We start from the raw sequence: 112009 nt of genomic DNA on the forward strand, positions 1-112009 counted from the left end.
CCGCCTGGCAGATGCGCGCATCATTGACGTAGCGGTCATTGCTGCAGGCGATGGTCAGGCCGAAGCCATCGGGATAGCCCGCCTCCGCCAGCAGCCGCCGCGCCGCGGCGGGATCGCCCGCCGGCACGCGCGCCGACGGGTCGTAGCCGCCGAAGCCCTCCGGCGTCAGCTGGCCGGACGCCACGGCCTGGCCTTCCATCACGCGCTCCACCAGCGCCGTACGGTCGATGGCCAGCGACAGCGCCTGGCGCACCCGCACATCCGATAGCGGGTTCACCGGCAGCGGCTGCCCCGCCCCATCCACGGCAAGCGGCAGCGGGTCCCGCGCCACGTTGAGCGAGAGGTACATGATCCGGTCGGTCGGCCGCGTCGCGATATTCACCCGGCCCTCGCGCCGCAGCCGCGCGATGTCGCCGAGCGGCACGTCCTCGATCAGGTCGAAATCGCCGGCCAGCAGCCCCGCCAGCCGCGCCGCGTCATTCGACACGACGCGCACATTCACCCTCTCCCAGGCCGGCTGCGCGCCGTGATAGCCCGGGAAGCGTTCCAGCTGCATGCCGGAAGGCGAGACGCCGCCCCCCACCACGCGATAGGGCCCGGTGCCGATCGCCGCGCGCCCCGCGTTGAAATCCTGCGTGCTGGCCTGCGCGGCGGCACGGGCAGAGACGATGAAGACATTCGTCATCTGCCCCGGGATCACGGGATTTGGTTCGCTGGTGTGCAGCCGCACCGTCAGCGGGTCCACCACCTCCACCCGGCTGATGGTGCGCAGGTTGATCGTGTAGGGCCCGATATTGCCCGGCACGTCGGGGATGCGGGCGATGGAGAAGGCGATGTCCTCCGCCGTGAAGGGCGTGCCGTCATGGAAGGTCACGCCCGGGCGCAGCTTCAGCTCCCAGATCTGCGGCTCCACGGCGCGCCAGCTCTGCACGGCGCCCGGCACCTGGCGGCTGTTCTCGTCGCGGCTGATCACGGTGTCGTAGATGTGCCGCGCGGCCGCCATGTTGGGGCCGTTGAAGAAGAAATGCGGGTCGATGCCGAAGGTCGATTGCACGGCCATGGTCAGCGTCTGCGCCGCCGCCGGCAGCGGTGCCAGCAGCGCGCCCATCAGCGCCAGGCGGCGGAGCGTGGTCGGGAGCTTCGGCATCATGTCGCCTCCGGTGATCGAACCGGGGCAAGCTTCGGGGCCTGCGACGGCAGCGTCAACCGCCTATCAACCCTGCCGCCGCAGGCTGCGCGTGAAGCGCGCGCCGCCCTCCACAAAGCCCGTGGCCTCGCAGAAGCCGCGCATGGTCGCATCCGCCTCCGGCAATGCCATCTCCAGCGCCCCGCAGCCGGCGCTGCGCGCGGCCTGCGACGCGGCCTTCACCAGCAGACGCCCGATGCCGCGCCGCCGGCTGTCCTGCCCCACCAGCAGGAACGTGATCTGCGCCACGGGCCGGTCCTCCAGCAGCGACGCGTACCAATGCAGCGCGATGACGCCGCTCGGCGGCCCCCATTCCTGCGCGATCAGCACCGTGCCGGCCCCCTGGCGCAGCGCCTCCACCCGCGCCGCGACCACGCGCCCGGCCGCATCCTGCCCCGCTTCCGCAAGCAGTTCCGCCAGCCCCGGCGCATCGGCCGCCGTCGCGGCGCGGATCTCCAACCCGTAACGGGATGTCATGCGCAGGCCATCCGCCCGGCGTTGACGGCATCAAGCCACCCATGCCACCGACTGCACCCTGTCAATCCGAAGGCCTCCCCCGATGCGCCGCCTGCTGATGATGGCCTGCCTGCTGCTCTCCGCCACCCCCTCCCTGGCGGCGGAACTGGTCGTCGGCGTCACCAACATCCGCTCCGCGGATGGCACGATCGGCTGCCTGCTGTTCAGTGCGGAACGTGGCTTCCCGGGCGACCCGGCCGCCGCCCAGGCACGCCTGTCCCTGCCCGCCAGGCCCGCCGGCGTCACCTGCCGCTTCACCGGCATTGCGCCGGGCACCTATGCCGTCGGCGTCAGCCATGACGCCAACGGCAATGGCCGCACGGACACCAACTTCTTCGGCATCCCGACGGAGGATTGGGGCGTCTCCAACAACATCCGCCCCGGCATGCGCGCCCCCCGCTTCGACGAAGCCGCCCTGCCGGTCACGGAGGGCCCGGCGTGGCGGATCGAGGTTCAGCTGGGCCGCTGACGACCCCGGCCGGCAGCGCCGTGCCGTCGCCTGACCGCCAAGCGACGGCTCAGGCCGCTTCCTCCAGCCCCACGAGCCGGGCGGCGTTGGTGGAGACCATGGCGCGGATATCCGCCTGCGGCACCTTCTGGTCCAGCAGCAGGCGCACCACCTGCCGGAAGCCCTCGACCGGCCGCGGCGACCCGACCAGGCCGAGGTCGGAGGAAAGGATGGTGCGGTCCACGCCCGCCACCTCGATCAGGTGCACCAGTTCCTCCGGCGTGAACTTCTTCGACTTGCCCTCGACCCACATGCAGATCGAGTGCTCGATATGCGCGCCGATCGAGACCAGTTCCCGGATGTCGTCATCCGCGCAGCCGATCAGGTAGGTCGGGTGGTTCACCAGCATGCGCTTCACGCCACGGCGCCGCGCTTCCCCGAACACCTTGATCATCTCCGCGGCATCGAGATGCCCGCCCGCCAGGATCACGTCACCCGCCGCGATGATGTCGAGCACCTGCTTCGTCGCATCCGTCACCACGCCATTGGCGTCCGTCGCCCGCAGCGGGATGGCGTCCAGCATCTTCTTCGCGGTCTTCGGAAAGCTCTTCCCCTGGCCCATCGCCTGTTCGATGTGGTTCGCGGCGGACAGCGTGGGCATCCAGACGATCTTCGCGCCGATCTGCACCGCATGGTCCACCGCATGCGGGTTGATGCCGCCCGAGGCGTTGTTCAGCGCGATGCCGGAGAACAGCTTCACGCCGAGATCGGGGAACAGCTTCTCCAGGATCACGGCATGGGCGACGCCGAGATAGAAGTGATCCTTGTAGAGCAGGCCGCGGAAGCCGGCCGCGGCGCATTCCAGCAGCGCCTCGTGGTGGTCGAGCGTGCGCGGCATCGCCGCGGGACCGCTGTGGCAATGCAGGTCGACGGCGCCGACCAGCAGCTCCGCGACCTCGGCATCATGGGGGGCGTTCATCGTTTCCGTGCTCATGGCGTCCTCGTTCCTTGGTCGATCTCAGGCGCCCAGGGCCCGCAGATCCGCCAGCGCCTTGCCGGCGGCCTGCTTCATCATGCCCTGGTCCGATGAGTGCACGAAGGCGGTGGCGCCGATGGAGCGCAGCCACTCCGCCTCCTTCATGCCGCCGACGAAGACCATCACGGGCTTGCCGGCACGCTTCGCCGCGGCCGCGATGCGGTCCACCGCATCCCGGATCACCGGCGCGTCATTGGTCGGCGCGCCGAGCGCGGCCGTCAGGTCGCCGCGGCCGATGAACAGCGCATCGATGCCATCCGTCGCGGCGATGGCATCGATCTCGTCCAGCGCCTCCGGATCCTCGATCTGCGCGACCACGGTGGTGGCGGCATCCGCCGCCGCGATGTAGTCCCACATCTTCCCGCCGCCATGGCCCGCCGCGCGGACCGATCCCGAATAGCCCCGCTTGCCGCCGCGATAGCGGCAGGCGGCGGCGACCTGGCCGGCCAGCGCCGCCGTCGCGACATGCGGCACCAGCACGCCCGTCGCGCCGCAATCCAGCACGGACAGGATGTGGTGCGCTGCAGGGCTCTGCACGCGCACCAGCCCCGCCGCGCCGGTGGCGCGCGCGGCGAAGAGCGCGGCATCGGTGGATTGCCGGTCGAAGGGCGAATGCTCCTCATCCACCACCAGGAAGTCGAAGCCCATTCCGCCCAGGATCTCCGCGGCGTGGAGCGTCGGCGTCTTCAGGAAGCTGCCGACGAGGAGCTCGCCGCGCAGCAGGCGCGCGCGGAATCCTTCGCCAAGGGGGGCTGGGGCCATGGGACGCTCCCGACGCTTGTTCCGCTTTGCAGAACGGGTTAACTACTCTGAGAAACATCAAGGCAGCTCCGCGTGAAGTCAAGCGCACCCCGCTCCCCCGAGGCCCAGGCGGGCGAGGGGCTGCACTCCGTCAGCATGGCTTTCCGCATCCTGGAATACCTGGCGGCCCAGCGCGGCGGCGTCGGCGTCACGGCGCTGGCGGAGGCGCTCGGCACCACGAAAAGCCGCGCCCATCGCCACCTGCGCACCCTGGTGGAGACCGGCTACATCGTGCAGTCGCCGGAATCGGAAAAGTACCGCGTCGGCAGCCGGCTGGTGACGCTCGGCCGCGCCGTGGCGGAGAATTTCGACCTCGCCACCATCGCGCGGGGGGAGATGCGCGCGCTGCGCGATGCGCTCGGCCAGTCGGTCGTGATCAGCCGCACGGAAGGCGCCACCGCCGTGGTGCTGGCGACGCTGACGGGGCGGGAGGCGATCGAGATCGCGGTCAAGCCGGGCTCCATCCTGCCGCCGCACTGCACCGCCCAGGGCAAGCTGGCGCTGGCGCATGCGGAGGAGGCGGTGCGGGAACGCGTGCTGCTGTCCCGCCTCGACATGCGGACCCCCCACACCATCACCAGCCCGGCCACGCTGCGGCAGGAACTGGGGCGCATCCGGGAGCGCGGCTGGGCGGTGGCGCCGGGCGAGAGCCTGGTCGGCGTGAACGCACTCGCCGCCCCGATCTTCGAGGGCGATGGCCGCATCGTCGGCAGCATCGCGATCCTCGGCTCCATCCAGTTCATCGAAGCCGAGCCCGAGGCCGCGCAGATCAGCCAGCTGCGCCAGGCCGCGTCGCGCCTTTCCGCCCAGCTCGGCTGGACGAATGGGAGCGTTGACAGGCCCCCGGCCTGACAACACACTCCAGCGCAGAAATCGGAAACATGTTCTGCAGAACAGAACAACTGCTTCAGGAAACCTCCGATGGCCTATGACGCCTCCGACCCCCGCGCCGCCCTCGCCGCCCCGGCCTCGGCGCCCAAGGCGGTCACCGGCCCCTTCACGCCGGCCCACTACGCCAAATTCTACGAGACCGCCCCGCAGGAGGAGGCCGAGGGCGTCCGCACCTGGTACGCCCGCGGCCGCAACTTCATCGTTGCCTATTCCGAAGTGCAGCCTGGCGCCGTCTTCGCCCGCGACGACCAGCCCGACGAATACGTGCTGATGCTGCCCGATCGCGGCATGGAGGCGGACATCACCGCCGGAGCCGAGACGCGGACGGTGGAGGGCTATTCCCTCGCCTTCATCCCGCCTGGCGCCAGCCGCATCGTGATTCGCGCCGCCGGCCGCATCGTGCGGCTCTTCACCCCGCGCAGCACGGACCTCGCCGAACGCTGCAGCAACGCCGCCGGCTTCGTCGCCGACGATCCGCGCATCCCGCCGCTGCAGGACTGGCCGACGCCGCCGGACGGCTTCCGCATCCGCAGCTACACGCTGGATGTCCCGCCGGAGCCGGGGCGCTTCGGCAAGATCTGGCGCTGCACGACCTTCATGGTGAACTACCTGGAACCCGCCGCCGGGCCGCGGGACCTGACGAAGCTGTCGCCGCACCATCACGACGATTTCGAGCAATGCTCGCTGATCCTCGACGGCGCCTACACCCACCACATCCGCTGGCCCTGGACCACGAACATGAACCACTGGCAGGCGGATGAGCATGAATACTGCCGCGGCCCCTCCGTCACCGTGATCCCGCCGCCTTCGATCCACACCTCCCGCGCCGAGGAAGCGGGGCAGATGGTGGACATCTTCTGCCCGCCGCGGATGGATTTCTCGCTGAAGCCGGGCTGGGTCCTGAACGCCGCCGACTATCCGATGAAGGGGGGTTGAGCGCCCCCTCACGGCGCGAAGCCGTAGAGCGCGGCGGGGTTGTCCACCAGCAGCCCCTGCCGCTCCTCCGGCAGCGGTGCGAATTCGGCGACCAGGTCGAGCAGCACCGCCTCATCGACGGGCGTCGCCAGGTTGGGGTGCGGGAAATCCGTCCCCCACAGCACACGCCGCGGCGCCGCCCGCATCAGGGCGCGCGCGAAGGGCAGCGCCTCCGCAAACGGCGCGCGGGCCATGCGCTCGATCCCGCTGAGCTTCACCCAGATGCGCTCGTCGCGCAGCAGGTCGAGCAGCACGCGGAAGGCCGGGCCCTCGACCCCCAGCGCCGGATCGACGCGGCCGAGATGGTCGATCACCACAGGCATCTCCAGCGCGCGGATCATCGGCGCCATCTCCGCCACGCCATCGCCCTGCACATGCAGCACCACGTGCCAACCTAAAGGCCGCACGCGGTCGAGGCAGCGATGGACCAGCGCCATGTCCGGCCCCTCGCCCAGGGCCTTGATGAAGTTGAAGCGGATGCCGCGCACGCCGGCCGCCTGCATCGCCTCCAGCTCGGCATCCGTCGTCAGGTCGTCGATCATCGCGACGCCGCGCCGATGCGGGGGATCCGCCAGCAGCGCATCGACCATGGCGCGGTTGTCCGTGCCGTGGCAGCTCGCCTGCACGATCACGGCACGGCCGAAGCCCAATCGCCGATGCAGCGCCGCCAGCGCCTCCTTCGGCTTGTCCTCCGGCGTGTAGCGGCGCGTCGCGGCATAGGGGAAGCGATCGGCCGGCCCGAAGACGTGGCAATGCGCGTCGCAGGCCAGCGCCGGCACGGCGAAGCGCCCGGCGCGCGGCGCCTCATCCTGATGCTGCATGCGGCGTCCCCTCTTCGTGGCCGGAAGCTAGGACCGGGATGCGGGACGGCGAAGCGCCATGTGGCAGCATTCCGCATGCCGGAATGCTGCCACATGGCCCCTGACGCCGCGCCTCCGGGTGCTAGGCTCCCCCGCAACGGCACGCCACGACGCGCCGTGGAGGAAGCGAATGTCGCCTGGCATTGCCACGGCCGCCCTGCGGCGACGCCTGCTGCTGGGCGCCTGCATCGCCGCACGACCGCTCGCCGCGCAGGAAGCGTGGCCAGCGCGCCCGTCGCGCATCATCGTGCCCTTCGCGCCCGGCGGCACCACGGACATCCCTGCCCGGCTGATCGCCGACCATCTGGCCCGCCGCCTCGGCAAGCCCTTCGTCGTGGAGAACCGCTCGGGCGCCGGCGGCGCCGTCGGCATCCGCGCGGTGGCGCAATCGGCGGATGGCCACACGCTGCTGCACACCACCTCCGCCATCGCCGTGCTGCCAGCCCTGCAGCGCGATCCCGGCTTCGACCCGCTGGCGGATCTCGTGCCGATCACCATGACGGCCGCCTCCCCGATCCTGCTGATGGTGCGGGCGGATTCGCCGTTCCGCGATGCCGCCGCCTACCTGGCGCGCGCCCGCGCCGCGCCAGGGCAGGTCAGCTTCAGCTCCTCCGGCATCGGCACCACCGTGCATCTGGCGGGCGAGGTGCTGCGCGCCCGCGGCGCGGTCGATCTGCTGCACGTCCCCTATCGCGGCTCCGCCCCCTCCGCCACCGCACTGCTGGGTGGGGAGGTCGATAGCGCCTTCCTCAGCCCGATCGAGGTCCTGCCGCACATCCGCGCGGGTCGCCTCCGTGCGCTTGCGACCTGCGCGCCCGCGCGCAGCCCGCTGCTGCCCGATGTGCCTGCCCTGTCCGACTTCGTGCCGAGCTACGATGGCGTGCAGCTCTGGTTCGGCCTCTTCGGCAGCCGTGACCTGCCGGCCGGGGCCGTGGAGCTGCTGCTGCGGGAACTGGCGCCGCTGCAACGCGGATCGGCGCTGAGCGAGCGCATGGCGGAACTGGGCGCGGAGACGCTGCTGGACGGGCCGGAGGCCCTCCTCGCGCGGCTGCGCGTCGAACTGCCCCTCTGGAAGACCATTGCCGAAAGAGCCGGAATCCCCCGCGAATGAATGACGCCTTGCCCATCCCCGACGCGCCGCTCGTGGACACGCATTTCCACGTCTATACGCGCGACATGCCGATCACGCCCTGGGCGTGGCACCACCCGCCGGAGGATGCCTCCGCCGAGCAGTTCATCGAGGTGATGGACAAGCATGGCGTCGGCTTCGGCGTCATCGCCGCCGCCAGCCTCTACGGCCAGTACAACGACTACGTCATCCGCTCCATGCGCCGGCATCCCCGCCTGCGCGGCACCGCCTATGTGCGGCCGGAGACGGACATGTACACGCTGGAACGCATGAAGGCGGATGGCATGGTCGGCATCCGCCTCTTCTTCCGCCGCGTGCCGGATCCGCCCGACCTGACCTCGCCGGAATACCGGCTGCTGCTGCGCCGCGTGCGGGACCTCGACTGGCACGTCCACACGCTGGTCAGCGGGGAGATGCTGCCGGGCGTGATCGCAGCCATCGAGGATGCGGGTGTGAAGCTCGTCATCGACCATTTCGGCAAGCCCGATGAACGGCTCGGCGTCAACTGCCCCGGCTTCAAGGCGCTGCTCGCCGCGGTGGAGCGCGGTCGCACCTGGGTGAAGCTCTCCGGCGGCTTCCGCCAGGGATCGCGGGAGGCCGCGCGGTCCTACGCCCAGGCGCTGCTGCGCGTCTCGGGCGGGGAGCGGCTGATGTGGGGCAGCGACTGGCCCTTCGCCGCCTTCGAGGACAGCGTGACTTATGCGCAGACCATCGCCGACCTGCATGACTGGGTGCCCGACGCGGCGACGCGGCGCCTGATCGGCGCGGAGACGCCGATGCGTCTCTATTTCGGCGCCTGAGCAACGAACGAAGAGCCAAGGGGAAGCAGCATGTCGAGCATCACACGGCGCCAATTGGGGTCGGCGGGACTGGGTGCGGCGCTCGTCGCCGCCACGCGGCCCGCTTCGGCGCAGGCCTGGCCCACGCGGCCCGTCACCATCATCGTCCCCTGGCCCGCCGGCGGATCGACCGATGTGCTGGCGCGCTCCGTCGCGCAGAATTTCGGCGCGCGCTTCGGCCAGCCCTTCGTGGTGGACAACCGCTCCGGCGCCAACGGCAATATCGGCGCGGCCGCCGTGGCACGCGCGGCGCCGGATGGCCACACGCTGATGATCAGCACCAATGGGCCCATCACGAACAACACGCTTCTCTACCGCTCCATGCCCTTCAACCCCACGACGGACCTGACGCCGATCGCGCTGCTCGCGGAACTGCCGATCGTCCTCGCCGCGCGCAGCCAGATGCCCTATCGGGACGTGCAGGGGCTGATCGCCCATGCGAAGGCCAATCCCGACAAGATCAATTGCGGCACGCCGCCGCTGGGTTCGGCCGCGCATCTGGCGATCGAATTGCTGATGCATCGCGCCGGCATCCGCCTGAACCTGGTGCCCTATCGCGGCTCGGCGCCGCTGACGAACGATCTCCTCGGCGGCGCCGTGGACATGGGCATCGACCTCGTCACCACCTACCTGCCCCACATCCAGGCCGGCACGCTGCGGGCCCTGGGCGTGACCGCGACGGAAGCGATCCCGCAGCTGCCGAATGTGCCCCCGGTGCAGGCGCAGGGCGTGCCGGAGTACCGCGCCACCGGCTTCATCTCGATCCTCGGCCCCGCCAATCTGCCGGAGGAGATCACCGGCCGCCTGAATGCCGCCAGCAACGCCTATCTGGCGCTGGAGGAAACCAAGGCGCTGCTGCCGCCGCTCGGCCTCACGGCGCTGGGTGGCAGCCCCACCGACCTCACCCGGCGCATGGCGGCGGAGATCGTGCAGTGGCGCCCGATCATCCAGGCCGCCAACATCTCGGTCGATTAGCATGGTCGAACGGCCCGGCGTCACCAACGGCGCCATCGGCAGCGTGCCCTATATGCGCGACCTCATCCTGGCCGAGTATCCGCGGGCGAAGTTCAATGAGGATATCCGCCACCGCATGAATGCGGCGGAGGTCATCGATTTCCTGCGGGATTGCGATGGCGCCATCATGGGCGGCGATGTGGTGAATGAGGAGGTGCTGGCGGCGCTGCCGAACATCCGCCGGATCGGCATCTTCGGCGTCGGGCTGAACACCGTGGATCTGGCGGCCTGCCGGCGCCACGGCGTGCGGCTCGGCTTCACGCCCGGGGTCAACCGCCTGGCCGTCGCCGAACTGGCGCTGTGCTTCATGATCGCGGGGCTGCGCTGGGTGGCGCCGCTCAGCCTGGCCATGCGCAATGGCGAGCGGCCGCGCACCCGCGTCGGCCGCAGCCTGACGGGCCGCACCATCGGGCTGCATGGCTGCGGCCATATCGGCAAGGAAGTGGTGCGGCTGCTGCAACCCTTCGGCTGCACCATCCTGGCACATGACATCCGCGACTATCCCGATTTCTACCGAAGCCATGGCATCACACCGGTCAGCTTCGACGATTTGCTGACGCGGTCGGAGGTCCTGTCCCTGCACATTCCGCGCAGCCGCGCGACGGAAGGGCTCTACGATGCCGCCACCCTGGCCCGGCTGCGTCCGGATTGCGTGCTGGTGAATACCTGCCGCGGCGGCATCGTGGATGAGGATGCGCTGCTGGCGCGTCTGGAATCCGGGGCGCTTGTCGCCGCCTGCCTCGATGTCTTCGCGCAGGAGCCGCCTGACAATGACCGCCTGCTGCGCCACCCCAACCTGCTCTCCACGCCCCATGCCGGCGCCAGCACGCGCGAAGCGCGCATCGCCATGGTGCAGGCAGCGCTGGATGGGCTCCGGCACGGCACGCTCGTCGATCCCGCCGCATTCACCGACTACCTCTGAAGGAAGAAGACCGCCATGGCCATCGATGCGCTGCGCATCCGTCAGGAGCTGGAAATCCTCAACATCGCCTTCTGGCACGATGTGGATTCGAACTGGGGCCGCAAGGCTCATGAGTTCTTCACGGAGGACGGCGTCTACACCACCAGCCACAAGGCCCGCATTGGCCGCGATGCCATCCGCGCCTTCTACACGGAACGCCAGGGCCGCGGCGAACGCGTCGCGCGCCACCTGATCCACAACTTCCATGTCACCGTGCGCGACGAGAACCACGCCACCGCCGAATGGACGATGTGCCTCTATGCGGAGGATGGCGTGGCGCCGCTGATGTCCGAACCGCCGATCCTGATCGGCGCCGTCACGGATGAATGCGTCCGCGGCGCCGATGGGCAGTGGCGCTACGCCGCCCGCACCACCAGGCCGCTCTTCAAGGGCAGCCGGCCGACCTCCGGCTGAGGACAGCACGATGAACGAGGTGAAGCCCGGCAATCTTGGCACCTATGGTCTGCAGGGGCGCGTGGCCGTGATCTCCGGCGGCAGCAGCGGGATCGGGGCCGCCTGCGCGCGGCGCCTGGCCGCGCTCGGGGCCCGTGTCGCCATCGGCTACAACAGCGGGCGTGATCGCGCGGAGGCCCTGGCGGCGGAACTGCCCGGCGAGGGCCACCTGCCGGTCTTCCTGCCGATGACGGACAGCGCCGCCATCGCCGCGGCCGCCACGCTGGTGGAAGCGACCTTCGGCCGCGCCGATGTGCTGGTGAATTCCGCCGGCACCACCCGCGCCGTGCTGCATGGCGACCTGGATGCGTTGGATGACGAGACCTTCGACCGCATCCTGGTGACGAATGTGCGCGGCCCCTTCGCCACCATCCGCGCCTTCGCGCCCCTGCTGAAGCGCGGCGGCGATGCGGTGGTGGTGAACATCTCCTCTCTCGCGGCGCTCAACGGGCTCGGCAGCAGCATCGCCTACTGCGCCTCCAAGGCCGCCATGGACACCATGGCCATGTCGCTCGCCCGCGTGCTGGGGCCGGAGATCCGCATCATCGGCATCTCGCCCGCCGGCGTGGACACGGATTTCGTGCCCGGCCGCAGCCGGGACGCCGTGCTGAAGCAGGCCTCGCTCTCGGCGCTGAAGACCGTCTGCCAGGCCGATGACGTCGCCATGGCGGTGGAGGCGGCGGTGACGCATCTGCGGCTGACCACGGGCTCGGTCGTTCTCGTCGATGGGGGAAGGCGGCTGTGATCAGACTGACGCGACGCGCGGCCCTCGCCGCCGCGCTGGCGCTGCCCGCCACGGCACGCGCGCAGGCCTATCCGAGCGGCCCTGTCCGCATCATCGTGGGCTTCGGTGCCGGCGGGCTGGCCGACCTCACCGTGCGGCTCGTCGGTGAACAGCTGTCGCGTCGCCTCGGCCAGCAGGTGGTGGTGGACAACCGGCCGGGTGCCGGCGGCGGCATCGCGGCGAGGGCGGGCGCGACGGCGGCGCCGGATGGCCAGACGCTGATCGTGCTCAGCACCGGCAACGCCATCAACGCCTCGCTCTTCCGCAGCCTGCCCTATGATCCCGTCGCGGATTTCGCGCCCATCTCCGCCATGGTGTCCTTCGACCTGGTGCTGCTGACTGCCGCCGGCTCCCGCTTCCGCTCGGTGGCCGACGTTCTGGCCGCGGGGCGCCAGGGCGGGCGCCTCACCATGGCGACGATCAGCCCGGGCAGCACGCAGAACCTGGCCGCGGAGTGGCTGCGCGTGGCCGCCGGGCTGGAGGCGACCGTCGTGCCCTACCGCACGACGCCGGAGGTGCTGACCGCCGCGCAACGCGGCGATGCCGACATCGCCTTCGAATCCTTTGCCGCCGCGCGCGGCGTGATCGAGGGCGGACAGCTGCGCCCCGTGGCCAGCACGGGCGAACGTCGATCCGCCCTGCTGCCTGCCGTGCCGACGCTGCGGGATGAAGGTCTGCCGGACTATGCCGTCACCGGCTGGAACGCGCTCTTCGCGCCCGCCCGCACGCCGCGGCCGGTGATCGACCTGCTCAACCGCCATGTCGCGGAGATCCTGCAGGAACCCGCCATGCGCGCCCGCGTGCTCGCCCTCGGCGTGGAGCCGCTCACCAACACGCCTGAAGCAATGGCCGCGCTGCTGCGCGACGACATCGCGCTCTGGGCGCGCATCATCGACCGTGCCGGCATCGAGAAGCAGTAGGGGCAGGAGACGACCATGCGTGACGCAACAGGGATCGCCCGGCGCGGGCTGCTGGCCTTCGCGGCGACGGCCGGCATCGGTGCCGCCCGCGCCCAGAGCTTTCCCGACCGGCCGCTGCGCCTGGTCGTGGCCTATGCCGCCGGCGGCACCGGCGACCTGGTCGGCCGCCTCGTCGGTGAGGCGCTTGCCACGCGCCTCGGCGTGCCGGTGGTGGTGGAGAACCAGGGCGGCGCCGGCGGCGCCATCGCGGCGCGGGCCGTCAGCCGCGCGGCGCCGGACGGCCACACCATCCTGCTGGCGGGCAACGCCATCTTCGCCATCCTGCCGCACATGGCGAATGTCGGCTACGACCCTGTCGCGGGCTTCACGCCCATCGCCAACATCAGCGAATCCCAGCGCCTGCTGGCGGTGCGGAACACGCTGCCGGTGACGACGCTCGCGGCGCTGGTCGCGTACGGGAAGGCCAATCCCGGCAAGCTCAACTACGGCTCCTCCGGCATCGGCTCCACCCTGCATGTGATGACGGAGATGTTCCGGCGGGAAGCGGGGTTCGAGGCCGTGCACATCCCCTTCCGCGGCTCCGCGCCCGGCGTGCAGGCGATGCTGGGCGGCGATGTGGACTTCATGATCGACACCGTCGTGATCCAGCATGTGCAGCAGGGCCGGCTGCGCGGCCTGGCCGCCGTCGGCGATCGCCGCCTCCCGCAATTCCCGGACATCCCGACCCTGGCGGAGCAGGGATACCCCAATGTCCGCACCTCCGGCTGGCAGGCGCTGATGGGGCCACCGGGCATGAACCCCTCCACCGTGGCGCTGCTCGCCGGCCATGTGGAGGCGATGCTGCGCGACGCCGCCTTCGTGGAGCGCCTGGGCCGCATCGGCGTGGTGCCGAGCTACCGCTCGCCATCCCAGCTGGCGGACGACCTCGCCGAGGATACGCGCCAGTTCGGCGCGCTGATCCGCAGCGCCGGCATCACCGCGGAATGAGCGGCCTCAACGCAAGCGCCGCGTCCTGGGCCGCCGGTGTCACGCTGGAGCGCGTGCCGACCGAGGTGATCGAAAGCACGAAGCTCCGCATCCTCGACCTCATCGGCGTCATGCTGGCGGCGCGACCGCTGCCGCTGGTGGCGGCGGCCCGGCAGGCGGCGCTGTCCATCGATGGCGGCGGCGGCGCGCGCATCCTGGGCGACACGCAGGATGTCTCCCCCATGGCGGCCGCCTTCGTGAACGGCGTGATGACGGCGGTGCTGGAGTTCGATGACACCCACATCGAAAGCTTCATCCACCCGACCGCGCCCGTCGTCTCCGTCGCCTTCGCGGAAGTCACGCGCCGCCGCGTCTCCGGCGCCGACCTCATCCGGGCCGTGCTGGTTGGCAGCGAGCTGACCTGCCGGCTTGGTCGCATCACGCCCGTTCGCCTGCACACGCTGGGCTTCCACCCCACCGCCGTCTTCGGCGTCTTCGGCGGCGTCTATGCGCTGGCGGCGCTGCGCGGGCACGGCGCGGGGCTGATCGCGGACGCCATCGGCGCCGCGGGCAGCCTCTCCGCCGGGCTGAACGCCTCCTTCGAGGATGGCAGCTCCACCAAGATGATGCATGTCGGCACGGCGGCGACCGGCGCGCTGCGGGCTCTGGCGCTGGCGGAGGCCGGCATCAGCGGCCCTCTGCCCGTCTTCGATGGCCGCTTCGGCTGGTTCCGCAGCCATGTGCAGGGCCGCGACGACCTCCGCTTCGATGCGCTCGGCGATGGCCTTGGCGAGGTGTGGGAAGTGCTGAACATCGCCGCCAAGGTGCATCCCTGCGCCTTCACCATGATGCCGCATATCGAATGCGCCATCGTGCTGCGCGACCGCCACGCCATCCGGCCGGAGGAGATCACCGGCGTCACCTGCCGGATCGGCAAGCGGTCCTTCGCCACGGTCTGCGAACCCGTCGCCGACAAGCGCCGCCCCTCCACCACCTGGCATGGCCGCATCAGCCTGCAGCACACGGTGGCGGAGGCGCTGGTCCGCGGCCGCATGGACAAGGACGCCTATGCGGAGGCCGCGCTGCACGACCCCGGCATCAACCGCATCGCCGACCTCGTGGAGTACGAGGACGATCCCGACACCACGGCAACGCGCTCCGGCGGCATGGTCACGGTGCACCTCCGCGATGGGCGCGTGGTAAGCCATCGGATCGACGACATGCGGGGCACCCGCGCCAACCCGATGACGGCTGCCGATGTCATCCGGAAATTCCGCGCGAATGTGGATGGCGTGCTGACCAGTGCGCAGGCGGACAGCGCCATCGACGCGGTGCTGCGCCTGGAAACACTGGAGGACGTCGCGCCGCTACTCGACGGCCTGGCCGGATGACGGCCGCGCGTTGCGCTGCAGCCGCTCGATCGCGGCGGTGATCTGCCGGCTGGCCTCATGCAGCGCCGGCACCAGCTCCGTCACCAGCGTCTCGTGGTTGACGGCGGAGCGGAAGTAGCTGAGGCCGATCGTGCCCGCGACGCCGTCGCCCAGCCGGATCGGCACGGCGACGGTGTTGGACCCCAGCGGCTCCGCCTTCGGGTCCCGCAGCGCATAGCCCTGGCGCCGCACCGCGGCGATGGCCGCCGCGGCGACGCGCACGAGGTTCGGCGGATTATCCTCGGGATCGCTGGCGGCAGCCAGCATGCGCATCAGGATCCGCCGCTCCGGATCCGGGCAGAAGGCGAGGTAGGCCCGCCCGATGGCGCGCGTCACCAGGCTGTAGCGCGTGCCGATCGTGGCATGGAACGGGGAGACGGTGCTCTCCGCCAGGGTGCTGACGCTGACGGCCATGCGCGCCTGGTCGAGCACGGCAATGACGGCGGGCCATTTTAGCCGCCGCGTCAGGTCCGCCGCCCAGGCCCGCCCCGCCTCCGCCACCAGCGGCCCGCCATGGAAGCCCGCGCTGAGCTGCGCGACCTGCGACGTGATGCGGTAGCCCAGCGCCCGCTCCGCCTTCGCGACCAGCCCGGCCTCGATCAGCGTGCCGAGCAGCCGCATGATGGTCGGCTTCGGCAGGCCCGTCGCGCGATGCAGTTGGTCGACCGTCGTCGTCCGCTGCCGGTTCAGCAGCTTCAGCAGGGCGATCGCCCGCAGCACGGACTGGACCGGCGGGTCGCTCATCCCGGCCGCTCATCCGCCATGTCGCCGATGCGCAGCACCAGCTTGCCGATCTGCGCATTGGCATCCAGCACCGCCTGCGCAGCGGCCACATCCGCCATGCCGTGCACACCGCAGATATGCGTGCGGATGCGGCCATCCTCCAGCAGCGGCCAGACCTGCTCCACCAACTCCCGCGCGATGCGGCCCTTATACGCCGGCGGCCGCGACCGCAGCGTGGACCCGGTGAGGGTCAGGCGGCGGATATAGATCTCGCGCGTGCTGATCTCCGCCTTCGGCGCGCGATGGCTGGCGATCAGCACCAGGCGCCCGTCCGGCGCCAGCAGCGCCATCTCCCGCGCCGTATAGTCGCCGCCCTGGGAGTCCAGGATCACGTCGATGCCGCGCCCGCCCGTCATGGCGCGAAGCTGGTCGTCCCAATCGGCATCGCGGTAGTCCACCACGCCGCTCGCCCCCATCTCCCGGCACACCGCCTGCTTGTCCACGGAACTGCTGGTGGCGAGGACGGTCGACCCGCGAAGGTGCCGCGCGATCTGCATCGCCGCCAGCCCCACGCCGCTGGTGCCGCCCTGTACCAGCAGCGTCTCGCCCTCCGCCAGGCGGCCGAGCCAGATGACGTTGTTCCAGGCCGTGAAGAACACTTCCGGCAGCGTCGCCGCCTGCACGAAGCTGAAGCCGCGCGGCACGGGCATGCACTGCGGCGCGGGCACCGCGCAGAACTCCGCATAGCCGCCGCCGGAGACCAGCGCGCAGACCGCGTCCCCCACGCACGGCCAGGCGACATCCGGCGCCACCGCCGCCACAACGCCCGCGACATCCAGGCCCGGGATGTCGGTCACCCCGGGAGGCGGCGGATAGAGCCCCTTGCGCTGCTGCACATCGGGCCGGTTCACCCCGGCCGCTTCCACCTTGACCAGCACCTCGCCCGCCGCCAGGGACGGCACCGGCCGCTCCGTGAGGGCAATCACCTCCGCCCCGCCCGCGCCCCTGTATTCCACCACCCGCATTGCCGGTGCTTCCTTCCCCTCGATGCCACCAGCCTAGCATCGCCGGGGCGGCACAGGCTGAGAGGCGCGGCGCGCATTCCGCCATACGGAATGCGCCGGGTCGAGCCGCACGGCAGAGCCGGCGATCGTCGTCGAGCGCGCCCGCCTCATTCCATCAGTCCCGCTCCTGCCCTAACGTCAGGTCATGCAGGAAGAACAGCCACGGCTGCTGATGGGCGTGGTGGCGCCCGCCACCAACATCTCGGTCCAGCCGGAGATGGAAGCGCTTCGCCCGGCCGGCGTCATCAATGCCCATGCGCGCATCCCCAACCCCGACCGTTCGGTGACGAGCGATGCCGATACGCTCGCGGTGCGGGCATCCATGGTGAACGGCCTGAACGCCGCGCTGGACACGCTGCTCCCCGCGGCCCCCGGCCATGTCGTGCTCGGCGTGATGGTGGAGAATTTCGTGGGGGGCGGGGCGGCCGGCCAACGACTCGTGGCCGATTGCGCCGCGCGCATGGGCTGCCGCGTGACGGACTACACCACCGCCATCCTCGCCGCGCTGGACGTCCTGTTCGGCCGGAAGGTCAGGCTGTCCCTGCTCACCCCCTTCATGCCGGTGGGCGACGTCGCCGCCCGCGCCCTGTTCGAGGATGCGGGCCATGAGGTGGTGCGCCTGACCGGCCTGAAGGCACCAAGCCCGGCGGCCATCGCGCGCATTCCGCGCGACCGCATCGTTCAAGCCGTGCGGGACCTGGCGGGGCCGGAGGTCGAGGCCATCGTCCAGCTCGGCACCAACGCCGCCTTCCGGACCCTGGCGCGTGAGATGGAGGACGAGTTGGGCATGCCCGTGCTGGCCTCCAACCCCGTCCTCTACTGGCGGGCGCTGCGCAAGGAGGGCATCGTCGACGCCATGCCCCAGCACGGCCGGCTGTTCACCTTGTAGCGGATGGCCAGCGCGTCTCCCGGGGGCGCGTCTGTTGCACCCGCGCGCCGCTCACGCGCCATGCCGCCTTGCGCCTCCCAGGTCGATCACGCGGCACACATGGAAGCACCCGATACCAGCGGACCGGTCACTTGGCCGGACCGAGCGCCCGACTGGGCCCGCGGCACCTGCGCCACGCCGAAGCCGTGCCTTCGGGACGATGCGTCTGAGCCGTGCCCTCGGCAAGATGCGTCTGAGCCGTGCCTTCGGCACGATGCGTCTGAGGGTGCCTTGGCCGGCCGCGCGAGAAGGCCGCTGGCACGGACACCTTTCCTGCTGGCGACCTCGCACCGGCAGTCGATCGCCAACACCATCCGACCGGGGTTCCGGTCCAGGAAGGCGTCCACTCGCTGCGCTTGCGCAAGCACAACAGCCGGACTCGCGCCGTGGCCCGCCATCGAACCACGGCGGCCTGGCCCGTCACCGTCATCCCCGCTGCGGTCCCGGCGGCGTGGATGATGCAGCGGCGAAGCGGCCGATGTGGAAGGGCTCGATCGGCACGCTGGTGCGGCCGGTCGCGATCAGCTCCGCCATCGTCGCGCCGACGCCGGGGCCGAGCTGGAAGCCGTGGCCGCAGAAGCCGAAGGCGTAGAACAGGCCGGGCGTCACGCCGCTCGGCCCCATCACCGGGATGTCGTCGCGCAGATAGCCCTCCACGCCGCTCCAGGTGCGGATGACGCGCAGCTGTGCCATGGCAGGCAGCAGCCGCCGAAGATGCGGCATCTGGGCCATGGTGTTCAGCGGATTCAGCGTCGCGCGCTTCGTGTCCAGCGACGCGGCATCGCGCCGGCCGCCGCCGAAGACGATGTTGCCGCGCTGCACCTGGCGCAGATAGACGCCCTCCTCCGTGACATCGGTATGGATGCCCATCACCTCCGGGATGCGATACGGGGCGGGCTCCGTCACCCCCATCTGGGGACCGGCCGGGGTCAGGGGCACATCCTCCCCCAGCGCCGCTGAAAGCCGCTGGCCCCAGGCGCCCGCCGAGACCTGCACCATCGGCGCGCGAAAGGTCCCGGCGCGCGTCTCCACGACGAAATCCTCCGCGCCGCGGGCGATGCCGACCACCTCGGCATGCTCCACCACCACGGCGCCTTCGCGCCGCGCGGCGCGCGCAAAGGCCGGCGCCGCGAGCCGCGGATTGGCATGGCCATCCAGCGGCGAGTAGGAGGCCATGACCGCCTCCGGCGACAGGTAGGGGAAGCGGTCGCGCAGTGCATTGCGGCTGATCAACTCGAGCTTCAGCCCATAGGGCGCGCAGTCCCGCGCGTACTGCTCCATCCGGCCGATCTCGGCGTCGCGGAAGCAGACGCGCAGATGGCCGCTGGCCAGGAACTCCACATCCTCCCCGATCAGCTCCGGCACGCGGCCCCAGAGGTCGCGCGAGAGGTTGGCCAGCGGCAGCTGGGGCAGGAAGCGGCCCTGGCGGCGGATATTGCCGAAGCTGGCGACGGTGGCCGCCTGCCCGACGAGGTCGCGCTCCAGCAGGATCACGGAGAGGCCGCGGCGGCGCAGGAAGAAGGCGGTGGCACTGCCCATGAGGCCGCCGCCGACGATGATGACGTCAGCCTTCATCGGGGCCGAGCTCCGCAGTCAGCGGCAGGGGCTTGATCGGCGCGGCGCCGCGCAGCTGCCCCACCTCCTCCACCGGAACGCCGCGGGCAGCGGCGATGACCTCCGCGGCCGCCAGGCCGCAGATCCGTCCCTGGCAGCGCCCCATGCCGACGCGGCCCAGCGACTTGGCCCGGTTCATCTCGGGCGCGCCCGTCTCGGCGACAGTGCGACGGATGGCGCCGGCGGTGATGGCCTCGCAGCGGCAGATGATCGTCTCGTTCGGCAGCATCGCGGCCAGGTGGCCGGGCCAGGGGAAGCCGTTCTCCAACCCCTGGCGGAAGCGCGACATCGGCCGCAGCGCCGCGCGCAGGCGAGAGAACTCCTCCTCCGGCACGGCATGGCCGAGGTCCCGCAGCGCGGCACAGGCGGCGAGCCGCCCCGCCAGCTCCGCCGCATCGGCGCCGCGCACCACGGCGCCATCGCCAGCCAGGTAGACAAGCGGGACGCTGCTGCGCCCATCCGCATCCGTCTCCGGCAGCCACTGGCGGGCCACGGCGTCGAAGCCGAAGCGCGCCTTCGCCAGGTCCGCCAGCTGCGTCTCCGATCGCAGGCCATAGCCAAGCCCGACGGCGTCCGCTTCCACCCGCCGCTCCCGCCCCGCACGGTCGCTCACGACCACGCCGGCGACGCGGCCATGCCCCTCGATCCGCAGCGGCGTGACGCCGGTGAGCACCGGAATGCCGGCGCGCCGCAGGCCCGCCAGATAGCGCAGCCCCTGCGCCAGCACCGCCGGCCGCGCGGCCAGCGCGGCGGCGGCCAGCACGCGCCGCCGGGACGGGCTGGTGTCCAGCACGGCGGCCACCGTGGCGCCGGCCTTCACGTATTGCCAGGCCACGAGGTAGAGCAGCGGCCCCGTGCCCATGAACACCACGCGCGACCCGATCGCGCAGGCCTGCGCCTTCAGCGCGATCTGCGCCGCGCCCAGGCTGTAGACGCCGGGCAGGGTCCAGCCGGGCAGCGGCATGATCCGGTCCGTCGCGCCGGAGCAGAGGATCAGCGCGGCATAGGGCAGGCGCTCCAGCCGGTCCCCGCGCTGCGTCAGCACCGCGCCATCGGCGATGCCCCAGACCAGCGTGCCGGGGCGGTAGTCCAGCCGCGGGGCCAGCGCATCGGCGGCCGCGTGCAGCGCCACCGCCTTGGCTGCCTCCGATCCGTAGAGCGCCGAGGCCGGCCGCGTGAAACCGGCGGGCTGGCGGCGATAGATCTGGCCGCCGCTGCGCTCATTCTCGTCGATCAGCACCGGCCGCAGCCCGGCCTCCACGAGCCGCGCCGCCGCGCGGATGCCCGCCGGCCCGGCGCCGATGACGATCACGGCAGGGCTGGCCACGGAACCTCCCGCGTCACGATGCGGAGCGATTCGATGACGGTGGTGCTGCAGGCGCGCAGCCTGCCGCCTTGCTCCGTCCAGACCCAGCAATCCTGGCAGGCGCCCATCATGCAGAAGCCGGCCCGCGCGCCGTCGCCGAATTCGCTGTGCCGCAGCACCAGGCCCTGGGTGAGCAGCGCCACCATCAGCGTGTCGCCTTCCAGCGCCTCGATGGGCTGGCCGTCGACCCATAGCCGAACAGGTCGCCGCCCGGTTTCCGCCAATCGGCGGAACAGCCCCGCCTCGTGCCCGCTTGCGCTCATGAAGCCCAGCCTCCGCCCGCGGGTCGGGGCTGTCCAATCGGCATCCGCCTTGCTTGCATAAGCCCGACCTATGGCGGAGCCTGTGAGCGGCCCATGAACGCACGGCAGATCGAAGTCTTTCGCACCATCATGCGCTGCGGCACGCTGACGGCCGCCGCCCAGGCGCTCAATGTCTCCCAGCCCGCGCTGAGCCAGCTTCTGCTGCATGCCGAGGACCAGCTGGGCTTCCGCCTGTTCCAGCGCCTGCACGGCCGGCTGACGCCGACGCCGGAGGCCAATCTGCTGTTCCCGGAAGCCGAGCGCCTGCACCGGGACCTGGAAGGCTTCCGCCGCTTCGCGGCCGATCTCCGCCACGGCAAGCAGGGGGCGCTACGGCTGGCGGCCTCCGCCCCCACGGCCCTGTCCTTCGTGCCGCAGGCACTGGCCGATTTCCGCATCGCCTGCCCGGGTGTGCGCGTGATCTCCTACATCGTCTCCATGGCCGTGCTGACCACCATGCTGGACAATGGCGAGGCCGATCTCGGCGTCGCGCTGAACGACACGCCGCAGCCGCTGATCCAGACCGAGCGGATCGGCCGCAGCGAGGTGCTCTGCCTGCTGCCGCAGGGCCACCGCCTGGCCGCCCAGCCCAGCATCGGCCCCGCCGATCTGGAGGGAGAGACGCTGATCTCCTATCGCCCGGACAGCCTGCAGGGCGTGATGCTGGCGGAGGCCTTCGCGGAGGCGGGCACGCGCTACCTGCCGCAGGTGGAAATCGACGTCTCCATCGCCGCCATCGGCTTCGTGCAGCAGGGGCTGGGCGTGGCGCTGGTGGATGCGCTGGTGCCCTGGAGCGGCTTCCAGGACCTGGTGACGCGGCGCTTCCTGCCGCAGCAGACCCTGCCCATCTCCCTGCTGTTCAGCACGCGGCGGCCGCTTTCCACCACCCAGAATGTGCTGCGCCGGAAGCTGCGGGAGGCCGGCAGCCGCTACACGCCCCACCTGCCCTCATAAGGGCGGCTTATCGCGGACCCTGCACTCGGTCTTGGACGCCTGGCCGCCGCCGCCCGACACTGCGCCCGCTTCGACGGGGATACGGCATGGGCTGGCGCATCGGCGTGGATATCGGCGGCACCTTCATCGATTTCTGCGCGCTGGATGAGAAGACCCGGCAGATGCACACGCTGAAGGTCCTCACCACGCCGGACGAGCCGGGGCGCGAGGTGATGGAAGGCATCGCGCTGCTGCAGCAGCGCCACGGCATGGACCCCGCGGAGGTGACCAGCTTCGTCCATGGCACCACCGTCGGCATCAATACCGTCATCCAGCGCAAGGGCGCCGACCTCGCGCTGATCACCAATGCCGGCTTCGAGGATGTGATCGAACTGGCGCGGCTGCGCATGCCGGAGATGTACAGCCTGTTCTGCGCGCGGCCGGAGCAGCTGATCCCCCGTGACCGCATCTTCGGCGTCGCCGGCCGCATCCTGGCCGATGGCAGCGAGGCAGAGGCGCTGGACGAGCAGGCCGTGGCGAACGCGCTGGAGCTGGCGCGCGCACGCGGCGCGCGGGGCGTCATCATCGCCTTCCTGCATGCCTATCGGAACCAGGCGCAGGAACAGGCGGCCAAGGCCGTCGTGCAGCGTCTGGCGCCGGACCTCTTCGTCTTCTGCGCCGCAGAGATCTGGCCGGTGATCCGCGAATACGAACGCACGACGACAGCAATCCTCAACGGCTACGTCTTCCCGCGCGTCGATGGCTACCTGCATTCGCTGGAACAGGCGCTGCGCGGCCGCGGCGTGACGGCGCCGCCGATGATCACCAAGTCCAATGGCGGGATGATGAACATCGCCATGGGGCGCAGCTCCTGCGTCTCCATGCTGCTGTCGGGCACCGCCTCCGGCGTCATGGGCGCCTCCTTCCTGACGCGGCAGGCCGGCGTGCCGAATGCGCTGACGCTCGACATCGGCGGCACCAGCGCCGATGTCGCGCTGATCATCGAGGGCCGCGCGCAGTTCGGCACCGGCGAGCTGATCGGCGAATTCCCGCTCTACGTCCCCAGCGTCTCCGTCACCTCGATCGGCGATGGCGGCGGGTCCATCGCCACGGTGGATGGCTTCGGCATGCTGAAGGTGGGGCCGGAGAGCGCGGGCTCCGTCCCAGGCCCCGCCTGCTACGGGCGCGGCGGCGACCGCGCGACCATCACCGATGCCATGGCCGTCTGCGGCTTCCTGGGCCATGCGCCGCTCGCCTACCGATCCGTCACCATGGAGCGCGGCAAGGCGGAGGCGGTCGTGGGCGCACTGGCCCGAAAGCTCGGCCGCGGGCTGCATGAGACGGCGGAGGCCATCATCATGGTCTCCATCTCCTCCATGTTCGCGGAGGTGAACAAGCTCGTGGCGCGCTACGGCGTCGATCTCGGCGATTTCACCCTGGTGCCCTTCGGCGGCGCGGGCCCGATGATGGGCTGCCTGCTGGCGCGGGAACTCGGCATCCGCCGCGTCATGGTGCCGCGACGCCCTGGTGTCGTCAGCGCCCTCGGCGGCCTGGTGGCCGAGGTCAAGAACGACTTCATCCGCACCATGTTCATCGAGCTGCGGGCGGAGGGGCTGGCGGCACTGCAGGCCGCCCTGGCAGCGCTGCGCGCGGAGGCCGAGCGCTGGCTGCGCCCGGACCAGAATTTCGCGGGCGTCGCCGCGCTGCAGGTCTCGGCGGACATGCGCTACCGCGGGCAATCCTTCGAGATCGAGACGGTGCTGGAGGAGGCCTGGATCGAGGGCGGCGACCTCGACGCCATCCGCGCCGCCTTCCATGCCCGGCACACCGCCATCTACGCCTTCGCGGACGAAGCCGCGCCCGTGCAACTCGTCAATCTCCGCCTCGTCATCGCCGGCGCGACGGAGCCGCCCGATTTCGCGGTGCAGGAAAAGGTCGCCGGCACGCCGCGACCCGAACGGCTGGTCGATGTCTGGCACGACGGCGCGCTGCACCGCATGCCGCTCTTCCTGCGGGAGAACCTGCGGCACGGCCATGAATTCTCGGGCCCCGCCGTGGTGGCGCAGGAGGACAGCACGGTCTGCATCCCCGCGGGCTATGCCGGCACCGTCGATGCGCATGGCAATTTGCACCTGGCGGCGGAGGGCTGAGGACGATGGACAAGGTCACGCTGCAGGTCTTCGCCAACCATGCCCGCGCGGCGGCGGAGAACATGGCCTACACGCTGTACCGCACGGCGCATTCCACCTTCGTCAAGGAGACGGAGGATTTCACCATCCAGATCCTCGACCCCGCGGGCCAGGTCAGCGCCGTGCCGATGGATCTCGGCGCCACCTGGTATGTCGGGCTGAACTACGGCCCCGCCATCGGCATGATCCCGGACTACAGGCCGGGCGACATCGGCGCCACCAACGATCCCTATAGCGGCTTCCTGGCGACGCATGCGCCGGACCTGCACATGTGGAAGCCGATCTTCTGGGAGGATCAGATCGTCGCCTTCGCCAGCGGCCATATCCACAACACCGATATGGGCGGCGCGGTCCCGGCGAGCCTGTCGCGCACCCTGACGGAGATCCACCAGGAAGGCGTGCGCATCCCGCCGCTCAAGATGTATCGCGAAGGCGCGCTGAACGAGGAAGCGCTGCGCATCATGCTCCTCAACGTCCGCAAGCCGGAGCAGAATCTCGGCGACCTCAAGGCCTTCGTCGGCGCGCTCAATACCGGGGAGCGCAAGGTGCTCGCCATGGTGAAGAAGTTCGGGCTGGAGGGTTTCCGCGCCGGCCAGGCCGGGCTGCTCGATTACGCCGAGCACCAGGCGCGGGAGATCCTGCGATCCATCCCCGACGGCGACTACTTCTTCTGCGACTACACGGATGAGGATTCGGCCGGCGGCAATCCCTGCCGGCTGGCGCTGACGCTGCGGATCCAGGGTGACAGCGCGACGCTGGACTTCACCGGCACCGACCCGCAGCTGACCTCGGCGCTGAACGTGCCGACGGGCGGCGCGGCGCGGCACACGCTGCTGCTGGTCGGCGTCTACTACGTGCTCTACACGCTGAACCCGCAGATCCTGCTGAATGCGGGGCTGGTGCGTCCCTTCACCTGCATCGCGCCGGAAGGCACGGTGCTGAACCCGACCTTCCCGGCCGCGGTCGGCATGCGGTCGCTCACCTGCGCGCGGCTGCGCTCCCTCATCTTCGGTGCCTTCAGCCTGGCGATCCCGGACCGCATGCCGGCCGCGCCCGCCGGCACCAGTTCCATCATGAATGTCCGCACCGTGGATAATCGGACGCGGGAGACGGTGCTGGCGGCGATCAATCCCGTGGTCGGCGGCGCCGGCGGCATGCCGCATCGGGATGGCACCAACGGATCGGGCGCCGATGGTGCCTATCTCAAGAACACGCCGATCGAGATCACGGAGACCGAGGTCCCGATCCAGTTCCTGCGCTACGGGCTGATGCCGGATTCCGGCGGCGCCGGGCAGCATCGCGGCGGCCTCGCCTCCGTGCTGGAATTCAAGGTCTTCTCGCCCAATACCCACATCACCGCCCGCAACCGCGACCGCTGCCGCTTCCGCCCCTGGGGCACGCTGGGCGGCCATAGCGGCAAGCCCTCCGACTTCCTGCTCAACCCCGGCACGGATCGCGAGAAGAAGCTGGGCAATACCGATATCACCAGCATGGACCCGGGCGATGTGCTGCATATTCATTCGCCCGGCGGCGGCGGCCGTGGCAGCCCGCTGAAGCGCGACGTGGCGCTGGTGCTGCAGGATGTGCGGCGCGGCTACGTCTCCGTGAATGCCGCGGCCGCCGACTACGGCGTCATCATCCGAGACGGCGCCGTCGACGAGGCCGCGACAGCGGCGCGGCGCGCGGAGCTGCGCGCCGGCGAGACGGAGCGCCATTTCTTCTTCGGCCCGGAACGCGACGCCTTCGAGCGGGTCTGGAGCCGCGATGTCTACGCCGCCATGACAACGGTCATCGCCAGCCTGCCCGTGCATTGGCGTTTCTTCCTGAAGTCCCGGCTGTTCGAGATGGTGCCGGCCATCGCGCAGGAGACGCGGGCCTGCCCGGTGACGGAGGCCGTCTCGCGCCTGCGCCTTCGCTACCCGGAGATGTTCACCGCGGGCTGATCGCGGGGTAGAGATCGGCGCGGCCACGACGCGTGGAAAGGTCTTCGCATGAGATACGTCCAGCTCGGCCGCAGTGGCCTGACCGTCTCCGCCATCTGCCTCGGCGGCAATTCCTGGGGGGCGGCGGGCCGCCGCGGCTGGGCGCCGATCGACCAGGAAGGCGCCCGTCCCTTCTTCCGCGCGGCGCTCGATGCCGGCATCACCTTCTTCGACACCGCGAATGTCTACAATGCCGGTGAGAGCGAGCGGATCATAGGCGCCACCCTGCTGAAGGAGGTGCCGCGTGAAGAGGTCGTGATCTCCACCAAGGTCGGCATTCCGACCGGCCAGAAGCCGAATGCCGGCGGCGTCGGGCGCAAGCATCTGATGGCCGCGGTGGAGGCCTCGCTGAAGCGCCTCGATACGGACCATATCGACCTGCTGCAGCTGCATCGCCTCGATACGGTGACGCCGGTTGAGGAGACGATGGCGGCGCTGAACGACCTCGTCCGCGCCGGCAAGGTGCTCTACATCGGCGGCTCCACCATGCCGGCCTGGCGCTTCGCGCAGATGTGCACCATGGCATCGGAGCGCGGCTGGGCGCGGCCCGTGGCGATGCAGAACCTCTACAACCTGGTGCAGCGGGAGGAGGAGCGCGAGATGATCCCGCTCTGCCTCGACCAGGGCGTCGGCCTGGTGCCCTATTCGCCGCTCGCCCGCGGCTTCCTCGGCGGCAACCGCACGCGGGAAGGCGCGGCGACCCAGCGGGCGCGCACCGACCATCTCGCGGAAGGCCTGTACCGGGAGAGCGACTTCGCAGTGCTGGATGCCGTGCTGGAGATCGCGCGGGCGCGCGGCGTGAAGCCGATGCAGGTGTCGCTGGCCTGGCTGATGGGCAAGGCCGTGATGGCCGCGCCCGTCGTGGGTGTCAGCGACCCCGCCCAGATCGCCGATGCGGCCGCCGCCACGGCGCTGCGCCTGACGGCGGAGGAGGTGGCGCGGCTGGAAGCGCCCTACGCCAGCCGCACCCTCTGAGGCCCTATCGGGACATGCCGCCGAGGAAGCTCTGCAGGTAGCGGCCCAGCGAAGGGCTGAGATAGCCGCCCTCCTGCACCAGAAGCGTGGGGCAGCCGAGCGCGGCGATCCTGGCCGCCGCCTCCGCGAAGCCGGCCTCGGTGATGCGGAAGGTCGCCACGGGGTCCTGCTCCGCGGCATCGAGGCCGAGGGCCACGACGAGCGCGCCCGGCGCGAAGCTGCGGAGACGAGACAGCGCGCCGTCGATGGCCGCAAGCCAGGGCGCATCGGTCGTGCCGCGCTGCAGCGGCTGGTTGTGGTTGCACCCGAGCGCGGCGGCGCCGCCGACCTCATCGGCATGACCGGCATAGAGCGGCGCGCCGGCATTGGGATCGACATGCACGGAACAGGTCATCACATCCGCGCGGTCCCAGAAGATCGATTGCGTGCCGTTGCCGTGGTGCACGTCGATATCGAGGATGCCGACGCGGCCGAAGCGGTTGGTGAGACGTTGCGCGGCGATTGCGGTGTTGTTCAGGTAGCAGCCGCCGCTCATCAGGTCGGCATAGGCATGGTGGCCGGGCGGGCGGCACATGGCATAGATGGGCGCCTCGGCGGCGGTCAGGCGCTCGGCGCCGTGGATCGCCACCTGCGCGCTGGCCAGGACCGAATTCCAGGTCTCGGCGGCGATCGGGCAGGTCGTGGAATTGCTGTACCAGCCGAGCTCACCGATCAGGTCGGTGGGCCTGCGATGCATCCGGTGCGTGGGATGCACGCTCGGCACCGCGACGGGGCCGAAATCCGGCCGCTGCATCCAGCGCGCATGCACGCCCTTCAGGAAGTCGACATAGGCGGGATCGTGCACGGCGGTGATCGCCTCCAGCACCCCGATCGGCGCCTGCACCACCGCATGGCCCGCGCGCATCACCGCATCCAGGAAGACCCGGTAGCGCTCGGCGCGGTCGAAATGCGGGATGAACTTGCCGGTGCGGAACACGCTGTCGACGTCATGCCTGGCCTGGTCGGGGTGATGGATGACGAGCATCTGGCGCTTCCCTGATGGACGATCATGCCAGGTGATACGCCGCGGGCCGCCGCCTGCCCACCGCTTCGGCCAGGCCGATCGCGGTCTTCGGTATAAGACACCCTTATGAAGGCCGGCGCGGATTGTCTTGGCATCTCGCGCGCCTGCGGATGAGGATCGCCTCCGGAGCGCAGGATACGCGGCAGTGCCCTCGCGAATGTCGGTGGTTCCCGACAGGTCCCCGCACGGAAGAAGCGGAACCCGGACGGCCAGCCCGATACAGGATGGAGTAGGCCATGGGGTTCACGACGAAATCCCGCTTGCCGCTGCGTGCAGCCATCGCCCTGCTTGGACTGGGCCTTGGCTTCCCGGCGGCACAAGCGACCGATCTGCGCATCGGCACCACCGGCACGCCCACGCTCGATCCGCATTTCATGCTGATCGACACCAACATCGCCTACAACCAGCACATCTACGGCGCGCTGATCGACCAGGATGCGCGCGGCCAACTGCACCCCGACCTGGCGCTGTCCTGGGCGCCAGAGGGCGACAATGCCTGGCGCTTCAGGCTTCGCCCGGGCGTCACCTTCCATGACGGCACGCCCTTCACCGCCGATGACGTGGTCTTCAGCCTGCAGCGCGTGCCGAACATCCCGAACAACCCGGCACCCTATACCGGCGCGCTGCTCGGCGTGACGGAGGTTCGCAAGGTCGATGACCTGACCGTCGATCTCGTGACCGACGGCTTCGTGCCGATGCTGCCCAACCAGATCGCGAAGCTGTCGATCCTCTCCCGCCACGCGGCGGAAGGCCGGGGCACGGAGGAGTTCAACCAGGGGCGCGCCGCCATCGGAACCGGCCCCTATCGCCTGGTGCGACTGCAGGGCCGGGACCGGCTGCAGCTGCAGCGCAACGACAGCTATTGGGGCGAGAAGCCCGCCTGGAATGCGGTGGAATTCCGCGTGCTGCCGAACGACGCCGCGCGCAGCGCCGGGCTGCTGGCGGGCGATGTGGACCTCATCGAATTCGTGCCGCTGCACGATGCGGCAAGGCTGGCCTCGACACCGGGCATCACGCTCCACAGCGGCAGTTCCTCCCGCGTCATGTTCCTCGGCGTGAACCTCGATCCGCGCGTCGCGATGGTGGAAGGGCGCAGCCCGCTCACCGATCCGCGCGTGCGCCAGGCCATTTCGCTCGCCGCCAACCGGGAAGGCATGATCCGCAGCCTGCTGCTCGGCTACGGCCAGGCCGCCAGCCAGATCGGCATCCCCAGCATGAACGGCTATGTCGAGCGGCAGGTGGACCGCTTCGCCCCGGACGAGGCGCGGCGCCTGCTGGCGGAGGCCGGCTACCCGAACGGCTTCTCCACCGCGCTGCTCTGCACCAATGACCGCTACGTGGCCGATGCGCAGGTGTGCCAGGCCTTGGGCCAGATGCTGGCGCGCATCGGCATCCGCGCGGATGTGCAGGCCGTACCGGCGAACGTCTATTTCGGCCGCGTCCGTGCCGGCAACAACCCCGCGCCGCTCTTCCTCGGCGCCTGGAGCAACAACCAGGGCGATGCCGGCTACACGCTGAACAACCTCTTCCACAGCCTGGACCGAGGCCGCCGCCTCGGCGCCAGCAACCGATCCGGCTATTCCGACGCGGAGACGGACCGCGACATCCAGGCCGCGCTGAATGAGCGTGACCCGGCGCGGCGCCGGGCGCTGCTGCTATCCGCCAACCGCCGCGCAACGGAGGCACGCGTGCTGATCCCCTTCTTCACCGCACCGGTTCTCGTGGCTTCGAAATCCAGCATCCGCTACGAGGTCGGCGACAGCGGCAGTTCGGAGATGACCTCCGCGATGCGGGCCTTCCCGCGGTGAGCGCCCTCGCAAGGCGCCTCCGCGCCAGCGCCGCATCGCTCGGCCTCGCGGGCCTCCTCGCTTTGCCCGCCATGGGGCAGACGACGCTGACCATGGGGATCAGCGCCGCGCCCGGCTCGGTGGATCCGCACTTCAACCAGGGTACCTCGACGCAGACCCTCACCTACCATGTCTTCGAGGCGCTGACGGATCGCCGCCCGGATTCCACGCTGGCGCCCAGCCTGGCGCTCGGATGGACGCCGGTGGCGGAGACGGTCTGGGAATTCAAGCTGCGCCCTGGCGTGCGCTTCTCCAACGGCCAGCCCTTCACGGCGGAGGATGTGGCCTTCACCGTCGCGCGCGTGCCGAACGTGCCCAACGCGACCTCCAGCTATGCCGGCCAGGTGCGCGCGATCAGCCGGGTGGAGGTGGTCGATCCGCTCACCGTCCGCTTCCACACGGATGGCCCCGCGCCGACCCTGCCGATGGACCTGTCGGTGGTCGCCATCGTCTCTCGCCAGGTGGGAGAGGGCGCGACGACGGATGACTACAACGCCCTGCGCGCCGCCATCGGCACGGGCCCCTTCATCCTTCGCGGCTACACGCCGGGGACGGAGGCGGAGCTGGTGCGCAACGACGCCTGGTGGGGGCCGCGCCCGGACTGGGACCGCGTCGTGTTCCGCTACATCCCGAATGCCGGCGCGCGCTCGGCCGCGCTGCTCTCGGGCGGGGTGGACCTGATCGACCTGCCCTCGCCGAACGACCTGCCGCGCTTCCGCAGCGATCCCGGCACGGCCGTCCATTCGGCGCCGGGGTTGCGCCTGGTCTACCTGGCGCCGAACCAGTCGGCCGAGGTGGCGCCGCTTGTCACGGACAATGAAGGGCGGCCGCTGGCCACCAACCCGCTGAAGGACCGCAGGGTCCGGCAGGCCCTGTCCATCGCCATCAACCGCCAGGGCCTGGCGGAGCGGGTCATGCAGGGCACGGCCGTGCCCAACTACCAGTTCATGCCGCCGGGGGCCTACTCCTATGACCCGACCATCGCCGTGCCCCAGCCGGACCCGGTGGCGGCCAGGCGCCTTCTGACGGAAGCCGGGTATCCCGACGGCTTCCGCCTCGTGCTCCACGTCGCCGGGAATGCGCGCCCGACCGATCCCGTGGCCGCGCAGGCCATCGCGCAGATGTGGACGCGCATCGGCGTGCAGACCACGGTGGAGGTCCTCCCCCTTGCCTCCTACAGCCCGCGGGCCGCGCGCATGGAGTTTCCCATCACGATGTGGGGCTGGGCGAGTTCGGGCCAGGCCGGGCACCCGCTGATCAACGTGGTCAGCACCTATGATCGCGACCGCTCGACGGGCAGCTTCAACCGGTCCGGCTATTCCAATCCCGCGCTGGATGCGCTGATCGCCCGTGCGCTGACGACGCTGGACGATGCAGCGCGGGAGACGCAGCTGCGCCAGGCCGTGGCCCTGGCGGTGGAGGATGTCGCCATCATCCCGCTCTACCAGCTCACCAATGTCTGGGCGACCCGCAGGGGCATCACCTACGAGGCCAGCGGCTACGACTACACCCGCGCGGTGCTGGCGCGCCGCAATGCGGGGACGCGATGATGACGAGGGTCTTCACCTCCAGCCCGCCTGCCGTCCCGGCGGGAGAGAGCTACGAACAGGCTTCCCGGGCCGGCGACTTCATCTTCCTGTCGGGCCAGGTCGCGAAGGACGAGAACGGGCAATGGGTCGGCGGCGATGCCGCCAACCAGGCACGGCAGATCTGGCGCAACATCGACCGCGTCCTGGCGCATATGGGCGCGTCGAAGGACGACATCGCCAAGGTCACGACGATCCTGACCAATGTCGCGGACCGGGAGGCCGTGACGGCCGTGCGCCTCGACTACCTCGGCGATCATCGCCCACCGCATACCGGCCTCTACGTGCCGGTCCTCGGCCGGCCGCAGATCACCATGGAGATCGAGGTGATTGCCTATGCGCCGCAGGCGATCGCCCCTGCGCCATGATCCCCGTCTATGACCGGCGGAAGCTCTACCTCGACGACAAGGACGCCATCGATGCCGCGGTGGCGCGCGTGCTGGCCAGCGGCCGCTACGACTGGGGCGAGGAGGTGCCGGCTTTCGAGGCCGAGCTGGCGGCCTGGCTCGGCGCGAAGCACTTCGTCGCTACCGGCTCCGGCACCGCGGCGCTGAAGTCGGCGTTCCGCGCGCTCCGCATCGGGCCGGGCCATGAGGTCATCACCGTCGCCAATACCGACATGGCGAACAGCACCGCCATCCATTCGGTCGGCGCCACGGTGGTGTGGGTGGATATCGATCCGCTGACGCGCTGCATGGACCCCGCGGCCTGCGCGGCCGCCATCACGCCGCGGACCGCCGCCATCCTTCCCGTCGACATCTACGGCCATCCCTGCGACATCCGCGCCTTCCGCGAGTTGGCCGACAGGCACGGGCTGGCGTTGATCGAGGATGCCTGCCTGGCGCTGGGCGCGGAGATCGATGGCCAGCTGGTTGGTCGCCACGCCGACGTCACCTGCTTCAGCTTCTCCTCCGGCAAGCATCTCGGCGCCATGGGCAATGCCGGCGGCTGCGCGACGGAGGATGCGGCCATCGCGCAACGCCTGCGCCTCCTCTCCGGCGATGGGCAGGACCGCGCGCGGCATCGCATGCAGCCCCGTCCGCTCGACCTGCACCATGAGGAGGAGAGCCACAACGACCGCATGGACGAGATCCAGGCCGCGGTGCTGCGGGCCAAGCTGCCATCCTTGCACCGCACCCTCGCCCAGCGGCGCGCGCAGGCCGCGCGCTATGCGCAGGCCCTCGCCGACGTCGTGCAGGCGCCGTCGGAGCGGAGTGGCGTCCGCCACGCCTGGCGCAACTACGTCATCGAGACGGAGGACCGGGAGGCGCTGGCAGGGCATCTGACGGCCCAGGGCATCCAGTGCAACGCGCTCTACAACCCGCCCATGCACCTCCAGCCCGCCTATGCGGGGCTCGGCTTCAAGCGCGGGCTCCTGCCGAAGACCGAAGCCTTCGCGGATCGGCTCCTGGGCCTGCCGATCGGACCCCATCTGCGGATGGCGGAGATCGAGGCGGTGATCGCGGCCATCCGCCAGTGGAACGGAGCGAGCGCAGGAAGGACGTCCCTGTAGGCTCCACGACGCTGGCGCCAGGCGAGGAACAGCCTGGGCGGCGGCCGTGTTCCTCCTCCCCTGGTCCCTGTCACCCCCGTCAGCGCCTTCGCGGGGCTTTCCACGGCTTGGCGCTATCCCCTGGCCGATCGCCATCGGCGGCGCTGCGCCTGGCCTCGGCGTGGCGGCCGAACAGCCCGAGGCAGACGCCGCGCAGCCACCGGTTCGCGGCATCGCCGTGGTATCGGGCATGCCAGTGCTGCTTCACCGTGAAGCCGGGGATCGGCACCGGGCAGTCCACGACCGTCAGGCCCCCCAGCTTGCCCAGCGTCTCGCCGATGTGCCGCGGCAGCGTCGCGACGAGGTCCGTCGTCGCGATGATCGCTGGCAGCCCCAGGAACCCCGGCAGTTCAAGCACGACCCTGCGCTGGACCTGGTTCGCCTCCAGCGCCGGCCCCAGCAGGCCGGCGCCCGTGCCGCCGACGACGCCGATATGCTCCGCCGCCTCATACCCCGCCCGGGTGAAGCGCCGGCCGAGCCTCGGGTGTCGCGGGTTGAGCAGGCAGACCCAGTCCTGGTCGAACAGCACCTGCTGGTAGAAGCCGCTGTCCAGTTCCGGGATCAGGCCGAGCGCCAGGTCGGCCTCCCCGGCGGCCAGCGCGCGCCCCGTATCCCCGTCGATGCGCGCCACTTCCAGCCGGGCGCCCGGCGCCGCCGCACGGACATGCGCCAGCAGCTGCGGCAGCAGCGTCACATGGCTCGCATCCGTCATGCAGATCCGGAACCGCCGGCGGGTCGTCGCCGGCGAGAAGGCGGGCTCCGCGATCGACAGCCGATGCAGCGCCTCCAGCGCCTCGCGCGCCGTGACGATCAGCGCCTCCGCCCGCGGCGTCGGCTCCATCCCCGCGCCGGTCCGCACGAAGAGCGGATCGCGCAGAGCGCGGCGCAGATGGTTCAGCCAGATGCTGACCGTCGGCTGGCTCTGGCCGAGCCTCTCAGCCGCCTTCGTGACACTGCGCGTCTCGTGCAGCACGTCGAAGAGACGGAGGTACTTGACCTCCAGGGGCGGCCGTCCCGACCCTGCCTCATCCGCCACGCGCCCCTCCCCCATTGCGGCAGGCAATGATCTCATGTCCGATACCGCATGGCGATAATGAAGGGCCCTCGGCAAGGTCCGGCCATGGGCATCCGGGGCAGGATTCCGGATTGCGGAAGGAGTCGGCGTTGAAGATCTGCATCCTGGGCGCTGGCGCACTCGGCTCGACGATCGGCGGCGTGCTGGCCGAAGCCGGGGCCGAGGTGACGCTCGTGAACCGCCGTGCCGATCATGTCGAGGCCATCGCGCGGCATGGCCTGAGGCTGCTGGAAGGCGATGCCGAGCGCGGCGTCCGCGTGCGCGCCTGCCTGACCACGGCGGAGGTCGGCGCCGTGGACCTCGTCGTCATCCTCGTGAAGTCGTCGCAGACCGCCGAGGCCGCCGCCGCGTGCCGCCCGCTGCTCGGCCCGGGGACTGTCGTGCTGTCGCTGCAGAACGGCCTCGGCCATGAGGAGATCCTGGCCACCGCCATCGGGCGCGAAAGGCTCGTCGCCGGCAAGACCTATGTGGGCGGCGTGGTCCTCGGCCCGGGCCGCGTGCGCATCGGCGTCCGCGGGAAGGAGACCATCATCGGCGAGATGGACGGCACCAGGACGGCGCGCGTCGGGGCCATCGCCGACACCTTCCGCCAGGCAGGCCTGGCGACGCAGGTCAGCGACGACATCGTCGCCACCATCTGGGACAAGCTGCTGGTCAATGTCGCGACCGGCGCGCTCAGCGGCATCACCGGCCTGCCCTATGGCCGCCTCTACGCCGTCGCGGAGATCGAGCGCTGCGCCATCGACGCCGTCGCGGAAGCCATGGCCGTCGCGCGCGCCGCGGGCGTCAGCCTCGCCACCTGGGAGCCTCGCCAGGCCTGGCTGAAGGCGGCGGAGGGTCTTCCCCCGGAATTCCGCACCTCCATGCTGCAGAGCCTGGAGCGGGGCGCGCCGACGGAGATCGACTTCATCAACGGCGCCGTGGTCCGCTGGGGCGAGCGCCACGGCGTGCCGACGCCGGTCAACAGCGCCCTCGTCGCCTGCATCAAGGGCATCGAGCGGCGGCTTGCGGAGGCCGCATGAGGGAGCAGGACGCCATGGGGGCAACACGGGCCTATGTCGAGCATGTCGCGATCCGCGTTCGCGACATCGACTGGCACCGCCGTTTCTTCGCGGAGGTCTTCGGCATGACGATCCGCGACGTGGATGGCGACCCTGCGGCACCGCGCCAGCTCTGGACGCTGGGCGGCATCCAGCTGATCGCGGATCCGGAGGCACCGGACACCGATGGCCGCTTCGCGCATCTCGGCGTCATGGCCGATGATGCCGAAGCCGCGATCCAGGCCGCGGCGGCGCGTGGCGTGCGCGGCGGGGCGAAGGGGCGCCACTGGCTCGAACTGCCGGATGGCCTGGTTGTCGAGGTGTTGCAGGCCGGCCAGGGCGCCGTCGCCGCGGCGCTGGCCGTGAACCCGCGCGGCTGAGGCGCCACGATGATCGCGGCGCGGCCGGAGGACGTCACGGCGGCGGCGCTCGCCGTCATGGAGCGCACGACGGATCCGCGCCTTCGCGAGATCATGACGATCCTCGTTCGCCACCTGCATGCCTTCGTGGTGGAGGCGCGGTTGACGGAGGATGAGTTCCGGGCAGCCACGGCGATCATCAACGAGATCGGCCAGCGCAGCACGGCCACCCACAACGAAGCGGTCCTCATGGCCGGCTCGCTCGGCGTCTCCGCCCTGGTCTGCCTGTTGAACAACGGCGATGGCGGCCGCGCGCCGACATCCCAGAACCTGCTCGGCCCGTTCTGGCGCCTGGGATCGCCGCGCATCGAGCCGGGTGGCAGCCTCCTCCGCTCCGAGACGCCCGGCCCCGCGCTCTTCGCCGAGATCACCATCCTCGACCCGGCAGGGCAGCCCGTTGAAGGTGCGGAGGTCGATATCTGGCATGCCTCCCCCGTCGGCTTCTACGAGAACCAGGACGCCGCGCAGGCGGAGATGAACCTGCGCGGCAAGTTCACCACCGACGCCGCGGGCCGCATCGCCTTCCGCAGCGTCCGGCCGGCGGGCTACCCGATCCCGACAGACGGCGTCGTCGGCCGTCTGCTCGCGGCACAGGGCCGGCACCCCTATCGGCCTGCCCATATCCATGCCCTCGTCTTCAAGCCCGGCTTCAAGACGCTGACGGCGCAGATCTACGACGCCGACGATCCGCATCTGGAAACCGATGTGCAGTTCGGCGTCACGCGGCCGCTCGTGGCCCGCCTGGTCGCGCATGACGAGCCGCATCCGGAGGCGCCGGATGCCGGGACGCCCTGGTTCTCGCTGCGTCACAGGCTGACGATCGAGCCCGGCGAGGCAAGGCTGCCGCGGCCACCCATCAAGTAGCCGGCCGCTGGCCGGAAGGGCCGGCGCGCCGCAGGCGGTCCACGCCCGGCATTATTGCGCCCCGCAATCCGGCCATGTCGTCCATTGCATGGCCCCGCTTCCGACCGGCGCGGATAGTGCGCCGCGCTGGAGGAAGGACGCCATGAGCCGGGAACTCTACTGGGACGACGTCAAGGTCGGCGATGAATGCGTCAGCCCGCCCTACACGATCGGCGAGGATCACATCATGACCTACGCCAACTTCACCGGCGACTTCACGCCGGTGCACACGGACGAAGCCTATGCGCGCACCACGCCCTTCGGCACGCGCGTGGCGCATGGCCTGCTCGGCCTGTCCATCGCCGATGGCCTCAAGACGCAATCGGATCTGCGCTTCCTGCCGGGCATGTCGCTCGGCTGGACCTGGGACTTCGTCGCGCCCATCAAGATCGGTGACACGGTGCGGTGCCGCTTCCGCGTGGGCTCCATGCGGCCCACGAAGAAGCCGGGCTGGGGAATCGTCGTCCTGCCCTCCGAACTCATCAACCAGCGCGACGAGGTGGTGCAGCGCGGCGAGCATCGTCTGATGATCCCGCGCCGTCCCGCGGCCGCCGAAGGGAGCGCCGCCTGATGCCGGCCCAGCCGCCGCCCCTGCAGGGCATCCGCGTCGTCGACTATTCGCATTTCCTCGCCGGCCCCTTCATGTCCCGGGCGCTGTCGGCGCTCGGCGCCGACGTCATCAAGGTCGAGCGGCCGAAGGCCGGCGATGCCGGCCGCGCGCATCCGATCTTCGTGCAGGGACAGAGCGGCTATTTCCTGCAGCAGAACATGGGCAAGCGCGGGCTGTGCCTGAACCTGAAGGATCCGCGCGGCCTCGACCTCATGCGCCGGCTGGTCGGCACGGCCGATGTGTTCGTCGAGAACTACCGCCCCGGCACGCTCGACAAGCTCGGCCTCGGCTATGCCGCGCTGTCCGAACTCAACCCGCGCCTCATCTACTGCTCGGTCTCCGCCTTCGGCCATACCGGTCCCGATTCGTCGAAGCCCGGCTTCGGGCTGATCGCGGAAGCGCGCAGCGGCGCGATGGCGCAGCTCGGCTCGCCCGGGGAACCCCCGCCGCTGTTCCGCATGCCACTGGCCGACATGTACACCGGCGCGCACGGCATCGCCGCGATCTGCGCCGCGCTGGTCGGCCGCGCCAATACCGGGCGCGGGCAGCATATCGACATGGCGCTGCTCGACTGCATGGTGTCGATGCACGACTTCGCCGTGCAGCGCTACACGCTCTCCGGCGGCACGGAGATCCCCGTCCAGACCGGCCATGACCAGCCGGAATCGACGGTCTATGGCGTGTTCGAGGCGCGCGACGGCTACCTCGTCATCGCAGCCCAGGTGGATGACGCCTGGGTGCGTCTCGCGCGACTGATCGGCGGCGAGGAACTGGCGGCGGATCGCCGCTTCCTCGACCCTGCCTCGCGCAATGCGAACCGCCTGGCGGCGCTGGAGTACGTCCGCAACTGGACGATGGCCCAGCCCTCCCGCGCCGCCTGCATCGCGGCGCTGGATGCGGTGGATGTCCCCTGCGCCGCCATCCAGCGCATCGATGAGGTCCTTGCCGATCCGCAGGTGCAGGCCCGCGGCATGGTGATCGAGCAGGACCACCCGGTGCTCGGCCGCATCCGCCTGCCGAACCTGCCCTTCCGCTTCTCCGACAGTGACACGACCCCGCGCTGCCCGGCCCCCTCTCTCGGCCAGCACAACGCGGAGATCGCGACCTCGCTCGGCTTCACGGCGGAGGAGGTGGCGGCGATGGCGCGCGATGGGGTGCTCTACGCGGCGCCATAGGGCGCTGCCGATCAACGAGAAACCAATGGAGGGAACGATGAAGAAACGCACTCTGGTCCAGGCCGCGATCGGCCTGCTCTCGATGACGGCGGTCGCCGCCGCGCAACCGGCCTGGCCGACCCGCACCGTGACGCTGGTCGTGCCCTGGGCCCCGGGCGGGTCGCAGGACGCGCTGGGACGCGTGATCGCGGCGCCCCTCTCCGCGGAACTCGGCCAGCAGGTCGTGGTGGACAACCGCGCCGGCGCCACCGGCACGATCGGCAGCGCAACCGTCGCCCGCGCGCGGCCGGATGGCTACACGCTGCTGATGGGCTCCACCAGCACCTACGCCATGGCGCCGCACCTGGTGCAGGTGCCCTACGACAATGACCGCGCCTTCGCCCCCGTCGGGCACATCGCGGCCATGCCGATCCTGATGCTCGTCCCGGCCGCGCTGCCGGTGCGCGACGTCGCGGGCTTCATCGCCCTGGCGCGCCAGCCCAATGCACGCCTTTCCTACGCCTCCTCCGGCACCGGCAGCTCGACGCATCTCGCGACGGAGATGTTCCTGCAGATGGCGGGGATCGAGGTGCCGGACGTCGCCTATCGCGGCGGCGGGCCCGCCGTGCAGGGCATGCTGACCGGCGAGACGCAGATGACCTTCCAGACCGCCGCCACGGTGCTCGGCCTGATGCGCTCCGGCGATTTGCGCGCGCTGGCCGTCGCGACGCGGGACCGCATTCCCTTCACGCCGGACCTGCCGACCTTCGCCGAGGCCGGCTTCCCGAATTTCGAGGTGGTCGAGAACATCGCCCTGCTCGCCCCCGCCGGCACGCCCGCGCCGATCCTCTCCCGGCTGAACCAGGCCATGGAACGCGTCATGGCCACCGCCGAGGTCCGGCAGCGGCTGAACGACCTCGCGATCATTCCCGGCGTGCGCTCTCCCGATGCCTTCACGCCCGCCGCCGCGGCGGAAAGCGCGACATGGCGAGAGCTGATCAGGGCGCGAAACATCCGCGTGCAGTGACGGCAAGACACGCAACAGGGAGGACATCACCATGATCACCCGGCGCGGCTTCGCCGCCGCGACGCTCGGCCTCGGCATGGCACCCGCCATCCGGCCCGCCGCGGCGCAGGAAGCCTATCCCTCGCGCCCCGTCACCGTCGTGGTCCCCTGGGGGCCTGGCGGGTCGACCGACACCTTCGCGCGCATCCTGGCCGCTCGGCTGGCGACCGATCTCGGGCAGGCCTTCCCGGTGGACAACCGCTTCGGCGCGAATGGCACCATCGGCTTCAACTCGGTCGCGCGCGCCAGGCCGGATGGCCACACGGTGCTGGTCGGCACCATCAGCACCTATGCGATGGCGCCGCACCTGTTCCAGCTGCCCTACGACAACGAACGCGCCTTCGCCGGAATCGGCATGCTGGCGCAGATGCCGATCTTCCTGCTCGTCTCCGGCCGCTCCCCGCACCGGACGCTGGCGGAGTACGTGGCCGCCGCGAAGCGCAGCCCGGGGCGCGAGACCTACGCGAATTCGGGCGCCGGCTCCTCCACGCATCTGGCCACGGAGCTGTTCCTGAAGCAGGCCGGCATCGAGGTGACGGAGGTGGGCTACCGCGGCGGCGCGCCGGCCTTCCAGGCCGTCCTGGCGGGCGAGACGGGCATGCTCTTCGCGCCGAGCTCGGCGGTGATGGGATTCATCCGCTCCGGCGAGCTGCGCGCGCTCGGCGTGGCAAGCCGCGCGCGCACCGCGCTCGCCCCCGACGTACCGACCATCGCCGAAGGTGGGGTGCAGGGTGTCGAGGTGCTGGAGGATCTCGCGCTGCTCGCGCCCGCCGGGACGCCGGCGCCGATCCTGTCGCGGCTCAACCGCGCCAGCGCCGCCGCCCTCGCGGCGCCAGAGGTGCGGGAGCGCCTGACCTCCCTCGCCGTGACCCCCAACGTCCAGCCGCCCGAGGCATGGCCGGAGTACCTCGCCGCGGAGAACGCCAAGTGGCGCGACGTCATCCGCAGCCGCAACATCACCGTCCAGTAGCGGCGCCAAGGGGCAGGACGCGGCAAGGCGTCCTGCCCCCCTGCCGAAGGACCTTGCGCGCCCTCACACGTCGAGGTTCGCGACCTTCAGCGCATTCCCCACGATGAATTCGCGGCGCGGCTCCACCACGTCGCCCATCAGCGTGGAGAAGACCTGCTCCGCATCCTCCACATCCTCGACGCGCACGCGCAGCAGCGTCCGCACCGCGGGGTCGAGCGTGGTCTTCCAGAGCTGGTCGGGGTTCATCTCGCCGAGGCCCTTGAAGCGCTGGATCGTCAGGCCGCGGCGGCCCTGGGCGAAGATGCGCTCGAAGGCCAGCAGCGGGCCGTGCTGCGCGCTCTCCGGCCCCTCGAAGGACACCATCACGGGCCCCGCGGCATAGTCGCGGGCGAAGACGTCGCGACGCTCATCCAGCCAGCGCGCCTCGGCACTGCGCAGCGCCACGGCGTCCAGCACATGGCGCTCCGTCACGCCGCGCACCGTGCGATACAGCGTCAGCGCACCATCCGCCGTCGCCTTCCAGCCCCGCTCATTCTCCGGCGCCAGCGCGTCCAGCCGCTGCGCCAGCAGCGCCGCGCCCGCCAGCGCCCGATCGCCATCCAGCGTCAGCGCGCCCGCCACCGCCGCCTGCTCCACGATGCCCGCCGGCACCTGCGTCGCCAGCCGCCGGATGCGCGCCGCCACCTGGCGCAGCCGCTCGACCTCCTCCGCCAGTTCCTCGCCCCGCAGCTCCCGCCCATCCGCGAAGCGGATCTTCGCGCCGTTCAGCGCCTTCTCCAGCAGGAAGTCCTCCAGCGCCCGGTCGTCCTTCAGGTAGCGCTCGTCATTGCCGCGCTTGGCGCGATAGAGCGGCGGCTGAGCGATGTAGAGGTGCCCGCGCTCGATCAGCGCCGGCATCTGGCGGAAGAAGAAGGTCAGCAGCAGCGTGCGGATATGGCTGCCGTCCACGTCGGCGTCCGTCATGATGACGATGCGGTGGTAGCGCAGCTTGTCGGCGGAGAAGCCGCCCTTCTCCTCCGGCCCCGGCCCGATCCCGGTGCCGAGCGCCGTGATCAGCGTGCCGATCTCCGCGCTGGACAGCATCTTGTCCATCCGCGCGCGCTCGACATTCAGGATCTTGCCCTTCAGCGGCAGGATCGCCTGGAAGCGCCGATCGCGCCCCTGCTTGGCGGAGCCACCCGCGCTGTCACCCTCGACGATGAAGATCTCCGACTTCGCCGGATCCTTCTCCTGGCAATCCGCCAGCTTGCCCGGCAGCGTGGAGATATCCAGCGCGTTCTTGCGCCCCACCTTGTCCCGCGCCAGCTGCGCCGCCTTTCGCGCGGCGGCGGACAGCACCACCTGCTCGATGACGAGCTTCGCTTCCTTCGGATGCGTCTCGAACCAGTGGGACAGCGCGTCGGCGACCGCCATGTGCACCACCGGCTGCACCTCGGACGACACCAGCTTGTCCTTGGTCTGGGAGCTGAACTTGGGGTCCGGCACCTTCACGGAGATGACCGCGGTCAGGCCCTCCCGCATGTCGTCGCCGATCAGCTCCACCTTCTCCTTCTTCGCGAGGTCCTCGGCATATTTCATCACCACGCGCGTCAGCGCCTGGCGGAAACCCGCCTGGTGCGTGCCGCCGTCGCGCTGCGGGATGTTGTTGGTGTAGCAGAGCGCCACCTCGTGCGGGGACGTGTTCCACCACATCGCCAGCTCGACGCGGATGCCCTCCGTCGCCTTGCTCACCAGGCTGATCGGCGGCTTGAAGACGGGTTCCTTGCTGCGGTCCAGCCATTCGACGAAGGCGACGAGACCGCCCTTGAACTCGAAGGCCACTTCCTGCGCGGGGACGTGCCGGTCGTCCTTCAGCGTGATCTTAAGCCCGGAATTCAGGAAGGCCAGCTCCCGCAGGCGCCGCTCCAGGATCGCGAATTCGTATTCGGTCTTGGTGAAGGTGCCGGAGGAGGGCTTGAAGGTCACCTCCGTCCCGTGCCCGTGGTCGGAGGGGCCGACGATGCGCAGCGGCTGCACCGTGTCGCCATGCTCGAAGCGGATGAAATGCTCCTTGCCGTCCCGCCAGATGCGGACTTCCATCCATTCCGACAGCGCGTTCACGACGGCGGCGCCCACGCCGTGCAGGCCGCCCGAGACCTTGTAGCTGTTCTGGTTGAACTTGCCGCCGGCATGAAGGCGGGTCAGCACCACCTCGGCGGCGGAGACGCCTTCCTCCGGATGGATGTCGACGGGAATGCCGCGCCCGTCATCGGTGACGGTGACGCTGCCATCGCCGTTCAGCACCACATGGCAGCTGGTGGCGAAGCCGGCCTGCGCCTCGTCCACCGCATTGTCGATGATCTCGAAGGCCATGTGGTGCAGGCCGGAGCCGTCATCGGTATCGCCGATATACATGCCCGGCCGCTTGCGCACGGCTTCCAGGCCCCGCAGCACGGTGATGGAGGCACTGTCATAGGCGTCCGCCCCCGGATTGGCTCCGCCAGCGGGAGTGCCGCCATTCGGGTTCGGGTCGTTGGCGCGCGCATCGGCGTCGGACATGCCGGCGGTGGCTCCTGGAAATCGGCTTGGAAACCCGCCCAGTATAGGCTTTCAGGCAGGTTTCGGCACGGGGTGATTCAGAACCGCAATCAAGGTCCTTGAAGCCCTTCGGGCGTCGCCCGGAACGTCTCGGCGATGCCCTGGAGCGGGGCGAAGATATCCGGCTCCGTCCCGGTCAGGAAGACCTGGGCCGGCAGCCCGGCGAGCGCGGCGTAGAGCGCCTCCCGCCGCCCCTGGTCCAGATGGGCGGCCACCTCGTCCAGCAGCAGCAGCGGCGCGAAGCCCCGGGCCGCGCCGATCAGCGCGGCATGGGCCAGCACGGTGGAAACCAGCAGCGCCTTCTGCTCCCCGGTCGAGCACAGCTCCGCCGGCTGGCCCTTGGGAAGGTGCACCAGCGTCATGTCCGTCCGGTGGGCGCCGGCCTGGGCACCGCCCGCCGCCGCATCCCGCCCGCGCCCGGCCGCCAGCTCGGCCCGCAGCCGGTCCTCCACCGCCAGCGCCGGCGCCGCCTCCAGCGCCGCGGCGATGGGGCAGACCAGCTCGATCCGGGCCGCGGGGAAGGCGCCGGTCGCCGTGCCGGCCGCCAGCAGGGCGTTCAACCTTCCGGCCAGCGCCCGGCGGGCCGCGACGGCCGCCACGGCGTGGCGGGCCATCGCATCCTCCAGCGCCGCCAGCCAGGCGGCATCCCGCCGCCCCTCCGCCAGCAGGCGGTTGCGGCCGCTCATCGCCGTGTCATGCGCCGCCACTTCCCGCGCATGGCCCGGTTCCAGCGCCCAGACCAGCCGGTCCAGGAAGCGCCGCCGGCCGCTCGCCCCATCCTGGAACAGCCGGTCCATCTGCGGCGTCAGCCAGACCGCGCCCGCACGCCGCGCCAGCTCCGCCTGGCTTTTCGCGGGCTCCCCATCCAGCGTGTATTTCCGGCGCGCCGCGGCATCGCCGGCTTCCGCGGTGGTGCCGGTGCCGATCTCGGCCGGGCCATCCGGCCCGTCGAAGGCGCCCCAGGCCACCCAGGGCAGGGCCGTGCCGCCGGGCGGGCGGCGGCCGATCTCGCTGGCCCGTGCCCCCCGCAGCCCCCGCCCCGGGCCGAGCAGGCTGATCGCCTCCAGCAGGTTCGTCTTGCCGACGCCGTTCGGCCCCGCGATGGCGACGATCCGCCCCTCGAAGCGCGCATCGAAGGCGGGGTAGGACCGGAAATCGTTGAGCCGCAGCCGCAACAGTCGCAGCGTCGGCGTCCCGCCGCCACCCGGCAGGGCAGGATCCGGCCGCGAAGGTTCCAATGCGTCAGGAGGGGCGGCCAGGGGACCTGTTCCGGTGCAGGGGCACGACCCCCGCGATTAGGGCGAACGAAGCCGGAACGTCAAGAAGCGCCCGCCGGACCCGTCGCCGGCGCGCCCTCCTCGGCCAGCGGGATGGCGATGTCGCATTCCAGCCCGCCCGCGCCCCAGCGCTTTTCCATCCGCCCGCCGAGCTGGAAGCGGATGGTCTGCTCGATCACGCGGGACCCGAAGCCCTTCCGCGCCGGCTCCCCCGCCAGGGTCGGGCCGCCGCTCTCGCGCCAGGACAGATGCACCCAGCCCGCATCCAGGCACCAGGCGATCCGGAGCCGCCCGCCCGGTGCCGAGAGGGCGCCATACTTCACCGCATTGGTCGCGAGTTCATGCACCGCCATGGCCAGCGCCTGCACGGTGCGGACCGGCAGGGGCACCGCAGGGCCGGCCAGGGTCACCGCCGATTCTCCCGTGCCGTCGCCGGCCCTGTCCGGCGCGGCGGCCTGGAAGGCGCGCAGCTCCGCCTCCAGCAGCGCCTGCAGGTCGCCTGCCCGCCACTGGCTTTCCGCCAGCATGCTCTGCGCCCGCGCCAGCGCGGCGACGCGGCCTTCCACGGCGCGGACATAGCTGGCGTAGTCCGGCGCCTTGGTCAGCCGGAGCGCCGCCTGCACCACCGCCAGGGTGTTCTTGGCGCGATGCGTCACCTCGAAGGCCAGAAGCGCGGTGCGCTCCTCCGCCTCCCGCCGCTGCGTCACATCCATCGCCACGCCGGACAGGCGGCCCGGCAGCGAGAGGCCGGAGGGCGGCGCCGGGCCGAAGCCGGGCGCGGCCTCCCCCCGCAGCATCACCCAGCGCTGCCCGCCATCCGGCAGGCGCACGCGGTATTCCGCCGCCAGCCGCCCGCCATCCCGCGCCAGGCGCCGCAACTCCGTCCGCGCCGCCTCCCGGTCCTCGGGGTGCAGGGCGGCCAGCAGGGCCTCCTCATCCAGGGCGGCATCGGGCGGCAGGCCGAGCAGCGCCCGCAGCCCACCCGCCTCCGTGACCGTGCCATCGGCCGCCATCTCGAAGGACAGGATCCCGGCCGCATCCTGCGCCCGCTTCAGATTGCCCTCGCTGGTGCGCAGCGCGCCCTGCAGCGCCAGGTTGGCGTCCTCCAGCGCCTTGTTCGCCACCTCCAGCCGGCGCTGGTGCTGGCGTTCCCGCAGGCTCAGCAGCAGCAGCGCCAGGGTGGCGGGCACGCCGAACAGCAGGTGGTTCGCCATGGTGGCGCGCCATTCCGCCACCACCGCATCCCTCGGCCGGCTGGCCACCGCGAAGGCGGGGAAGCCATCCAGCTTCCGCACGGCGCGGATCCACTCCCCTTCATGGAGCAGGGCCTGGCCGGTGGGGGTGGCCGCCGCGGCCAGCGCCGGCTCCGCCAGGCCCTGGGGGGCGGCGGTGGCGGTGCTGGCCAGCAGCTGGCCGTCATCCCGCAGCAGCGCCAGCGCATCCCCCTCCCGCCGCAGCAGGCGCCGCATCGCCGGCTGCAGCCGGTGCGGATAGACGGAGAGATTGACCGCGCCATCGAAGGCATCCGGCGGCAGCCCGTTCGCCGTGCCGCTGCGCCGGCGGCTGATGGCGAAGAAGGGCACGCCATCGAAGCGGGAGACATAGACCTGGCTGATGTGGAAGCGCGGCGGATTGTCGGCGCGGAGCGCCACGAAGAAGTCGCGGTCCGCCGCCGTCGGCCGGTCCCGCGGCACGGGAAACAGGTTCGCCGCCAGCAGCGCCGTGCCGGTGCGGTCGATCACATAGGCCGCTTCCGCCTCCGGCACATCGGGAATGAGGTCCGCCAGCTGCCGGTGCAGCGACGGCTCCCGCGCCGTGATCTGTTCGTCGGAAAGGCCGCGCGTCAGGTCGTTCACCCGCCCGGCGCTGACCACATAGCCCGCGAGCACCCGCGTGCCGAATTCGGCGCCGCTATCGGCGGTCTGCCGCAGCGCCGCCTCGGCCTCCGCCAGCGTGTTGCGCCAGGCATGCACGCCGCCGCCGACCAGAAGGATGAAGGGCAGCAGCAGCGCCGCCGCCGGCAGCAGCCAGGTGGAACTGGCGCGGCCAGGGCGCCGGCCTGTCACCGGTGCCGCCGTTCCACTCCGAAAAGCCGCCGCTGTCATCCCGGCCCCGGCGCCTGCCAACCGCCCGTCTCTCCCGCCACCTGTGATGGGTCGCGCACCCTCTCCCGTCCGCGCCAGGCGCGCAATCGCGCGCGCCGCGCGATCCCGTCACAGGAGGGTGACAGCAATCACCGTCAGCCGGAAGGAACTTCCTGGCGACGCTTCACGATCCGAAGCGCCTCCCGCAGCACCTCCTCCGTGATCCCGTGCTTGCCATAGGCCTCCCGCGCCTCATCCAGCGTCATGCCAAGGGCCGGGCGCAGGATGAGACGACCCTTGACGGCCTCTACCTCGACATGAGAACATGGTCCTAACGTCGCACGCAGGTCCTTTCTCAGGGTAATCTGGCTCTGCGGCGATATCTTCAGCAGGACGCGCATCCACCAAGCCTCCGCCACCCGATGCCCCGCGCGGAATGCGACTAAAGGTGCATAAGTGGCATAAACGGCTTAAAGGATAATATTCCTAAAATCAAGCCGAATCAAGGGCCGGCCCCAGGATGCGCGCGGCCGGGCCGCCGCCCTCGGCGATCAGCGCCGCCACCATGCGGGCATAGTCCTCCCGGCTCAGCGGCCCGCGGTCGCGGTGCCAGAGGTGGTGCCAGTTCAGCATGGCGAAGAAGCTCATGGTCAGCGGCTTCAGCAGCCGGCGGTCCTCCGCCAGCGTCGGATGGAGGTCCGCGATGATGGCCGCCGCCTCCGCCACCAGGGCGCGTTCCAGGGACCGCAGCGCCTCCTGCTGCGCGGGCGCCAGCAGCGTCAGGCAGGTGATCTGCACGCGATGCACCGCATCCGCGTCGCGATAGGCATCGAGCAGCAGGAAGGCCAGCGTCTCCAGCCGCGCCCGCGGCGTGGTGCCGACCGCGCCGCGCGCGATCTCCACCAGCTGCTGCAGATGCTGCGCCAGCACGTCGAACAGCAGCGCGGCCTTGTCCGTCCAGTAGTGATAGACGAGGGTCTTGGACACGTCGCAGGCCTTGGCGAGCATCGCGAGCGAGGCGCGATCGTAGCCATGGGTGGCGAAGAGCTCCGCCGCCTGCTTCAGGATCGCCTGTCGCTTCTCCTCATGGTCCGCGGCCCTGGGGCGCGCCATCTCAGCGGGGCCTCCGGTCCAGCACGCGCTTCGCCTTGCCGAGGCTGCGCTCGATAGCGCCGGCGTCGCGCACCTCGATCGCGGCGGTCACGCCGATGATCGCCTTGACGTAGTGCGCCAGCGTCCGCGCGGCCTGGTCTCGTTCATCGGGCGTGGCGCCGGGCTCGGCCTCCACCGCGATGGTCATGGCGTCCATGGGGCCGTCGCGCGTCAGGATCAGCTGGTAGTGGGGTGCCAGGTCCGGCACGCGGAGGATCTGTTCCTCCACCTGGGAGGGAAACAGGTTCACGCCGCGCAGGATGATCATGTCGTCGCTGCGGCCGGTGATCTTCTGCATGCGGCGGAAGGCCGGGCGTGCCGTGCCGGGCATCAGGCGCGTCAGGTCCCGCGTGCGGTAGCGGATGATGGGCATGGCCTGCTTGGTCAGGCTGGTGAAGACCAGCTCGCCCGGCTCCCCTTCCGGCACCGGCTCGCCGGTCTCGGGATCGACGACCTCGGGGTAGAAGTGGTCCTCCCAGATATGGGGCCCGTCCTTCGTCTCCACGCATTCATTGGCGACGCCGGGGCCGATGACTTCCGACAGGCCGTAGATGTCGACGGCCTGGATGCCGAAGGCTTCCTCGATCTGCGCGCGCATCGCTTCCGTCCAGGGCTCCGCGCCGAAGATGCCGATCTTCAGCGACGTCCCGCGCGGATCCTTCCCCTGCCGCCGGAACTCGTCGAGCAGCGCCAGCATGTAGGAGGGCGTGACCATGATGATGTCCGGCCGGAAATCCTCGATGAGCTGGACCTGGCGTTCCGTCATGCCGCCGGACATGGGCACCACGGCGCAGCCCAGCGCCTCCGCCCCGTAATGCGCGCCGAGGCCCCCGGTGAACAACCCGTAGCCATAGGCGATATGCACCATCATGCCGGGCCGCCCGCCGCTGGCGCGGATGGATCGCGCCATCACCTGGGCCCACATGGCGACGTCGTCCGCGGTATAGCCGACGACGGTCGGCTTGCCCGTGGTGCCGGAGGAAGCGTGGATGCGCGCCAGCTTCTCCCGCGGCACGGCGAACATGCCGAAGGGGTAGTTGTCCCGAAGATCGGCCTTGGTGGTGAAGGGAAAGCGTCGCAGATCCTCCAGCCTGTGCAGGTCATCCGGCGTCACGCCCGCGCTGTCGAAGGCGCGGCGGTAATGCGGGACCTTGTCATAGGCGAGGCGCAGCGTCGCCTGCAGCCGTTCCAGCTGCAGCGCGCGCAGCGCCTCGATCGACAGGCGCTCGCCGTCATCGAGCAGATCGTCATGCGCCATGATTCGTCTCCTCCACGAGGTGGCCATCAATGATGCGGGAGAGGCCGCGGAAGACGGCGATGGCGCGGCCCTGCTGGTCCGTCACCGTGACATCGGTGATGCCGCTCCGCCCGGCCGCCTGCACCTGCACGGCATGGGCCGTCAGCACATCATCCAGCGTCGCGGGGCGCAGATAGGTGATGGTGTTGGACTGCGCGACGGCGCGGCGGTTGAAGCTGTTGCAGGCGAAGGCGAAGGCACTGTCGGCCAGGGCGAAGATGAAGCCGCCATGCGCGATGCCGTGCCCGTTCACCATGCGGGGCTCGATGCGCATGGTCAACGTGGCCTCCCCGGGGGCGATGCGCGTGATCGCCATGCCGAGCCCGGCCGAGGCCTGGTCGTCGGCCCACATGGCGCGGGCGCAGGCCTCCGCGATCTGCTGCGGCGTCATTCCGGCGCACCCTGGAAGCGGGCGGGGCGCTTCTGCTGGAAGGCGGCCACGCCCTCCGCGTAATCCGCGCTGCGGCCGAGGCCGCGCTGCACCTCGGCCTCCAGCGCCAGCTGCTGTTCGAGCGTATTGCCCTCCGCCGCATCCAGCACGCGCTTGGTCGCGGCCAGTGCCTCGGCCGGCAGGCGCGCGAGCTTCGCGCAGACCGATTCCGCTTCCGCCATCAGCGAGGATGCCGGCACCGCGCGATGGATGAGGCCCATCGACGCGGCCTCCGCCCCGCTGATCGTGTCGCCCAGCATCGCCAGCGCCCGCGCCCGCGCGGGGCCGACGAGGCGCGGCAGCATCCAGGTCGCGCCGCTGTCCGGGATCAGGCCGATACGGATGAAAGCCTGGGAGAACTTCGCATCCTCCGCCGCCAGCGTGATGTCGCAGGCCAGCGCGATGGAGGCGCCCGCGCCCGCCGCCACGCCCTGCACCGCGCAGACCACCGGCTTCGGCAGCCCGCGCAGCGCCGTCACCAGCGCGTTCCAGCCGCGATCCAGCACCGCGCCGAGATCGACGTCGGGGTCCGTCAGCCCCGGCTCCGCCAGATCCTGCCCCGCGCAGAAGCCGCGCCCGGCGCCCGCCAGCAGCACGACGCGGCAGGCGGGATCGGCGCCCGCCTCCGCCAACGCCTGCCGCAGCGCCGCCTGCAGCGCGGCATCGAAGGCGTTGAGTCGCTGCGGGCGATTGAGCGTCAGCACGCGCACCCCGTCCCGCTGCTCCACCAGCAGCACCGGCGCCGTCTCGGACATGCAGCCCTCCCCATTTCTTGCTTGACGGGAGGGTCGGAAATAGGCTTTTATGCCTATCATCACCTCCCTATTGACTGAACGCGCGTTCAGCTTATTCTCGCCGCAACGACCAAGTCAAACGGGGAGGCTCCAGCGTCATGGTGGAGTTCGCGGCGCGTCATCAGGCCCTGCTGGACCAGGCGATCGCCGCCGCGCGGAGCCGCGCGCATTTCTCCGCCTATCCGGAGGCCCCGTCGGGCAAGATCTATGGCGAGAGCGCCAAGGCCGATGCGGAAGCCGCCTTCGCCGCGCTGCTCGGAAAGCCCTTCGAGGCAGGCGAGACGCTGGTCGGCGATGAACGCTCGCCCTTCGGCCCCGCCCTCGGCATCACCTATCCCGCCGCCGCGCCCGCCACACTGGTCGCGCGCGCCGAGTCCGCCTCGCCCGCCTGGGCGGCGGCCGATCCCGCCACCCGCGCCGGCGTGCTGCTGGAAATCCTGCACCGGCTGAACCGCGACAGCTTCCTGATGGCGAATGCGGTGATGCACACCACCGGCCAGGCCTTCGTCATGGCCTTCCAGGCCGGCGGCCCGCATGCGCAGGATCGCGGCCTGGAAGCCGTGGCCTATGCCATGGAGGAACTGTCCCGCGTCCCCACCACCGCCGCCTGGCACAAGCCCGCCGGGCGTGACGTGCTGCGCATGGACAAGCGCTTCGCCGCCGTACCGCGCGGCATCGGGCTCGTCATCGGCTGCGCCACCTTCCCGACCTGGAACGGCTATCCTGGGATCTTCGCGAGCCTCGCCACCGGCAATGCCGTCATCGTCAAGCCGCACCCCGCCGCCATCCTGCCCCTCGCGCTGACGGTCCGCACCGCCCGCGCCGTGCTGGCCGAAGCGGGTTTTCCCGCCGACATCGTGCAGCTCGCTCCCGACACGCCGGAAGCGCCGATCGCCGAGCAGCTCGCGACGCATCCCGCCATCGGCATCGTCGACTTCACCGGCGGCCCCGCCTTCGGCGCCCGCCTCCGCAGCCTGCTCGCCGGCCGCAAGCCCCTGCACACGGAGGAAGCCGGCATCAACCCCGTGGTGCTGCATTCCACCGCCGATTTCGCCGGCCTCTGCCGCAACCTCGCCTTCTCGCTCGCCCTCTACAGCGGCCAGATGTGCACCGCGCCCCAGAACATTTTTCTCAGCTCCACCGGCATGACGACCGATGAAGGCCCAAAATCCTTCGACGAGGTCGGCGCCGCCATCGTCGCCGCGCTGGACGACCTGCTCTCCGACCCCGCCCGCGCCGCCGGCGTGCTCGGCGCCATCCAGAATCCCGCGACGCTGGCGCGCATCGCCGCCGCACGGCGCCTCGGCCGCGTGCTGCGCGACAGCGCGCCGCTGCCCGGCGAGGCCCGTACCGCCACGCCCCTGCTCGTGGAAGTGCTGGCCGATGCCGAGGAAGCCTGGGGCGAGGAACGCTTCGGCCCCATCGCCTTCCTCATCCGCTGCCCCGATGCCGACACCGCGCTGCGCCTGGCCGCCACCTCCACCAAGGCCCGCGGCGCCATCACCGCGCTGGTGCACAGCACCGACGACGCCTTCCTCGCCCGCGCGGAGGGCGCCTTCGCCAAGGCCGGCGTCGCGCTCTCGGAAAACCTGACCGGCGGCGTCTTCGTCAACCAATCCGCCGCCTTCAGCGACTACCACGTCTCCGGCGCCAACCCCGCCGGGACCTCCTGCCTCACCGACGCCGCCTTCGTCGCCAACCGCTTCCACATCGCGATGGTGCGCCGGCCAGCCGCTGCCTGACCAACGAACAACAACATCCAAGGGAGTGTCCGCATGTCACTGGGAACGCTGCTGCGCCGGGGCGTGATCGCCGCCGGCGCCCTGCTCCTCGCCACCCCCGTCATGGCGCAGCGCGCGCCGGAGCCGATCCGCATCGGCGCCGTGCTCTCCGTCACCGGCCCCGCCAGCTTCCTCGGCGATCCCGAGGACAAGACGCTCCGCCTCTACGTCAACCGCATCAACCAGGCCGGCGGCGTGAATGGCCGGCCCTTGCAGCTCATCGTCTATGACGATGCCGGCGACGCCAACCGTGCCCGCACCTTCGCCACCCGCCTGGTGGAGGATGACCGCGTCGTCGCCATGGTCGGCGGCACCACCACCGGCACGACGCTCGCCATGCGCCCGGTCTTCGAGGATGCGCGCATCCCCTTCATCTCGCTGGCCGGCGGCATCGAGATCATCGACCCCGTCCAGCCCTTCACCTTCAAGACCCCCCACACCGACCGCATGGCCTGCGAGAAGATCTTCGCCGATATTCGCGCGCGCGGCCTGACGCGGGTCGGCATGATCTCCGGCACCGACGGCTTCGGGCAGTCCATGCGCGGGCAATGCGTGCGCGTGGCGGGTGCCGCCGGCATCACCATCGTGGCGGAGGAAAGCTACGGCCCGCGCGACAGCGACATGACGCCGCAGCTCACGCGGCTGCGCAACGCCACCGGCATCGAGGCCGTGGTGAATCCCGGCTTCGGCCAGGGCCCCGCCATCGTGACGCGCGGCTACCACCAGCTCGGCATCCGCCTGCCTCTGTATCAGTCCCACGGCGTCGCCAGCCGGGAGTTCATCAACCTGGCGACGCCGGCGGCGGCCGAGGGCGTGCGCCTGCCTGCCGCGGCCCTGCTCATCGCCGAACAGCTGCCCGCCAACGATCCGCAGCGCCAGGTGGTGCTGGACTACAAGGCGGCCTTCGAGCGTGAGTTCAACCAGCCCGTCTCCACCTTCGGCGGCCATGCCTATGACGGCCTCATGATCCTGGTGGAGGCGATGCGCCGCGCCAACAGCACGGATGGCACACGCCTGCGCGACGCCATCCGCGCCACCCGCGGCTTCGTCGGCACCGGCGGCATCGTCAACATGAGCGCCACCGACCATATGGGCCTCGACCTCTCCGCCTTCCGCATGGTCGAGATCCGCAACGGCGACTGGGTGCTGTTGGGGAACTGATCATGCCCTCAGACGCCGGGCGCGCGCTCCGCGCGCTTGGCTTCGCCGCATAGGCGGCGGGCCGCATTCGCGGCCTCGGCATGCGAGAAGTATCGCATGCCGCCTTGTGGGAGCACCGGAGACGATGCCCGAACTGCTGCAATTCCTCGTCTCCGGCCTCACCGTCGGCGCGGTCTATGCGCTGGTGGCGCTGGGCTTCACGCTGATCCACAACGCCTCCGATGTCGTGAACTTCGCGCAGGGCGAATTCGTTATGCTGGGCGGCATGGTCACGGTCTTCGCCGCCGCCGCGGGCCTCGCCTTGCCGCTCGCGGCGCTGCTGGCCATCGCGGTCGCGGTGCTGGTCGGACTCGCGCTGCATCGCCTGGCGATCGAGCCCGCGCGCGGCGCCTCCGCCGTCACGCTCATCATCATCACCATCGGCGCCAGCATCTTCCTGCGCGGCGTCGCGCAGATCGTCTTCGACAAGCGCTTCCATCAGCTCCCCGGCTTCTCCGGCAATGACCCGATCATGGTGCTGGGCGCCGCCATCCTGCCGCAGAGCTTCTGGGTGCTCGGCGGCGCGCTGCTGGTCTTCGCGGGGCTCTTCCTGTTCCTGGAGCGCACGCTGATGGGCAAGGCGGTGCTGGCGACCGCCGCCAACCGCCTGGCGGCGCGGCTCGTCGGCGTCGATACAAGCTGCGTGCTCGCCCTCTCCTTCGGCCTTTCGGCCGCCATCGGCGCCTTCGCGGGCATCCTCATCACCCCCATCACCCTCACCTCCTTCGATGTCGGCACGCTGCTGGCGCTGAAGGGCTTCGCCGCCGCCATGCTGGGCGGCATGGGCAGCCCGCTCGGCGCCGTGGTCGGGGGCCTGCTGCTGGGGCTGCTGGAGGCACTCGGCGCCGGCTACGTCTCCTCCGCCTACAAGGATGCCGTCGCCTTCCTGGTGATCCTCGCGGTCCTCTTCGCCATGCCCCAGGGCCTCTTCGGCCATCGCGGCGTGGAGCGCGTGTGATGAACGCTCGCTGGGCCACGCTGCTGATCCTCGCGGCGGTCATCGCCGTCATCCCCTGGTTCTTCCCCTCCGGCTACTACTTCCGCGTGGCGGCCCTGGTCTGGGTCACGGCGCTGGGCGCGGTGGGGTTGCAGGTGCTGATGGGCCAGGCGGGGCAGGTCAGCCTCGGCCATGCCGGCTTCGTCGGCATCGGCGCCTATGCCATGGCACTCGGCCCCAAATATCTCGGCCTGCCCGTGCTGGCCTGCCTGCCGCTTGGCGCCGCCCTCGCCGGCCTCATCGCCTTCCTGGTCGGCCGGCCGATCCTCCGCCTCAAGGGCCATTATCTCGCGGTCGCCACGCTCGGCTTCGGCATCCTCGTCGCCATGGTGCTCGTCAGCGAGATCGCGGTGACCGGCGGCCCCGATGGCATCCGCATCCCCCGTCCCGAGATCTTCGGCTGGCGCCCGCGCGGCGGCGAGGCCTGGTACTGGATCAATGGCGCCGCGCTGCTCATCGGCGTCTGGCTGGCACTCAACCTCCAGCACAGCCCCTCCGGCCGCGCCCTCGCCGCGCTGCATGACAGCGAGGTCGCGGCGCGCACCATCGGCATCGACGTCGCCCGCCACAAGCTGCGCGCCTTCGTCATCGCCGCCGTCTATGGCGCGGTGGCGGGCGGGCTGATGGCCATGATGAACGGCTTCGTCACCCCCGATGCCGCGGGTTTTCTCCAGTCCGTCGAATACGTGACGATGGTCGTCATCGGTGGCCTCGCCTCCGTCCCCGGCGCCGTCGTCGGCGCCGCTTTGCTGGTCCTGCTGCCGCAGGCGCTGACCGTCTTCCATGACTATGAACACGCGGTGCTCGGCCTGCTCATCATGCTGTTCATGATCTTTCTCCGGGTGGGCATCGTCCCCGGCCTCGCCTCCCTGCTGCGGCGGCGGTCGGCATGAGCAACGTCCTGCTATCCGCCGAAAACATCGGCATCGGCTTCGGCGGGCTGCGCGCGCTGGATGGCGTGGGGTTCGAGGCGCGGGCGGGCGAGGTGCTGGCCATCATCGGCCCGAACGGCGCGGGCAAGACCACGCTGTTCAACATCGTCTCCGGCCTCTACCGCGCCGATGCCGGCCGCGTGGTGCTGGCGGGGCAGGAGGTGACGCAGGCGCCGCCGCACCGCCTGGCCGCGCTCGGCCTCTCCCGCACCTTCCAGAACCTGCAAATCTTCTTCCGCATGACGGCGGCCGAGAACGTCATGGCCGGGCGGCATCTGCGCGAAGCCTCCTCCCTGCTGGCCGATTTGCTGCGCCTGCCCGCGGCCCGCCGCGCCAACCGCGCCTCCCGTGACGCGGCGCTGGCGCTGCTGGCGGAGGTCGGCCTGGCCGAGCATGCCGACCGCCCCGCGGGATCGCTGCCTTATGGCGCGCTGAAGCGGCTCGAGATCGCGCGCGCGCTGGCGACCGAACCGCGCGTGCTGCTGCTGGACGAGCCCGCGGCCGGCTGCAACCCGGTGGAGACGGCGGAGATCGACCACCTCATCGCCGCCATCGCCGCGCGCGGCGTCGCCGTGGTGCTGATCGAGCACGACATGAAGATGGTCATGCGCATCAGCCGCCAGGTGGTGGTGCTGAACCAGGGAAGGCTGCTCGCCGCCGGCACGCCGGCGGAGGTGCGCAACAACCCCGACGTCATCGCCGCCTATCTCGGCCTGCATGGCGCGAAGGAAGCCGCGCTTGCTTGACGTGGCCGACCTCCATTCCGCCTATGGCCGCATCCTGGCGTTGAAGGGCATCACGCTCCGCGTCGAGACCGGCGAGATCACCGCGCTGGTCGGCGGCAATGGCGCGGGCAAGACGACGCTGCTGCGCTGCCTGTCGGGCGTGCAGCCCGTGAAGTCCGGCCGCATCAAGTTCCATGGGGACGACATCACCGCCTGGTCGGCCCATGCCCGCGTCGCCGCCGGCATCGCGCAATCGCCGGAGGGCCGCCAGGTCTTCGGCCCCCTGACCGTGGAGGACAATCTCCGCCTCGGCGCCTTCCGCCGTGGCCGTGCGGAGACCGAGGCCGGGCTCGACCGCGTCTATGGCATGTTCGACATCCTGAAGCAGAAGCGCCACCTCCAGGCCGCGGGGCTCTCGGGCGGGCAGCAGCAGATGCTGGCGATCGGCCGCGCGCTGATGTCGCAACCGCGCCTGCTGCTGCTGGACGAGCCCTCCATGGGCCTGGCGCCGCTGCTGGTCGACCAGATCCTGGCCGCCGTGGTGGCGCTGAAGGCGCAGGGCGTCACGGTGCTGCTGGTGGAGCAGAATGCCGCGGCCGCGCTGTCCATTGCCGATCGCGGTTATGTCATCGAGACAGGGCGCATCGCCCATGCGGGAACGGGGCTGGCGCTGCTGCATGATCCCGCCGTAAGGGAAGCCTATCTCGGCGTGTGACCGCGCCTTCCCCGGCACAGGATGACACTCATGGCAAAGCACTACCGCTGGCGGGAAGCCGCCGGCGAGGGCGTGCAGCACCTCGTGCTGGATCGCAGCCCGGGCCAGATCAGCGCGGAGGGGATGATCGTCGCGGGTGGCGAGGCGCCCTTCGCCGCGCGTTTCCGCCTGCTGATGGACAGCCGCTGGCGCACGCGCCGGCTTTCCGTCGCGGTGCTGGGCAACCCCGCGGTGCTGGTGCTGCTGGCCGATGGCAAGGGCGGCTGGACGGATGCGGAGGGGAACGACCTCCCGGACCTCGCCGGTGTGCAGGATGTGGACCTCAGCGCCACGCCCTTCACCAACACGCTGCCGATCCGCCGGCTGCGCACAGCGGTGGGCAAATCCGTCGACATCGACACGGCCTATGTGGACCTGCCGTCGATGGCCGTCAGCCGCGACGCGCAGCGCTACACGCGGCTGGAGGAGCGTCTGTGGCGCTACGAATCCCGCGACAGCGATTTCGTTCGTGACATCACCGTCGATGAGGACGGGTTGGTGCTGAGCTATCCGGGCCTGTTCGAGCGCCTCTGAGGCCAGCCCCGAAGCCTCGCGGTCCAGGGGCCCGAGGCCCCTGGCATGGGGGTGCGGGGGAACGGCGTTCCCCCGCGCTCACCGCACCATCGCGACCAACCCCGACTGTTCCCGCACCGCGTCGAAGCGGAGTTCCGGATACTCCTCCTCCGCCCGCTTGCGGCGCCAGTCCGATCCGAACAGGGCGACGTATTCGCCATCATGGTCCGCCGCCGTGTCGCCGCGGTTGCGCGTCGCCCAGCGCTCGATCGCCGCGCGGTCGCCGCTCGGCGAGGAGATCCACCGCATGGTGGACCAGCGCGTGGCGTCGAAGCCCGCGGGGACGGTGTATTCGACCTTGAGGCGGCTCTGCAGCACGTCCAGCTGCAGCTCCCCCACCACGCCGACGATGGGGGCGGAGCCGTCGAGGGGGCGGAAGATCTGCACCACCCCTTCCTCCGCCAGCTGATCGAGGGCGGTGCGCAGCTTCTTGGCCAGCATCGGGTCATCGAGCCGGACGTGGCGCAGGATTTCCGGCGCGAAGCTCGGCACACCGCGGAAGTTGATGTCCTCGCCCTCCGTCAGCGTGTCGCCGATGCGGAGCGTGCCGTGGTTGGCGATGCCGACGACGTCGCCCGGCCAGGCTTCCTCCGCCACCTGCCGTTCCTTCGCGAAGAAGAAGAGCGGCGCGTTGACCGGCACCTGCTTGCCGGTGCGGACCTGGCGGAGCCGCATGCCCTTGGTGAGCCGCCCGCTGCACAGCCGCACGAAGGCGACCCGGTCCCGGTGGTTCGGGTCCATGTTGGCCTGCACCTTGAAGACGAAGCCGGTCAGCTTGCCTTCCTCCGGCTCCACCGGCCGCGCATCGGCGGCGCGGGCGCCGGGCGGCGGCGCGTAGCGGGACATGCCGTCCAGCAGGTGGCCCACGCCGAAATCCCGCAGCGCGGAGCCGAAATAGACCGGCGTCAGCGTGCCCTGGCGGAAGGCCTCGAGGTCGAAGGGCTTCAGCCCCGCCTCGGCCAGCAGGATGTCCTCCGCCAGCTGGTTGGCGCGTTCCTCGCCCACCAGTTCGGCGATGCGCGGGTCGTCGGCGCCGGAGACGGCGATGCCCTCCTCCTCCGTCGCATCCACCGGCATCAGGCGCTTCGCCAGGATGTCGTAGGTGCCCCAGAAGGTGCTGGCGCGGCCGATCGGCCAGGCGACGGGGGCGGCATCCAAGGCGAGGGTCTGCTCGATCTCGTCGATCAGCTCGAAGGGGTCCCGCGCCTCCCGGTCCATCTTGTTGACGAAGGTGACGATCGGGATGTCGCGCAGGCGGCAGACCTCGAACAGCTTGCGGGTCTGGCTCTCGATGCCCTTGGCGGCGTCGAGGACCATCACGGCGGCATCGACCGCCGTCAGGGTCCGGTAGGTGTCCTCGCTGAAGTCTTCGTGGCCCGGCGTGTCGAGCAGGTTGAAGATGACGCCGCCCCGCTCGAAGGTCATGACGGAGGTCGCCACCGAGATGCCGCGGTCCTGCTCGATCTTCATCCAGTCCGACCGCGTGCGGCGCGCATTGCCCTTGGCGCGCACGGCGCCGGCCAGCTGGATGGCGCCGCCCTTCAGCAGCAGCTTCTCCGTCAGCGTGGTCTTGCCGGCGTCGGGGTGGGCGATGATCGCGAAGGTGCGGCGGCGCGCGGCTTCGCGCGCGACCGCCTCGAGGGCCGTGGTGTCACTCATGCGGGGCGCTATAGCCCCTTACGGGGTCGGGATCACCACCGGATCGGCGAGGGCCAGCGCCGCGATCCGCGCGGGGTCCGGCGCCAGGCCGATGCCCGGCCCCTCCGGCCCGGTCAATCGGCCGTCCCTCACGGTCAGAAGTCCGGGGGCGACGATGTCCTCGGCCAGGGACGTGACGCCGCAATCCATGGGGTGATGGGCGTCGAGGCCGAGCGCCTGCGCCATCTGCCAGTTGGCGGCCGTCGCGACCGCCGTCTCGTAGAAGGAATGCAGGGACGGCGTCAGGCCAAGCCGGGCGGCCACGGCGGAGGCGTCCCGCAGCCCGGCGATGCCGCCCCAGTAGAAGATGTCCCCCAGCACGACCAGGTCCGTCAGCCCCAGGCGATGGGCGGCGACGAGGTCCGGCGGCTCGATCAGGCACATGTTGGAGGCAAGCCGCCCCGCCCCCGCTTCCCGCAACCGCGCGAAACCCTCCAGCGCGTCGGTCGGGTCCTCATGGAACTCCAGGTCCAGCGCGGCGGTGCCGGCGACCAGGCGCCGCGCCTCCTCCGGGCTATAGGCGCCGTTGGGGTCGCAGCGGAGGCGGGTGCCGGGCGGCAGGGTGTTCCGCAGGGCCGTCAGCGCGGCGATGTCCCAGTCGATGCCGGTGGCGGCGGATTTGTACTTGAAGGCGCGGATGCCGTGATCCGCCGCGATCCCCGCCGCCAATTCCGCCACGCGCGGCGCCAGCGAGACATCGGCCATGTGCGCCGTGATCTCGGCGCGCTCCATCGCCCGGCCGGGCACGGCGGCGGGCAGCGGGCAGGCGACCTCGACCGGGCGCAGCGGCGCGGATTGCCCGAGCAGTGCGGCCAGCGTCACGCCGAGATGCTTCGCGGAAGCGTCCCAGGCCGCGAGGTCGAGGCCCGCATAGGCCGCCAGCCCGTTGCGGCCATGCCGGTTGTCGAAGCTGATCCGGGCGAAGCTGCGCCGCAGCGCCGCGCGGTCCCGCAGCGCATCCCGCCCGATCCAGCCCTTGGCGATCGCCACCACCCGCGCCGCGCAATCCGGCGTGCCGTTGGTCTCCCCCCAGCCCTCCGTGCCATCGGCCAGGCGGATCGCCACCAGCGTCCGGTCCTGCTTCGGCGTGCAGTACATGGAGCTGACATAGAGGTGCTTCAGCGGCAGGGCGAGGCGCTGGACCCTGATGGAGACGATCCGCGTCGGGCTGTCCTTCGGCACCGCGGGCAGCGGCGGCAGCGGACCCTCGGCGGCGACGGCGGCATCAAGCGCGGCGGCCAGCGACACGGCGCGGGGCAGCCCGCCTTCCCCGGGCCTGACCGCCAGCGTCACGCCCATGGCGCGCGCCAGCGCTGCCAGATCCCGCAGCCCGGCCAGGCCGCCGGCGCTGTCCGCATCCGCCACCACCAGCGTGGTGCCCCGCGCGAGGCAGGCGGCGAAGGGGCCGGGCGTCAGGCCAGCCGCCCCGATCGCACGCGGCGCGGCGGCGATGCCGCCGAGCCAGGTGGCCTCATCCAGACCCAGCAGGGCGTTGGTCATCCCAGGAATCTCTCCGGATCGGGCAGGGCGATGTTCGTCCCCTCCACCACCAGGCGGAGGTCCGGGCGCTGCGCCGCCTCGGCCGGCACCCGCAGGCGGAAGGCGCAGTGCCCGTCGGCCAGGCCCGCCGCTGCCAGGTCCGGCCGCATCAGCTGGGCGCGGGTGGCGGCGAGCGGCGTGGCCCCGGCCATCAGCACGACGGTGACGGGCGCCGGCGCCAGCAGGTCCAGCGCCCAGCCATGCAGCACGCCATCCTCCACCCGGTCCAGCCGGCCCATGACGTTGCGCGGCGCGCGCCGCTTTACGGGCGGCGAGGCCAGGAAGTCCGCCACCTCCGCATAGTCGGCGCTGGCGCGGATGGCGGCGGCGAAGGGCGGCAATTCGTCATCGGCATGGAATTCGTAGCGGTCGAAGACCTTGTCCCCCGCCCCCTCCGCCAGCGCCTGCTGGCAGCGGGAGAAGGCGGCGAAGGCGGCTTCGAAGGCCGGGCCCTCCGCCGCCACATCCGCCTCGAACCGCGCCCGCGCGGCCGCGTGCAGCGCGATGTCGGTGGCGAAGAGGTCGCGATGCAGGGCGGCCTCCGCCCGTGCGCGGTCGCGCAGCGCGGCCTGGTCCGGCGACAGGCGCGTGACGTTGCGCGCAATGTAGAGCGGCGGCGCCCAGCCGAGCCGCCGCGCCATGAGCAGCAGGGACCGGTCGAATGCCTCCGCGATCCCCGCCACCAGCACCGCACCGTCCAGATTGGCCAGCGCGGCTTCCAGCACCGGGCGCGTCGTGCGGCCCGCGATCTGGCGGGCCTGGGTATCGCCCCTTCCCTGCGCCGTCAGGTAGTCCAGCGGCGACAGCGCGCCGCTCAGGATGGCGTCGCGCTGGGCGTGGTGGGGGTAGGTGAAGGCGTAGAAGTATTCGGACAGCGCCCGCTCGACCGGATCCCGCAGCAGGGTGAAGTAGTGGCAGGGCTCCCGCAGCGCCTGGTGCAGGCCGAGGAACTGGTGCCCCGTCACCAGGCGGATCTCCCGCCCCGCCATCCCCGCCCGCACGGCCTTCGCGACCTCCGGCATCGGGCGGGGGTCGCCGCTGCCGAGGTCGAAATAGAGCACATGCCGCGCGCCATATTGCCGGGACAGCACGGTGCGGAGCGAGGAGCCGGCGGTCTTCGGCACATGCAGGAAGACGTGGTGCGGCATCTTGTGAGACGGGCTGCCCTGATCGGTGAGATTCCCTCTGCCGCAATCGGCCGGGCGCGGCAACACTGCCACGGAACAGTTGAAAGGCCCCGAAGGCATGCCCTCCCGCCGCGCCCTGCTTGCCCTGCCATTCGGCCTGGCTGTCCCGGCGGCCCGCGCGCAGGGCACCTGGCCCCAGCGGCCCGTGCGCCTGGTGGTGCCCTTCCCGCCCGGCGGCACGACGGATGTGCTGGCCCGCGCCATCGCCGCCAAGTGGCAGGAAGGCTGGGCGCAGCAGGTGGTGGTGGACAATCGCGGTGGCGGCGGCGGCGTGATCGGGACGGAAGCCGTGTTCCGCGCGCCCCCCGATGGCCTGACCCTCGTGCTCGGCAACAACCAGACCCACGGCACCAATGGCGCGCTGATCCCGGGCCTGCCCTATGACCCCGCCGGCTTCGCCGCCGTCACGCTGGTGGCGAAGGCGCCGCATGCGCTGGTGGTGCCGGCTTCCTCCCCGGCCCGCAGCGTGGCGGACCTCGTGGCGCTGGGGCGGCAATCGGCGCGGGGGCTCTCCTATGCCTCCTCCTCCGCCGGCTCGGCTTCCCACCTCATGAGCGAGACCTTCGCGCGGCGCAGCGGCATGAACGCGACGCATGTGCCCTATCGCGGTGCCGCACCGGCGGCGATGGACCTGGTGGCGGGGGTGGTGGACTTCATGATGGCGACCTGGGCCAGCGTCTCGGCCCTCGCCGCCGATGGCCGCATCCGGGTGCTGGGGGTGGGTGGCGATGCCCGCTTCCCCGACCTGCCCGCGGTGCCGACCCTGCGGGAACAGGGCTATGACTATCTCAGCGGCGACAGCTGGTTCGGGCTGTTCGCGCCCCTCAACACGCCCCTGCCGGTGCTGGAGGCCGTGAACGCCGCGACCGTCAGCGCCCTGGCGGACCCAACGGTGCGCGGGCGGCTGGAGGCGGCGGGCTTCCGGGTGGAGACGATGACCGTCCCCGACTTCGCCCGCTTCCACCAGGCGGAGGTCGGCCGCTGGGCCGCACTGGTGCGGGAAAGCGGCGTGACGCTGACACAGTAGCGCGAGGGCATCGTCCTCGACAACACAGCCACCTGGTCGATGGGTGTCGTCGTGGTGTTCCGCTGGTCACCCGGCCTGGCGGGACGTGGCGCCGGCTTTTTCCGCGGTGTCTCCGGCTGTTCTCACCACCGGCATTGCCTCGTCCGCCATGGCCCGCCGGAGGGGTCGCGGCTCGACGCCCCTTGGCGGCACGCTGGTCGAACCCGGCCGGGGGAGCGGCGTTGGGGGCCTGCAACTTGAACAGGTGCGACAGGCCGCGCCACAGGAGGCCGAGATTTCCGACCAGCGCCCACCCTCCTCCCGCCAAACCCCGGTCGCCGCTCTGGGCCCCGTCTTCCTGGTCTCCGCCAGCCTGGTCGCGCTGATCGTCACCGCCGGCGCCACCGCCCCTGCGGCGGTCGGCGACATCTTCACCACGCTCCAGGCCTGGGTCATGGACCGGCTGGGCTGGTTCTACCTGCTCTCCGTCGCGGTCTTCGTGGGCTTCGTCCTCTACCTCGCGGTGAGCCGGCATGGCGACGTCAAGCTCGGCCCGAACCACGCGGAGCCCGACTACAGCTACGGCTCCTGGTTCGCCATGCTGTTCAGCGCCGGCATGGGCATCGGCCTCGTCTTCTTCGGCGTGGCGGAGCCCGTCATGCACTTCACCACGCCCCCGGTCGGCGAGGCCGCGACGGTGGAGGCGGCGCGCGCCGCGATGCGGAGCACCTTCTTCCACTGGGGCCTCCATGCCTGGGCCATCTACGCCGTCGTCGGCATGTCGCTGGCCTATTTCGCCTTCCGGCGCGGCCTGCCGCTGACGGTGCGCTCCGCCTTCCACCCGCTGCTGGGTGACGCCATCCACGGGCCGATCGGCCATGCCATCGACATCTTCGCCGTGCTCGGCACGGTCTTCGGCGTCGCCACCTCCCTCGGCCTCGGCGTGCTGCAGATCAATGCGGGCCTCGCCTACCTCACCGGCCTGCCGGAGTCGCTGCCGATGCAGGTCGGGCTGATCGCCGCGATCACCGCCATGGCCGCCATCTCCGTCGCGCTCGGCCTCGATGCCGGCATCCGCCGATTGAGCCAGCTGAACGTCATCCTCGCCGCGGTCCTCGTCATCTTCGTCGCGGCGGTGGGGCCGACGGTCTTCCTGCTGCAGGCGCTGGTGCAGAACACGGGCGGCTACCTCAACGAATTCGTCGCCCGCAGCTTCAACCTCTACGCCTATGAACCGAATGCCTGGCTGGCTGCCTGGACGCTGTTCTACTGGGCCTGGTGGATCTCCTGGTCGCCCTTCGTCGGCATGTTCATCGCCCGCATCTCCCGCGGGCGGACCATCCGCGAATTCGTGCTCGGCGTGCTGCTGGTGCCGACGGCCTTCGCCTTCGTCTGGCTCACCGTCTTCGGCAACACCGCGATCGCGATGCATCTGTCGGGTGCGACGCGGGTGGTGACGGATACCGTTGCCGCCAACCTGCCGCTGGCGATCTTCGCCTTCCTGGAGCAGTTCCCCCTCTCCACCCTCACCTCGGCGCTCGCGACGCTGCTGGTGGTGACCTTCTTCATCACATCCGCCGACAGCGCCGCGCTGGTCATCGATACCATCACCGCCGGCGGCTCCGACCGCGCGCCGGCCTGGCGGCGCATCTTCTGGGCGGTGACCGTGGGCGTGGTGGCGGCCGTGCTGCTTTTCGCTGGCGGGCTGCAGAGCCTGCAGACCGCCACCATCGCCAGCGCGCTGCCCTTCACGGTCGTCATGCTCGCCATGTGCTGGGGGCTGCACAGCGCGCTGCGGCTGGAGGCGCTGCGCGAGACCATCCGGCTGGCTGCCGCCCCCGCCGCCGGCCCGGTGCCGGGTGCCTGGCAGCGCCGTCTGCACACCATCCTGCACAACCCCTCGCGCGAGGAGGTGCTGCACTTCCTGCGGGATACCGCCGCCCCCGCGCTGGACGCGGTGGCGCGGGAGCTGCGCGCCCGCGGCGTGGAGGCGGAACTGCTGCGGGAGGAGGAGCGCATCCGCCTCATCGCCAGCCCGGGCGCGGCGGAGGAGTTCCGCTACGGCATCCGGCTGCGCAGCCATGCCGCGCCCAGCTTCTCCTTCGCCGGCGGCCCGGGGGACGACGAGGAGCGAAGCTGGCGCGCCGAGATCTTCCTGCGCGAGGGCGGCCTGGACCAGGATGTGATGGGCCTGGACCGCGAGGCGCTGATCGCCGACGTGCTCGCCCGCTACGAACGGCACCTGGCCTTCCTGCAGGCGGCCGAGCGGACGCGCCGGTGACGCGCGCGGCAGGCGCGGGCGGCGCCGCGCTCCGCCCCGTCGCCGCGCTGCTGGCCGCCGTCTTCATGGCCATGGCGGGCAGCGGCCCGCTTGGCACCGCGGTCAGCCTGGGGATGGAGGCCGCGGCGCTGCCCCGGCCCGTCATCGGCCTGGTGATGTCGGCCTATTTCGCCGGGCTCACCCTCGGCTCGCTGCTCGCCTACCGGGTCGTGCTGCGGGTCGGGCATATCCGCGCCTTCACGGCCTTCGCCTCGGTGGTCTCGGCCGTGACGCTGCTCTACCCGCTGCTTCCGCCGCCCTACGCCTGGGTGCCGCTGCGGCTGGCCGAGGGCTTCTGCATGGCCGGCATCTTCATCTGCGTCGAGAGCTGGCTGAACGACCATGCGGGCCCGGCTTCGCGCGGGCGCATCCTCGCCTCCTACATGATCTGCGTCTATCTCGGGCAGGCCTCGGGCCAAGCGGCCCTGGCGCTGGACGGGGGCGGCGACGCGATGCGCGTCTTCCTGCTGGTCTCCGTGCTGATCTCCTTCGCGGTGCTGCCGGTCGCGCTGACCCGCATGCCCTCCCCGGCCCTGCCCGAGGTCATCTCCTTCCCCGCGCGCCGGCTCTGGGCGGCCTCGCCGCTCGGCATCGCCGGCACGATCGCGAGCGGGCTCGTGCTGGGCTCGGTCTACGCGCTCGGCCCCGTCTTCGCTCGCGATGCCGCGGGCTTCGAGGCCGGGGGCGCGGCCCTGTTCATGGCGGTGCTGATCGCGGGTGGCGTGCTGCTGCAATGGCCGCTCGGCCGGCTGTCCGACGCCTTCGACCGCCGGCGCGTGATCGTGGCGACGCTGGCGCTGCTGACGGCGGCGGCGCTTCTCGTCGCCTTCATGGCGGAGCGCGGCGGCCTGCCGCTGCTGGGCGCGGCGGCGGCCTTCGGCGGCGTCGCCCTTGCGCTCTATCCGCTCTGCGTGGCCCACACGAACGATCATCTGTCGCGGGGCGACCGCGTGGCGGCCAGCGGCGGCCTGGTGCTGGCCTATTCCGCGGGCGCGACGGCGGGACCCCTCCTCGCCTCGGCGGCCATGGTGGCGCTGGGGGGGCGCGGGCTGTTCCTCTTCGCGGCCGCGGTCGGCCTGCTGGGCCTCGGCTTCGCCGCCTGGCGCCTGCTGGCCCGCGCGCCGGTGCCGGCGGAGCGGCAGGGCACCTTCCAGCCCCAGCCAGGCACGACGCCGATTGCGGCGCCGCTGGACCCGCGCACCGCCCTGCCGGCCGCGGGCACCGCCGCCTCCTGACCGCTACGGGGGGAGACGGCGCGGCGCGCGGGCGCCCGGCGGCCCCCTTTCCCGGGGCCTCAGGCGATCAGCGTGTATCCATCAAGGTAGCTGAAGGCGACGACGACCGGCGCCGCGTCGTTCCCCGCCGCGTCCTCCGCCGTCACGCGCAGGCTGTGCGTGCCCGCGGAGAGCGGGCCGAACAGCGCCTCCAGGTCCAGCGTGAAACGGCCCTTGGCGTCGAGGGCGACGGCGCGGGCGCCACCGCCATCCAGGCTCGCCATGACGACATCGAGCCCGTCCCGGTTGTCGAAGGCCATGCCCTGCAGCACCGGCGCGCCAGCCGCCTGCATCCCCGACTGGGCGCCGAGCAGCACCACGGGGGCGAAGGTATCGGCCTCCGCGCTCAGGCGCGCCACGCCGAATTCCGCGACTTTCCGGCCGGTCTCGATGCCATCGACATTGGCGTATTCGAAGTGGATGCCGGCATAGATCCGGCTCTTGCCGGCTTCCAGCGCGGCATCGATGAAGTTGTCGAAGCTGCGCGTCACGCCCGGCAGGCCGACGCTCTCGTTGGAGAAGGCGATCTCCCCCAGCATCATCGTCAGCGCATAGGCGGAGGCGGCGGAGCAGGTGGCGTGGCCGGAGAGGTAGTCCGGGTGGTTCGGCGTACCCAGCAGCGGCGTCCAGGCCGGGTCGGCCTCCGTCAGCGGGTTGCCGTCCTGGTCCGCCTCCCGGATCGCGGTGATGGGGCGCCAGGCGTTGAAGGTGTATTTCGCGTCCCAGGCGGCGATGGCGCCATCGGCCTGGACGAAGTTCAGCACCGCCAGCGTCCAGGCATTGGTGGAGGTGGAATAGCCGCCATCCTCCAGCACCTCCCCGGCGATCTGCGCCCAGCGGCCGGCGGGGGTGTAGCTGCCGGACTGGTCACGCCAGTAGCGCGCGATCTCCGTCTGGTCGGCCGTGCGGGTGGCGGAATTGATGGCGCCGAGCTCCTTCACCTCGTTGAAGGCGGCGGCGTATTCCGCGCTGGTCAGGTCCGGCGGGCCATCCGGGCGGAACTGGTCGCCGCGTTCCAGCGCCCAGGGCGTGACATCCCCCCATTGCGGGTTGAGGCCGCCGATATTGGGCGGCAGGGCGCGCCACTGCCCGATCCCGGTATTGCCGGGCTCGATGAACTCATTGTCCGCGCCATCGACGGCGCGGATCGCCATCACCGCATCGGCAACGGTGCGGCCGAATTCCAGCGCCTGGTCCTTGGCCGGGCCGTGCGGCACATGCGCCAGGTCCGCGGCCAGCTTCGCATCGAAGGTCGCGGCCTGGTCGGGGTAGAGCGTGCTGAGCACGCGATGCGCGGCAGAGACGACGGCGGCGTAGCTGGAAATGCCCTCCGGCGCATCGAGGTTCACCATCAGGGTGCGAGTGCCCTCGATGGCGGCCAGCGTGTCCAGCACCGCGGCACTTTCCATGCCGAGCACGCGGGTGGCGACGCCGGTGATGGAGCCGGCCGCCTTGATGGCTTCCAGCGTCGCGAAGTTCCAGGACAGCACGGGGTCCACGATCGGGGTCGCGTCCCGCACCACCTCGATGGTCTGGGCCGTGCTGTTGCCGGCCGCATCCGTGATGGTGAAGGCGAAGCTGTTCAACCCGGCATCGAGCGCGATGTCGGCCAGGGTGAAGCGGCCATCGGCGCCGACATTCACCGCCTTGTCGCCGAACAGGATGACGGCGCCGGCCTCCGCCGTGCCCGTCAGCGTGACGAAGGCGAAGCCCGTGGCCCCATCGCCGAGCGCGCCGGTATCGGAGGAATTGGCGAGCCCGATGCTGGCCTGGCCTGGCGCCGTGGTGTCCACCGTGACGGCGTAGTCGGCGGAGGGGGCGCTTTCCTGGCCCGATTTGCCGATGGCGATGGCGGAATAGCTGTACTCCCCATCGCCGGGGCCGCCGCCGCGCCTGTCCTCCAGGCGCCAATTGCCATCCTCATCGGCGCGCGTCCTGCCGATGCTGACGCCGTCGCGGAACACCTCCACCCGCACGCCCGCGGCGGCGGTGCCGGTGACCATCGGCGTTGCATCCGCCGTGATGCCATCCCCGGCCACGCCGGTATCGGTGCCGAGGCCGGTGATGACGGGCGCCGCCGGCGTGCCGGCCACCACGGTGCCGTCGGCGAAGGCCAGCTTCTCCACATCCAGCAGCAAGTCGGTGCCCTCCGCGAGGCCGGCGCCGCCGATACCCCTGACGATGAAGGCGCCGCCGCCGAGGTCGATGACCTCGTAATCCGCGGCATTGCCGAGGTAGCGGGCGGTATCGGTGCCGCTGCCGCCGACCAGCAGGTCGTTCCCCCGGCCGCCCGCCAGCACATCGTCGCCGCCGCCGCCGAAGAGGCTGTCATGCCCGCTGCCGCCAACCAGGCTGTCCCGCCCCTGCACGCCCATCAGCCAGTCATCGCCGCCACCGCCATCGAGCGTGTCATTCTCCCGCCCGCCGATGATGGTGTCGTCGCCGCCGAGGCCCAGCACCTCCACGGGCGAGCGGCCGCGCCGCTGGTCGACCACGATCCGGTCGCCCCTGGCGGTCCCGGTCAGCAGCGCAGAGGTCATGGGGGTGCTCCATCCCGCGGTTGGGCCGGCATCCTGACGGGAGCCGCCAGGCGGAATGTTACCAGAGCGTGTGGAGAAGAGTCAGCCATGAACCGTAGGTTTACTATCGTTCCGGTTGCAATCGGCCCGGCGGCACCGGGGGCCTTCCCCGGGCAGGCCCCGCGCGGGCTATAAGCGGCCCGCCATGGCCCGCATCCCCCCCATTCCCGACGACGCGCTGGAGGAGCGGTTCCTCCGTGCCTCCGGCCCCGGCGGGCAGAACGTCAACAAGGTGGAGACGGCGGTCGAGCTGCGCCTCGACCTCAATCGGATGGAACTGCCGGAGGGGATGGCGCGGCGCCTGCGAACCCTGGCCGGCCGGCGCATCACCGGAGAGGGCGTGCTGGTGATCCAGGCGCAGCGCCACCGCACCCAGGACCGGAACCGGACGGAGGCGCGGGAGCGGCTGGACGAGCTGCTGGCCAAGGCGGCGGAGCCCCCGCCCCCGCCGCGCCGCGCCACCCGGCCGACGCTCGCCTCCAAGACCCGCCGGCTGGAGGGCAAGAGCCGACGCGGCGAGATCAAGAAGGACCGCGGGAAGCCGCGGGACGAGTAGCCCCGGTTGTTCCCCGACAGGACGCGGGCGATGCTCCGCGCCGCAACAGGGGGACGGCGCATGGCGGGCAGCATTACGACGGTCTTGGGGCCCATCGCGCCGGAGCAACTCGGCACCACGCTGATGCATGAGCATCTTCTCTGCGACATCACACCGCCCGCGCTGCGCGGCAGGCCGGAGCTTGCGGTGAAGATCACGCAGCAGAACCGCTACGACATCGATTACGGCCGCCGGCCGAACACGGAAAAGACCAAGCTGCTCGACCGCGAGCTGGCGGTGGCGGAGGTCGAGGCCTTCAGGCGCGATGGCGGCGATGCGATCGTGGAGCTGACCATCGGCGGGCTGGCGCCGGATCCGCTCGGGCTGGTCGAGGTCTCCCGCCGCACCGGCGTGCATGTGGTGATGGGCTGCGGCCACTACGTCCATGCCTACCACGCGCTCGAGAATGCGACGCGGAGCGTGGACGACTTCGCGCAGGAGATGGTGCAGGCCGTGCGCCAGGGCGCCTGGGGGACGGAGGTGCGCGCGGGCATCATCGGGGAGATCGGCTGCACGGAGGAATGGAGCGAGCAGGAGAAGCGCGTGATGGCGGGCGCCGTCATCGCGCAGCAGGAGACGGGGGCGGCGCTGACCATCCACCCCGGCGCGGTGCCCGACCAGCCCATGGAGATCATCGATTTCCTGAAGGCGCGCGGCGGCGACATCCCGCGCACCATCATCGACCACATCGACCGCACCATCTTCGACCATGACCGGCTGTTCCGCCTGGCCGATACGGGCTGCGTGCTGGAATTCGACCTCTTCGGCTACGAACACGCCTACTGGTCCTTCGCGCCGATCACCATGCCGAATGACGGCGTGAGGCTCGATATGATCCGCGCGCTGGTGGAGCGGGGGCATCTCCACCAGATCGCGATCTCCCAGGACATCTGCCGGCTGACGCGGCTGCTGGCCTATGGCGGCCACGGCTATGGCCACATCCTGCGCAACGTCGTGCCCTTCATGCGGGAGAAGGGATTCTCCCAGGCCGAGATCGACACGATCCTGGTGGAGACGCCGCGCCGGCTGTTGACGATCAGCGATTGAGCCTGTGCTGGTCGAAGAAGTCGAGCATGGCGCGGGAGGCATCGGGGCCGCGCGGATCCGTGTAGCTGCCGGCCGCATCGCCGCCGGACCAGGCATGGCCGCCGCCATGCACCACCCATTGCTCCAGCACAGGCCGGCCTGAGGCATCACGCTGCTGCCGGCGCGTGAAAGCGTGGCCGCCGGGGGCCTGGCCGCGTTCCTCGGACAGGCTGAGCCCCGTGGTGGCCGCTTCCTGCTGCGCCAGCACGGCATCGCCGTTGCGGGGATGCACCGTCGCGTCCTTGTCCGCGTGGAAGACGATGGTCGGCACCAGGCGCTTCGCGGCGGGGGCCGCCCCGCCCTGGCGCATGGCGGCGAAGGCGGAGGGGATGTCCCGCGCCGCACCCGCCGGCAGGCCCGAATGCACGCCGACGGCCGCGAAGATGTCGGGATAGGCCTGGCCCAGGATCGCCGCCGCGGCCCCGCCGGCCGAGAGCCCCGCGACGTAGACGCGGCGGGGGTCCACCGCCTGGTCGCGCATCACCTGCCGCGCGATGGCGGCGATTAACGCGGTCTCCGTCCCGCTGCGCCGCTGCTGCGCCGCGTCGAACCAGTTCCAGCAGCGCTGCGCATTGGCGCCCTGAGTCTGAGCGGGATAGGCGACGAGCATGCCGCGCTCCTCCGCCCATTCATTCATCCGCGTGCCAGCGGCGAAATCCTCCGGCGACTGCGTGCAGCCATGCAGCATCACCAGCAGCGGCGCCGGCGCGGCCGGCTTGCGGGCGGGGATATAGAGCCGGAAGTCGCGGCTGTCCGCGGCGATGCGGCAGGACAGCGACAGGAAGCGCGCGCCATCGGCCACGGGCGGCGGCGTGTGGGGCCGCATGCGGTCCCGCAGCGTGCGCATGGGGTCGGCGATCGCGTCCATCGCTTCCGGCGGCACATCGAAGATGCGGCCGCGGGGTGGCGCTGGCTTGGTGGCGGTAGCGGCGGGCTGGGGCTCAGCGGCGCCGGACAGGGCGCGGCGCAGCAGGGCGGTCGCCTCCGCCAGGCGGCCGGCGCGGGTCAGGCGGGTGGCTTCCTCGATATCGGACATCATGGTCATCGGTACTTTCAGTGTAGAGGAGAATTGTTGTCGGGAAGCGATCAGCGGATGCGGTCGGCCAGCGCGGCCTTCACCGCGGCGCTGGCCTGGAGCGCGCCCATCACCGTGATTCCGGCGATGGCGGCGCGGGCGAGTTCGGCCGGCACGTCCATCGCGATGCTGGCCAGGCCGAGGACTCGGATCTCGATCATCCGGCCCGCTTCCACCACCGCCTCCAGCTCCGCCCGCGTGACGTGGCGGAGCCCGAGGTCGAGGCCGCGGCGCATGATGGAATGCCGCGCGGCATCGGCATGGCGATCGGCCAGGTTGCGGATGGCAGTGCGGATGAAGTCGGTGCGGTTGGCGTAGAAGCCGTCCTTCACCAGCAGGTCGATATGGCCGAGATCGACATGGCCGAGGTTGATCGTGATCTTCTCGGTCTCGGCCACGCCCTTGGGTCGCTGATCCATCCACTTGCCATCCATGCACCATCCACTGGGATGGTTAAGGCGATAGGGCCAGGGAGGTTCCGGATCGGCAGGCGGAACATCCGGTTGCGGCGGCGCCTGATCGTTGGATATCCTACGATCGATCGGGAGGAAGCGGGCTGTGTCGGCATCAGGCGGGCTGGAGGGGCAGGTCGGATTCCTGCTGCGCCTGGCGCAGGAGGCGAGCTTCGCCGCCTTCGCCCGCCGCACCGGGGAGGCCGCGCTGCGGCCAGGCCGCTACGCCATCCTGAGCCTGGTCGGCGCGCATCCCGGCATCTCCCAGACCGCGCTCGGCCAGGCGGCGGGGCGGGACAAATCGACGCTGACGCCGGCGCTGGCCGACCTCGAGAAGCGCGGCCTGCTGCGGCGGGACCGGGTGGCGGGGGACCGGCGCAGCTACGCGCTGCGGCTGACGCCGGCGGGCCGCGCCATGCTGACGCGCCTCGCTGCCCATGCGGCGGCACATGATCGTGACTTGGATGCGCTGGTGGGGGAGGAAGCGCGGGACGCCGTCCTCGCCGCGCTGCGCCGTATCGCGGGCGGATGGGGGGAATCATGAGCGGCAGGACGACGGTGCGGCAGGCGGTCTTCGACCTGCTGCGGGATCGCGGCATCGACACGGTCTTCGGCAATCCGGGATCGACGGAGCTGCCCTTCCTCGACCGCTGGCCGAGTGACTTCCGCTACGTGCTGGGGCTGCAGGAAGCCAGCGTGATCGGGATGGCGGATGGCTATGCCCGCGCCGCCGGTCGCTGCGCCTTCGTGAACCTGCACTCCGCGGCCGGCGTCGGCCATGCGCTGGGCAATGTCTTCACGGCGTACCGCAACCAGGCGCCGATGGTCATCACGGCCGGGCAGCAGGCGCGGTCCCTGCTGCCGAACCTGCCCTTCCTGGGCGCGACCGAGGCCGCCGCCTTCCCCCGCCCCTACGTCAAGTTCAGCATCGAGCCCGCGCGCGCCGAGGACGTGCCGGCGGCGATCGCGCAGGCGCACCGCATCGCACTGAGGAAACCCTGGGGCCCGACCTTCGTCTCCATCCCCTCCGATGACTGGGCCGCGCCCTGCTGGCCCGTGCCGATGCGGGAGATGGCGGAGGATTCCGGCCCCGACCCCGCGCTGCTGGCACGCGCCGCGTTGCAGCTGGCCGCCGCGAAGAATCCGGTGCTGGTGGTGGGGCCGGAGGTGGATCAGGGAGGCGCCGGCCCGGCGCTGGTGGCGCTGGCGGAGCACATTGGCGCGAAGATCCTGACCAGCCCCTTCGCCAGCCGCATCGCCTTCCCCGAGGATCATCCCCTCTTCGGCGGCTTCCTCGCTGCGGCACCGCAGGCGGTGTCGGAGGCGCTGGCCCCGCATGACCTCGTGCTGGTGGTGGGCGCGCCGGTCTTCACCTTCCATGTCGTGGGCGATGCCGCCATATTCCGCGAGGGCCCGCCCATCATCCAGCTGACGACGGATGCAGAGGCGGCGGCGAGCGCGCCCGCGGGGCTCTCGATCCTGGGCAGCCTGAGGCTGGCGATCCCCGCGCTGCACGCCCTGCTGCCGAAGGGTGACCGCGCACCGCCCGCCCCGCGCATCCGGCCCGCGCCGCCGCCGCCCGCCGATCCCATCCCCGCCGCCTGGCTGCTCTCCCGCCTCCACGCCGCCATGCCGGCAGGCACGGTGCTGGTGGAGGAAGCGCCATCGCACCGCCCGGCCATGCACGCGCAAATGCCGATGCGCGACTGGGGCGGCTTCTTCACCATGGCGAGCGGCGGCCTCGGCTACGGGCTGCCAGGCGCCGTCGGCGTCGCGCTGGCGCGGCCGGGCACGCGCGTCGTGTGCCTGATCGGCGACGGGTCGATGATGTATTCGCCCCAGGCCCTCTGGACCGCGGTGCAGGAGAAGCTGCCGCTCGCCGTCATCGTCATCGACAATGCCGGCTACGGCGCCATGCGCTCCTTCAGCCAGGTGCTGCAGGTCCGCGACGTGCCGGGGATCGACCTGCCGGGGCTCGACTTCGTCTCGCTCGCCCGCGGCATGGGCTGCCCCGGCGTGCTGGTGACGAAACCGGAGGAACTGGATGGCGCGCTGGCACAGACCATGGCGCATCCCGGGCCGATGCTCGTGCAGGTCGTTGTCGATGCGGCGGTGCCGACGCTCTATCATCGCCACTGAACAGACGGGCCGACAGAGCCCGCAGGGAGGAACACCATGGTGAAGACGACCCGCCGTGCCTTGCTCGCCGCGCCCGCTCTGCTGGCCTTGCCGGCTCACGCACAGACCTGGCCATCGCGCCCCATCCGCATCATCGTCCCCTTCCCGCCCGGCGGGCTGGTGGATGTGCTGGCACGATCCATCGCGCAGCCCATGTCGGCGCAGCTCGGCCAGCCCGTGGTGGTCGAGAACCGCGTCGGCGCCGGGGGCAATATCGGCGCCGACGTCGCGGCGAAATCCGCGCCGGACGGGCATGTGCTGCTGGCGACCTCGATGGGCCCGGTCGCGGTCAACCAGTTCATCTACCGCAGCATGCCCTACGACACGCAGACCGCCTTCGCCCCCATCACCCTGCTGGCCAGCACGCCCAAGGTTATGTGCGTGACGAATGGCCGCCCCTGGCGCAGCGTGCAGGACGTCGTCGCTGCGGCGAAGGAACGGCCGGGCATTCTGACGGCGGGATCGGCGGGCGCGGGCACCAGCCTCCACCTCGCCCTCGAACTCTTCAAGCAGGCGACGGGGACGGATATCCAGCACGTGCCCTATCGCGGCGCGGGGCCGGCGCTGACGGACCTGGTCGCGGGGCAGATCGACCTGGTGATCGACAACCTGCCGAACATCCTCGGCCAGATCACCGGCAACCAGGTGCGGCCGGTGGCGGTCGCGACGCCGCAGCGCCTGCCGCAACTGCCGCAGGTTCCGACGATGGCGGAAGCCGGCATCGACTTCGTCTTCGGCACTGCCTTCGGGCTGGTGGCGCCCGCCGGCACGCCGGAATCGATCATCACCCGCGTCGCGGGCCTGGTGCGGGATGCGCTGCGGGAGCCGATGATCGGGGGCAGGCTGAGCGAGCAGGGCGCGATCGTCGGAGGGGGTGGGCCCGCCGAATTCGCGGCGCTGATCGCGCGGGAGAAGGCGGTGCTGGAGCCGGTGATCAGGGCAGCCAACATACGGGCGGAGTAGTGGGGGAACGCTGTTCCCCCACACCCCCATGCCAGGGGCGAGACGCCCCTGGACCGTCAGAAATTACAGGCTCTGCCAGACTTCCTGGGCCACCTCGACACATCGAGAAAGCTTGGCCCACTGCTCCTCCACCGTCAGCGTGTTGCCCTCCTCGGTGGAGGCGAAGCCGCATTGCGGGCTGACCGCCAGCTGGTCGAGCGGCGCATACTTCGCCGCCTCGTCCAGCCGCCGCTTCAGCAGCTCCTTCGTCTCCAGGTCGCCGCGCTTCGAGGTGACGAGGCCCAGCACCACCGTCTTGCCCTTCGGCAGGAAGCGCAGCGGTGCGAAGCTGCCGGACCGCTCGTCATCATACTCCATGAAATAGGCATCGACATTGATGCCGTTGAACAGCACCTCCGCCACCGGGTCGTAACCGCCGGACGCGATGTGCATGGAGCGGAAATTGCCGCGGCAGAGATGCATGGACACCACCATGTCCTTCGGCCGCGCATCGATGGCGCGGTTGATCAGCGTGGCATACTTGCCGAGCAGGCCCTCCGTCTCCTCGCCCCGCGCCTTCAGCCCCGCGATCTGCTCGGGATCGCAGAGATAGGCGATGTTCACCTCATCGAGTTGGAGGTAGCGGCAGCCCACGCCGGCGAAATCCGCGACCGCCGCGGCATAGGCCTCGCCCAGATCGGCGAAGAAGCCGTCCATCTCCGGATAGGTGTGGCTGTCCACCGCGCGGCGACCACCGCGGAAATGCAGCACCGACGGGGACGGGATGGTGATCTTCGGCACCGCGCCCTGCGCATTCGCGGCCAGGAAGGCGAAATCCTGCACGAAGGGATGCGGCTTGTAGCTGATGCGGTCCGTGACCTTGAGGCCATAGGCCTTGGTCTGCCCGCCCTTGAACTGGATCCCCTGGTCGGACTCATACATGTCCACGCCACCAAGCTTGGCGAGGAAGTCGAAATGCCAGAAGGCACGGCGGAACTCGCCATCCGTCACGGCCTTCAGGCCGATCGCCTTCTGCTGCGCCACGACATCGATGATGCAGCGATCCTCGATGGCGCGCAGCGCCTCGTCGCTCATGGTCCCGGCGGCACGCGCCGCGCGGGCCTCCCGCAATTCCATCGGGCGCAGAAGGCTGCCGACATGGTCGGCGCGGAAGGGGGGAATGGTGCCGGGCATGGCGTTTCCTTTGCTGGTCAGTGAAGCGAGAGGCCGAGATGGCGTTCCAGCAGCGCGGGCTCAGCGAGCATCTGCGAGGAAGCGCCTTTGGCGACGATGCGGCCGCGATCGAGGATCACGGCCTGGTCGGTGATGGGCAGGATCTGGGTGGCGTGCTGCTCAATCAGGATCGCGGCCATCCCCTCATCCCGCACCAGGCGCTGGATGGCGAAGAGCAGGCCCTGCACGATGACGGGGGCGAGGCCTTCCAGCGGTTCGTCCAGCAGCAGCAGGCGCGGGTTCAGCATCAGCGCGCGGCCGATGGCGAGCATCTGCTGCTCACCGCCCGACAACTGGCTGCCAAGGTTGCGGCGACGCTCCGCGAGGCGGGGGAAGAGCGCATAGACCGCCTTCTCGTCCCAGCGCCCGGGCCTCGCGACCGCGGTCAAATTCTCCGCCACGGTCAATGAACGAAACACCGCGCGTTCCTGCGGCACCCAGCCGAGGCCGAGCGTGGCGCGGCGTTCTGGTGCCAGGCGATCCAGCACCGTGCCCGCCAGGCGGATGGCCCCGCCGCGCTGCCGCGCGATGCCCATCAGCGTGTTGATCAACGTCGTCTTGCCCGCGCCGTTGCGGCCGAGCAGCGCCAGCGCCTGGCCTTCCTCGACGCGCAGCGAGATGCCTTCCAGCACCAGCCCCTCGCCCCATCCGGCGCTGAGGTTCTCGATGAAGAGCAGCGGGTCAGCCATGCGCCACCTCCGCCGTGCCGAGATAGGCTTCCCGCACGCGGGGATCCTTCGCGATGGCGTCGGGCTCTCCGTCCGCCAGCACGGCGCCGAAGGCGAGCACGGTGATGCGCTCCGCGAAGCGGAAGACGAGGTCCATGTCATGCTCGATCAGCAGCACGGCGACGTCGCGCGGCAGGGCGGCGATGGCCTGCATCACCTCCCGGCTCTCGGCGGGCGGCACGCCGGCGGCGGGTTCGTCCAGCAGCAGCACGCGGGGCTTCAGCGCCAGGGCAAGGGCGATCTCCAGCAGACGCTGGCGGCCATAGGGGAGTTCGGCGGTGGGGCGGGTGCGGTCGGCCTCCGGGAAATGGAGATCATCCAGCAGCCGCGCGGCCTCCGCGCCATGGCGCGCGCCGCGCCACCAGGTGGCGCCCTGCCCTTCCCGCTCCCCGATCGCCAGAGTCACTGATTCCAGCGGCGTGAACTGGGGAAAGAGCTGGTTGACCTGGAAGGTGCGGGCCAGGCCGGCGCGGACGCGCGCGTGCTGCGGCAGATGCGTGATGTCCTGCCCGAAGAGCATCACCTGGCCCTCCGAGGCCGGCAGCGCGCCGCTCAGCAGGTTCACGAAGGTGGTCTTGCCCGCGCCGTTGGGGCCGATCAGCGCGTGGCGCGCGCCAGGCAGCAGGTTGAAGCTGACCGCATCCACCGCGGTGAAACCACCGAAGCGGCGCGTGAGATGGCAGGTGCCGAGCGCGATCATCGGCGCGTCATCCGGCGCAGCGCCCCCATCAGCCCGCCGCGGCCGAGCAGCGCCAGGGCGACCAGCGCGATGCCCAGCCAGAACTGCCAGAATTGCGGGCTGGCTTCCGACAGCGTGTGATGGGCGATGGTGAAGGCCGCCGCACCGATCAGCGCGCCATAGAGCGTGCCCAACCCGCCGAGGACCAGCATCAGCAGCCCCTCCGCCGATCGCTGGAAGGACAGTGCATCGAGCGAGGCGAATTGCGTGGTCTGCGCCAGCAACGCGCCGGCGACGCCCGCATAGGCGGCCGCGATCACATAGGCCGCGGCGAGGCGCCGCTTCACGGGAATGCCGATCGCCGCCGCGCGCTTCGGATTTTCGCGGATCGCCCGCAGCGAAAGTCCGAAGGGCGAGCGGACGAGAAGCTGCGCCAGCAGGAACAACACGAACAGCACGGCCAGGCTGTAGAGATAGGCGGTGCGGCCCCAGAGGTCGAAACGGAAGGCGCCGAAGACGGGCCAGATCTCCACCCCCTGCAACCCATCCGCGCCGCCGGTCAGGAAGGCCGCCTTGTTCGCGGCCTCATACAGCATCAGGCCGAGGCCGAGCGTCACCATCAGCCCCGCCAACTCGCCAGCGCGCAGCACCAGCGGCGCCGTCACAAGCCCCAGCAGCGCCGCCACCGCAGCTGCGATCAGCAAGCCGCTGATCGGCTCCCCCCAGCCCTGCTGGCCGAGGATGCCGGCGACGTAGGCGCCGAGCCCGAAGAAGGCCGCATGGCCCAGCGTGACGAAGCCCGCATAGCCCACCAGCAGGTCGAGCGAGAGAGCGAAGAGCGCCGCGATGGCGATGGCGGAGAGCAGCGGCAGCTGTTCCGGCATGGCGAAATAGGCGCCGATGGCGACCAGCCAGGGCAGGGCGTGCAGCGCGATCCTCATGCGTCGGCCCGCTTCAGCAGGCCGTGCGGGCGGGCCAGCAGCAGCACGACCATGGCGGTGTAGATGATGAAGGCGCCGACCTCCGGCACATAGTACTTGCCGAGCACATCGACGATGCCGAGCAGCAGCGCCGCGACGAAGGGGCCGATGACGGTGTTGGTGCCGCCGACGGCGACGACGATGAGGAAGTAGACCATGTACTTCAGCGGGAAGGTCGGATCGAGGCCCAGCACTTCCACCCCCAGCGCGCCGCCGAGCCCCGCCAGCGCGGAGCCGAGCGTGAAGGTGAGGGCAAAGAGCCGCGGCACCGGCAGGCCCATGCCGCGCGCCACCACGCCGTCATCCACCGCCGCGCGCAGCTGCGCGCCGAAGCGCGTGCGCACCAGGCCCAGATGCAGCGCCGCCACCAGCGCCCCGCATACCGCGATGAGGAAGATGCGGTAGCGGCCGAGGCCGACACCCCAGAACTCCACGCGGCCCGACAGCCAATCCGGCAGCTGGATCAGCTGCTGCCGCGCGCCCATGAACCAGTCCACCGCCGCCCCGAGCACAAAGACGAGGCCGATCGAGAAGAGTACCTGCTCCAGATGGTCCCGCCGGTAGAGCCGGACATAGAGCGTCCGTTCGAGCACCAGCCCCAGCACCCCCGCCGCCACCGTGGCGCCCGCCAGCGCCAGCGGGAAGGGCACGCCCATCCGGTTCAGCAGGACCACGCAGACATAGCCGCCGACCATGCCGAAGGCGCCATGCGCCAGGTTCACCACATTCATCAGGCCGAGCGTGACCGACAGGCCCACCGACAGGACGAAGAGCAGCATCCCGCTGGCGAAGCCATCGAGCAGGACGGAGAGGAAGGCCGTCATCCCTCGTCGCGGACCTGCGGGATGCGGTCGAACTCGATGTTCCAGATCTGGCCGTCACGCCGCTCCGCGCGGCGGATGTAGATGTCCTGCACGATGTCGCGGGTGTTGGCGTCGATGGTGATCGGCCCGCGCGGGCTGGTCCAGGACAGGCCCTTGGCGGCGGCAACCAGGCGCTCGCCATCGTCATTGCCGTTGGTGCGCTTCAGGGCCTCCGCGATCAAATGCATGCCGTCGAAGCCGCCGACCGCCATGAAGTTCGGGCGGACATTCGGCAGCACCTGCGCATAGCTCTCCAGGAAGGCGCGGTTCTCCGCGCTGTCATGCGCGGCGGAATAGTGGTGGCTGGTGATGGCACCCAGCGTGACATCGCCCATCTCGTTCAGGATGTCGTCGTCCAGCACGTCGCCCGTGCCGATGACGCGGATGCCCGCCTGCGCCAGCCCGCGCTCCGCGAACTGCTTCATGAGTGCCGCGCCTTCGCCCGAAGGGACGAAGATGAACAGCGCTTCCGGCGCGGCATCGCGGACGCGCTGCAGGAAGGGCGCGTAGTCGGGGTTGCGGAGCGGCGTGCGAAGTTCGAGGGCGATGCGCCCGCCGGCCGCGGTGAAGCGGTTCTTGAAGGCGCGCTCGGCATCGAGGCCCGGGGCGAAGTCGGTCACCAGCGTGGCGACGTTGCGGATGCCGTTCGCCGCCGCCCATTGCGCCATGGGCGCCGTGGCCTGCGGCAGGGTGAAGGAGGTGCGCAGGATGAAGGGGGAGCGCTGGACGATCACGGAGGTCGCCGCCGCCATCACCACCATCGGCACCTTGGCCTCCGTCGCGATGGGCGCGGCGGCCAGCGCCAGCGGCGTGAGGCCGAAGCCCGCCAGCGCCTTCACGCGTTCGCGCACCACCAGTTCCTGCGCCAGGCGGCGCGTGACGTCGGGCTGCGTGCCGGTATCGTCGCGCAGGAGGATCTCGATCCGGCGGCCGGCGACACTCTCCCCGTTGCGGCGAAGCCAGGCCTTGATGCCCGCATCGACCTGGCGGCCGGTGCTGGCGAAGGGGCCGGTCATCGGCAGGATCAGGCCGATGCGGAAATTGCCGGACTGCGCCTGGACCAGGCGAGGCGCGGCGAGCGTGGCGGTGGTGGCGAGCGCGAGGGCGCGGCGAGTGATCATTCTTGTTATCCTCCCTTGCATGCAGCGGGTCAGGCGACGGCGTCGCTGAAGGTGATCAGGGCAGCGAGGCCCTCGGCCTCACCGGAATCGAGGATGAGTCGCAGGTTGCGCCGCGCATTGTCGGCATGCTCGCGCGCCAGCGCTTCGGCCCGCGTGCCCTGCCCGGCCTCCAGCGCTTCCACCAGCAGATGGTGCTGCTGGTGGGCGAAGGTCAGCAGGCGGTGGCGCTGCGGCGCGCTGCCGGGGCTGGGGACAAGGGCGGAGGCGCTGGCGAAGGGCAGCGCTTCCACCGCCGCGATGGCGCGCGACAGGGGCGCATTGCCCGCGGCCTCGGCGATGGCGGCATGCAGCGCGGTGTTCATGGCGCCGTAGGCGTCGAGCGCTTCCTCATCCAGCACGCCGCGCGCCAGCGCCGCGTCGCCCTGGTCCAGCGCCTCATGCAGCCGCCGCGACAGGCCGCGGGAGACGCCGTGTTCCGCGACCAACCGCGCGGCCATGCCTTCCAACTGGCCGCGCAGCGCCACCGCGTCATCCACCTCCCGCACCGTGAAGGCGCGCACGGCGAAGCCGCCGCCAGGCGCGGGCACGGCGAGACCTTCGGATTGCAGGGCGGAGAGCGCCAGGCGGATGGGGGTGCGGGACATGCCGAGTGCCTCCGCCAGCGGGATTTCCGCCAGGCGGTCGCCGGCGCGGAGACGGCCGGTGAAGATGCGGGCACGGAGCTCGATCAGGGCGCGCGCGGCCTGGCCGGTCAGGGGCATGTCGTTCGTTCCTGGACGGATGCCGGATAACACCGCGGCCATGTTGCATGCAATGGGGCTCTCTACGCATGCAATTCCAGCCCCAGGCAGCCCGGCCTAAGCTGGCGCCGCCCACCGCAGGAGACCGCCATGCCCTTCACCGCGCCCCCTCGCCGACGCGGCGTGCTGGACCGCCCGGATTGCCGCATCGCCTATGAGGTGACCGGGTCAGGGCCCGCGCTGGTCTTCGCCCATGGCCTCGGCGGCGGGCTGATGTCCTGGTGGCAACAGGTGGCGCATTTCGCACCGCGATACACCTGCGTGGCCTTCAGCCATCGCGGCTTCTTCCCCTCCACCGCGCCGGAAGGCGGGCCGGACCCGAAGGACTACGCCGGTGACCTCGCGGCGCTCGTCGATAACCTCGGCCTCGGCGAAATCCGCCTGGTCTGCCAGTCCATGGGCGGCTGGACCGGCGTGGAATACGCGCTGCTCCGCCCCGGCCGCGTGAAGGCGCTGGTGCTGGCGGCCACCACCGGGTCGCTCGACGTCCGCCAGGTGGATGAGGCGACGCGCGCGAAACTCGAAGCCTGGAACAGCACGCACGCCAACACCCGCGCCGAGCTCGCTTCCCGCAACATCCTGGCCGCCGGCGGCGCGGCGATGGCGAAACAGAAGCCGGCGCTGCACCACCTCTATGCCCAGATCGACGCACTCAGCACAGGCCTCGACAAGGAAGGCGTGCGGAAGAAGCTCTACGACCAGCGGAAGCGCCACCCCGCGGACCTCGCCGCCGCGAACTGCCCCGTGCTGTTCCTGCCCGGTGGCGACGACGTGGTGCTGCCCCCCTTCGCCGGCGCGGCGATGGCCCCGCTGATCCCGGGCGCCCGCGTCGCCACCATCCCCGTGGCTGGGCACTCCGCCTACTTCGAACATGCGGCGGCCTTCAACGCGGTGGTGGAGGCGTTCCTGGTCGAGGCGGGGTAGCCCCGTCGGCCACGGAGAGGGGCTGCGCGCCCCTCTCCGGACCTCACCCGCGCCAGGGGGCAACGGCCCCCTGGACCGCGAGGTTGTTTGGTCGTTGGAGGGAGGGGCGCGGCGCGACCGCTTGTCTGAAGCGCGCTCCATGCCCCTCCCTCCAACGACCAACCTCGTGGGTTCCCAAGGGCCCGCTGGCCCTTGGCGGGGTTGGGGTATCGGGGAAGGGGCGGAGCCTCTTCCCCGGGCCACCAGGCGCTACTCCCGCCCCGCCAGGGCAGTCCACACCCGCGATGGAGTCAGCGGCAGGTCGAGGTGGGTGACGCCGTCCTCGGCGAGGGCGTCGAGCACGGCGTTGGTGATGGCGGCGGGCGCGCCGTTGGTGGGGAGTTCGCCGACGCCCTTGATGCCGAGGATGTTGTTCGGGCTCGGCGTCGGCACGGAGGTCCAGTCGAGATCGGGAAAATCCTCGGCGCGGGGCATGGCGTAGTCCATCAAGGTCGCGGCGAGCAGCTGGCCGTCCTCGTCGTAACGGGCGTCTTCCATCAACGCCTGGCCGATGCCGGCGGCGTAGCCGCCATGCAGCTGGCCGCCGAGCAGCATCGGGTTCACGACGAGCCCGGCATCGATGGCGGCGGCGAAGCGGTCGAGGGTGATGGCGCCGGTCTCAGGGTCCACGTCCACCTCGGCGATGGCGATGCCGGTGGGCCAGGTTTCGACCGTGTCGGCGCAGTCGGCGCTGGCGGCCAGGCCGCCGGTGCGGGCGGCGAGGTCGAGCAGCGTGATGCGGCGGTCGGTGCCGGCGATGGTGTAGGCGCCGGCCTCGAAGACGATGTCGACTGGCGCGGCTTCCAGCGCCTCTGCCGCCACGCCGCGGCCCTGCTCGATCAGCGTGTCCGCCGCGCGGGTCATGGTGGCGCCGGAGATGATGGTGGAGGAGGAGCCGCCGGTGCCGCCGCCGCGCGCGATGCGGTCGCTGTCGCCCTGCACGATGCGGATGCAGGCGGGGTCGAGGCCGAGCCGCGCGGCCAGGATCTGCGCATAGGCGGTGGCGTGGCCCTGACCCTGGCTCTGCGTGCCGGTGCGGGCTTCGACCGTGCCGTCCGGCAGCACCGACACGCCGGAGGTCTCCGTGCCCCAGCCGCCGGAGCCGTGCAGGTGGCAGGCGAAGCCGCGGCCGCGGCGGAGGCCACGGGCGCGGGAAGCATCGCGGCGGGCGGCGTAGCCGGCATCGTCGGTGCGGGCCAGGACGGCGTCCATCAACGCGGCGTAGTCGCCGCTGTCGTAGCGGTAGCCGAGTGGCGTCGCGTAGGGGAAGGCATCGCGCGGCACCAGGTTGAGGCGCCGCAGGGCTACGGGGTCGCGGCCCGTGTCCCGCGCCGCCTGATCCACCAGGCGCTCCAGCAGCACCAGCGCTTCCGGCTTGCCGGCGCCGCGCACGGCATCGACCGGCGCGGTGTGGGTGAAGGCGCAGCGGAGGTGGAGATGGGCGGCGGGGATGGCGTAGAGGCCGGTGATGACCTTGGCCATGCCGCCGGTCGGGATGGTGGGATTCACCGTGGAGACATAGGCGCCGAAATTCGCGACACCCTCCACGCGGATGGCCGTGAAGCGGCCGTCTTCATCCAGCGCGAGCGCGGCTTCCGCCACGAGGTCGCGGGCGTGCGTGTCTGCCAGATGGTGCTCGCTGCGTTCCTGCACCCAGCGCACATCGCGCTTCAGTGTCATGGCGGCGAAGACGGCGAGGGCCTGTTCGGGATAGGGCGGCAGCTTGGGGCCGAAGCCGCCGCCGACATCCTCCGTCACCACGCGCAGCCGCTCCCTCGGAATCTTCAGGATGTGGTCGCAGAGGATGCGATGCAGCAGGTGCACGCCCTGGGAGGGTGTGGTCAGCGTGACGCGCTGCGCCGCTTCGTCCCACTGCGCCAGCGCCCCGCGGGGCTCGATGTAGCCGGCCAGGATGCGGGGCGATCGGAAGGTGACGCGCGCGATGTGGGCGGCGGCGGCGAAGGCGGCGTCCACCGCGCTCGCATCGCCCTTGTGCCAGTCGCAGACGAGGTTGCCAGGCGCTTCGTCATGCACAAGCGGCGCGCCGTCCGCGAGCGCGTCGTCGCCGCGCACCACGGCGGACAGCGGGTCGTACTCCACCATGATCGCCTCGGCGGCATCGCGCGCCTGCGCGAGGGTTTCCGCCACGACCATGGCGACGATCTCCCCGACATGGCGGACACGGTCGCGGGCAATGGGCAGGCGGGGCGGCTCGATGTGGCGGCGGCCGGCGGGATCCTTGATCTCCGTGACCGCGGGGTTGTGGCCGAGCGCGCCCGTATCCGCCGAAGTGATGATGGCGGCGACACCCGGCATGGCGCGGGCCTGATCGGTATCGACCGCCACGATCCGCGCATGGGCATGCGGGGAGCGCAGGAAGATCGCGTGCAGCGCGCCGGGCGCCGCGACATCGGCCATGTAGCGGCCGCCGCCGGTCAGCAGGCGCGGGTCTTCGAGCCGCCGCATTGGTGCACCGAGACCCGGAAGGACGTCGAAGGCCATGCATGCTCCCCTGCTGCGCGGACCATTGCCGCCCCTTAGGCTGATTGCAACCGCCGGCGGGCGGCGCCTAGGCTGTGCTGGGATACAAGGGGTGCGGGCCATGGTGACACGGCGGGCGATGCTGGCGGCGGGGCTCGCGGCTCCCGCGCTCGCGCAGGAAGCCTGGCCGAGCCGGCCCGTGCGGGTGATCGTGCCCTTCGCCGCGGGCGGCGGCGCGGACCTGGTGGCACGTGCCGTGTCCGCGAAGTTGCAGGAACGGCTCGGGCGGCAATTCGTCATCGACAACCGGCCGGGCGGGGCGGGGAACATCGGCACGGATGCGGCGGCCAAGGCGGCGCCGGATGGCACCACGCTCCTCATCACCGGGCCGAGCCACGTCAACAACGCGCACCTGTTCCGCAGCCTGCCCTTCGACCCGATCCGCGGCTTCGCGCCGGTCTCCCTGCTGACCTCCGCGCCCTATGTGCTGATCGCCGATCCGGCCCTGCCGCTGCGCAGCCTCGCGGACCTGATCGCGGCGGCGAAGGCGCGGCCGGGGGCGCTGTCCTACGGCTCCGCCGGCAATGGCACGGCGGGGCACCTGGCGATGGAGATGATCAAGTCCCGCGCCGGGATCGACCTGGTGCATGTCCCCTATCGCGGCAGCCCGGCCGTTCTGACGGACATCATGGGCGGGCGCATCGCGGTCGCCTTCGACAATGTGCTCTCCTCCGCCCCCGGCATCGCGGCGGGGCAGCTGCGGGGCCTGGCCGTCAGCGGCGCGCGCCGCGCGCCGGCGCTGCCGGATGTGCCGACCATCGCGGAGAGCGGCCTGCCGGGCTTCGACGTCACGGTCTGGCAGGGCGCGCTGTTCCCGGCGGGGACCGACCCCGCCATCGTCGCACGCCTCGGCGCCGAACTCGGCCTCGCGATGCAGGCGCCGGACCTCCGCGCGCGGCTGGCGGAGCTGGGCGCGGAGGCGATCGGCAGCTCGCCTGCCGATTTCGCGCGTTTCCTGGAGCAGGAGATGCGGGTCTGGGGCGAGGCGGTGCGACAGACCGGCGCGCGGCTGGATTAGAAGAGGCTACTCCAACGCCGCGGGCAGGCGCGCGGGCGTGCCGGCAGGCCAATCCGCGACCAGGCGGGACAGCGGCGCGCGCAGCCGGCAGGCGAGGCCGTCCTGCCGCCATTCCGTCAGGATGGTGCCGCCGAGCTGATGCAGCGTGGCCTGCAGCAGGCGGGACCCGAAGCCGAGCCTCGCCGGCGGGCCGGGCAGCGGCGACGCGCCCGTCTCCACCCAATCCAGCAGGAAGGTCCCCGCCGACGGATCCACCGACCAGCTGACCGAGACGAGCCCCCCCGGCACCGACAGCGCGCCATGCTTGGTGGCGTTGGTGGCAAGTTCATGCAGCGCCATGGCGAGCGGTTGCGATGCCTCCGCCGCGATCTGCAGCAGCGGCCCGTCGAGCGTCACGCGAGGCTGCCCGGCGGACCCCGCGGGGCCGATGAAACCCGCCAGCTCGCCCTCGATCAGCAGGCGCAGCGAGGTGCCGCTCCAGCTGCCCTCCGCCAGCAGCGTCTGCGCCCGCGCCAGCGCGTTGACCCGGCCCTCGATGGACCGCGCGAAGGTGGCGGCATCGCCGCGTGGCGTCAGCCGCAGCGCGGCCTGCACCACCGCGAGCGCGTTCTTGGCGCGATGGTCCACTTCCCGCGCCAGCAGGGCCTGGCGTTCCTCCGCCCGTCGGCGATCGGTGATGTCCTGCACGGCGGCGACACATCGCGCCGGCTGCCCCGCCACCCCCGGCAGCAGCGCCACCGACATGATGACCCAGCGCAGGCCGCCATCCCGGTGCAGCAGCCGCGTCTCCACCCGATAGGGCCGCCCCTCCGCCATCGCCTCCCGCAGCCCCGCGGCGTTGGCGGCGCGGTCCTCGGGGTGGATGAGGTCGAGGATCGTCGGCCCCTCGGCCAGCGCCACCTCCTCCTGCCCGACGATCTGGCAGAAGCCGCGATTGGCGCGGATGATCCGGGATGTCGCGGCATCGGCAAGGACCTTGCCGATGACCGAATTCTCGAAGATCGCGCGGAATTCCGCGGCGCTGGCGGCCAGCGCCTCGGCCGCCGCCCGCGCTTCGGTGACGTCGATGTTGACGCCGACGAACCGGCTCTCTCCCGCGCTGCCAGCCGTCGCGACCATGCGCCCATGGGCGCGGATCGATCGCTCCTCACCCGTATCGGCACGACGGATGCGGAAATGATCCTCGTAGCCGCTGCCGGATTCGATGGCGGCGCGCATCGCCGCGGCCACGCGTGCACGATCGGCGGGATGGACATGGCGCAGCCAGGCATCCCAGCCGAAGCCATGCGGCGCCGCCGTGGCGGGCAGGCCGTAGAGCTGCACCTGGGAGGCACTGACCACGGCCTGCCCGGTGTCGGGCACGAGTTCCCAGATGCCGATCCGCCCGGCCTCCTGCGCCAGGCGCAGGCGCTCCGCCCCCTCCGCCAGGGAGACACCGACCTGGTCGAGTTCGCGGATCGAGGAGGGGCCGGGCGTGGAGCCTGGCTCGGTCGCCGCGCGGCCAAGCGCGCGGATCGGCTGCGCGAGGCGCCGGCCCTGCAGCACCGCCGCGGCAAGCGACGCCAGGACCGCGAGCAGCCCCCCCGCGGCGAGGAAGATCCCGGAGCGCCGGATGGGCGCGTCCAGCACCGCCTCCGGCACGCCGATGGCGACGCGCCAGCCCCAGCCGGGGAGGCGGACATAGGCGCCCCAGACCGGCACACCGGCAACGTTCACGCTGCGGACCGTGCCTTCCGCCGCCGCGGAGGTGGCTTCCCGCAGCGCGGCATTCGCCGGGCTGCCGACGAAGCGTTCATGGTCAGGCCAGCGCGCAACGATGCGGTCGGTCCGGTCCAGGATGGAAACGCCCCAGCCCGCCGGAAGCCGATGGTCGGCAAGCAGGGTCGCCAGGTGCGCCGCGCGCACCGCTACGCTGAGCGCGAAGGCCACCTGACCCTCGAGGATGACCGGGGCGTCCAGCAGGACATAGGGCTGCGGGTCGACGGTGCCGGTGTAGAGGTTGGAGACGCAGATCGCCTGCGTGCGGAACACGCATTCATCCGCCGCCAGGACTTCCGGCGCCACGGTCACGGGAAGGGGCGTGCCAAAGGGGAACAGCGTGTTGATCAGGTGCTGTCCGGTGCGGTCCCGCATGACGATGACGCTGCCATCCGGCACGATCTGCGATGCCTGCTCCTGGAACCGGCGCAGATCGCCATCCGTGATCGCGGGCGACGTCGCCAGGGCTCGGAGACTGGCGCCGAAGCCGCCCAGCGCGCGGTCCAGTTCCAGTGCCAGGTTGCGGGCGACCAGGATGGTCTGCTGCTGATTGTCCCGCCGTTCCGCCCTGAGGGCCGCCCAGCCCACGAAGCCGAGCAGGCACCAGAGGGGAACGACCACCGACAGCACGAGGACGGCCAGGTGGGCCCAGATGGGGCGTGCCGGGCGGCCGGGTCCGACGACGGCAGATTGCATCACGGCCGCCCCATCCCGCCAGGACCTCAAGTGCGAAATAGTTTATTGATCACGTCCCCTGGCAGGGTCGAGGGCGAGATGCCTGGTGTCGCGCCGTTTTGATGGCGGCATCGTACCGGCCCCGTCCTGGATCTCGCCGGACGAGGCCCTGGACGGCCGGCCTGACAGGCTGCGGAAGAACGGGCGGCTGAGGATGGACGAGCGAATTTTCGTGCAGGAAAGGATGACGCGCAGACACGATGTGGTTGCATCGTGGCAAGCGGCAGACGAATCGTGCGCGGAAAGGCGTCGTCCAGCCGACCCGTCCCGTTCTTCCGCAGCCTGCTAAAGCACCCGTTCGAACGGCACCGCGCGGCAATCCATCTCGTAGTCCAGCCCGACCACGGGCGGGCGGCAGAACTGCCAGGTGACGCCGTGGCGGGCCGCGCCACGCGCCACCAGCGCCTCCGCCAGGAAGGGATGGATGTCGTGCACGGTATAGGCCTGCACCCCGGTGGTCATGGCCCAATGGCCGTCCAGCGCGGCCATGCGGCGCTCCATCTCGCGCAGCACCCAATCGGCCTTGCAGCGCATGCCGGCCGGCGAGGTGTCGTCGAGGGCGATGATGTGGTCGCGGTAGTTGGCGTGGCCTTCGGGGGCTTCCCCGCTGCCGGCGACGACGAAGCTGGGCGCGGCGGCGGCGTCGGGCATGGTGTAGCTGAAGGCGTGGAAGCCGGGCTCCGCGGGGGGCGCGACTTCCGGGCAGACATTGCTGCGCGCCACGGGGTTTCGGCCCTCCACCAGCACGCCCCATTCGCCGAGCACCGCTGCGTAGTCGCGGTTGAACCGGAGAAATCCCTGTTCGGTGAAGGGGGCGGGCGAGCGGAGCTCGCAGGCGCAGAAGGCGTTGAGCGGCCGGCCCAGCGCGGAGAGGTGGGATGCGATGCGGCGCCAGCCCTCCGCCATCGGGACGGGCTCCGCGAAGCGGGCGCGTTCCAGCCGGAAGCCCGGCAGCGCGGCGACGCCGCCGGAATACTGGAAGACGCCGGGCATGAAGCGGAAGCCGGCCTGGGGCACGGGGATGGCGGTCATGGCGGCGTCCTTCGCGGCTGCGCGGGCAGCCTACGAAGCGCCCGGCGGCGCCTCAATCCGGCTTGATGTTGCCGCGGCGCACGACCTCCCCCCATTTCGCGATCTCGGCGCGCTGGAAGGTGGCGAATTCGTCCGGCGTGCTGCCGACCAGGTCGAGGCCGAGGGCGGCGGAACGCTCCGCCACCTCCGGCACCTTCAGCGCGGCGTCGATCTCCGCCTGCAGGCGGGTGACGATCGGTGCGGGCGTGCCGGCACGAAGTGTCATGCCGTACCAGTTCACCACCTCATACCCCGGCACCGTCGCCGCCACCGTCGGCACGCCGGGCAGGGAGGGCATGGGCCGCGGCCCGGTCACGCCGAGCGCGCGGACGCGGCCGGCAGCGATGTGCGGCTGCGCGATGGCGAGGGCGTCGAACATGAACTGGCACTGCCCGGCGATGACGTCGGTGAAGGCCGGCGCGCTGCCTCGGTAAGGCACATGGATGGTGTTGATCCCGGCGGCCGCGTTCAGCAATTCGCCCGAGAGATGCGGCAGCCCGCCATTGCCGGAAGAGGCGAAGTTCAGCGTGCCTGGCCGTGCCTTGGCCAGCGCGATGAACTCCGCGACGTCCCGCGCCGCCACGCCGGGGTTCACCACCATGACGAACGGCAGCGACGCCACGAGCGAGAGCGGTGCCATGTCCCGCAGCAGGTCGAAGCCCGCATTGGGGTAGAGGCCGGCATTCACCGCGAGGTTGCCGGTGGTGCCGAAGAAGATGGTGTGGCCATCGGGCTCCGCGCCCAGCACCGCCTGGGTCGCGACCAGGCCATTGGCGCCGGGGCGGTTCTCCACCACCACCGGCTGGCCGAGGCGCGCGCCCATGTGTGGGGCCATCAGCCGGGCCAGGATGTCGATGCCGCCGCCCGGCGGGAAGCCGATGACGATGCGGATGGGGCGCTGGGGGAAGCCCGTCTGCGCCAGGGCGGGCGCGGCCAGCAGCGGCAGCGTCGCGGCGCCCAGCATGGCCCGTCGCGTGATCCTCATGACGTATTCCTCCGGTGGGGCCGCGGCCGCCTTGACATTGTTTTTCGTATGGTGGGATTGATTCAACCCAAGGGTCAAGCACGACCCGCGCGGAGGAACGCTTGGCCGCCAAATACCTCTATGCCGGCACGGCCGGCCATTCGGCCTGGTTCAGCGAGGATCTCGGCCGGAGCTGGGTCCATCCGAACAGCCATTCGGGGATGTATCTGGAAGCGCGCGTCTGGGGCTTCGCCGCCCATCCCGCGACGCCGGAGCGCATGTTCGCCGCCACCGACATGGGTGTCTATCGCTGGGACGAACGAAGGGCGCGCTTCACGAGGCTGCCGGCGCCGATGGAGGATGTCTGGGCGATCGCTATCGACCCGAAGGACCCCGATGTGCTGGTGGCGGGCACGCGGCCGGCTGGGTTCTGGCGGTCCAGCGATGCGGGGCAAAGCTGGGCGCGGATGCCAGCGCCGGGGATCGCGGATTTCTCGACGCAGAACATGGGCCCGACGCGCGTCACGCAGATCCTCTTCGACCCCGTCGATGATGGCACCGTCTGGGCCTCGGTCGAGATCGGCAGCATTTTCGTCAGTCGCGATCGGGGGCTGACCTGGGCGGAACGGGGCAATGGGCTGGTGTCGGGTGATGTGCATGGGCTGGCGGTGCTGCCTCTGCCCGGCGGCGGCAAGGCGATGCTGGCGACGACCAATCGCGGGCTGCATCGCAGCGAGGATGATGGCGCCAACTGGGTGCTGCAGGACCTGCCGACGCCCTGGCCCTATACCCGCGGCGTGACGCCGCGCGCGGATGGGTCAGGCGTGGTGTTCCTCGGCAGCGGCAACGGCCCGCCGGGCAATGACGGGTTTCTTCTCCGGTCGCGCGATTTCGGTCGCAGCTGGGAGGATGCGGGGCTGCCGGGTGCCGTGAACAGCACGGTCTGGTGCATCGCCGCCGATGCCGCCGACCCGATGTTTCTTCTATGCGCCACCAATCTGGGCGAGGTCTTCCGCAGCACGGATGGGGGCGAAAGCTGGGACAGGCTGCCGCACCAGTTCGGCGAGATCCGCGCGCTGCTGTGGCGAAGCCTGCCCGATGATATCAGGCAGCAGCCCCATTCCATCACCCGCCCCGTGCAGACCGCGGCGGAGCTCAACCACCCCATGGCGAGGCAGCACGCGGCATGAACGAGGTCCGGTTTCCCGCCATCCCGGCGGAACAGATGAGCGACGCGCAGAAGGAGGTCGCCTCCGCCATCGCCGGCGGGCCGCGCGGCAGCGTGCGCGGACCCTTCCTGGCGCTGCTGCACAATCCCGCGCTGGCCATGCGCGTGCAGGCGCTGGGGGAGCATCTGCGCTTCGGCACGGGCATCACCCAGTCCCTGGTGGAACTGCTGATCCTGGTGACGGCGCGGAAATGGAGCTGCCAGTATGAATGGTTCGCCCATGCCCGCATCGCCCGCAGCGAGGGCCTGCCGGAGCCGATCATCGAGGCGATCGCGAAGGGCCAGCGGCCTGACGGCATGAATGACGACCAGGCGCTGGTGCATGATTTCGCCGTGGCGGTCCACAAGGACGGCACGCCGCCCGATGCGCTCTACGACCAGGCCGTGGCGCGCTTCGGCCGCGCGGGCGTGCTCGATCTGCTGGCGCTCTGTGGCTACTACACGATGCTGGCGATGGTGCTGAACACGGCGCGGCCGGCGCTGCCGGATGGCGCGCCCGATCCGCTGGGGACGCTGTGATGCGCCCGCTGCGCGTCGGCCTGATGGTGCCGATCAACAACACGACGATGGAGGGCGAGTTGGCGGCCTGGCTGCCGCCGGGCTCCACGGTGACGCGCGTCGGCATTCCCCGCGGCGCCGGGCTGCTGACGCGGGAGACGATGCCCGCCTATCGCGATGCCGCCGTGGCCCTCGCCGCCCGGCATTTCTCCAGTGCCACGCACGATATCCTCGCCTATGGCTGCACGGCGGCGGGGTTCATCAGCGGGCCGAAGGGCGATGCGGAATTGCAGGCGGAGCTGGCGCGCGTCACCGGCCTGCCCGTGGTGACGACGGCGCGCGCCATGGTGGTGGCGCTGCAGGCGGCGGGGGCGAAGCGCATCGCCGTGGTCACGCCCTACCAGGACGCGGTGAACGAACAGCTGACGGATTTCCTGGCCGATGCCGGGATCGCGGTGGAACGCCTCGCCACCTTCCGCGCGCCGGACGTCAACGCCCTCGGCCGCATCACGGCGGAGGAGGTGCGCGGCCTGGCGGAAGCGACGATGGGGGAGGATTGCGACGCCCTCTTCATCGGCTGCTCCCAGCTGCCGACCCACGCCGTGCTGGGCGGGCTGGCGGCGCGCTTCCACCGGCCCGCACTCTCCTCCATCCAGGCGACGGCCTGGGATGCGCAGCGGGTGATGGGATGAGTGTCGCGAAGGACGCGGTGCTGCGCGAACTCGCGGAAGTGCTGTGGGAGGAAAGCCCCGGCCACCACGGGGGCGCCCTGTCGAAGATCCTGGTGGCGGCGGGTGAGGGCGGGTCGCGCGTGATCGACTACCGCATCTCCTCCTACGAACCCAAGGCGCATGTCGCGCTGCACGCCCACGATGCCAAGGAGCAGATCTACCACTTCATCGAGGGCGAGGGGCTGCTGACCATCGGGGAGCGCAAGGTCGTGGTGCGGAAGAACAGCTACGTCTTCATCCCGCCGACCGTGCCGCATGCCCTGCACAACACGGGCCTCGGCAACCTGGTCTTCCTGGTGATCACGGCACCCGTCGCGCCGTAGTCAGCCGACGGCGCGGGCGGGCAGCGCGGCGACGGGCTGCTGTTCCGCGATGGCGTCGCAGGCTTCGCGCGCCGCCTGCATCACGCGCTCCGCCAGCAGGCCGCGCGTGGCGGCGGGCGCGTTGCCGATGGGGGCGGCGATGCCGATGCTGCCCAGCACGCCGCGATCCGCGTTGAACAGCGGTGCCGCGATGCCGATGATGCCCGGCATGAATTCGGACTGCGTCACGCAATGCCCGGCATCGCGGATGGCGCGCAGCGTCGCGCGGAAGCTCTCCCAATCCGCCCCCAGCCCCGCACCCGCGATGGTGCTGCGATGGCGGCCGAACAGGGCGCGCAGCTGGTGCGGCGGCAGATGCGCCAGGATCACCTTGGACGCCGCCCCGGCGAAGAGCGGACGGCGCATGCCGCGGCTGAACAGGCCCTCCGGCGCGCCGGGCGCGGGCGCATCGCCCACGCACATCACCGTGTCGCTGAACAGCAGGCAGAGCAGGCCGGTATGCCCCGTCTCCGCCGCCAGGCGCTGCATGGCGGGCGTGCCGCCGGCCGTGACGGGGTCGCAGAAGCGCATGGTGCGGTCGAGTTCGATGATCCGCGGCCCCAGCATCCAGGCCCCGCCCGCCACCGGCGTCAGCAGCCCCGCCGCCTGCAGCGCCTTGATGTAGCGGTAGCAGGTGGAACGCGAGGTGCCGGAATGGCGGATCAACGCCTCCGTCGACCAGGCCGGGGCGGTGGTGGTGAAGACGTCGAGCAAGCCCAGCATCTTCTCGAGGCTGCTGGCGCCGCGCGCCTCTTCAGAAGGAAATCCCGTCATGCTGGACAATCCGATGGGCGGCCGATAGCGTCGGCCCGAATGGGGGAGAAAGCGACCATTTTCACGGAGCGTATAGCGCGGCGGCGCGAATCCGCGCAGGGGCAGGTTTCCGCCGCATGGTGAGGGGGCGCCTGACCATCCTCTCGGCGGCGGAGCGGCCCTATTGCGCCGCGCTGCTGGCGGGCTTCGCCGCCCGGCATCCGGGGGTGGAGGTCGATTTCGTCTTCGGCATCTCCACCGCCCTGCACCAGCGCTACCTGGCGGAGCATGCGGCCGGCGGCGCCATGGCGGATCTCTACTGGTCCAGCGCCATGGACCAGCTGATGGGCCTGGTGCTGGAGGGGCATGCGATGCCGCATGGCGTGGCGCATGCCCTGCCCGCGGGCTGCGACTGGCAGGGCCTGGCGCTGGCGACGACGCGGGAGCCGGTGTTCTCCCTGATCCGCGGGCCGCTGGCCCCGGCGGGTAGCTTCGGCGAGATCGCGGCGCTGGTCGCCGCCGACCCCGCCCGCTTCGCCGGGCAGGTGGCCATGCCGGATATCAAGGCCAACGGCCTGGGCTTCCTGGCGCTGCTGGATGCCAGCCTGCGGGATCCGTGCTTCGAGGCGGGGCTGGATGCGCTGGCGGCCTGCCGGCCCACCCTCGGCGGCTCGGCGCCGTCGCTCGTCAATCATGGCGGGCAGCTCGCGGTCCATGTGCTCGGCGCCTATGCGCTGCGGGCGGAGGCGGCGGGACAGGCGGCCATCGCGCCCTCCGCCCGGCCCGCGCCCGCCGTGGCGCGGCTCGCCTTCATCCCCCGCCGCGCCGCCAACCCCGATGCCGCCCGCGCCTTCCTGGCGCATCTGGTCTCGGCGGAAGGCCAGTCGGCGCTGGCGGAGGGTGGGTTCTGGCCGGTGGCGCAGCCGCCGCCGCGCCCGATCGCGCCGATCGCGCTGGACGAGGATTTTCCGCGCCTGCTGGACCCTGCCCGCCGAAGCGCCCTTCTGGCACGCTGGCGGCAGGCCGTCGGGCGCCAAACGGGAGGAACACCATGATCAGCCGCCGTGCCCTGTTGCCGCTTCTCGCGGCACCCTTTCTGCCACGCGCCGCGCTTGCCCAACCCGGCTGGCCCGGGCGCCCCATCCGCATCATCGTCCCCTTCGCCCCGGGGTCCTTCACCGATGCCTCCGCCCGCCTGCTGGGACAGGAGCTGACGGAGCAGCTCGGCCAGCAGGTGGTGGTGGAGAACCGGGGCGGCGCGGGCGGCACGCTCGGCGCCACGGCCGCGGCGCGGTCGGCCCCGGATGGGCTGACCCTGCTGCTCACGGACAATTCCCTGGCCATGTCGGTCGGGCTCTATCCCGCCCTGCCCTACGATCCGCTGACCGACCTCGTGCAGATCAGCCGCATCGCCGACAGCCCCTCCATCCTGCTGGTCAAGCCCTCCCTCGGCGCCAGGACGGTGGCGGAAGTCGTGGCCATGGCGAAGGCGCGGCCAGGCGAGTTGTCCTTCGGCTCGGGCGGCCAGGGGTCGTCGGCGCATCTCGCCATGGAGCTGCTGCTGAACGTGACGGAGACCCGCATGCTGCACGTGCCCTATCGCGGCGTCGCCGCCGCGATCGCGGAGGTGATCGGCGGGCGCGTGGACATGGCGATCGCGAGCCTGGCCTCCGGTGTGGCGCATGTGCGGCAGGGCACTCTGCTCGGCCTTGGCGTCAGTGGCGCGCAGCGCGCGGCCGCGCTGCCGGAGGTGCCGACCTTCATCGAGGCCGGCGTGCCCCGCTACGACATGAGCTACTGGTGGGGCATCGCCGCGCCCAAAGGCACGCCGGCGGATATCGTGGCACGCCTGAATGCGGAGATCGCGACGGCGCTCCGCCGCCCCCGCCTGGTGGAGGCCTTTGCCGCCGCCGGTGCCACGCCCGTGCATTCCACGCCGGAGCAGATGCAGGCGCATCTGGCGCGGGAGGTGGCGCTGTGGAAGGACGTCGTCACCCGCGCCGGCGTGACGGCAGGATAGGAACAGGATGACACTCGATCACAAGGCGGAAGGCCCGCCGGCCTTCCGCGCGCCGCCGCTTGCCTGCGACGCGCATTTCCATGTCTTCGGCGCGGAGGGCGAATACGCTTACGCCTCCGAGGAGCCGCTGCGCTACAAGCCGCCGCATGCGCCGCTGGGGGATTACCTCGACCTGGCCGCGCATCTCGGCATCGAGCGCTTCGTCTTCGTCCAGCCCAGCGCCTATGGCCGCGACAATGCCTGCATGCTGGATGCGATGCGCGAAGTCGGCCCCGCGCGCTGCCGCGGCATCGTCGATGTGGAGGAGGATGTGCCGGATGCGGTGCTGGCCGAGATGGACGCCATCGGCGTGCGCGGCGTGCGGATCAACTACTCGCCGGTGAAGCCGCGCATCGATGGGTTCTCCAGCCAGATGCTGCCGCGCATCCGGCGGCTGGAAGCGCGCTGCCATGAGTTGGGCTGGCATTTGGATTTCCTCGGCCCGGGCTGGCTGACGGCGGAGCTGCTGCCGACCCTCGCCAGCCTGAAAGTGCCCTTCAGCGTCGCGCATATGGGCATGTTCCTGGCGAAGGACGGGCCGCAGCAGCCGGGCTTCCAGACCTTCATCGAGGTGCTGAAGCGCGACGAGGTGCGGGGCTACGCGAAATTCACCGGCACCTACCGCATGGCGACGCCGCCGGAATACGCGGACGCCGCACCGATGGCGCGCGCGCTGGTGGAGGCGGTGCCCGACCGCATCATCTGGGGCAGCGACTACCCGCATCTGTCCTTCGCGCATCTCGTCGGTTCCGTGCAGCTCTTCAACCTGCTCGGCGACTGGGCGGATGAGGCGGCGCGGCGGAAGATCCTCGTCGACAATCCGGCGCGGCTGTTCGGGTTCTGACGACGGGTGGTAGTGAGGGCGGACAAGACTGAGGAACCTGTCCGCCCATGCTCGACTCTCCGCGCCATGACCCCGCCGCACTGATCGCCTTCGCGACCGCACTCTGCACCGAAGCGGGCCTCGATGACGACAAGGCGGGCACGGTGGCCCGCACACTCGTGGAATCCGACCTGCTCGGCCACGTCACGCATGGCCTCGCGCTGCTGCCCAAGTATCTCGATGACCTCGAAGCCGGGACGATGCGCAAGGAAGGCGGGCCGGAGGTGGTGCGGGACCTCGGCGCCTGCGTCACCTGGAATGGCCGCCGCCTGCCGGGCGCCTGGCTGGTGCACAAGGCGCTGGACCTGGCGCTGGAGCGCGTGCGCAACCACGGCACCGTCACCATCGCCATCGGCGACAGCCACCATATCGGCTGCCTCGCCGCCTACCTGACCCGCGCGACGGAGGCCGGCTGCATGCTGGTGCTGCATTCCTCCGCGCCGGGAGCCAAGGCCGTGGCGCCGCACGGGGCGCGGCAGGCGGTGCTCTCCCCCGATCCCGTCGCGGCGGGCTTCCCGACCGGCGGCGATCCCGTGATGCTCGATGTCAGCGCCTCCATCACTACCATCAACATGGCGAACACGCTCTCGCGCCAGGGGAAGCGCTACCCCGCGAACTGGCTGCAGGATGCGGAGGGCAATCCCTCCGACGACCCCGCCGTGCTGTCCGCCGGCGGCAGCCTGCTGCCCGCGGGCGGCTTCGACCACGGCCAGAAGGGCTATGCCTGGGCCCTGATGAACGAGGCGCTGACCCAGGGCCTGTCCGGCTATGGCCGCGCCGACGCACCGAAGGGCCAGACGGCCAGCGTGCTGCTGCAGCTGATCGACCCCGACGCCTTCGCGGGGATCGACGCCTTCACGCGGCAGACCGGCCATACCGCCGCCGCCTGCCGCGCCGCGACGCCGCGGCCGGGCATTGAGCGCGTGCGCCTGCCCGGCGAATCCGGCCTGGCGCATCGGCGGGACGCCGTGGCGCGGGGCCTGCGCCTCGCCCCCCACATCCTGGCCGCGCTGGAGGGCCCGGCTGGCAAGCTCGGCGTCCCGATGCCACAAGCCCTGTCCTGACCAGTTCGGAGAGACCCCACCCCATGGCCCTCGACCACACCGCCAGCGGCGTCTACGTCATCGCCCCCACCCCCTTCCACGATGACGGCCGCGTGGATGAGGCCAGCACGGACCGGATGACGGACTTCTTCATGGAAGCCGGCGCCACCGGCATCACCGTGCTCGGCGTGATGGGAGAGGCCCCGAAGCTCGACCAGGCGGAGGCGCTGGCGATCGCGACGCGCATGATCAAGCGCGCCTCCATCCCCATCGTCGTCGGCGTCTCCGCCCCCGGCTTCGCCGCCATGCGCGCGCTGGCGCGGGGGTCGATGGACGCGGGCGCCGCGGGCGTGATGATCGCGCCGCCCAACACGCTGCGCACCGACGACCAGATCGTCACCTACTACCGCCAGGCGGTGGAGGCGATCGGCCCGGACGTCCCCTTCGTGCTGCAGGACTATCCGCTGCTGTTCCAGGTGCAGATGACCCCGGGCGTCATCAAGCGGATCGTCACCGACAACCCCTCCTGCGTCATGCTGAAGGCCGAGGATTGGCCGGGGCTCGAGAAGATCTCGACGCTGCGCGCCTGGCAGGCCGAGGGATCGCTGCGGCCGATCTCCATCCTCTGCGGCAATGGCGGCCTTTTCATCGATTTCGAGGTCGAGCGCGGCGCGGATGGCGCCATGACGGGCTACGCCTTCCCCGACATGCTGGTGGAGGTCGTGGGCAAGCTGCAGGCCGGGCAGCGCGACGCGGCGCATGACCTCTTCGACGCGCACCTGCCGCTGATCCGCTACGAGCAGCAATTCGGCCTCGGCCTGGCGGTGCGGAAATACGTCATGAAGCGCCGCGGCATCATCGCCAGCGACGCCCAGCGCAAGCCGGGCGGGATGCTGAGCGCCAAGGCGGTGGCGGAGGTGGAATACCTGCTGGGGCGCCTCGCGCAGCACGACCCGCGCGCGAAGGTGTGACGCCAGCGGCCGCAGGAAGCCACCTGCGGCCGGCGAAGCTGGCCGAGGCCACGAATGCGGCCCGCCGGAAGTCCGGCGAGCCAAGCGGCCGGAGGCCGCGCCCGGCGCTTGAGGGCATGAAAAGAACGAGGCTCCGCCTCGTGCTCCGCCGGGGGGCGTGGCGCCCCCCGGACCCCGCCTCTACCGGCGCAACGGCATGCGCTGGTAGCCGGCGGGGGGATCGAAGCGGGAAGGGTCCTGCGGGGCATAGGTCACCTGCGTGGCCTCCATGCCGCCGGGCTGACCGGCGAAGCTGCCTTGGCTGCGCAGCATGACACCATCGGCGGTCAGGCAGACACGCCCCTCATCCGCGCCGGACTGGTAGCGCCACACGGTGCAGGCCTGGCCAGCAATGCGGTCCGAACCCTCACGCACGAAGCGCGCATCGCGCGGCGCGCCGATCTGGCGGTTCAGCACCTGCGCGGGCATGTCCATCACGCGCCGCGCCTCCTCCATCACGATGAAGCCGCTGGGCGGCGTCGCGCCATGGTTGGCGACGGACCAGCCCATGCCCGGCATGTCCATCCGCACCGCCTTCCGCGCGGCCGACCAGGCCATGGAAATGGTCACCGGATCGCCGCCACCCGTGCTGCGATAGGTGATCGCGACATCGCGCATCGGTACCATCAGCGGCGCCTGCTGCGCGGCGGCCGGAGCGGCCGCCAGCAGCACGGCAAGGGCAACAGCGCGCATGGCTACTTCGTGACCGCGCCGGCGGGCGGACGGCCCATCGGCATCTGGCCCCCACCGGGCATCTGCATGCTCTGGTAGCCCTGCGGGCGCTGGAAGCGGGACGGGTCCTGGGCGCCATAGGCGACCTGCGTCGCCTCCATGCCGCCGGACTGGCCCTGGCTCGTGCCCTCCGCCCGCAGCATCACGCCATCGCCGGTGATGCAGGCCGTGCCGCTGTTGCCGCGGTCCTGGTAGCTCCAGACCGTGCAGGCATGGCCCGCCACCGTCGCGCTGCCGGTGCGGCGATAGGTCGCGTTCTCGGAGGGGCCGTATTGCTGCATGGCCTGCTGCATCGGCACATCCATGATCATCCGCGCCTGCTGCATCACCATGAAGCCGCGCTGGTTGCGATGGTCCGCCACCATGTAGCCGGCGGGGCCCATATCCATGCGCATCGCCTGCGCCGCGGCCAGCCAGGCGATGGTGATGGATTGCATGCCGGCCGCCTGCGCCTGCCCGCCATTCACGCGATAGGTCACGGCGACATCGCGCGTCGGATACAGCGCAGGGCGATCCTGGGCCACGGCCGGCACGGCGGAAAGGCTCAGCAGGGCGGCAATCAGCGTGCGGCGCATGGCATGTCTCCCGGGGCGGATGCCGCGGCACGGTCGGCCCCCGGGGGCCAGCGGGTCAAGCGCGCGGCGTTTCAGGCTGTTTCACCGACCCGCGCAGCGGCGATAGCATCGCGCCATGGCCCCATCCCCGATCACGCGCCTGCGACGGATCTGCCTGGCCCTGCCGGAAGCGCAGGAAGTGGAGACCTGGGAGACGCCGACCTTCCGCATCCGGGGAAAGATCTTCGCGCTGGCGCAGGAAGACGCCGTCTGGCTGAAGGCGCCGAAGGGCAGCCAGGAGATCCTGCTGGAAGCGGCGCCCGATCGCTTCTTCCGCCCGCCCTACCTTGGCCACAAGGGCTGGGTGGGGGTGCGGCTGGCGGGCGCGGTGGATTGGGAGGAGGTCGCGGCGCTGGTGCGGCGGAGCTTCAGCCTGGTGGCGCCGAAGCGGATCGCCGCCACCATCGCCGACGCCCCCGCGCGGGAGGCTTGAGGCCGCGTCAGAACCGGAAGGCCCGGCTGATGCTGGACCCGACCTTGGAGGCGGTGTTGGCGACCGTGTTCACGGCGCTCTGCGTGGCATTGCCGACGGTGCTGGCGGCCGCGCTGGCGGCCGAGGCCGCTGCCTGGGCCACACGCTCGGCCTCCGCCGCCGCGGCCTGGGCCACGCGTTCCGCTTCCGCGGCCGCTGCCGCCGCCACGCGCTCCGCCTCCGCCGCCGCGGCGGCTGCCACGCGCTCGGCTTCCACCACGGCAGCGGCCGCGGCGCGCTCGGCCTGGATGATGGTCTGGACGGCCTGCGTCACGGCATCGGAGGCTTCGCGCAGCAGCCCCTGCTGCAGCGCCTCAGCCTCCCTCAGCGTGGCCTGCCCGGCCTGGTAGCCGGCCTGGGCTGTGGCAACGGCCGCCTGCGTCCGTTCGGCGACGGCCTCCGCGCGCTCGAGTTCGTTGCGGAGCGAGGCCGCCATGGCACGTCCCGCCGGTCCGGCGCCCCGAGGCATGGCCTCCAGCCGGTCTTCCAGCGTTTCGACCAGCCGGCTCGCCCCCGCGGCGGCCGAACGGGCCTCCCGCAGGCCTTCCTCGGCTGCGGTGACGCCCTCCCGCGCCTCCGCGACCGCGGCCTCGGCCGCGATCAGGGCGCGGGCCTGGGCGATGATGGCGGCATCCGTCGCCGCCTCCCCGACCGCATTCCCATCGACCGTGCCGCCGACGCCGAGATTGACGCCACCGATGCCGAGCGCGATCTCGGCATTCACGCCGAGCGTCACCTCCCCATCCCGGTAGCCGGCCGTGGCGTGCGCGCCGACGCCGGCGGAACCCGGATCGACATAGCCCGCGCTGACGTTGCCGGAACCCTGCTCGCCGCCGATCGACGCTGCCACGGTCACGGAAGCATAGGCGCCGACCGACACTTCCGTGCCGGCCTGCACGCCCTGCGCACCGAGTGACATCGCCCATTCCGCCACCGCCCGGACGCCGACCTCGGTCGTGGTGGAGGTGGTGGCGGTGGTGCCGTGGCCGAGATGGTGCTCGGTCGAGACCTGCACCGCCACCGTGCCGCCGATCCCGGCGACGGCGCCGTAGCTGACACCCTGGGCGCCGGCCTCCGCCGCCACCTGTGCGCCGGCGGCGGCGACCAAAGTGACGGTGGTGGTGACCTGGCCCTCGGTCACGCTGCCGCTGGCGGCGATGCCGGCGCCGACGCCCGCCCCGGCGCTGGCGCCGGTCTGCGTCACCTCGAACCCCGCGGCCGCGCCCCAGCCCGCGCCGGCCTGGAGGGTGACGCCGTTGACGACGATGCTGGTGGAGGCCTGGTCGCCGGTGGAGACGCTGCCGCCGGCCACCCTCGGGCTTGAAAGGGTGACGCCGTAGTCGCCCTCCTCCTCCGCATCGGCTTGCGCGGCGACAGTGGCGCCGCTGCCGCCAGTCACGGCGGCCAGCGCGGTGTCGTCGAGGTCGGTCCAGGGGCGGGCTGCGGCTTGGGTCATGGACCGGAGTCCTGGGCCGGGAAGATTGCCCGATCGGTAATGCGTGGCCGGTCAGGGACGGATGCGACCGATCACGATCACGGCATCGCCCTGTCGGCGCAGCACCACGCCCTCCCCTGGCGCGGGGACGATGCCGGTGAGGGCGGTGATGTTGACCTGGTGCGTGCTGACGAACAGCGCCCCGGGGCCCTGCCAGGCGAGCAGCATCGCCCGCGCGGCGGCGGTCTGCGCCGCGGCGGTGCTGCGGTCGGCGAAGAAGGAGTTGAAGGCGGGCTCGGTGGCGACGCGGCCGGGGAAGGCGAGGTCAGCCGTCTCCGTGGTGCGGCACCAGGCGGAGGCAAGCACCGCGCCCACCGTGACCCCAGCGCCACGCAGCGCCTCCCCGATCCGTCGCGCCTGGGCGCGGCCGGCATCGTCCAGGTTGCGTTGCGTCGCGCAGTCACCGGGGCGGAAGCCCGGCGGATCCCCACCGCCGGGGGCGTTGGCGTGGCGGAAGAGTACGATTCCACCCTCCCGCAGCGCCTGCCACGCCGGCTCCTCCGCCCGCGCGGGCAGCGCGGCCAGGAGGAGGAGGAGCGGCAGGGTACGGCGCAGCGTCATGGCGCCGGGGAGATGGCGGCGCCCCGCGGTTCGGGAAGGGTCCAATGCCAACGGCCCTTTCGCGTGACCGCTTCAGGGCCCCCTGAGACGCGTCGTGTCGAAGGCACGCCTGCGGCGTGACGCATAAGCGGCGGCGCCCATTCGGGCGCTCGGACCGGTCAAGCGACCGGTCCGCTGATATGATCCCGACGCCCCTAATCCCTCGGGCCGGGCGCCAGCACTTCCCGCTTGCCGACATGGTTGGCGGCGCCGACGACTCCCTGCTTCTCCATCTGCTCGATCAGCTTGGCGGCGCGGTTGTAGCCGATGTTGAGGTGGCGCTGGACGAAGCTGGTGCTGGCCTTGCCTTCCCGCGTCACCAGCGCCACGGCCTGGTCGTAGAGCGAGCCCTCGGCATCGGTGTTGCCGCCGAGCAGGCCCGGCGGGCCATCGCCCTCGGCGTCCTCATCGACCTCCGTGACCTCGTCGACATAGGCGGGCTCGCCCTGGTCGCGCAGGAAGGCCACGACATCCTCCACCTCCTGGTCCGAGACGAAGGGGCCGTGCACGCGGCTGATGCGGCCGCCGCCGGCCATGTAGAGCATGTCGCCCTGGCCCAGCAGCTGCTCCGCGCCCATCTCGCCGAGGATGGTGCGGCTGTCGATCTTCGACGTGACCTGGAAGCTGATGCGCGTCGGGAAGTTGGCCTTGATGGTGCCGGTGATGACGTCGACCGAGGGGCGCTGCGTCGCCATGATGACGTGGATGCCGGCGGCACGCGCCATCTGCGCCAGGCGCTGCACCGCGGCCTCGATATCCTTGCCGGCGACCATCATCAGGTCCGCGACCTCGTCGATGATCACGACGATCATGGGCAGGGGCTCGAGGGCCAGCGGCTGGTCCTCGAAGAGCGGCTTGTTCGTCTCCGGGTCGAAGCCGACCTGCACGCGGCGCGTCAGCACCTCGCCCCGCGCACGGGCGGCCTGCGCCTTCTCGTTGTAGCCGGCGATGTTGCGGACGCCGAGCTGGGACATGGCGCGGTAGCGGCGCTCCATCTCCCGCACCGTCCACTTCAACGCGCCGATCGCCTTGGGCGGTTCGGTGACGACCGGGGCCAGCAGGTGCGGGATCCGGTCGTAGACGGAAAGCTCCAGCATCTTCGGGTCGATCATGATGAAGCGGCACTCATCCGGGCTGTGCCGGTAGAGCAGCGAAAGGATCATGGTATTGACCGCGACGGACTTGCCCGAACCGGTGGTGCCCGCGATCAGCAGGTGGGGCATGCGCGCCAGGTCGGCGATGACCGGGCTGCCGCCGATATCCTTGCCGAGCGCCAGGTTCAGCTTGCCGGTGTTGCGCGCCCAATCCTCCGCGCCAAGCAGTTCCGACAGCAGCACCGTCTCCCGCTTCGCATTCGGCATCTCGATGCCGATGACGTTGCGGCCGGGCACGGTTGCGATGCGCACCGCGGTGACGGACATGGACCGCGCGATGTCGTCGGCAAGGCCGATGACTCGCGCCGACTTGGTGCCGGGAGCGGGTTCGAGTTCGTAGAGCGTGACGACGGGGCCGGGGCGGATCTGGTTGATCTGGCCGCGGACGCCGTAATCCTCCAGCACCGTCTCCAGCATCCGGGCATTGCCCTGCAGCGCTTCCTCGGACGGGCCCGTGGCGCGGCGCGTCGGCGGCGCGGTCAGCAGGGAGAGCGGCGGGAAGCGCCAGGTGCCGGTGGGTAGGTCGAGGCTGCCCTGCAGCGCGTTGGGCGCGGGCTTCGGCGCGGGCGCGCGCTCCGCGACCTTCGGCACCACGGCCTTGGGGCGTGGCGGCTCCACCGGCGGCGGCACGGGCGCGGGCGGCGCATGGGCGGCCGGCGCGGGTGGCGGCTCGAAGGCGGTCGGACGTGGCACGCCGCCGAGCACGGGTTCGCGGCGGATGACGGTGCCGGGGGCGACGCCGCGATCCGCAGCCTCATCGGCATTGCGCAGCATGTCCGCCAACGACGTCTCGCGTTCCCGCCGCCGGCGGAGCGCGCCGCCGATGGCGCGGAAGGGCCAAGTGGCGACGCGGGAGACAAGGCCGGGCGGCACCTGTTCGCCCACCTTGCGCGCCCCGGCCGCGGCGGTGCGGGCCGCGCCCATCGTGGCCTGGCCCGCCCCGGCGGCGGCGGTGGCGGCGACACTGCCAGCCGCCGATCCCGCCCGCCGCCATTCGCCGAGCGTCAGCGCGAGCGCCACGAAGGTGAGCAGCGCCGTCACGCCCGCCAGCACGAGATGGGCGATGCCGGCGCCGACGGGGCCGAGCAGGTCGCCCAGCAGGCCGAGCACCGCATCCGCCACCACAGGTCCGGCCGCGCCACCCGGGCCGGCATGGACCGGCGCGGCATCCGGCAGGGGCAGCAGGGTCAGCGTCGCGGCCAGCATCGGCAGGGCCGCCAGCAGGCAGGCGAGGCGCAGCGCGAAGGGCGTCAGGCCCTTGTGCACCGCCAGCCGCCAGGCCCAAGTCATCATGCAGGCCACCGGCAGGAAGGCGGCGTAGCCGAAGCCCTGCAGCAGGATGTCCGAGACATGCGCACCGGGCGCCCCGATCAGATTGCCGACGGGCCGGCTGGTGGCGGTGGAGAAGGAGGGATCGGCCGGGTCATAGGTGCCGAGCGCCAACCCCGTCACCAGCCCGATGACGACCAGCACCAGGCCGAGCAGTTCCGCCAACCGGCGGCGAATCAGCGCCTTGACGGCGGGGGAGGCGAAGCGGCGGCCGGCGGCGGCGATCCGGTCGCCCACGGCCGGAGGTGTGGCGGTGCGCGGCATCAACGACATGTCCTGAACCCAGGACGCAACTCTACACCGGAAGTGCCTCCAATTGCACGGTCTTGCTTCCGGGCACGGGGTGTGCAGGGGGACGGGCCCCCGCGGACCGCAACGCGGTCCGAGGCGCCGAACGGCGCCCGCCGGAAGTCCGTCACGCCGCAGGCGTGCCTTCGTCACGGTCACGGCGCTGCCGTGACGCCAAGGCCGCGGAGCGGCCGCCCGGCGCTTGAGGGCAATACATCAAGCCGCGAGCGCCGCGTCCCGGGTCGCGACCAGGGCGGAGAGCATGGCATTGGCCTGCTTCACCGCCGCGGGTTCGCTGGCATCCACATCGGCCACCTGCTCCTCCGCCGCGCCGACTCCGGCGTCGAGCTGTTCGCGCAGCGATTCCAGCGAGGCCGCCAGGTCGAACTTCTCATCCGTTTCGGCCAGCTGCCGCCATTCCGCGATGATGGCGTCCACCTCCCGCGCCATGCGGCCGGGCGCGACGCCGCGGCCGGCCAAGGCGAGAAGGCGTTGAAGGGCCGCGTCGATCGGGCGCGGCGCGCGGGGCTTCCGGGCTGCCATGGGGGTCTGTCCTGCGGGTTTGCGACACGTGTAGCATGTTCGCTTTTCGTTCGCAAATGCCGCGAGTCGCGGGGGCTGCAGCCCCCGCCATCCCCTCAGCGGCGTTCCGGCCCGATGCCGGACAGCCGCACCAGCTCCGCCCCCGCGGCGCGTTCGCGGGTGATGATCTCCGCGAATTCGGCCGGGGTATTGCCGATGCCGTTGAAGAAGTTAGGCGCCAGCACGCGGGCGCGGAAATCCTCGTTGGTCACCACGGTGCGAACGGCACGGGCCATGCCGTCCTGGATCGCGGGCGGCAGGTTCGCGGGCGCCGAGAGGCCCCACCAGGCGCCGCCATAGGGGTAGTCGTAGCCGAGTTCGCGCATCGAGGGCGTGTCCGGCAGTTCCGGATGCCGCGTGCCGCCCAGCATCGCCAGCGGCCTGAGGCGCCCCGCGCGGATCTGCGGCATGGCGAGCGCGAGGGCGGAGTAGCTGAACTGCACGCGGTCCGCGACCGTCTCCCGGATCGCGTCGCCGATGCCGCGGAAGGGGACATGCTCCATCTGGATGCCCTCCTTCGCCTTCAGCCATTCATAGAGGAGCTGCTGGGCGGAGCCGACGCCGGAGGAGCCGTAGTTCACGTCCCGCCGCCCGCGCGCCCAGGCCACCGCATCCTTCAGCGTGCCCGGCGGCACGGCGGGGGAGGAGACGAGGACGGAGGGCGCGGAAGCCATCTGCGTGATCGGCAGCAGCGAGGCGAAGCGCGCGAAGAGCTCTGGCTCCGCATGCGGCATCGTGGTCATCACCTCGATGTTCACGGCGCAGAAGGTGGTGCCGTCCGGCGCCGCCTGGGCGCAGGCCTCCAGCCCGATGACGCTGTTGCCGCCCGGCCGGTTCTCCACCACCACGGGCTGGCCGAGCTCGGCGCGCAGCCCCTCCGCGATGGCGCGCACCAGGATGTCGAGGTTGCCGCCCGGGGGCTGCGGCACGATGATCCGCATGGGCCGGCGCGGCCAGTCGGATTGCGCGAGCGCCGGCAGTGCGGGCAGCGTGGCGAGGCCCGCCAGCATCGCGCGGCGGGTCAGGGTTGCGCGGTTTCGCGTCATGGTTCGTGTCCTCCCTTCCAGTGGTGGTTTCAGGTTTCGTCGACGACGGTGTTGGTCAGCAGGCCGACGCCCTCGATCTCCACATCGACGACGTCGCCGGGCTTCAGCCAGAGCGGGGGCGTGCGCTTGGCGCCGACGCCGCCGGGCGTGCCGGTCGCGATCACGTCACCGGGCTCGAGCCGCGTGAAGGTGGAGCAGTAGGCGATCTGCGTCGGGATATCGAAGAGCATTTCCTCCAGCTTCGCGTCCTGGACGACCTGGCCGTTGACGCGGGTCTGCAGGCGCTGGGGCCCGATCGGGCCCAGTTCGTCGGGCGTCACCATCCATGGGCCGAAGGGGCCAGTCCCGCAAAAGTTCTTGCCGGGGGTGAACTGGTGGGTGTGGCGCTGCCAGTCGCGCACGCTGCCATCATTGTAGCAGGCATAGCCCGCGACCTGCGCGAAGGCGTCGGCCTTCGAGACATGGCGGCAGGAGGTGCCGATGATGACGGCCAATTCGCCTTCGTAGTCGAAATCCGTGGAGACCGTCGGCCGCACCAGCGGCGCCTGATGGCCCACCTGGCTGTTCGCGAAGCGGGTGAAGATGGTGGGGTTGCCGACGACGCTGCGCCCCGTCTCCTTCCGGTGCTCCTCATAGTTCAGCCCGATGCAGAGGATCTTCTCGGGGTTGGGAATGACGGGCAGCCACTCGATGGCATCGAGCGCGATCCGCGGCGCGCCGGCGGCCGCATCGCGCACCGCATCCAGCGCACCAGCCGCGATCACCGACTTCAGGTCGGGCAACTGCGTCAGGACGGCGCCGACATCATGGATGACGCCGTCGCCGACGACGCCCCAGCTGGTGCGGCCCTGGTGGCGGAAGGTGGCGAGCTTCATGCGGGTTCCTTCACGGGATGCAGCACGGCCGCCAGCGCGGCCCGCAGGGATTGCAGCGCCGCCGCATCGGCGGCGACGCCATGGACGTAGTGGTCGGGGCGGATGAGGGCGGCGCGCACGCCATGGCGCGCGAACCAGGCGGCCACGATGCCGTCCCGCTCCTCCAGGCCTGGGCCCTCGGCACCGTGTGGCTTGATGCGCGTGGCGCCGGGCATCTCGCCGATCGAGACCACCCGCCAGCCATGGCCGAGCACCCGATCCATCAGCACCCACTCGCCCTGGTATCGAATGAAGGGCTGCGGGAAGAGCGTGCCCTGCGCGGGGTGCGGCGGATCGGCCAGGAAGCCGGTCTCCAGCGGAGGCACGATCTCCTGCCGCGTCACCACGGGCGGGGTGCCGCCGCCCTGCGCGATCAGGGCCGCGTCGCGCGCGGCGGCGGCTACGGGATCGCGTTCGCAGATCTGCTGGCCGATCTTCTTGATGCGCGCGGTCAGCGTGCGGACGTGTTGCGCGCGCTCCGCCGCATAGCTGTCCAGCAGCGCGGGCGCCGCGCCATCCCGCACCGCCGCCAGCTTCCACACCAGGTTGGAGACATCCCGCAGCCCCTGGCACATGCCCTGGCCGATGAAGGGCGGCTGCTGGTGCGCCGCATCGCCGGCCAGGAAGATGCGCCCCTTCCGCCACTCAGCCGCGACCAGCGCGTGGAAGCGGTAGCTCGCCGCGCGCCAGAGCGTGGCATCGCCGGGCGAGAGCCAGCGCGATAGCAGCGCCCAGACGGCATCGGGCTGCTGCATCGCCTTCGGGTCCTCTCCGGCGTTCAGCATGATCTCGAAGCGGCGATGACTACCGGGCCCGACGATGTAGGTGATGGGGCGCGCGGGGTCGCAGAACTGCGCGGCGTTCGCTGGCAGCTTTCTCAAACCGCTCTCTCCGACCCGCAAATCCACCACCAGCCAGGGCTCGTCGAAGACCAAATCCTCGAAGCGGATGCCGAGCGCGCTGCGCGTGAAGCTGGAGGCGCCGTCGCAGGCGATGACCGTGTCGGCGGTGACCTCTCGCTCGCCTTGCGCATCGCGCAGGCGCAGCGTGACGCGATCCGCGTCCTGGCTGATGGCGACAAGTTCCGTGCCGAGCTCCACCGTGACGCCCGGCATCGCTGTGGCATGGGCGCGCAGCAGCGCCTCCACCGGCGGCTGGGTGAAGACCATGGTCGGCGTGAAGCCCATGGGATAGGGCGCGGGCACCATGTCGATACGGCGAATCAGCTGGCCTTCCGCGCCGAAATGCTCGCTGGCCGGGAAGGGCGCGGTGTGGGGCAGCACCGCCTCCGCCACGCCCAGATTGTCCAGCAGCCGCATGATCTCATGGTCGATCGCGATGGCGCGCGGCTTGTCATAGACCTCCGTCGCGCGATCGATCGCCAGCGTCTCGAAGCCGTGCTGCCCGAGCAGCGCGGTGGCGACGGCGCCGGAGGGGCCGAAGCCGATGACGACGACGTCGTGATGCATCGGCGACTTCACGCGAACCGGATGGCGAGCTGGGCCTTCTTCGTCGTCTCCGGCTTGGGCGGCGCGATGCCCCACTGGTCCGTGCGGCCGGGCGGCCAGGTCCAGTGGTCCGGCCCGCGGGCGACATGGTCGTCCCCCACCTGCTCAACCTCCGCCGTGTATTCGATGACGATGCCGAAGGGATCGATGAAATAGGCGAAGACATTGTCGCCCGGCCCGTGCCGGCCGACGCCCCAGGCGATGGGGAAGCCCGCATCGATCATGCGGCCCGCCCCGCGCATCACGCATTCCCAGCCCGGCATATTGAAGGCCACATGGTTCAGCCCGTCGACCGGCGCCTCCGCCAGCACCACGGCATGATGGTCGCTGTTGCAGCGCTCGAAGGCCATCAGCTTGGAGCGGTCCGCCAGCCTGAAGCCGAGCCCGGCTTCGAAGAAGCGCGCGGTCGCGTCCACGTCGCGGCAGTTCAGATTCACATGTGCCAGGCGATCCGGCGTGTCGCGGGTAGGCGCATCGGGCGCGCGGCGCTCGTCGCCGGCAACGATGCGGAAGACGGAGCCTGCGGGGTCGCGCAGCGTGAAGGCGAGCCCGCCGCCCGGCTCGGCCAGCGGCGCCGGCTGCGCGAGCACGGCGGCACCCTGCGCCAGCGCCATGCCCAGCACCTGGTGCAGCGCGCCGTTATCCACCGCGCGGAAGGTGACGGAGCGGATCGCGGCCTCTGCCCCCGGGTGCAGCGCCAGCACGTGGTGGTCGTCGCCCGTCGCGTGCAGCCAGACGGACCCGCCGTCCCGCGCGGCGACCTTCAGCCCCCAGATGGTCGTGTAGAAGCGCTCCGCCGTCACGAGGTCCGGCACCTGCAGATCCACGCTGCGCAGCGCCGTCACCGGAAATCCGCTCATCGGCCGCTCCATCCGCCGGGCACTTCAGGCCCGGTTCCAACCCTGACCCCGTGATGGATGATGCATATTGCCCGGCGTGTAAACCCCAATGTATATATTTCGGGGAGAGGGAGCCCTTTGTATGTCAGTCGAGCCGGAGCGGCCGGTCAGCGTCCCCCGCGGCGTCACCCACGCCACCAGCGTCTATGAGCGCATCCGCGCCGACATCTTGGCGGGACGCCTGCTGCCGGGGCGGCGGCTGGCCATCAAGGTGATGATGGAGAGCTACGAGATCGGCCAGACTCCCTTGCGGGAGGCGCTGAACCGCCTGGCCGCGGACGGCCTGGTCGCGGCGGAGGACCAGCGCGGCTTCACCGTGCCCGGTATCAGCGCGGAGGAATTGCTGGAACTGACGCGCACGCGCTGCTGGCTGGAGGAACGCGCCTTGCGCGAGTCGATGGCCGCCGCCACGCCTTCCTGGGAGGAAGCGGTTCTGCTGGCCGGCCATCGCCTGTCCCGGACGCCCCGCGAGCCGGACGACCCGACCTGGGAAGCTCGGCATCGCGACTTCCACCGCACGCTGGTGGGGAATTGCGGGTCGCGCTGGCTCGTCGGCTTCTGCGACCAGCTCACGGACCGGCACCAGCGCTATCGCAAGCTGGCCGCCATCCGCGCCTTCCCCGTGCGGGATGTGGAGGCCGAGCACCGCGCCATCCAGGACGCCGTGCTGGCCCGGGATGCGGATCACGCGGTGGCGCTGCTGACGCAGCACTACACCGCCACGGCCCGCATCATCCTGGACGACGAGTCGATCTTCCCCAGGGCGGCGTGAGACGACAGGGCCCGGTTCCACCTGCACCCTTGCCAGCGCCGCGGAAGGGCTGTTCAACCCGCCGCTCCCAGTTTTCGCGGCGCAGCATGCAACCCGTCATCGGTATCGACTTCGGCACGACCAACAGCGTGGTGACCGCGCTCCGGGCGGATGGCAGCGCGTCCGTGCTGCGCCATGCGGCGGACGATGTCTTCCGCTCCGTCCTCTGCTTCTGGGCGGATGGCGCGGGCGTCACGCGCCACGCCGCCGGGCCGCGCGGGATCGAGGCCTATCTGGAAGACCCGCTCGACAGCCGCCTCATCATGTCGATGAAGAGCTATCTGGCGCAGAGAAGCTTCCAGGAGACGCGTATCTTCGGCCGCGCCTTCGGGCTGGAGGCCATCATCGCGCTGTTCCTGCGCGACCTGCTGGAGCCCTTCGGCCCCGAGATGGCCGGCGCGCGCATCGTCGTCGGCCGGCCCGTGCGCTTCGTGGGCGAGAGCGCCGATGACGCCCTGGGCGAGTCCCGC

105 protein-coding genes (2 of these 105 cut by a window edge) are annotated in these 112009 nt (G+C 71.2%); 57 read left to right on the forward strand and 48 right to left on the reverse strand.

The window, feature by feature from the left end; all coding sequences use genetic code 11:
- Both G3576_RS12415 and G3576_RS12420 read right to left on the reverse strand, forming a co-directional pair.
- Positions 1–1150 carry the 5' portion of an ABC transporter substrate-binding protein gene (locus G3576_RS12415; protein ID WP_164694715.1) on the reverse strand. It extends 434 nt beyond the left edge of the window, so the window shows 1150 of its 1584 coding nt (coding positions 1–1150); its start codon is at positions 1148–1150; the stop codon falls past the left edge of the window.
- A 63-nt stretch (positions 1151–1213) separates the two neighbouring features.
- The gene (locus tag G3576_RS12420) at positions 1214–1663 is read right to left on the reverse strand and encodes a GNAT family N-acetyltransferase (protein WP_164694716.1); all 450 of its coding nucleotides are present in this window, start codon (positions 1661–1663) and stop codon (positions 1214–1216) included.
- An 82-nt stretch (positions 1664–1745) separates the two neighbouring features.
- Between G3576_RS12420 and G3576_RS12425 the strand changes: the two genes are divergently transcribed.
- Entirely contained in the window at positions 1746–2171 is a 426-nt protein-coding gene (locus G3576_RS12425) for a DUF2141 domain-containing protein (RefSeq protein WP_207622789.1), read from the forward strand.
- A 49-nt stretch (positions 2172–2220) separates the two neighbouring features.
- Here G3576_RS12425 and G3576_RS12430 read toward each other — a convergent pair whose 3' ends face one another.
- Positions 2221–3144 carry a DUF6282 family protein gene (locus tag G3576_RS12430; RefSeq protein ID WP_164694717.1) on the reverse strand — a complete coding sequence of 308 codons (924 nt, stop codon included), beginning with the start codon at positions 3142–3144 and terminating at the stop codon, positions 2221–2223.
- A gap of 24 nt (positions 3145–3168) precedes the next feature.
- The gene (locus tag G3576_RS12435) at positions 3169–3948 is read right to left on the reverse strand and encodes an HpcH/HpaI aldolase family protein (protein ID WP_164694718.1); all 780 of its coding nucleotides are present in this window, start codon (positions 3946–3948) and stop codon (positions 3169–3171) included.
- Between the two features lie 72 nt (positions 3949–4020).
- Here G3576_RS12435 and G3576_RS12440 point away from each other — a divergent pair, with 72 nt between their 5' ends.
- Both G3576_RS12440 and G3576_RS12445 read left to right on the forward strand, forming a co-directional pair.
- Positions 4021–4839: an IclR family transcriptional regulator gene (locus tag G3576_RS12440; RefSeq protein ID WP_164694719.1), complete on the forward strand. Its 819-nt coding sequence runs from the start codon at positions 4021–4023 to the stop codon at positions 4837–4839.
- 69 nt (positions 4840–4908) lie between these two features.
- A complete protein-coding gene (locus G3576_RS12445; protein ID WP_164694720.1) occupies positions 4909–5814 on the forward strand; it encodes a cupin domain-containing protein in 906 nt (301 codons plus the stop codon).
- Positions 5815–5822: 8 nt separating this feature from the next.
- Here G3576_RS12445 and G3576_RS12450 read toward each other — a convergent pair whose 3' ends face one another.
- Positions 5823–6674 (reverse strand): amidohydrolase family protein, encoded by an 852-nt coding sequence (locus G3576_RS12450; RefSeq protein ID WP_164694721.1) that lies wholly within the window; start codon positions 6672–6674, stop codon positions 5823–5825.
- Positions 6675–6843: 169 nt separating this feature from the next.
- On the opposite strand from G3576_RS12450, the gene G3576_RS12455 reads away from it, so the two are divergent.
- From G3576_RS12455 to G3576_RS12495, 9 genes are read left to right on the forward strand one after another with little or no spacing between them, the layout of a single operon-like run.
- Positions 6844–7824, forward strand: a complete 981-nt coding sequence (locus G3576_RS12455) for a Bug family tripartite tricarboxylate transporter substrate binding protein (protein WP_164694722.1) — start codon at positions 6844–6846, stop codon at positions 7822–7824.
- Positions 7821–8642, forward strand: coding sequence for an amidohydrolase family protein (locus G3576_RS12460; protein ID WP_164694723.1), 822 nt, complete (start codon positions 7821–7823; stop codon positions 8640–8642). Before G3576_RS12455 ends, G3576_RS12460 begins: the two co-directional genes overlap by 4 nt.
- A 30-nt stretch (positions 8643–8672) precedes the next feature.
- Positions 8673–9656: a Bug family tripartite tricarboxylate transporter substrate binding protein gene (locus G3576_RS12465; protein ID WP_164694724.1), complete on the forward strand. Its 984-nt coding sequence runs from the start codon at positions 8673–8675 to the stop codon at positions 9654–9656.
- 1 nt (position 9657) lies between these two features.
- Positions 9658–10617 carry an NAD(P)-dependent oxidoreductase gene (locus G3576_RS12470; RefSeq protein WP_164694725.1) on the forward strand — a complete coding sequence of 320 codons (960 nt, stop codon included), beginning with the start codon at positions 9658–9660 and terminating at the stop codon, positions 10615–10617.
- Positions 10618–10632: 15 nt separating this feature from the next.
- Entirely contained in the window at positions 10633–11070 is a 438-nt protein-coding gene (locus tag G3576_RS12475; protein WP_164694726.1) for a nuclear transport factor 2 family protein, read from the forward strand.
- Positions 11071–11080: 10 nt separating this feature from the next.
- Positions 11081–11854 (forward strand): SDR family NAD(P)-dependent oxidoreductase, encoded by a 774-nt coding sequence (locus G3576_RS12480; RefSeq protein ID WP_164694727.1) that lies wholly within the window; start codon positions 11081–11083, stop codon positions 11852–11854.
- The gene (locus tag G3576_RS12485; protein ID WP_164694728.1) at positions 11851–12813 is read left to right on the forward strand and encodes a tripartite tricarboxylate transporter substrate-binding protein; all 963 of its coding nucleotides are present in this window, start codon (positions 11851–11853) and stop codon (positions 12811–12813) included. The genes G3576_RS12480 and G3576_RS12485 overlap by 4 nt, the downstream gene beginning before the upstream one ends.
- A gap of 15 nt (positions 12814–12828) precedes the next feature.
- On the forward strand, positions 12829–13800 hold the full coding sequence (locus tag G3576_RS12490; protein ID WP_164694729.1) for a Bug family tripartite tricarboxylate transporter substrate binding protein: 972 nt from the start codon (positions 12829–12831) through the stop codon (positions 13798–13800).
- Entirely contained in the window at positions 13797–15170 is a 1374-nt protein-coding gene (locus G3576_RS12495) for an MmgE/PrpD family protein (protein WP_164694730.1), read from the forward strand. Before G3576_RS12490 ends, G3576_RS12495 begins: the two co-directional genes overlap by 4 nt.
- Here G3576_RS12495 and G3576_RS12500 read toward each other — a convergent pair.
- Together G3576_RS12500 and G3576_RS12505 are read right to left on the reverse strand one after the other, a co-directional pair.
- The gene (locus G3576_RS12500; protein ID WP_164694731.1) at positions 15147–15953 is read right to left on the reverse strand and encodes a helix-turn-helix domain-containing protein; all 807 of its coding nucleotides are present in this window, start codon (positions 15951–15953) and stop codon (positions 15147–15149) included. The genes G3576_RS12495 and G3576_RS12500 overlap by 24 nt on opposite strands.
- Positions 15950–16957, reverse strand: a complete 1008-nt coding sequence (locus tag G3576_RS12505; RefSeq protein ID WP_164694732.1) for an NAD(P)H-quinone oxidoreductase — start codon at positions 16955–16957, stop codon at positions 15950–15952. The genes G3576_RS12500 and G3576_RS12505 overlap by 4 nt, the downstream gene beginning before the upstream one ends.
- Positions 16958–17141: 184 nt before the next feature.
- On the opposite strand from G3576_RS12505, the gene G3576_RS12510 reads away from it, so the two are divergent.
- Positions 17142–17885, forward strand: a complete 744-nt coding sequence (locus G3576_RS12510) for a maleate cis-trans isomerase family protein (protein WP_164694733.1) — start codon at positions 17142–17144, stop codon at positions 17883–17885.
- A gap of 465 nt (positions 17886–18350) precedes the next feature.
- On the opposite strand, the gene G3576_RS12515 is transcribed toward G3576_RS12510, so the two are convergent.
- From G3576_RS12515 to G3576_RS31265, 3 genes are read right to left on the reverse strand one after another with little or no spacing between them, the layout of a single operon-like run.
- The gene (locus G3576_RS12515) at positions 18351–19499 is read right to left on the reverse strand and encodes an NAD(P)/FAD-dependent oxidoreductase (RefSeq protein WP_164694734.1); all 1149 of its coding nucleotides are present in this window, start codon (positions 19497–19499) and stop codon (positions 18351–18353) included.
- Positions 19489–20865, reverse strand: coding sequence for an FAD/NAD(P)-dependent oxidoreductase (locus G3576_RS12520; RefSeq protein WP_328729012.1), 1377 nt, complete (start codon positions 20863–20865; stop codon positions 19489–19491). The genes G3576_RS12515 and G3576_RS12520 overlap by 11 nt, the downstream gene beginning before the upstream one ends.
- The gene (locus G3576_RS31265) at positions 20847–21167 is read right to left on the reverse strand and encodes a (2Fe-2S)-binding protein (protein WP_207622790.1); all 321 of its coding nucleotides are present in this window, start codon (positions 21165–21167) and stop codon (positions 20847–20849) included. Before G3576_RS31265 ends, G3576_RS12520 begins: the two co-directional genes overlap by 19 nt.
- Before the next feature lie 93 nt (positions 21168–21260).
- Between G3576_RS31265 and G3576_RS12525 the strand changes: the two genes are divergently transcribed.
- The 4 genes from G3576_RS12525 to G3576_RS12540 all read left to right on the forward strand — a co-directional run bounded on the left by G3576_RS12525 (position 21261) and on the right by G3576_RS12540 (position 27285).
- Positions 21261–22160: a LysR family transcriptional regulator gene (locus G3576_RS12525; protein WP_164694736.1), complete on the forward strand. Its 900-nt coding sequence runs from the start codon at positions 21261–21263 to the stop codon at positions 22158–22160.
- An 86-nt stretch (positions 22161–22246) separates the two neighbouring features.
- On the forward strand, positions 22247–24289 hold the full coding sequence (locus G3576_RS12530) for a hydantoinase/oxoprolinase family protein (RefSeq protein ID WP_164694737.1): 2043 nt from the start codon (positions 22247–22249) through the stop codon (positions 24287–24289).
- A gap of 5 nt (positions 24290–24294) precedes the next feature.
- Positions 24295–26271 carry a hydantoinase B/oxoprolinase family protein gene (locus tag G3576_RS12535; protein WP_164694738.1) on the forward strand — a complete coding sequence of 659 codons (1977 nt, stop codon included), beginning with the start codon at positions 24295–24297 and terminating at the stop codon, positions 26269–26271.
- A gap of 48 nt (positions 26272–26319) precedes the next feature.
- A complete protein-coding gene (locus G3576_RS12540; protein WP_164694739.1) occupies positions 26320–27285 on the forward strand; it encodes an aldo/keto reductase in 966 nt (321 codons plus the stop codon).
- A gap of 4 nt (positions 27286–27289) precedes the next feature.
- On the opposite strand, the gene G3576_RS12545 is transcribed toward G3576_RS12540, so the two are convergent.
- Positions 27290–28309 (reverse strand): histone deacetylase family protein, encoded by a 1020-nt coding sequence (locus tag G3576_RS12545; RefSeq protein WP_164694740.1) that lies wholly within the window; start codon positions 28307–28309, stop codon positions 27290–27292.
- A gap of 299 nt (positions 28310–28608) precedes the next feature.
- Here G3576_RS12545 and G3576_RS12550 point away from each other — a divergent pair, with 299 nt between their 5' ends.
- From G3576_RS12550 to G3576_RS12565, 4 genes are read left to right on the forward strand one after another with little or no spacing between them, the layout of a single operon-like run.
- Entirely contained in the window at positions 28609–30156 is a 1548-nt protein-coding gene (locus G3576_RS12550) for an ABC transporter substrate-binding protein (RefSeq protein WP_164694741.1), read from the forward strand.
- Positions 30153–31745: an ABC transporter substrate-binding protein gene (locus G3576_RS12555; RefSeq protein ID WP_328729017.1), complete on the forward strand. Its 1593-nt coding sequence runs from the start codon at positions 30153–30155 to the stop codon at positions 31743–31745. Before G3576_RS12550 ends, G3576_RS12555 begins: the two co-directional genes overlap by 4 nt.
- Positions 31745–32149, forward strand: a complete 405-nt coding sequence (locus G3576_RS12560; protein ID WP_164694742.1) for a RidA family protein — start codon at positions 31745–31747, stop codon at positions 32147–32149. The genes G3576_RS12555 and G3576_RS12560 overlap by 1 nt, the downstream gene beginning before the upstream one ends.
- Entirely contained in the window at positions 32146–33294 is a 1149-nt protein-coding gene (locus G3576_RS12565; protein ID WP_164694743.1) for a DegT/DnrJ/EryC1/StrS family aminotransferase, read from the forward strand. The genes G3576_RS12560 and G3576_RS12565 overlap by 4 nt, the downstream gene beginning before the upstream one ends.
- A gap of 79 nt (positions 33295–33373) precedes the next feature.
- Here the strand turns inward: G3576_RS12565 and G3576_RS12570 are convergent, their stop codons facing one another.
- On the reverse strand, positions 33374–34369 hold the full coding sequence (locus G3576_RS12570; protein WP_207622791.1) for a LysR family transcriptional regulator: 996 nt from the start codon (positions 34367–34369) through the stop codon (positions 33374–33376).
- A gap of 128 nt (positions 34370–34497) precedes the next feature.
- On the opposite strand from G3576_RS12570, the gene G3576_RS12575 reads away from it, so the two are divergent.
- The 7 genes from G3576_RS12575 to G3576_RS12605 all read left to right on the forward strand — a co-directional run bounded on the left by G3576_RS12575 (position 34498) and on the right by G3576_RS12605 (position 40570).
- Positions 34498–35430, forward strand: a complete 933-nt coding sequence (locus G3576_RS12575) for a ketopantoate reductase family protein (protein WP_164694744.1) — start codon at positions 34498–34500, stop codon at positions 35428–35430.
- Positions 35427–35828: a VOC family protein gene (locus tag G3576_RS12580; protein ID WP_207622792.1), complete on the forward strand. Its 402-nt coding sequence runs from the start codon at positions 35427–35429 to the stop codon at positions 35826–35828. The genes G3576_RS12575 and G3576_RS12580 overlap by 4 nt, the downstream gene beginning before the upstream one ends.
- Before the next feature lie 9 nt (positions 35829–35837).
- Positions 35838–36731 carry a dioxygenase family protein gene (locus tag G3576_RS12585; protein ID WP_164694745.1) on the forward strand — a complete coding sequence of 298 codons (894 nt, stop codon included), beginning with the start codon at positions 35838–35840 and terminating at the stop codon, positions 36729–36731.
- A 142-nt stretch (positions 36732–36873) separates the two neighbouring features.
- Positions 36874–37341 (forward strand): MaoC family dehydratase, encoded by a 468-nt coding sequence (locus G3576_RS12590; protein WP_164694746.1) that lies wholly within the window; start codon positions 36874–36876, stop codon positions 37339–37341.
- Complete coding sequence (locus tag G3576_RS12595) at positions 37341–38555, forward strand: CaiB/BaiF CoA transferase family protein (protein ID WP_164694747.1); 1215 nt, start codon at positions 37341–37343, stop codon at positions 38553–38555. Before G3576_RS12590 ends, G3576_RS12595 begins: the two co-directional genes overlap by 1 nt.
- A gap of 37 nt (positions 38556–38592) precedes the next feature.
- Positions 38593–39561: a Bug family tripartite tricarboxylate transporter substrate binding protein gene (locus tag G3576_RS12600; RefSeq protein ID WP_235951836.1), complete on the forward strand. Its 969-nt coding sequence runs from the start codon at positions 38593–38595 to the stop codon at positions 39559–39561.
- Positions 39562–39592: 31 nt separating this feature from the next.
- Complete coding sequence (locus G3576_RS12605) at positions 39593–40570, forward strand: Bug family tripartite tricarboxylate transporter substrate binding protein (RefSeq protein ID WP_164694749.1); 978 nt, start codon at positions 39593–39595, stop codon at positions 40568–40570.
- Positions 40571–40633: 63 nt separating this feature from the next.
- Here G3576_RS12605 and gyrB read toward each other — a convergent pair whose 3' ends face one another.
- The 8 genes from gyrB to G3576_RS12645 all read right to left on the reverse strand — a co-directional run bounded on the left by gyrB (position 40634) and on the right by G3576_RS12645 (position 50142).
- Entirely contained in the window at positions 40634–43108 is a 2475-nt protein-coding gene (gene gyrB / locus G3576_RS12610; RefSeq protein ID WP_164694750.1) for a DNA topoisomerase (ATP-hydrolyzing) subunit B, read from the reverse strand.
- An 89-nt stretch (positions 43109–43197) separates the two neighbouring features.
- On the reverse strand, positions 43198–44322 hold the full coding sequence (gene recF / locus G3576_RS12615; RefSeq protein ID WP_235951838.1) for a DNA replication/repair protein RecF: 1125 nt from the start codon (positions 44320–44322) through the stop codon (positions 43198–43200).
- 143 nt (positions 44323–44465) lie between these two features.
- Positions 44466–46490 (reverse strand): sensor histidine kinase, encoded by a 2025-nt coding sequence (locus G3576_RS32570; RefSeq protein WP_164694751.1) that lies wholly within the window; start codon positions 46488–46490, stop codon positions 44466–44468.
- A 173-nt stretch (positions 46491–46663) separates the two neighbouring features.
- Positions 46664–46909, reverse strand: a complete 246-nt coding sequence (locus G3576_RS12625) for a hypothetical protein (protein ID WP_164694752.1) — start codon at positions 46907–46909, stop codon at positions 46664–46666.
- 91 nt (positions 46910–47000) lie between these two features.
- Positions 47001–47621, reverse strand: coding sequence for a TetR/AcrR family transcriptional regulator (locus G3576_RS12630; protein WP_164694753.1), 621 nt, complete (start codon positions 47619–47621; stop codon positions 47001–47003).
- Between the two features lies 1 nt (position 47622).
- A complete protein-coding gene (paaK, locus tag G3576_RS12635; protein WP_164694754.1) occupies positions 47623–48918 on the reverse strand; it encodes a phenylacetate--CoA ligase PaaK in 1296 nt (431 codons plus the stop codon).
- Positions 48908–49348 (reverse strand): hydroxyphenylacetyl-CoA thioesterase PaaI, encoded by a 441-nt coding sequence (gene paaI / locus G3576_RS12640; protein WP_164694755.1) that lies wholly within the window; start codon positions 49346–49348, stop codon positions 48908–48910. Before paaI ends, paaK begins: the two co-directional genes overlap by 11 nt.
- A complete protein-coding gene (locus G3576_RS12645) occupies positions 49345–50142 on the reverse strand; it encodes an enoyl-CoA hydratase-related protein (protein WP_164694756.1) in 798 nt (265 codons plus the stop codon). The genes paaI and G3576_RS12645 overlap by 4 nt, the downstream gene beginning before the upstream one ends.
- Positions 50143–50279: 137 nt before the next feature.
- On the opposite strand from G3576_RS12645, the gene paaN reads away from it, so the two are divergent.
- The 7 genes from paaN to G3576_RS12680 all read left to right on the forward strand — a co-directional run bounded on the left by paaN (position 50280) and on the right by G3576_RS12680 (position 57104).
- Positions 50280–51923 carry a phenylacetic acid degradation protein PaaN gene (paaN, locus tag G3576_RS12650; RefSeq protein ID WP_164694757.1) on the forward strand — a complete coding sequence of 548 codons (1644 nt, stop codon included), beginning with the start codon at positions 50280–50282 and terminating at the stop codon, positions 51921–51923.
- Positions 51924–51956: 33 nt separating this feature from the next.
- Positions 51957–53123, forward strand: a complete 1167-nt coding sequence (locus tag G3576_RS12655; RefSeq protein ID WP_164694758.1) for an ABC transporter substrate-binding protein — start codon at positions 51957–51959, stop codon at positions 53121–53123.
- A gap of 124 nt (positions 53124–53247) precedes the next feature.
- Entirely contained in the window at positions 53248–54120 is an 873-nt protein-coding gene (locus G3576_RS12660) for a branched-chain amino acid ABC transporter permease (RefSeq protein ID WP_164694759.1), read from the forward strand.
- Complete coding sequence (locus G3576_RS12665) at positions 54120–55052, forward strand: branched-chain amino acid ABC transporter permease (protein ID WP_164694760.1); 933 nt, start codon at positions 54120–54122, stop codon at positions 55050–55052. The genes G3576_RS12660 and G3576_RS12665 overlap by 1 nt, the downstream gene beginning before the upstream one ends.
- Positions 55049–55837, forward strand: a complete 789-nt coding sequence (locus G3576_RS12670) for an ABC transporter ATP-binding protein (RefSeq protein ID WP_164694761.1) — start codon at positions 55049–55051, stop codon at positions 55835–55837. The genes G3576_RS12665 and G3576_RS12670 overlap by 4 nt, the downstream gene beginning before the upstream one ends.
- 1 nt (position 55838) lies before the next feature.
- Positions 55839–56531: an ABC transporter ATP-binding protein gene (locus G3576_RS12675; RefSeq protein ID WP_456237345.1), complete on the forward strand. Its 693-nt coding sequence runs from the start codon at positions 55839–55841 to the stop codon at positions 56529–56531.
- Positions 56532–56561: 30 nt separating this feature from the next.
- Positions 56562–57104 (forward strand): putative glycolipid-binding domain-containing protein, encoded by a 543-nt coding sequence (locus tag G3576_RS12680; RefSeq protein WP_164694763.1) that lies wholly within the window; start codon positions 56562–56564, stop codon positions 57102–57104.
- Positions 57105–57182: 78 nt separating this feature from the next.
- Here G3576_RS12680 and G3576_RS12685 read toward each other — a convergent pair whose 3' ends face one another.
- Genes G3576_RS12685 through G3576_RS12695 form a run of 3 tightly spaced genes read right to left on the reverse strand, consistent with a single transcriptional unit; the run spans position 57183 to position 61528 of the window.
- Positions 57183–58802, reverse strand: a complete 1620-nt coding sequence (locus tag G3576_RS12685; protein WP_164694764.1) for a peptide chain release factor 3 — start codon at positions 58800–58802, stop codon at positions 57183–57185.
- 18 nt (positions 58803–58820) lie between these two features.
- Positions 58821–60341 carry a mandelate racemase/muconate lactonizing enzyme family protein gene (locus tag G3576_RS12690; RefSeq protein WP_164694765.1) on the reverse strand — a complete coding sequence of 507 codons (1521 nt, stop codon included), beginning with the start codon at positions 60339–60341 and terminating at the stop codon, positions 58821–58823.
- The gene (locus G3576_RS12695; protein WP_164694766.1) at positions 60338–61528 is read right to left on the reverse strand and encodes a sulfotransferase family protein; all 1191 of its coding nucleotides are present in this window, start codon (positions 61526–61528) and stop codon (positions 60338–60340) included. The genes G3576_RS12690 and G3576_RS12695 overlap by 4 nt, the downstream gene beginning before the upstream one ends.
- Positions 61529–61625: 97 nt before the next feature.
- Here G3576_RS12695 and G3576_RS12700 point away from each other — a divergent pair, with 97 nt between their 5' ends.
- From G3576_RS12700 to G3576_RS12710, 3 genes are all read left to right on the forward strand, one after another.
- Positions 61626–62594, forward strand: a complete 969-nt coding sequence (locus G3576_RS12700) for a Bug family tripartite tricarboxylate transporter substrate binding protein (RefSeq protein WP_164694767.1) — start codon at positions 61626–61628, stop codon at positions 62592–62594.
- 244 nt (positions 62595–62838) lie between these two features.
- Complete coding sequence (locus tag G3576_RS12705) at positions 62839–64854, forward strand: BCCT family transporter (protein WP_328729033.1); 2016 nt, start codon at positions 62839–62841, stop codon at positions 64852–64854.
- Positions 64851–66128, forward strand: a complete 1278-nt coding sequence (locus tag G3576_RS12710; protein ID WP_328729036.1) for an MFS transporter — start codon at positions 64851–64853, stop codon at positions 66126–66128. The genes G3576_RS12705 and G3576_RS12710 overlap by 4 nt, the downstream gene beginning before the upstream one ends.
- A 59-nt stretch (positions 66129–66187) precedes the next feature.
- Here G3576_RS12710 and G3576_RS12715 read toward each other — a convergent pair whose 3' ends face one another.
- Positions 66188–68707, reverse strand: a complete 2520-nt coding sequence (locus G3576_RS12715) for an Ig-like domain-containing protein (RefSeq protein WP_164694769.1) — start codon at positions 68705–68707, stop codon at positions 66188–66190.
- 184 nt (positions 68708–68891) lie between these two features.
- Here G3576_RS12715 and arfB point away from each other — a divergent pair, with 184 nt between their 5' ends.
- Both arfB and G3576_RS12725 read left to right on the forward strand, forming a co-directional pair.
- Positions 68892–69302, forward strand: a complete 411-nt coding sequence (arfB, locus tag G3576_RS12720; RefSeq protein WP_164694770.1) for an alternative ribosome rescue aminoacyl-tRNA hydrolase ArfB — start codon at positions 68892–68894, stop codon at positions 69300–69302.
- Positions 69303–69362: 60 nt separating this feature from the next.
- Entirely contained in the window at positions 69363–70388 is a 1026-nt protein-coding gene (locus G3576_RS12725) for a phosphotriesterase family protein (RefSeq protein WP_207622795.1), read from the forward strand.
- Here the strand turns inward: G3576_RS12725 and G3576_RS12730 are convergent.
- Together G3576_RS12730 and G3576_RS12735 are read right to left on the reverse strand one after the other, a co-directional pair.
- Positions 70378–71472: an extracellular catalytic domain type 1 short-chain-length polyhydroxyalkanoate depolymerase gene (locus G3576_RS12730; RefSeq protein ID WP_164694772.1), complete on the reverse strand. Its 1095-nt coding sequence runs from the start codon at positions 71470–71472 to the stop codon at positions 70378–70380. The two genes, G3576_RS12725 and G3576_RS12730, sit on opposite strands and share 11 nt — an antisense overlap.
- Before the next feature lie 41 nt (positions 71473–71513).
- Positions 71514–71921, reverse strand: coding sequence for a CopG family transcriptional regulator (locus tag G3576_RS12735; RefSeq protein WP_235951840.1), 408 nt, complete (start codon positions 71919–71921; stop codon positions 71514–71516).
- A 139-nt stretch (positions 71922–72060) separates the two neighbouring features.
- On the opposite strand from G3576_RS12735, the gene G3576_RS12740 reads away from it, so the two are divergent.
- Genes G3576_RS12740 through G3576_RS12750 form a run of 3 tightly spaced genes read left to right on the forward strand, consistent with a single transcriptional unit; the run spans position 72061 to position 75095 of the window.
- A complete protein-coding gene (locus tag G3576_RS12740; protein ID WP_328729040.1) occupies positions 72061–72498 on the forward strand; it encodes a MarR family winged helix-turn-helix transcriptional regulator in 438 nt (145 codons plus the stop codon).
- Entirely contained in the window at positions 72495–74093 is a 1599-nt protein-coding gene (mdlC, locus tag G3576_RS12745) for a benzoylformate decarboxylase (RefSeq protein WP_164694775.1), read from the forward strand. The genes G3576_RS12740 and mdlC overlap by 4 nt, the downstream gene beginning before the upstream one ends.
- 36 nt (positions 74094–74129) lie before the next feature.
- Positions 74130–75095: a Bug family tripartite tricarboxylate transporter substrate binding protein gene (locus G3576_RS12750; protein ID WP_164694776.1), complete on the forward strand. Its 966-nt coding sequence runs from the start codon at positions 74130–74132 to the stop codon at positions 75093–75095.
- Positions 75096–75158: 63 nt separating this feature from the next.
- Here G3576_RS12750 and G3576_RS12755 read toward each other — a convergent pair whose 3' ends face one another.
- The 7 genes from G3576_RS12755 to G3576_RS12785 are packed head-to-tail and all read right to left on the reverse strand — an operon-like array spanning position 75159 to position 81439.
- Positions 75159–76268: a 5-methyltetrahydropteroyltriglutamate--homocysteine S-methyltransferase gene (locus tag G3576_RS12755; protein WP_164694777.1), complete on the reverse strand. Its 1110-nt coding sequence runs from the start codon at positions 76266–76268 to the stop codon at positions 75159–75161.
- A 17-nt stretch (positions 76269–76285) separates the two neighbouring features.
- Positions 76286–76996: an ABC transporter ATP-binding protein gene (locus G3576_RS12760; protein ID WP_164694778.1), complete on the reverse strand. Its 711-nt coding sequence runs from the start codon at positions 76994–76996 to the stop codon at positions 76286–76288.
- On the reverse strand, positions 76989–77735 hold the full coding sequence (locus G3576_RS12765) for an ABC transporter ATP-binding protein (protein WP_164694779.1): 747 nt from the start codon (positions 77733–77735) through the stop codon (positions 76989–76991). Before G3576_RS12765 ends, G3576_RS12760 begins: the two co-directional genes overlap by 8 nt.
- A complete protein-coding gene (locus G3576_RS12770; RefSeq protein WP_164694780.1) occupies positions 77732–78655 on the reverse strand; it encodes a branched-chain amino acid ABC transporter permease in 924 nt (307 codons plus the stop codon). The genes G3576_RS12765 and G3576_RS12770 overlap by 4 nt, the downstream gene beginning before the upstream one ends.
- Positions 78652–79518, reverse strand: coding sequence for a branched-chain amino acid ABC transporter permease (locus tag G3576_RS12775; protein ID WP_164694781.1), 867 nt, complete (start codon positions 79516–79518; stop codon positions 78652–78654). Before G3576_RS12775 ends, G3576_RS12770 begins: the two co-directional genes overlap by 4 nt.
- Positions 79515–80678, reverse strand: coding sequence for an ABC transporter substrate-binding protein (locus G3576_RS12780; RefSeq protein ID WP_207622797.1), 1164 nt, complete (start codon positions 80676–80678; stop codon positions 79515–79517). The genes G3576_RS12775 and G3576_RS12780 overlap by 4 nt, the downstream gene beginning before the upstream one ends.
- A gap of 29 nt (positions 80679–80707) precedes the next feature.
- Complete coding sequence (locus G3576_RS12785) at positions 80708–81439, reverse strand: GntR family transcriptional regulator (RefSeq protein ID WP_164694783.1); 732 nt, start codon at positions 81437–81439, stop codon at positions 80708–80710.
- A 129-nt stretch (positions 81440–81568) separates the two neighbouring features.
- On the opposite strand from G3576_RS12785, the gene G3576_RS12790 reads away from it, so the two are divergent.
- Positions 81569–82402: an alpha/beta fold hydrolase gene (locus tag G3576_RS12790; RefSeq protein WP_164694784.1), complete on the forward strand. Its 834-nt coding sequence runs from the start codon at positions 81569–81571 to the stop codon at positions 82400–82402.
- Positions 82403–82651: 249 nt separating this feature from the next.
- Here the strand turns inward: G3576_RS12790 and G3576_RS12795 are convergent, their stop codons facing one another.
- A complete protein-coding gene (locus tag G3576_RS12795; protein WP_235951842.1) occupies positions 82652–84943 on the reverse strand; it encodes a xanthine dehydrogenase family protein molybdopterin-binding subunit in 2292 nt (763 codons plus the stop codon).
- 100 nt (positions 84944–85043) lie between these two features.
- On the opposite strand from G3576_RS12795, the gene G3576_RS12800 reads away from it, so the two are divergent.
- Positions 85044–86000, forward strand: coding sequence for a tripartite tricarboxylate transporter substrate binding protein (locus G3576_RS12800; RefSeq protein ID WP_164694785.1), 957 nt, complete (start codon positions 85044–85046; stop codon positions 85998–86000).
- 6 nt (positions 86001–86006) lie between these two features.
- On the opposite strand, the gene G3576_RS12805 is transcribed toward G3576_RS12800, so the two are convergent.
- The 3 genes from G3576_RS12805 to G3576_RS12815 form a co-directional block, all read right to left on the reverse strand.
- On the reverse strand, positions 86007–88454 hold the full coding sequence (locus G3576_RS12805; protein WP_164694786.1) for a PAS domain-containing protein: 2448 nt from the start codon (positions 88452–88454) through the stop codon (positions 86007–86009).
- Between the two features lie 324 nt (positions 88455–88778).
- The gene (cnbZ, locus tag G3576_RS12810) at positions 88779–89525 is read right to left on the reverse strand and encodes a 2-amino-5-chloromuconate deaminase CnbZ (RefSeq protein ID WP_164694787.1); all 747 of its coding nucleotides are present in this window, start codon (positions 89523–89525) and stop codon (positions 88779–88781) included.
- 52 nt (positions 89526–89577) lie between these two features.
- Entirely contained in the window at positions 89578–90549 is a 972-nt protein-coding gene (locus tag G3576_RS12815) for a Bug family tripartite tricarboxylate transporter substrate binding protein (protein WP_164694788.1), read from the reverse strand.
- A gap of 101 nt (positions 90550–90650) precedes the next feature.
- On the opposite strand from G3576_RS12815, the gene G3576_RS12820 reads away from it, so the two are divergent.
- From G3576_RS12820 to G3576_RS12835, 4 genes are read left to right on the forward strand one after another with little or no spacing between them, the layout of a single operon-like run.
- On the forward strand, positions 90651–91718 hold the full coding sequence (locus G3576_RS12820) for a WD40/YVTN/BNR-like repeat-containing protein (protein WP_164694789.1): 1068 nt from the start codon (positions 90651–90653) through the stop codon (positions 91716–91718).
- A complete protein-coding gene (locus tag G3576_RS12825; RefSeq protein WP_164694790.1) occupies positions 91715–92275 on the forward strand; it encodes a carboxymuconolactone decarboxylase family protein in 561 nt (186 codons plus the stop codon). The genes G3576_RS12820 and G3576_RS12825 overlap by 4 nt, the downstream gene beginning before the upstream one ends.
- Positions 92275–92946 carry a maleate cis-trans isomerase family protein gene (locus G3576_RS12830; RefSeq protein WP_164694791.1) on the forward strand — a complete coding sequence of 224 codons (672 nt, stop codon included), beginning with the start codon at positions 92275–92277 and terminating at the stop codon, positions 92944–92946. The genes G3576_RS12825 and G3576_RS12830 overlap by 1 nt, the downstream gene beginning before the upstream one ends.
- Entirely contained in the window at positions 92943–93308 is a 366-nt protein-coding gene (locus G3576_RS12835; protein ID WP_164694792.1) for a cupin domain-containing protein, read from the forward strand. The genes G3576_RS12830 and G3576_RS12835 overlap by 4 nt, the downstream gene beginning before the upstream one ends.
- Here G3576_RS12835 and G3576_RS12840 read toward each other — a convergent pair whose 3' ends face one another.
- On the reverse strand, positions 93309–94121 hold the full coding sequence (locus G3576_RS12840) for an IclR family transcriptional regulator (RefSeq protein ID WP_164694793.1): 813 nt from the start codon (positions 94119–94121) through the stop codon (positions 93309–93311).
- A gap of 116 nt (positions 94122–94237) precedes the next feature.
- On the opposite strand from G3576_RS12840, the gene G3576_RS12845 reads away from it, so the two are divergent.
- From G3576_RS12845 to G3576_RS12865, 5 genes are read left to right on the forward strand one after another with little or no spacing between them, the layout of a single operon-like run.
- Complete coding sequence (locus tag G3576_RS12845) at positions 94238–95155, forward strand: ABC transporter substrate-binding protein (protein ID WP_164694794.1); 918 nt, start codon at positions 94238–94240, stop codon at positions 95153–95155.
- Positions 95152–96120: a tripartite tricarboxylate transporter substrate-binding protein gene (locus tag G3576_RS12850; RefSeq protein ID WP_164694795.1), complete on the forward strand. Its 969-nt coding sequence runs from the start codon at positions 95152–95154 to the stop codon at positions 96118–96120. The genes G3576_RS12845 and G3576_RS12850 overlap by 4 nt, the downstream gene beginning before the upstream one ends.
- Positions 96121–96127: 7 nt before the next feature.
- Complete coding sequence (locus tag G3576_RS12855) at positions 96128–97003, forward strand: amidohydrolase family protein (protein WP_164694796.1); 876 nt, start codon at positions 96128–96130, stop codon at positions 97001–97003.
- Between the two features lie 47 nt (positions 97004–97050).
- Positions 97051–98106 (forward strand): Ldh family oxidoreductase, encoded by a 1056-nt coding sequence (locus G3576_RS12860; RefSeq protein WP_164694797.1) that lies wholly within the window; start codon positions 97051–97053, stop codon positions 98104–98106.
- Between the two features lie 23 nt (positions 98107–98129).
- Positions 98130–99056 (forward strand): dihydrodipicolinate synthase family protein, encoded by a 927-nt coding sequence (locus tag G3576_RS12865; RefSeq protein WP_164694798.1) that lies wholly within the window; start codon positions 98130–98132, stop codon positions 99054–99056.
- Positions 99057–99236: 180 nt separating this feature from the next.
- On the opposite strand, the gene G3576_RS12870 is transcribed toward G3576_RS12865, so the two are convergent.
- Both G3576_RS12870 and G3576_RS12875 read right to left on the reverse strand, forming a co-directional pair.
- Positions 99237–99788 carry a hypothetical protein gene (locus G3576_RS12870; protein WP_164694799.1) on the reverse strand — a complete coding sequence of 184 codons (552 nt, stop codon included), beginning with the start codon at positions 99786–99788 and terminating at the stop codon, positions 99237–99239.
- 2 nt (positions 99789–99790) lie between these two features.
- A complete protein-coding gene (locus G3576_RS12875; protein WP_164694800.1) occupies positions 99791–100402 on the reverse strand; it encodes a DUF4412 domain-containing protein in 612 nt (203 codons plus the stop codon).
- A 115-nt stretch (positions 100403–100517) separates the two neighbouring features.
- Here G3576_RS12875 and G3576_RS12880 point away from each other — a divergent pair, with 115 nt between their 5' ends.
- Positions 100518–100874 carry an MmcQ/YjbR family DNA-binding protein gene (locus G3576_RS12880; protein ID WP_164694801.1) on the forward strand — a complete coding sequence of 119 codons (357 nt, stop codon included), beginning with the start codon at positions 100518–100520 and terminating at the stop codon, positions 100872–100874.
- 7 nt (positions 100875–100881) lie between these two features.
- Here G3576_RS12880 and G3576_RS12885 read toward each other — a convergent pair whose 3' ends face one another.
- The 8 genes from G3576_RS12885 to G3576_RS12920 form a co-directional block, all read right to left on the reverse strand.
- Positions 100882–102369, reverse strand: a complete 1488-nt coding sequence (locus G3576_RS12885; protein WP_164694802.1) for a hypothetical protein — start codon at positions 102367–102369, stop codon at positions 100882–100884.
- Between the two features lie 51 nt (positions 102370–102420).
- A complete protein-coding gene (locus tag G3576_RS12890; protein WP_207622798.1) occupies positions 102421–102969 on the reverse strand; it encodes a histidine phosphatase family protein in 549 nt (182 codons plus the stop codon).
- Positions 102970–103163: 194 nt separating this feature from the next.
- The gene (locus tag G3576_RS12895) at positions 103164–105755 is read right to left on the reverse strand and encodes a DNA translocase FtsK (protein ID WP_164694803.1); all 2592 of its coding nucleotides are present in this window, start codon (positions 105753–105755) and stop codon (positions 103164–103166) included.
- A gap of 240 nt (positions 105756–105995) precedes the next feature.
- Positions 105996–106322, reverse strand: a complete 327-nt coding sequence (locus G3576_RS12900; RefSeq protein ID WP_164694804.1) for a hypothetical protein — start codon at positions 106320–106322, stop codon at positions 105996–105998.
- Between the two features lie 95 nt (positions 106323–106417).
- Positions 106418–107407 (reverse strand): Bug family tripartite tricarboxylate transporter substrate binding protein, encoded by a 990-nt coding sequence (locus tag G3576_RS12905; RefSeq protein WP_164694805.1) that lies wholly within the window; start codon positions 107405–107407, stop codon positions 106418–106420.
- A 29-nt stretch (positions 107408–107436) separates the two neighbouring features.
- Positions 107437–108282 (reverse strand): fumarylacetoacetate hydrolase family protein, encoded by an 846-nt coding sequence (locus G3576_RS12910; RefSeq protein WP_164694806.1) that lies wholly within the window; start codon positions 108280–108282, stop codon positions 107437–107439.
- Positions 108279–109790 (reverse strand): bifunctional 3-(3-hydroxy-phenyl)propionate/3-hydroxycinnamic acid hydroxylase, encoded by a 1512-nt coding sequence (locus G3576_RS12915; protein ID WP_164694807.1) that lies wholly within the window; start codon positions 109788–109790, stop codon positions 108279–108281. The genes G3576_RS12910 and G3576_RS12915 overlap by 4 nt, the downstream gene beginning before the upstream one ends.
- A gap of 8 nt (positions 109791–109798) precedes the next feature.
- Complete coding sequence (locus tag G3576_RS12920; RefSeq protein WP_164694808.1) at positions 109799–110689, reverse strand: VOC family protein; 891 nt, start codon at positions 110687–110689, stop codon at positions 109799–109801.
- Positions 110690–110810: 121 nt separating this feature from the next.
- On the opposite strand from G3576_RS12920, the gene G3576_RS12925 reads away from it, so the two are divergent.
- Positions 110811–111500, forward strand: a complete 690-nt coding sequence (locus G3576_RS12925) for a GntR family transcriptional regulator (RefSeq protein ID WP_164694809.1) — start codon at positions 110811–110813, stop codon at positions 111498–111500.
- Positions 111501–111586: 86 nt separating this feature from the next.
- Positions 111587–112009: the start of an Hsp70 family protein gene (locus G3576_RS12930; RefSeq protein WP_164694810.1), read on the forward strand. 822 nt of this gene lie beyond the right edge of the window; only the first 423 of its 1245 coding nucleotides appear in the window; it begins with the start codon at positions 111587–111589; the stop codon falls past the right edge of the window.

Source organism: Falsiroseomonas algicola (assembly GCF_011040385.1).
In the GTDB taxonomy this organism is placed as follows: domain Bacteria; phylum Pseudomonadota; class Alphaproteobacteria; order Acetobacterales; family Acetobacteraceae; genus Falsiroseomonas; species Falsiroseomonas algicola.

Bases quoted from the DNA above. Each gene is read 5' to 3' on its own strand.
- G3576_RS12470 (WP_164694725.1), top strand. From the start codon at position 9,658: ATGGTCGAACGGCCCGGCGTCACCAACGGCGCCATCGGCAGCGTGCCC.
- G3576_RS12735 (WP_235951840.1), bottom strand. From the start codon at position 71,921: ATGGATCAGCGACCCAAGGGCGTGGCCGAGACCGAGAAGATCACGATC.
- G3576_RS12725 (WP_207622795.1), top strand. From the start codon at position 69,363: ATGGCGGGCAGCATTACGACGGTCTTGGGGCCCATCGCGCCGGAGCAA.
- G3576_RS12795 (WP_235951842.1), bottom strand. From the start codon at position 84,943: ATGGCCTTCGACGTCCTTCCGGGTCTCGGTGCACCAATGCGGCGGCTC.
- G3576_RS12880 (WP_164694801.1), top strand. From the start codon at position 100,518: ATGGCCCCATCCCCGATCACGCGCCTGCGACGGATCTGCCTGGCCCTG.
- G3576_RS12755 (WP_164694777.1), bottom strand. From the start codon at position 76,268: ATGCCCGGCACCATTCCCCCCTTCCGCGCCGACCATGTCGGCAGCCTT.
- G3576_RS12435 (WP_164694718.1), bottom strand. From the start codon at position 3,948: ATGGCCCCAGCCCCCCTTGGCGAAGGATTCCGCGCGCGCCTGCTGCGC.
- G3576_RS12870 (WP_164694799.1), bottom strand. From the start codon at position 99,788: ATGCGCGCTGTTGCCCTTGCCGTGCTGCTGGCGGCCGCTCCGGCCGCC.
- gyrB (WP_164694750.1), bottom strand. From the start codon at position 43,108: ATGTCCGACGCCGATGCGCGCGCCAACGACCCGAACCCGAATGGCGGC.
- G3576_RS12475 (WP_164694726.1), top strand. From the start codon at position 10,633: ATGGCCATCGATGCGCTGCGCATCCGTCAGGAGCTGGAAATCCTCAAC.
- G3576_RS12770 (WP_164694780.1), bottom strand. From the start codon at position 78,655: ATGAGGATCGCGCTGCACGCCCTGCCCTGGCTGGTCGCCATCGGCGCC.
- G3576_RS12690 (WP_164694765.1), bottom strand. From the start codon at position 60,341: ATGACCAACGCCCTGCTGGGTCTGGATGAGGCCACCTGGCTCGGCGGC.
- G3576_RS12665 (WP_164694760.1), top strand. From the start codon at position 54,120: ATGAACGCTCGCTGGGCCACGCTGCTGATCCTCGCGGCGGTCATCGCC.
- G3576_RS12660 (WP_164694759.1), top strand. From the start codon at position 53,248: ATGCCCGAACTGCTGCAATTCCTCGTCTCCGGCCTCACCGTCGGCGCG.
- G3576_RS12695 (WP_164694766.1), bottom strand. From the start codon at position 61,528: ATGCCGCACCACGTCTTCCTGCATGTGCCGAAGACCGCCGGCTCCTCG.
- G3576_RS12845 (WP_164694794.1), top strand. From the start codon at position 94,238: ATGGTGAGGGGGCGCCTGACCATCCTCTCGGCGGCGGAGCGGCCCTAT.
- G3576_RS12780 (WP_207622797.1), bottom strand. From the start codon at position 80,678: ATGATCACTCGCCGCGCCCTCGCGCTCGCCACCACCGCCACGCTCGCC.
- G3576_RS12885 (WP_164694802.1), bottom strand. From the start codon at position 102,369: ATGACCCAAGCCGCAGCCCGCCCCTGGACCGACCTCGACGACACCGCG.
- G3576_RS12825 (WP_164694790.1), top strand. From the start codon at position 91,715: ATGAACGAGGTCCGGTTTCCCGCCATCCCGGCGGAACAGATGAGCGAC.
- G3576_RS12505 (WP_164694732.1), bottom strand. From the start codon at position 16,957: ATGCGGGTGGTGGAATACAGGGGCGCGGGCGGGGCGGAGGTGATTGCC.
- G3576_RS12460 (WP_164694723.1), top strand. From the start codon at position 7,821: ATGAATGACGCCTTGCCCATCCCCGACGCGCCGCTCGTGGACACGCAT.
- G3576_RS12835 (WP_164694792.1), top strand. From the start codon at position 92,943: ATGAGTGTCGCGAAGGACGCGGTGCTGCGCGAACTCGCGGAAGTGCTG.
- arfB (WP_164694770.1), top strand. From the start codon at position 68,892: ATGGCCCGCATCCCCCCCATTCCCGACGACGCGCTGGAGGAGCGGTTC.
- G3576_RS12605 (WP_164694749.1), top strand. From the start codon at position 39,593: ATGATCACCCGGCGCGGCTTCGCCGCCGCGACGCTCGGCCTCGGCATG.
- G3576_RS12545 (WP_164694740.1), bottom strand. From the start codon at position 28,309: ATGCTCGTCATCCATCACCCCGACCAGGCCAGGCATGACGTCGACAGC.
- G3576_RS12495 (WP_164694730.1), top strand. From the start codon at position 13,797: ATGAGCGGCCTCAACGCAAGCGCCGCGTCCTGGGCCGCCGGTGTCACG.
- G3576_RS12910 (WP_164694806.1), bottom strand. From the start codon at position 108,282: ATGAAGCTCGCCACCTTCCGCCACCAGGGCCGCACCAGCTGGGGCGTC.
- G3576_RS12565 (WP_164694743.1), top strand. From the start codon at position 32,146: ATGATCCCCGTCTATGACCGGCGGAAGCTCTACCTCGACGACAAGGAC.
- G3576_RS31265 (WP_207622790.1), bottom strand. From the start codon at position 21,167: ATGAGCGCAAGCGGGCACGAGGCGGGGCTGTTCCGCCGATTGGCGGAA.
- G3576_RS12760 (WP_164694778.1), bottom strand. From the start codon at position 76,996: ATGGCTGACCCGCTGCTCTTCATCGAGAACCTCAGCGCCGGATGGGGC.
- G3576_RS12805 (WP_164694786.1), bottom strand. From the start codon at position 88,454: ATGCAATCTGCCGTCGTCGGACCCGGCCGCCCGGCACGCCCCATCTGG.
- G3576_RS12500 (WP_164694731.1), bottom strand. From the start codon at position 15,953: ATGAGCGACCCGCCGGTCCAGTCCGTGCTGCGGGCGATCGCCCTGCTG.
- G3576_RS12920 (WP_164694808.1), bottom strand. From the start codon at position 110,689: ATGAGCGGATTTCCGGTGACGGCGCTGCGCAGCGTGGATCTGCAGGTG.
- G3576_RS12775 (WP_164694781.1), bottom strand. From the start codon at position 79,518: ATGACGGCCTTCCTCTCCGTCCTGCTCGATGGCTTCGCCAGCGGGATG.
- G3576_RS12525 (WP_164694736.1), top strand. From the start codon at position 21,261: ATGAACGCACGGCAGATCGAAGTCTTTCGCACCATCATGCGCTGCGGC.
- G3576_RS12895 (WP_164694803.1), bottom strand. From the start codon at position 105,755: ATGCCGCGCACCGCCACACCTCCGGCCGTGGGCGACCGGATCGCCGCC.
- G3576_RS12875 (WP_164694800.1), bottom strand. From the start codon at position 100,402: ATGCGCCGCACGCTGATTGCCGCCCTGCTGAGCCTTTCCGCCGTGCCG.
- G3576_RS12595 (WP_164694747.1), top strand. From the start codon at position 37,341: ATGCCGGCCCAGCCGCCGCCCCTGCAGGGCATCCGCGTCGTCGACTAT.
- cnbZ (WP_164694787.1), bottom strand. From the start codon at position 89,525: ATGACCGCCATCCCCGTGCCCCAGGCCGGCTTCCGCTTCATGCCCGGC.
- G3576_RS12815 (WP_164694788.1), bottom strand. From the start codon at position 90,549: ATGAGGATCACGCGACGGGCCATGCTGGGCGCCGCGACGCTGCCGCTG.
- G3576_RS12680 (WP_164694763.1), top strand. From the start codon at position 56,562: ATGGCAAAGCACTACCGCTGGCGGGAAGCCGCCGGCGAGGGCGTGCAG.
- G3576_RS12860 (WP_164694797.1), top strand. From the start codon at position 97,051: ATGCTCGACTCTCCGCGCCATGACCCCGCCGCACTGATCGCCTTCGCG.
- paaK (WP_164694754.1), bottom strand. From the start codon at position 48,918: ATGGCGCATGACGATCTGCTCGATGACGGCGAGCGCCTGTCGATCGAG.
- G3576_RS12625 (WP_164694752.1), bottom strand. From the start codon at position 46,909: ATGCGCGTCCTGCTGAAGATATCGCCGCAGAGCCAGATTACCCTGAGA.
- G3576_RS12915 (WP_164694807.1), bottom strand. From the start codon at position 109,790: ATGCATCACGACGTCGTCGTCATCGGCTTCGGCCCCTCCGGCGCCGTC.
- G3576_RS12830 (WP_164694791.1), top strand. From the start codon at position 92,275: ATGCGCCCGCTGCGCGTCGGCCTGATGGTGCCGATCAACAACACGACG.
- G3576_RS12420 (WP_164694716.1), bottom strand. From the start codon at position 1,663: ATGACATCCCGTTACGGGTTGGAGATCCGCGCCGCGACGGCGGCCGAT.
- G3576_RS12840 (WP_164694793.1), bottom strand. From the start codon at position 94,121: ATGACGGGATTTCCTTCTGAAGAGGCGCGCGGCGCCAGCAGCCTCGAG.
- G3576_RS12750 (WP_164694776.1), top strand. From the start codon at position 74,130: ATGGTGAAGACGACCCGCCGTGCCTTGCTCGCCGCGCCCGCTCTGCTG.
- G3576_RS12530 (WP_164694737.1), top strand. From the start codon at position 22,247: ATGGGCTGGCGCATCGGCGTGGATATCGGCGGCACCTTCATCGATTTC.
- G3576_RS12450 (WP_164694721.1), bottom strand. From the start codon at position 6,674: ATGCAGCATCAGGATGAGGCGCCGCGCGCCGGGCGCTTCGCCGTGCCG.
- G3576_RS12515 (WP_164694734.1), bottom strand. From the start codon at position 19,499: ATGAAGGCTGACGTCATCATCGTCGGCGGCGGCCTCATGGGCAGTGCC.
- G3576_RS12585 (WP_164694745.1), top strand. From the start codon at position 35,838: ATGATCGCGGCGCGGCCGGAGGACGTCACGGCGGCGGCGCTCGCCGTC.
- G3576_RS12445 (WP_164694720.1), top strand. From the start codon at position 4,909: ATGGCCTATGACGCCTCCGACCCCCGCGCCGCCCTCGCCGCCCCGGCC.
- G3576_RS12600 (WP_235951836.1), top strand. From the start codon at position 38,593: ATGAAGAAACGCACTCTGGTCCAGGCCGCGATCGGCCTGCTCTCGATG.
- G3576_RS12765 (WP_164694779.1), bottom strand. From the start codon at position 77,735: ATGATCGCGCTCGGCACCTGCCATCTCACGCGCCGCTTCGGTGGTTTC.
- G3576_RS12730 (WP_164694772.1), bottom strand. From the start codon at position 71,472: ATGACCATGATGTCCGATATCGAGGAAGCCACCCGCCTGACCCGCGCC.
- G3576_RS12580 (WP_207622792.1), top strand. From the start codon at position 35,427: ATGAGGGAGCAGGACGCCATGGGGGCAACACGGGCCTATGTCGAGCAT.
- G3576_RS12850 (WP_164694795.1), top strand. From the start codon at position 95,152: ATGATCAGCCGCCGTGCCCTGTTGCCGCTTCTCGCGGCACCCTTTCTG.
- paaI (WP_164694755.1), bottom strand. From the start codon at position 49,348: ATGACGCCGCAGCAGATCGCGGAGGCCTGCGCCCGCGCCATGTGGGCC.
- G3576_RS12700 (WP_164694767.1), top strand. From the start codon at position 61,626: ATGCCCTCCCGCCGCGCCCTGCTTGCCCTGCCATTCGGCCTGGCTGTC.
- G3576_RS12855 (WP_164694796.1), top strand. From the start codon at position 96,128: ATGACACTCGATCACAAGGCGGAAGGCCCGCCGGCCTTCCGCGCGCCG.
- G3576_RS12685 (WP_164694764.1), bottom strand. From the start codon at position 58,802: ATGAGTGACACCACGGCCCTCGAGGCGGTCGCGCGCGAAGCCGCGCGC.
- G3576_RS12800 (WP_164694785.1), top strand. From the start codon at position 85,044: ATGGTGACACGGCGGGCGATGCTGGCGGCGGGGCTCGCGGCTCCCGCG.
- G3576_RS12430 (WP_164694717.1), bottom strand. From the start codon at position 3,144: ATGAGCACGGAAACGATGAACGCCCCCCATGATGCCGAGGTCGCGGAG.
- G3576_RS12905 (WP_164694805.1), bottom strand. From the start codon at position 107,407: ATGACGCGAAACCGCGCAACCCTGACCCGCCGCGCGATGCTGGCGGGC.
- G3576_RS12865 (WP_164694798.1), top strand. From the start codon at position 98,130: ATGGCCCTCGACCACACCGCCAGCGGCGTCTACGTCATCGCCCCCACC.
- G3576_RS12465 (WP_164694724.1), top strand. From the start codon at position 8,673: ATGTCGAGCATCACACGGCGCCAATTGGGGTCGGCGGGACTGGGTGCG.
- mdlC (WP_164694775.1), top strand. From the start codon at position 72,495: ATGAGCGGCAGGACGACGGTGCGGCAGGCGGTCTTCGACCTGCTGCGG.
- G3576_RS12655 (WP_164694758.1), top strand. From the start codon at position 51,957: ATGTCACTGGGAACGCTGCTGCGCCGGGGCGTGATCGCCGCCGGCGCC.
- G3576_RS12490 (WP_164694729.1), top strand. From the start codon at position 12,829: ATGCGTGACGCAACAGGGATCGCCCGGCGCGGGCTGCTGGCCTTCGCG.
- G3576_RS12630 (WP_164694753.1), bottom strand. From the start codon at position 47,621: ATGGCGCGCCCCAGGGCCGCGGACCATGAGGAGAAGCGACAGGCGATC.
- G3576_RS12480 (WP_164694727.1), top strand. From the start codon at position 11,081: ATGAACGAGGTGAAGCCCGGCAATCTTGGCACCTATGGTCTGCAGGGG.
- G3576_RS12540 (WP_164694739.1), top strand. From the start codon at position 26,320: ATGAGATACGTCCAGCTCGGCCGCAGTGGCCTGACCGTCTCCGCCATC.
- G3576_RS12790 (WP_164694784.1), top strand. From the start codon at position 81,569: ATGCCCTTCACCGCGCCCCCTCGCCGACGCGGCGTGCTGGACCGCCCG.
- G3576_RS12535 (WP_164694738.1), top strand. From the start codon at position 24,295: ATGGACAAGGTCACGCTGCAGGTCTTCGCCAACCATGCCCGCGCGGCG.
- G3576_RS12425 (WP_207622789.1), top strand. From the start codon at position 1,746: ATGCGCCGCCTGCTGATGATGGCCTGCCTGCTGCTCTCCGCCACCCCC.
- G3576_RS12785 (WP_164694783.1), bottom strand. From the start codon at position 81,439: ATGCCCCTGACCGGCCAGGCCGCGCGCGCCCTGATCGAGCTCCGTGCC.
- G3576_RS12925 (WP_164694809.1), top strand. From the start codon at position 110,811: ATGTCAGTCGAGCCGGAGCGGCCGGTCAGCGTCCCCCGCGGCGTCACC.
- G3576_RS12590 (WP_164694746.1), top strand. From the start codon at position 36,874: ATGAGCCGGGAACTCTACTGGGACGACGTCAAGGTCGGCGATGAATGC.
- G3576_RS12890 (WP_207622798.1), bottom strand. From the start codon at position 102,969: ATGACGCTGCGCCGTACCCTGCCGCTCCTCCTCCTCCTGGCCGCGCTG.
- G3576_RS12645 (WP_164694756.1), bottom strand. From the start codon at position 50,142: ATGTCCGAGACGGCGCCGGTGCTGCTGGTGGAGCAGCGGGACGGGGTG.
- paaN (WP_164694757.1), top strand. From the start codon at position 50,280: ATGGTGGAGTTCGCGGCGCGTCATCAGGCCCTGCTGGACCAGGCGATC.
- G3576_RS12510 (WP_164694733.1), top strand. From the start codon at position 17,142: ATGCAGGAAGAACAGCCACGGCTGCTGATGGGCGTGGTGGCGCCCGCC.
- G3576_RS12715 (WP_164694769.1), bottom strand. From the start codon at position 68,707: ATGACCTCTGCGCTGCTGACCGGGACCGCCAGGGGCGACCGGATCGTG.
- G3576_RS12900 (WP_164694804.1), bottom strand. From the start codon at position 106,322: ATGGCAGCCCGGAAGCCCCGCGCGCCGCGCCCGATCGACGCGGCCCTT.
- G3576_RS12670 (WP_164694761.1), top strand. From the start codon at position 55,049: ATGAGCAACGTCCTGCTATCCGCCGAAAACATCGGCATCGGCTTCGGC.
- G3576_RS12455 (WP_164694722.1), top strand. From the start codon at position 6,844: ATGTCGCCTGGCATTGCCACGGCCGCCCTGCGGCGACGCCTGCTGCTG.
- G3576_RS12560 (WP_164694742.1), top strand. From the start codon at position 31,745: ATGACGAGGGTCTTCACCTCCAGCCCGCCTGCCGTCCCGGCGGGAGAG.